Below are 115343 nucleotides of genomic sequence, written 5' to 3'. Positions count from 1 at the left end.
GACCACACTTCGCCCTGATTGCTCGCAAGCACTAATGACAATTTTTTGCCATTGAGCGATTTTTTTATCGAGCCGTTCGCCATTAAGTTTGACTCCACAGCGATCTGAAAATAGCGGGGTTATGGTGCTGACACCCAATTCAACAGACTTTTGAATAGTAAAGTCCATGCGGTCACCACGAGAAATAACCTGGCCTAAATGTAAATCTAACGGTGACTCTGAATCATTTGCCGTTTTTGTAATGATTTCCACAGTGACATTCTTTTTATTGGCGCTGATGATATTGGCTAAATAGTCATAACCATCACCGCTGAATAAACTGATTTGCTCACCTTGTGTCATACGCAGCACTCGGCCAATGTGGGCTGCACCGTCTTCATCAAGCTTTACTTGTTGGTTGAGCGCTAGCTCATTGACGGGCTGATAAATTCTTGGAACTCGCATAAATAACAATCCTTAATCAATGAGGCTGAGGGTTTGGCATTGTTTTAAGACAATTTTATTATGGTTACCCTGTTTTTCTGCAATTAAACGATCCCGCAGGCATTCTGTTTCGTTGACAGGGTAATAGCTGTTCCAAACTTCAAACAAGCGTTGTTGGCTAGATGAAATCGACAACCCATAAGTGTCTTGCATGTAAAAATAGGTTCTGGCAATAGCGCCGCGGCTTTGCTCAGGTGGTTGCACCTTTCGGCCCTTAAAGTCGACTACCATATCACATTGGCCATATAGGGTAGACTTTGCATTCCACTGACTAAAACGGTAATTGCTTCTGTCGCCGTTGACTTCACCCACGGTTGGAGTGAGGTTGTGTAAGTCGGCTTCCATTTTCTTAAATTCTGGGCTAACTCTGCCGCAATTTTTTCTGCCACCATCTTGCCAGCATTGTTCCTGATGGCCAAACTCCCAAGCTGAAACCACATGTTCCCATTCAATTCTGTTAGCTCTAGGGATTTGTTTCCTAACCTGATAACCACAGCTTTCTAAATCGGGTTTCCACTGCTTACCGACCACCTTAATGTCGCAGCCACAATAAAAACTGCTCATGGGGAGCGAGCTACTATAAATCTGCTGAGCAATTTTTTTAGCACTTCGAAAACTTTTCGGGTGTTCAGCTGCGTGTAAATTTGATGACGTTAAAATGATAGCGGTGAAAAGCACTAACAGCCACAGAGGCTGTAAAATATGTTTTAAATACTGTTGCACAAAAGACCCTGATTTTTATATACGGCACAGGCGTTATACGGGTGGTATAGCCTGATATTTGCGAAGGATGGTAAGGGATTGAAACTGGGGATGCAATCAATTGTGTTATTTCAATGCTAACAATGGCAAATATCACTATAAGTTAATGATAAATATTAGGATAAAGTAAAATTATTTACGGCTATGTTTTGGCTGTTAGTACCTGTGAACAGCGGATACAACGGTATTGAGTTTGATTGCGAGTGACTTTGTTGTGGCGGCGAATACTGAGCATGACCGGGCCGCACTGACAATGATACTGAAACTGTTTACCTGCAACGGATTTAGTGTCCAATTGATGGGTGGTGTCTGCAGGTATTTGATAAATGCCGTTCATTAACTGTTGCCACTCTTTACCGTGGGGCTTCACTTTGCCAAACAGTTGAAAGCACAATAAATGACTAACTTCATGGGGCACCACTTGGGTTACAAATGCATCGACATTCTCTTCTAGTAACACTGGGTTAAAGCGCAGTTTATTCAATTGTAGATGCGCAGTGCCAGCGCTTTTGCCTCTTAAGCTAAATAGAATGCTCGGACGGGGAAATTTTCGCTGCAGTTGCTGCTCGGCCAATTGATAGTCGGATTCTATTTTCAATAATACTTGCTGTTGGGCTTCGGTTTTCGGTAATGGAATACGAGCCTCTGAAGCAAGATGTTTAGTACAGGTATTTGCTATGGGGGTTGATGTTCGGCGTGCGAAAATAGATTTGAACATAATAAGCTAATCGTAAAGAGTTGTAAGTTGCTGTAGGCGAAATCGCCTGCTGATAAGGCTATAATAGCATTATCAGCAGGGCATAAAACTAATGCTAAAGCGAACCCGCAGCAAGTTTTACCATTTCGCGGATTTGCTGCACCATTTTCCATTCCATTTCTGCATCAAAACCTGCGACTCTGGGAGTATGAATATGGCCAACCGGTAAAGTACGGTTAAATTGTTGCTTTAATAAAATACTGCGATATGAAATCTCATTAGATAAATAACCGCCGCCAGAGCCTTCTACCGATTGCTCGTTAGCCAGTTCGTAAATGGACTTAGCATCAAATTGACCTCTGCTAATGCTGGTCACTTGATGATTGTCATTGATGCTCCAGTCACCTTGGGCTTGCTTCATGGCAGAGACAGGCAGTGAAAACTCCACAAACTCGGGACCGTTTAAGTTACCGCCATTAAAAAGTGGAGCCATTGGGGTGGTTTTATTTGCACCAGTATAAACGTTCAAATTGTCAGGTGCTGCTGCGCTGCGACCTCTTGCGGGGAAGCGCTCTAAATCAAAATTATCACGCCCCATACTGACAGTAAAAATCATATCAACACTATTATCACGATACATAGGCGTTAATAGTGATTCGATCATGCCGTTATCAAAGTCGGCAAAACGCACCGGGATCATCACAGTTTCGATTTGAGCTTGTTTGCCATTAACATTAAAAGTGACGCCATCTAAAGCCAAGGCTGTTAATCCTGATGGGTTACTTTGATCAATATGCTTATCTAAAAAGAATGGGTCAAAACCTGTGACGAGAATTTTAATTTGGCTTTCGGGTAAAAACTGAATGTCGCTTAAGCCTCTTGAAGACTTCTCAAACGCTTTAATCAAGATGTCACGCTGCCAAGGGACAATATTATAACCCGCATGGGCGGTTTTTAAGGTCTCTCGCATAGCAAGGCGACTCCAATATAGGCCGCGATCATCGTGTTTGCCTGACTGAACATCGGCTACCGCTTGCTGCCATAGTTGGGTGCCTTGGGCTGCGACCATTTGGGTAATGACTAGCTCATCAGTTGAGTTAACCAGCTTGTTACCTAAGCTGCTATTAAAGTGTTCATATTGATTAACCACGGCAGGCATTGAGCTCAGGGCTGTGGGTAAACGTAACTCTTCAACGTCTCGTTGTATGCTGAAGCCTTGGGCAACAGTAGGGGCTGAAGTTAGCAATAAGGCAGTAAAAGCTGCCAAAGCAGTACGGTTAAATAAGGGGGCAAACAAGGGCTTGAACATGACTATTCCTTTAGGATGTTTTATTTTTATGAGTTTAATTTAACACGGCTTTAGCACTAATTCATTATTGATTGTAATGACTCTTGGCTACCATATCGTTTCGCGAAAAAATCTAAAAAGGCGCTAATATTACTGGCTAATTGCCGTCTACTTGAATACACCCCGTACACTTTGAAGGGTTCCATAGGCCACTCTTGCAGTAATGGCACTAAACTGCCTGCTGCCAGTTCTTGCTTACAGCTATTATTGGATAGCATGGCGATACCAAAATCATCTTGAGCGAGGCGTTTGACCATACTGGCACTATTGACCCTGACCTTGCGTTTAAAGGTGGCCATGGTTTTGCGATTGCCTTTACCTACCGGCCAAATAGGCGCCGACATGCTGGTGCCTAATAATATGCCACTGTGCTGGGCCAGCTCTTGAGGGGTTGCTGGTGTGCCTGATTTTTTGAGATATCCAGGGCTTGCAACTAATATAGGTTGGCGTTCAAACAATAACCGCGCCACTAAGTCAGAAGATTCTAATGGGCCATATTTTATGGCAATATCATAACCTTCGCCGACTAAGCCAACATTACTGTCGGTGAATTGAACGTCGAGCTCGATGTTGGGATAAAGGCGCATGAAGCTACTGCAAAGGGTGGCAATGACGTCTTGAGAGAATGACACCGGAATGGCAATCCGCAATGAACCGGAGATATCGCTATGGGTATTTTCGATAATGGCTTTGGCGGCTTCAATTTCTTGGCGGATAGAATCACAATGTTGATAAAACAAAGCACCAATTTGAGTCAGACTTAAATTACGGGTATCACGTTGCAGCAAGCGTACACCAAGTTGCTCTTCTAGCTGAGCGACTTTACGACTTATGGTTGATTTTGGCTGGCCAATATCTCTGGCCGCTTGGGAGAAACCTTTTGCTCTAACTACTGCTGCAAACAGCATCATACCGTTTAAATCAGGCACCTTAGCCTCACTGTCTCAAAAATGGAACAAAGCGTCCCCAATAGTTTAATGGTAATTGTACAGGGAACAAAGTTATATTTACCGACTAAAAATTTTAGAGGCTATATAAGCAGAGGATCTAAGGATGACTAGCAAAAAGCAGCCCGTACACAAGACATCGGCACAATCGGCTGACCCGCTCTTTCTTAAAGCGGAGCATTTAGCTAAAGATTTTTCATTATTTCCAGCTCACAGTAAGCAAACTTTAGCTGAAGAAATCAAAGGATTGTTATCTGAAGATGCGATCCAAGCAAATTTAAAAGAACTGTCGACCTTAGATGTCGATAGTTATGTGGCTAAAGTTATTCAACCGACTTTAGATAAAAACCGCCCAAGTGCAAAACGTGTTATCGCTGATCTAAAAGGTAAGTTGATCACTGAGTTTCACTTAGGTTCTTTTTACAGTGCTGAAATTGAATTAAATTTCGGTTCACGTACTCGCCGCATTGGTTTTATCGCCCAAGAAAGAACCTCGGCAAACGGTGCGTGGATGCCTGAGCATCATTTAGCTGCATGTAAAGCGATCCGTCACTTTGCTGAGTTATCAATGCCAATCGTTTACTTAATTGATACTCCTGGCGCCGATGCGGGGGAAGTGGCTAACAGCCAAAACCAAGCCCATACCATTTCAAAAGCCATTGCAGAAAGTGCCAATGTTGACGTCCCAACTGTCGGTATCGTGATCGGCGCAGGTTACTCTGGTGGCGCGATTCCATTAGCGGCGGCAAACATCTTATTGTCATTACGTGACGGTATTTTTAACACTATTCAACCGCAAGGCTTACAAAGCATTGCCCGCAAGTACAACTTGTCATGGCAAGAATGTGCTAAGTCTGTGGGGGTATCACCAGAAGAGTTGCTTTCTGCTGGTTGTATTGACGGTATAGTTGATTTTTCTCCTTATGATAAAGACGAGCGTCAGCATAACCTGCGCCGCGCGATTATCAGTGGTATTGAAGCGGTAGAAAATGCAGCCATCACTTTTGTACGTGAATCTGACGATTTACGAGAGCATTATGATCGTAGTTTAGCGCGCTATTTAGACCCCTCTAAAAACCTTTCAGCCTTAGAAAATAACCAAGGCTTAGCTGTGGCGAACAGTCCAACCATGCACCACAATGTGTTTGGTAGTGCCTATCGTTATTTGCGTTATCTCACTGTGCGCAGTCGTATTCATTCAATTTCGGTTGAACAGTATGGCCGTTTGTCGAAAGTGAGTGTACCTGAAGGTGATTTACTGGCGCGTATTCAGCAAGAGCAAGACAGTGTATTTCAATCTTGGTTAGCGACGCCTGATAAATTAGTTTACGACGAAGAGTTGAATAAGCTTTGGGGCACTTTTGATGCCAAACGTAGCGAGATTTCAGCTGAACGTAACGTGATCACTCGTTTCATCTTAGGTGAGCCGAAAGAGAACTATAAGAAAGCCCGTAAGGCATTGCTCTTTAACATCGGCTGGTCTTTGTATCATCGCTGGAAAGGTAACTCAGCTAACAACTTCAAAGGCTTAATTAAGCACCTTGAATCATTGCCATCATCTACTACTCAAGCGCCTTGGCCTGAGCTGAATCAACTGACTGTACTTGATATTGTGGTCAATGATGAGTTGCGTGAAGACTTCATTTGGCAATGTCATAACGTATTAATCTTTAATGCACTATATGACAATGTGGTGGTTAACTTAGCGTCGATTTCCAAAGAAGCGATGATGTCTAAGAGCTTGTCACGTGAATCAGTTGATAAGTTATTGCATAACGCCATCGATACTGCGTTATCAAATAATGATGAAGCCAACGATAAGAGCAAGTTCTATAAATGGCTTAAATTCTTCATGGCGCAATCTAACCGTGCAGAACTGTTAACCCGTGTAGAGCAATGGAAGAGTGTCGGTTTCCCGCAATTAAATGACAGTTTATTTGTTATCTTAACCTACTTCTTTGAGCGTTTATTGCCAGAGTATTTCGACAGTGAAGAAGATCAATCTAAGTACACAGGTGCTATCAACCCTGTGCGTATTGGTCGTCGTAAAGATTTCTGGAACCGCCTCACCATGGGCTACCAAGATCTACTGATCCAAAAAGTCCTTCGTGATGAAAAGCGCCAAGGGAAAATGGGTTGGGAAAATATTATTGGTAAGTTCTTCACCGAATTTGAAGAGCTTAATGGCGATAAGATGTCTGCCAACTTGCTCAACTTCCCAGGTTTCCGTTTATCTATTGAAGATGCATTAGACAAAGGCATTCGCCCATGTGGTTTAATTACCGGTTTAGCTGACTTTGATAATAACGGTCAAACACTGCGTGTCGGTGTTGCGGTATCAAACATTGCCTTCCAGGCTGGTGCGTTTGATATGGCCAGTGCTGAGAAGTTCAGCGCGCTATTAATTGAATGTGCTAAGCGTAAATTGCCAGTGGTTTGTTTTATCAGTTCTGGTGGTATGCAAACCAAAGAAGGTGCAGCGGCACTATTCTCAATGGCTGTGGTTAATGACCGTATCACCCGTTTTGTACGTGATAATGAATTACCGGTATTGATGTTTGGTTTTGGTGATTGTACCGGTGGCGCACAGGCAAGTTTTGTGACCCATCCGTTAGTGCAAACTTATTACCTATCAGGCACTAATATGCCATTTGCTGGTCAAATGGTGGTGCCTGCATACTTGCCATCAACAGCAACGCTATCTAACTACTTATCTAAAGTACCGGGTGCGATGACGGGCTTAGTGCATAACCCATTCACCGATACTCTTGATAGCCAATTATCAAGTATTGATCCGTTAATGCCACTGCCAACATTGCATGCCCAAGAGATCATTGCTAAAGCGGTATCAACCTTAGTGCCTGAAGTTAAAGCCATTGAAGAGAAGATTGTTCAAGACGATCCTCGTGCGTTAATGAAGCCGATTGATAAAGTGCTTATCCATGCACGTGGTTGTACTGCGGTTAAGTTGATCCGTAAAGCCCATGACAACAAAATTAATGTTGTTTTGGTGGCATCAGATCCTGATATGACCTCAGTGCCTGCAGACATGCTTAAAGTGAACGATAAGCTGGTTTGTATTGGTGGTAACACCTCTGATGAGAGTTACTTAAATGCCTACTCTGTCCTGAAAGTGGCAGATTACGAAAACGTTGATGCGCTTCACCCTGGTATTGGCTTCTTGTCAGAAAGCCCGCAATTTGCTGCTTTATGTGTTAACAATGGCGTAAACTTTGTTGGCCCAAGCGTGCATTCGATGACGACTATGGGTAACAAATCAAACGCGATTAAAACCTCACAAGGCCAAAACGTGCCTGTTGTGCCGGGTAGCCACGGTATTTTGACCAACGCCGAGCAAGCGGTAAACGTAGCGCTTGAAATTGGTTACCCTGTATTGCTTAAAGCGGTACAAGGTGGTGGTGGTAAAGGCATCCAAGTGGTAACTAAAGCTGAGGACATGATTGGTTTGTTCCAAAAGACTTCAACTGAAGCGGCTGCAGCATTTGGTAACGGTGACCTTTACCTTGAGAAATACGTCACCTCATTGCGTCATATCGAAGTGCAGTTACTGCGTGATAAGTTTGGTAACACCAAAGTGTTGGGTATTCGTGACTGTTCAGTGCAACGTAATAACCAAAAAGTGATTGAAGAATCGGGTTCAACCATGTTGCCTGAAGAGCTTAAGCAACGGGTACTTGAATACACTCGTGCATTAGGTGACGCCACTGATTACATGGGTGCGGGTACGGTTGAGTTTATCTACAACCTTGATGCTAACGAAGTGTACTTCATGGAAATGAATACCCGTCTGCAAGTTGAGCATCCAGTGACTGAAGCAACCTCAGGAATCGATATTGTTAGTGCCCAGTTTGATATTGCTGCGGGTCGCTCAATTGAAGATCTAGAGCCAGTTGAACAAGGTTACGCCATGGAAGTGCGTATTACTGCTGAAAAAGCAGCCCTTGATAGTGATGGTGTACTGCAGTTGTTGCCAAACCCTGGCAAGATCAGTGAGTGCTTCATGCCTGAAAGAGACGATGTTGAAATCATCTCAATTGCTGAAACGGGTAAAGAAGTATCGCCATATTACGACAGCTTAATCGCGCAAATTATTATTCGCGGTGAGTCTCGTGAAGATGTGATCACTAAGATGTCTGCTTACTTAGATGAAGCTTACATCAAAGGTATTGCCACTAACATTCCATTATTGAAGCTTATCCTTAAGGATGCGACCTTCAATCAAGGTGTTTACGATACTAACTATCTACCACGCTTGATGGCTGAGTTAGATGTACCTGCCTTGATTGCTGAAATGGAAGCGGCGGCCGAAACTGTTGGTTTAGATACCGAGTCTTTACGGGTTGCTGAAAGTAACGAGCTTAAAGTGTTAGCCCAAGGCGCTGGTATTTTCTATACCTCACCAGCACCGGGTGAGCCTGACTTTGTTAAAGAAGGTGACATAGTCACAGTAGAGCAAACATTAGCGCTAACTGAAGCGATGAAGATGTTCTCTCAAGTAAGCTTAGCCGGCTTTAACCGTCAAAATGCAGTGCTGTACCCTGAAGATAAAAAGTATCGCATTGAGCGCATTCTAAACGGTAATGGTCAGCAAGTTTCTCAAGGTGACTTACTGTTTGTGATTTTGCCCCTTGATGGCGAATAAGCTTAACGCTTGATTGCTTGATGACACAAAAATCCCTAAAGCTTTTTTAGGGATTTTTTTATGTCCGACAGCGAATTAAATACTTTTGCATCAGTCGACGAAGAACAACTTAAATTCACCTAAATGAAGGCTATTAAGTCAATATTAACCTTGTTGTAGTAACCTAAGGTCAATTTAAACAGCTTAGAAGTAAAAAAACACTATTGTTCGAAAAATAAACGATAAGTTTTATTTCTCTGTTTTATATAAGAAATGTGTATTTTTATCGAATTTATTTACGTAAAATGCGATAAAAATTGCAAGTCCTATTTGCGCTATTGCAGGTTCCAACTTACAATATGCGCCTTAAATAACCTGATGTGCGGTGTGTCTAAGTTTTTACACGCTCCGTCTACCTCTTAACTAATCATTAAAGTTGAATCATGACCGAATTATCCAAATACAGAAACATTGGTATCTTCGCTCACGTTGACGCGGGTAAAACCACGACCACCGAGCGTATCCTAAAGCTAACCGGTAAGATCCATAAGATCGGTGAAGTTCATGATGGTGAATCTACTACTGACTTCATGGAACAGGAAGCTGAGCGCGGTATTACTATTCAGTCAGCAGCAGTAAGCTGTTTCTGGAATGACCACCGTTTTAACGTTATTGACACTCCTGGTCACGTTGACTTCACTGTTGAAGTTTATCGTTCACTAAAAGTGCTTGATGGCGGTGTTGGTGTATTCTGTGGATCTGGTGGTGTTGAGCCTCAGTCAGAAACTAACTGGCGTTATGCTAACGAATCAGAAGTTGCTCGTATCATCTTCGTAAACAAATTAGACCGTATGGGTGCTGATTTCTTACGTGTTGTTAAGCAAACTAAAGATGTTCTAGCTGCTAACCCACTAGTTATGGTTCTTCCTATTGGTATCGAAGATGAGTTTAGTGGTGTTGTTGACCTACTAACTCGTAAAGCTTGGGTATGGGACGAAACTGGCGAAGCTGAGAACTACAAAATCGAAGACGTTCCAGCTGACATGGTAGACATGGTAGAAGAATACCGTGAAATGCTAATCGAAACTGCTGTAGAGCAAGACGATGACCTAATGGAAGCTTACATGGAAGGCGAAGAGCCATCTATGGAAGAAATCAAGCGTTGTATCCGTCAGGGTACCCGTGATATGTCATTCTTCCCTACATACTGTGGTTCTGCGTTCAAGAACAAAGGTATGCAGCTTCTTCTTGATGCTGTTGTTGACTACCTACCTAACCCAGTTGAAGTTGACCCACAACCTCTTACTGATGAAGAAGGTAACGAAACTGGCGAACACGCTTTAGTTTCAGTTGACGAGCCATTCAAAGCGTTAGCATTCAAAATCATGGATGACCGTTTTGGTGCACTAACCTTCGTACGTATCTACTCTGGTAAGATCAACAAAGGTGACACCATCCTTAACTCGTTTACAGGTAAAACTGAGCGTGTTGGTCGTATGGTTGAAATGCAAGCTGATGAGCGTAACGAATTAGATTCAGCGCAAGCTGGTGACATTATCGCTATCGTTGGTATGAAGAATGTTCAAACTGGTCACACTTTATGTGATGTTAAACATCCTTGTACTCTTGAAGCAATGGTATTCCCAGAGCCAGTTATCTCTATCGCTGTAGCGCCAAAAGATAAAGGCGGCAGTGAGAAAATGGGTATCGCTATCGGTAAAATGATTGCAGAAGATCCATCTTTCCGCGTAGAAACTGACGAAGACTCAGGCGAAACCATCCTTAAAGGTATGGGTGAGCTTCACTTAGACATTAAAGTAGACATCCTTAAGCGTACTTACGGTGTTGACTTAATCGTTGGTGAACCTCAAGTTGCTTACCGTGAAACTATCACTAAGGTTACAGAAGATAGCTACACGCATAAGAAACAGTCTGGTGGTTCTGGTCAGTTTGGTAAAATTGACTATGTTATCCGTCCTGGCGAGCAAAATACTGGCTTTACTTTCAAGTCTTCAGTTGTTGGTGGTAACGTTCCTAAGGAATTCTGGCCTGCAGTTGAGAAGGGCTTTGCTAGCATGATGAATACCGGTACTGTTGCTGGTTTCCCTGTGTTAGACGTTGAACTAGAACTTACAGATGGTGCTTTCCACGCAGTTGATTCGTCAGCTATCGCGTTCGAAATCGCTGCTAAAGGCGCATTCCGTCAATCTATGCCTAAAGCTGGCGCACAACTTCTTGAGCCTATCATGAACGTTGACGTATTCAGCCCAGATGACAACGTTGGTGATGTTATTGGTGACCTTAACCGTCGTCGTGGCATGATTAAAGACCAAATGGCTGGTGTTACTGGCGTTCGTATTAAAGCTGACGTACCGTTATCAGAAATGTTCGGTTACATCGGTTCACTACGTACTATGACATCAGGTCGTGGCCAATTCTCTATGGAATTCGCTCACTACAACCCATGTCCTAACAGTGTTGCTGAAAAAGTAATTGCTGACGTTAAAGAACGTGAAGCTGCTGCTAAGAAGTAATTCTAGCGTTTAAGCTTTAATAAAAACCGCTGCAAGCTAATGCTTACAGCGGTTTTTTTATGCTTTAAATTTGAGGATAAAAAATAAAAATTATTAATAAATATAAAACTAATAGCGCTAGCGCTTGGTTAAATAAGCAGCTAACTTTACTCCTAGGATAACGAATTAAGTATTTAATCGTGTTTAAAAGGAGCTTATATGAAACCGCTTTATCTGCTTGCCGCGGCTTTTTCTGTCGCGGTGTGTTTTAATAGTGTCGCCGCTACTCAATCTAAACCTGCTACTGAACATACTCAAAAAGCCAATGCCGCAGTGCTAAAGGCGCTTCCCTTTAACGACAAGCAAGATTTTGACAATGCTAAACGGGGTTTTATTGCTAAGCCTGATGTGGTGACCATTAAAGATGCCAATGGCAATGTGGTATGGGATTTAGAGCAATACAAAACTTATATTAGTGATGACAAAGCCTCCCCAGATACGGTCAACCCCAGTTTATGGCGTAATAGCCAATTGGTACTTCATCATGGTTTATTTGAAGTGACTGATAATATTTACCAAGTACGTGGATTTGACTTAAGTAACATCACTTTCATTAAAGGCGACAAGGGCTGGATTGTATTTGACCCATTAATCTCCCCTGAAACAGCTAAAGCCTCATTAGACTTAATTAATAAGCATATTGGAGAGCGTCCAGTGGTGGCGATTGTTTATAGTCATAGCCATATTGACCACTATGGCGGTGCAACCGGCTTAGCCACAGCTGAAGATGTCGCCAGCGGTAAAGTGCAGGTGATAGCGCCGGAGCATTTCACTGAGCATGCGGTGTCAGAAAATGTCATTGCCGGTAATGCCATGGGTCGCCGTGCGGTATTTATGTACGGCGCATTACTGCCTAGAAATGCCCAGGGCGGTGTAAATGGCGGTCTAGGTATGACAGTATCGACCGGGCTTGCGGGTTTATTAGTGCCTAATAAGGAAATCAAACAGACGGGGACTAAATTAACTATTGATGGTGTTGAAATGGAGTTTCAGTTAACCCCCGGCACTGAAGCACCAGCTGAGATGAACACTTGGTTTCCACAATATAAAGCCTTGTGGATGGCGGAAAACACGACTAATACCATGCATAACATCTTAACCCTTCGTGGGGCGCAAGTGCGAGATGCGCTGATTTGGGCCAGTTTCCTTGACGAGACTATTAGCCTGTGGGGCCAAGAAGCAAAAGTTAAGTTCCAAAGTCATCATTGGCCTTTATGGGGCAGTGACAACATTATTCCTTATTTCAAAAAGCAGCGTGATATCTACAAATTCACCCATGACCAATCAGTAAGACTGATGAACCAAGGTTACACAGGCGAAGAGATTTCTGAAATGATCACACTGCCACCTGAATTAGAGCAGAACTGGGCTACCAGAGGCTATTACGGTACGCTGAAACATAATAGCCGCGCAGTGTACCAACGTTATATGGGCTGGTATAACGGTAATCCATCTAACCTTGATAATCTGCCGCCAGAAGTGGTTGCTAAAAAGTATATGCAGTACATGGGTGGCGAAGCTGAAGTGGTTAAAAAAGCCAAAAACTCTTTCGCTGATGGTGAATATCGCTGGGTTGCTGAGGTGATGAAACATGCTGTTTTTGCTAACCCTCAATCTACTGAGGCTAAAGAGTTATTGGCCGATGCCTTTGAGCAATTAGGTTATCAAGCTGAGTCAGGGCCTTGGCGTTCAGTATATTTACAAGGTGCTTATGAGCTGCGAAATGGTATTCCGTCGGCAGGGGGAACTCAAACCGCAACACCTGATACTATTCGCGCGATGACACCTGAATTGCTGTTTGATTATTTAGCGGTAAGATTGGATTCTGCCAAAGCGGCGGGTAAACAGTTTGATATCAATATTGATTTCACTGATCTTAAAAAGGGTTACAGCTTAACAGTTGAGAATGCGGTATTACACCACAGCTCAAATCAAGTTGAAGACCCGGATGTCGGCTTAGTTATGAGCATGGAAACCATGAATAGCATCCAGCTAAAAGAGATAACCTTTGATGAGGCCATTAAAAAAGGCGATGTAAAAATTAGTGGCGATGAAAGCTTATTCACTGCGTTTTTAGGCATGCTTGATGAATATAACTTCTGGTTTAATATTGTGACGCCGTAAAGGCTTTAGACTTTGAGCCTTAGCTAATGTTGTCATGTTAGCGACAAACTAAAATGCCACTGAGATCCAGTGGCATTTTTATTTTACATCGATATCAAGCTGGATGTAGAAGCTTAGTTTGTGTGGTAATTCTCAACTAATGCTTCTTTATTATCTGCTTGTGCAACATGGCACTGAACACAAAAATAATATTTATCGTCAAATTTTCCATCGGCTTTTACGTGTGACTTGTCGATTGGCGTGGCTTTCATGCGCGCTGCCTTTTCAGTACTGTGACACGTTAAACAACCATTCTTTTTCATAGTGATAGGATAACTATCTCTATGGGGGATCATAGGTGGTTGATGCACAAATGTTCTTTCAATCGCAGTTCCGCGGCTTGGGTAAGTCGCTTTTGCATCTGCAGGAATGGTGTCAGTAATCTGTACATCACCAGCTAGTGATTTTACATTTACTGGTGCAGCAGTTTCTGCTGTTTGTTGACCTGAGCATGCGCTAAGACTGAGCACTATCGCAGCAAGGCTAAGTAATTTCTTCATGGTTTACACTCCTTCATATCCATTATTTTTTGATTAAATGGATAGAGATAAATAGTGATTCAGTGATGCTAAATTTGTTTTCAGCATCACTGTAAGTCAAATTAGGCTTTAACAATCTTCACTGGACACTTCTTGAAATCTGTTTCTTTCGATAACGGATCAGTAGCATCAAGTAATAATTTGTTGACCAGCTGTCTAGCATCAAAGAATGGCATAAACACCACGCCGACAGGTGGCTTGTTACGGCCTTTAGTTTCAACACGCGTTTTCACTTCACCACGTGGAGAAATCACTTTCACTTCATCACCATTTTTCAGGCCACGACTACTCGCGTCTTTAGGGTGCATGAATACCTGTGCATCAGGGTAAGACTTATGCAGCTCTGGTACACGAGCTGTCATACTTGCTGTATGCCAATGCTCAAGTACGCGACCTGTAGACATCCATAAGTCAAACTCTTCATTTGGCTCTTCAGCAGCGGGCTCAAATGGCAGTGCAAAAATAACCGCGCGTCCGTCAGGCTTACCGTAGAAGTTATAACCTTCACCAGCTTTAACGTAAGGGTCGCTTCCTTCAACGAAACGACGAACCGTCTCGGTACCATTGACTACAGGCCAACGTTTACCGCGGTTTTCATGATAGTTGTCAAATGCATCTAAATCATGACCGTGTCCACGACCAAATTGAGCATACTCTTCAAATAACCCTTTTTGCAGGTAGAAGCCGAATGCATCGTTTTCATCGTTGTAGTCACCTTTACACTCTGATGACGGGAATTTATCAACGACACCGTTAGCAAATAAGATGTCATATAAGGTTTTTTCTGCATACTCAGGCTTTTTAGCAATTAACTCTGCAGGCCAAACTTCAGAAACTTTGAAGCGCTTAGAGAACTCAACAAGCTGCCATAAGTCAGACTTAGCGCCTTCAGGGGCTTTAACTTGTTGATGCCACATATGAGTACGGCGCTCAGCGTTACCGTAAGCACCTTCTTTTTCTACCCACATCGCAGTAGGAAGAATCAAGTCAGCAGCTGTTGCTGTCACTGTTGGGTATGGGTCTGATACCACAATGAAGTTTTCTGGGTTGCGGAAACCTGGGTAAATTTCATCGTTAATGTTTGGACCTGCTTGCATGTTATTGGTGCACATAGTCCAGTAACAGTTTAGTTTGCCATCTTTCAGCATACGGCTTTGAAGTACAGCATGGTAGCCAGGTTTTGGCGGAATCGTGCCTTCAGGTAGCTGCCATAACTTTTCAGTGATTGCGCGATGTTTAGGGTTTGCTACAACCATGTCTGCAGGCAAACGATGCGAGAAAGTACCCACTTCACGTGCTGTACCACAAGCTGAAGGTTGACCTGTTAATGAGAACGGGCTGTTACCTGGCGTGGCAATTTTACCTGTTAACAAGTGAATGTTATAAAGCATGTTGTTTGCCCACACACCACGAGTATGTTGGTTAATACCCATAGTCCATAAGCTCATGATCTTGATGTTAGGATCAGCATACGCTTTTGCCATTTCGATAAGGTTTTCAACTGGTACGCCACTCATTTCAGATGCGTATTCAGCAGTATAAGTACTGACAAATTTTGCGTATTCTTCAAAAGAGATAGGCTTAGATTTGCCGTTACCTGGGTTTTTCGCTTTCTGCTCTAGAGGATGCTCAGGGCGAAGACCGTAACCGATATCAGTCACACCTTCTGCGAAGTTAGTATGCTTGCTGACGAAGTCTTTATTAACCGCATCGTTTTGGATGATATAATTGGCAATGAAGTTCAAGATAACTAAGTCAGATTGCGGCTTAAATACCATAGGGTTGTCGGCAAGTTCGAAGCTGCGGTTTTCAAATGTCGATAACACATGGACTTTACTGCCTTCATGGCTTAAACGACGGTCAGTTAAGCGTGACCATAGAATAGGGTGCATTTCTGCCATATTGGCGCCCCAAAGCACGAAGTGATCTGCAGCTTCGAAGTCATCATAGCTACCCATTGGCTCATCAATACCAAAGGTACGCATGAATCCACCTACCGCAGATGCCATACAGTGACGGGCATTAGGATCGATGTTGTTGGTAAGGAAGCCCGCTTTGTGTAATTTAGATGCCGCGTAGCCTTCCCAGATAGTCCATTGGCCCGAGCCAAACATACCTACCGATGTAGGGCCTTTTTTGGCAATACTGGCTTTCCACTTGTCAGCCATGGTATCAAGGGCAACATCCCAGCTTACTGGGGTAAATTCACCTTCTTTGTCATACTTGCCATCTTTCATTCTTAATAATGGCGACGTAAGGCGGTCTTTGCCGTACATAATTTTAGAGAGGAAGTAGCCCTTAACACAGTTAAGACCTTTGTTGACAGGGCTTTCTGGGTCGCCCTGGGTCGCAACAACTTTGCCACCTTTGGTACCCACTAAAACACTACAACCCACACCACAGAAACGACAAGGGGCTTTGTCCCATTTTATTTCTGCAGACTGCTCTTCTGCTTGAACCATTTTTATTGGTAAAGCAAGTCCAACTGCCGAAGCGGCTGCGGTAGCTGCATTGGCTTTTAGAAACTCGCGACGGCTTATGCTCATGGTGTTTCCTCACTCTTAAATGTATGTAGACAGTATTTTTAAAACTATCTTTGTTTTTATTTACCAAGGTTTTTATTAACAAAAAACTTAACTATCATTGAGTCTAAACCGCGCATTTTTCATGGGTATACCCCAGACTGAGTATACGGGCTGTTTATTGCTGTAGATCACACTAGTAAGTGTGATCTAAAGCACATTTTTCAATTTGCTCAATTACTTAATTAGCAAATGTAAATTTAATTCTTACGGATTATTGATAGTTAATGGTAAAAGTATAGGACAGATATAGATAAATCCGTCCTATAGAAGTAGCAGCTTCTATAGGCTTTAAAAAGCGAGGAAGAGGCAAAATTAACTTTGAACATCAATGGTGCTAATAGCCCGTTAGCTCCATATATCCATTACCAGAATGACTGCCTGATACGCTGATCGGGCCTTCCCAATAAGAGATTGTCAGTGGCATATCACTGTTGGGGTTAAGTGCTTTAACGGTGACATCAATATCTTCGCTAGTAATGCTAACCTGCCAACTAATTGGATAGCGACCACTGTCAGTTTGTTGCCAGCTAAGCGGGGTAACTTTTATGTCGTTTGGGTGTGACTTACTATTAATATTTCTGCCGTTACCGTCGAAAAACATTCTGCGGGCACTAAAAAAGGCCTCACTATTACTGTTTCTTAGTTGAAAAAGCATTAGCGCAGAGCCATCATCTAGGCGAATAGAAAACCAGTCCCAGCCTTGCTGGCTTTTAGTAAGGAATTGCGAGCTCCACTCCCTATCAAGCCAAGCCTTTCCTGTGACTATTTCAGTTTTACCATCACGGTTAATAGAACCTGTTAAATCAATAAAAGGCTGGCTGTAATAGTAAGAAGCAACTTCGCCGTTAGGGCTTTTAATACTGTAGCCGTTATCGCCTTGTAGGTTCATTGGCGCGTTACTGGTTAATGATAATTGGTAGCCAAATTTTTCAGTGTTAACCGTTAAATTTGCCGGAAATAACGCATTTGTTTCACTGCGCCACTGCCAGTCATCTAACACGATGGTGAGAGGGTTAGAGCTAACATGAGCCAGTTGTGGATGGGCGCGAGACCATTTCTCTTTGGCTTGATGCTTGGATGCTGAGGTTAATGCAGCGTGTGACATAAACATTTGATTAGTAGCCCAGTTGTTTGGCGCGGCAGTATCAGCAGCAGACAACGCAATTCTGAATTGAGTCCATTGAAGCCCTAGCTCTTCACCCGCCTCAGTGGTCATATTGGCCGTTAAATACCACCACTCTTGCCTAAATTTATCATGGCTTAAATGATCTTGCGGGAAATTGAGTTGATGATCTGGCAGTACTTTGGCGTATTGCTCAAGGCTGTCAGCGTCTTGCGTTAATAGGCTGCCCATACTGGCTTTGTTATCTGACTCTGCTGTTGAATTAGGCTGACAACCCATTTGGCTCAGACAAGCTAACAGTAACCATATTGCGATAAAAGCTGACTGTCGTAGCTTTAGCACTGGGTCAATCTGTCGCTTTTTGATGGCGCTGGTTATCGGGGCGTTATACATTATAAAGCCTCTTGCTGAAGGTTATGAATAAGTGATTTACGGGTTTGCCAGTAAAGTGGGATCGCGATGGCAACGGCGCTGGTAGACAGCGCAATTAACACCACTCGGGCATAAGCTTGCCAATCCCATAGCATGGCAATACTCCAACCAAAGGCTTGTAAAGTGACTTTGTTGATCAGTAAGTAACCCAGTACAGCACCTGTTGGCAGCGCCACTAAACAGGTGAGTAATACAATAAACTGCATTTGAATGAACATCATAAAGCGCAAGCGTGCTTTGCTCACCCCAAGGGCATATAGTTTGGCTAGTGGTGCTTGTCTGGCTTGGGTTAGCATTAAGCATGCACTGAATAATCCAATGGCAGCCACCATTAAGGTGAGGCTATTGAGCACCATGGTGATAGAAAAGGTTTGCTTAAACATGGCTATGGCTTGCTGCTTAATTTTGGCTTGGTTATACATTTGCGCTGTTGAAATTAGCTTGCTATTAACGAGTGATTGTTCAAGCTCGTTTATATCGCCATCATAGCTGGCAGCGATACTTTTAGCTTGCTTGGGCAATTGTAATTGTTGCCATAGTGTATTACCAATTACGACCTGACCCTTAGGGTTACCATAATCAAAGAAGATAGCGCCAATGGTCACGGGGTGTTGATTCGTTTTTGCTGACATGATTGGCAATGTAAAGCTATCGCCAATTTGTAACTTGTATTTAATCGCAATGGGCTCACTTATCATCAACTGATTACCCTGAGTAAATTCAGCCCAGAAGTCATCTGATTGCTGTTTTAGCGAACTGACAATCTTAGTTGAATACAAATCGCGACTCACAAGTTCAACGGGCATATTTTGATAACTGCTATTTACTGTCCACTGTGAATATATACCAGTGACCTTAGGCTGCTTCTCTAAGAAAGACGCAATATCAGTGATGTTTTCGCTTGACGGGCGCATGTATAAATCTGCATGAAGGCGGCTTTCAAGCCAGATTTTTAAGGTGACTTCAAAACTGCCCACTAGGGTATTCATCGAAATGTTCGCGGTTAGCGCCAATAGCATCGCCATCATGGCTAACGATAACGGCCCGATTAACTCTTTGGTTTCTGCCATCATGTATTGCCATAATCCTGCCGGAAAATACTTAGCCAAACTACTACTGACATAATGCAGTGTTAATGGCAGCAATAGTGGGATAGCGACAATAACAATCCCCATCAGTGCGAGGCTAAATTGATATTGCTCAGTAAACGGAAACAGTGCAGCGCAAATGGTTAATGCCACTATCGCGATGGCAAACAACCAGCGTTGGGTGACCAGCAAACTGCTTGCTTGATTATGTTTGGTGCCAGCTCGGGCGAGGGGTTGTTGCGTTAATTGTCGATACAGTGGCAGGCAGGCGAGTAAACCGGCAAACAAGGTTAACACTATGGCTTGGGCAAACCACTGCCATTGCCAGTTGCCGGGCATTAGCCGAGCGCCATAAAGCTGCTCTAGTGTCATGGCGACCATAGGTTGTAACCAGACGCTGAGTTGCAGCCCCAGAATAAAGCCTAAGCTTGCACCAATGATCACCAGCACAATGAGCTCAGCGACCAGTGCTAGCATCACATTATGCTTATTAATCCCTAATTGCAGTAATTGTACTAATAATTTTTGCCGCTTCATCAAACTGTAGCGCACGCCGTTATAAGCGATAAATAGCCCTACCACAAAAGCCAGCATACTCATGGCGTTAAGGTTTAAGTGAAAACTACGGGTAAGCTCTTGTAGCGCCTGGCCTTGATCTTGTTCTGTAATACTCGCCTGTTGCTGTAATAGATTTTGACTATTGATTTGCTCAATCAGTGGCTCAGCAGGATCAAACAAAGCAATATAAGACAGCTTATTGGGTTGGTCTAATAGGATTTGCGCTAAAGAGATATCAGCGACAATGGCATTACCTAAGCCATAATCATCATCGACACTGATCACTTCGAGCTTGATAGTGTTAGCGGCTTTATCTTGTGGGTTTTGTAAATAAAACCACCCGTCTTTTGCTATGTTATCCGCTAGGGATTGGCTCATTAACAACACATTGCTGCCTGCTAATAGCTTATCCAGTGGAATATTAATGGGCGTTTTGCTGTTGGTATTCGTTTGAGCTTCAGATGAATGGTTTTGTAAGTTAACTGCAGCAAATAAATCGCTGCCTTGAATTTGCCAGCGCCGCCCTTTATCGTCGACTGCAAGGCCATTAATCACAGCTAAAGCATTACTGATCCCGCTTTGACGCAATCGGAAATAGACCTGCTCATTAATGAGTTGTTGCCCTGCGGCTGGGGTGATCAACAAGCTTGCCCGTTGACTTAATAGTTCGGTGGCTTCGCTGTAACTTCTTACTGCATTTTCATTGGTAGACTTGACGCCTATTAGCAAGGTGACTGCGAGGAGGATACCGAGAAGAATGGCACCAGCTTGTAATGGCGAATGGCGGTAGTGGGCAAAGAAGATTTTTAGTGACAACAGCCATTGTTTGACAGTGATGTCTTGAGCCTGATTACTCATGAATATGGCCTTTTTCTAAATGCCACCTGCGTTTCATATAGCCCGCACAGGTTTCACTGTGGGTTACCATCAACACCGTGGTATTTGCAGCCATGGTAAGCTGGCACATTAGCTCCATTACTTGCTGACCTGCAGCTTCATCTAAATTACCGGTTGGCTCGTCTGCTAGTAATAATGCCGGTTTGTGGATTAACGCTCTGGCAATGGCAACGCGTTGCTGCTGACCACCCGATAAGGTTTCAACAGGTCTTGTTAAAATGTCACTAATCCCAAGCTGCGTAATAAGCTCATCGCCCCAATCACTCCACTTTTGATTATTAAGCTGTAATACAAAACGGATATTATCGATAACATTAAGCGGGGTGAGTAAGTTGAATTGTTGGAAGACAATACCAAGTTGGGCGCGCCTAAACTGGCTCCATTGACTATCTTGCCACTGCGCTGCTTGTTGGTTCATGAGTTGTAACTGACCAGAATCAATTTTCTCAAAACCGGCAATGATATTAAGTAGGGTGCTTTTGCCCGTGCCGCTGGGGCCGGTTAGCGCAATGGTATCACCACGATGCAGGGATAAATCGACACAGTTAAGCACCTGATGGAGTCTATCGCCATCGTTAAAGCCTTTGGATACTTGCGATAGTTGGGTGATCACTGCTGTCATTAGCGTCTCTGGTATTACTTGTAATTACATCATCATACGACAAATAAAATTACTTAGATCGACTTTTCATTGAAATAACCCGTTTATATGTTGATTTTGAAATAATAAAAAAGGCTGAAGAATGAGAAGTAACCTCATCCATCAGCCTTTATTTAATGTTACGGTTAGCAGCCTTTGTTGGCTTTAACCCATATAACCGTTTAAGTTAATCTTCTAACGAATAAGGTAGCGGCTTCACCACTAGCTCACTTTGGTTGTCATTTTTTACTCTTAGTTTTGCATCATTTGGCGTATCGTTAGCCAATACTGCGGTTAATAGCACTTGGCCATTAAATTCAACCGCTTCGATAACTTTACCCGCTCGAAGAAAGCCATCTTCTGAGGCAATTTCAATTTGAGTTTCACTGCTGACAGTTTCAGAGGCACTACCGGATAGAATATACAGGGCGCGTTTATTACCACCGCGGTACTTCATTCTGGCAATGGTTTCTTGGCCCATGTAGCAGCCTTTTTCAAAACTAATACCGTTTACCGCCTGTATATTACACATTTGTGGTACAAACTCACTGCTGTGGTTGTCGTCAATATTGGCGTAACCGGCTTGAATTTCTAATGCTTGCCAAGCTTGGTGGCTAGATAGTGGTTGATTTGAAGCTGTGACTAATTGCTGCGCTTTTTCAGCTGATGTAATCACTATGAAGCGCTCAGCATCTTTTAAAATAATAGCGCCTTCAGCGTGAGTAACTTCATGTTCAATCCGTCCAAATTGCTGCTCAATAAACTCTGCAGCCTTCGTACCAGCAAAGCCTAAAATAACTTGCTTAGCAGTGACATCAGTTAATTCCGCTTTACTGAACACCGCATATTTCTGCCATGAGGCCAAACTTAGCGGTAATACTGATGCTGGCATTAAAATAAAAAGGCTTTCAGCAATTGTGTAGGTTCTAAAGCTAGCAATCATCTTACCCTTAGGATCGCAATGTGCGCCCCAGCGCCACTGAGTTTCTGTCAGCGATACGATATCGGTAGTGACTTGGCCGTGAATAAAGGTTTTACCTTGCTCACCGGTCACTTCAATTAAACCTAAGTGGCTTAAGTTTGAAACCAGTAAGTCGGGCGTTGAAGTTAAGTAATCCCAGTTTGGCTGTGTGGTTGCGAGTGTCATAAAATGATCCCTAAGGTGAGCAACAAAGATAAGCTTTGAGTGTAACGGAATTCAGTGAGGCTCAAAAGAAAAAGCTATCTTCAATTAATTGAAGATAGCTTTAATTCACAATTTAACTGCGAGATAAGCCTAAGGTTAAATCGTTCACCGACTTAGCTTGAATTAAAACAATACGCGGGTACGAATAGTACCTTCAATTGCTTTTAACTCGCCCAGCGCTTGTTCGGCTTGGTTTGAATTGACTTCCATGACCACGTAACCAATATCTGCAGTCGTTTGTAGATATTGCGCAGCAATGTTAATGCCTTTTTCTGAAAACGCTTGGTTAATTTTAATCAACACACCTGGACGGTTGTGGTGAACATGCAATAAGCGCGAGGTGCCTTTATGTTGTGGCAATGACACTTCAGGGAAGTTAACCGCAGACACAGTTGAGCCATTATCAGAATATTTAGCCAGCTTACCCGCGACTTCAATACCGATATTTTCTTGAGCTTCAGCAGTACTACCACCAATATGCGGGGTAATAATGACGTTATCTTGTCCACGTAGTGGGCTAATAAATTCGTCATCATTTGACTTAGGCTCAACTGGGAATACATCAATTGCAGCGCCTGCAATATGGCCTGACTTTAGGGCATCAGAAAGCGCATCAATATCAACCACAGTGCCCCGTGATGCATTGATAAAAAAGCTTTTTGAACGCATTTGTTCAAACTCTGTCGCACCAATCATATTTTTAGTTTGCGCAGTTTCTGGTACATGCAAGCTGATAACGTCTGCTTCATTCAATAGTGTTTCCATTGAATGGATTTGGCTGGCATTACCCAGTGGCAACTTGTCTTCAATATCGAAAAATACCACCCGCATACCGAGGGTTTCAGCCAAAATACCCAGCTGAGTACCTATATGGCCGTAACCAATGACCCCTAAGGTTTTACCGCGCACTTCATAGCTACCATTGGCACTTTTTAACCAACCGCCACGGTGGGCAAGGGCGTTACGCTGAGGAATACCGCGCATCAGCATGATGATCTCACCTAACACTAGCTCAGCAACACTGCGAGTGTTTGAGAATGGCGCATTAAAAACGGGTACGCCTAACTTCTCAGCAGCGGCAATATCAACTTGGTTAGTACCAATACAGAAACAGCCAATCGCGACTAGTTTTTCAGCATGGTTCAACACTTCAGCGGTTAATTGGGTGCGCGAGCGCAGGCCGACAAAGTGAGCATCTTTAATTGAGCGCAGCAACTGGTCTTCAGGAAGGGAAGCTTTGTGATATTCAATATTGGTATAACCTGCACGCTTAAGTACATCGACTGCAGTTTGGTGGACGCCCTCCAACAGCAGGATTTTAATCTTATCCTTGTCAAGCGAGTGTTTTGCCATGGTGTGGGTACCCTCTTATCAATAGTTATGCTTATGTTATGCTGACATTAATGCGCAACCAAAATAGCATTATTTATTGCCATTGTAGAGGGCTAGATGGCTAAAGACTGTGATCTTGGTTTAGAACAATATCATCTAAAGGGAATGTATAGTGAATAAGAAAGTTATATGGGTGGTTATTTTTGCTGTCGTGCTCGTTTGGTCGGTGAGTTCACCTAAAGATATGTTTACTTGGTGGTTAGAAGCACTGCCAGCATTAATCGCCTTACCCATCTTATTTTTTACCCGTAATAAATTCCCCCTAACACCCTTAGCTTACTTATTGATTTTGTTACATTGCTGCGTGCTCATGGTCGGAGCTAAATATACCTATGCCGAAGTACCACTGTTTGATTGGTTGGCTGATGTGATGGGTAGCGAACGTAATAATTATGACAAAATCGGCCATCTTGCTCAGGGGTTTATTCCGGTCATACTGGCAAGAGAGGTGATGCTAAGAAATCACGTCTTACAACCGGGCTATTGGTGTCAGTTTCTATCAGTTTGTTTTGTATTGGCATTTTCTGCTTTTTACGAACTTATTGAGTGGTGGGTTGCAGCTGCAACAGGTGAGAATGCGGAGGCGTTTTTAGGCACTCAAGGCTATGTGTGGGATACACAGTCAGATATGTTTATGGCACTTATAGGTGGTATTAGTGCATTAGTCTTGCTCACAAAGGTACATAATAAGCAGTTAGCATCACTTTAATCAGCTACATTTATAGATCTTGTGACTGTTAAGTTTATTTTTACTTGTTTTATTTTTGGTAACGGCTTGGTTTGCGAGCACTTAATCTATTAATGAGTACTTAAGTATTGCAGAAATACTTTATAGACTAGTTAAAATGCCTTATGGGCTAGTTAAAATGTACTATTATTGCATTATGTTGTTATTATGTTATCAATGTTTCAGGAAGAAACTCGTATAGCCGAGAGATACAGAATACTTTTCAGGGAGAAAAGTGATGAATTCGAATATTGATGAATTAGTCTTCTTACACCAGGTTGCAGCGCCTTGCAACTTGGCTATTTTAGCTGAGTCGATAGGGTTAAAAACCAGGGTAGTGAAACACCCTAGTGAACTTGAAGTAGAACATAATACTAATTGTTTCTATTTGATCGCCCAAAAGGGGGCCGCGCTGGATAGCAAAGGCATTCCGCTGTTGGTATCACGGCTAGTTAATCATGTCCCTGTCGCTTTATATCAAGTTGAACGGGGCTCGTTAGATCAGGAGTCTGCACTATTGTTAGGTGTAAGAGGCTTACTTTATGCCGACCAACGTATGGATTTAATGTTGACCGGGTTACGTAAAATGGTAGCTGATGAGCTTTGGTATGATCGACCGCTAATTAGCAAAATTTTCCGCCGACTAGTACAAAAACTTGATGCTAATACAGAAATCCCCCCAGATACTATCGCAATGCTGCAAATGCTCACTAATCGTGAAAGAACCATTATTCAGCTAGTTTCAAGCGGTGCAAGGAATAAAGAAATAGCCCACAGGCTTTGCATTAGTGAGCACACGGTAAAGGCACATATCTCTTCCATCTTTAGGAAAACCCAATCTCGCAATCGGGTCGAGTTACTGCGTTGGGCACAAACTTATCAAGCCCATTTTGAGTTCGCTTAACTTAGGTTATTTACCCGCTTTAAAATAATTTAGAGATGTTATTAAGCCAGTTGCTAGTTGTAACTGGTTTTTTTGTTTGTTTCGGCAATTATTTCATCGTGTAAAATTAATTTATGAGCTTATGTCATAAAATTGCACAGAATTAGCTTAACGTAATGAAAACAATAAGCTTTGCCAGTGGAGGAGATATTAAAGTAAATATATAGGGAGCAATGTGCTCCCTATATTCAGTAAGAAAATTTTCTATAAATTAATTCTGGTAAATTGCTGCAGAATTAAAGTTTCCGGTTTGGACTACAGTGGCAATATCATTAGTGCCAATTTGCATGCCTGTAACCGTATTATCATTACCAATTTGGGTTACATTTAATGTATTCATAGTACCATCAATTGCAAAGTAACCATCATCTCCACCAACCCAGTTACCGTCGCCTAGCTGAGAAACGGTAATTGAGTGGTCATCACCAAAGGCGACTATATCAGTTAAGTTAAAATCACCTTCTTGGCTGATATCAACAGTCTGATTTGAACCGATATTTGAAATAACGGCTTCGTTATCATTGCCTGTTTGGCTCATATCAACTGTATTGTTATCTCCAACGGTTTCTGAATATGCAAAGTTAAGTTCACCTGAGGAAGTGATAGTGACCTCATTATAGAAGCCATCAGCTACAAAAGCTGTGTAGTTATCTGCACCACTTTGATCTACAGATATAACATTCTCATCACCATAAACAATAAACTCAGTTAAATTGGCATCACCAGTTTGTACGACTTCAATATCGTTAAGCGAGCCATTTAAAATAGCAATATTAGCGCCGCCCACTTGGTTACCAAAACCATCTTGACTAATAGTAACGTCATTATCGTCTCCAAAAGAAAACTCTATTGTTGCGCCGTTATTAATGCCAGTTTGGTCGATAGTAATATCATTTAAAGAGCCTGATAAGCTTGCTACTACAGCAGTGTTATCATCGCCTGTTTGGCTAAAATCGAATGTATTATTATCACCAAATACACCTAAAGCAGCACCAAAGTTGTTATCACCAAGTTGGTTTACAAATAGTTCATTACCATCGCCAGGATTTAGGCTGCCTGAATCGGAAACGATACCTGCTTGGTTATTTACACCATCTTGCATTATGGTTGCACTATTACTATTACCTTCAACAGCGAATACCGCTAAGTTAATCGCACCGTACTGGGTTACTTCTGCAGCGTTTTCATTACCAATAACTTCGATGATACTTTCGTTTTGAGCTCCATCTTGAATAACATCAGCAGTGTTACTATTACCCGTTAGCGATACGTCACTAGTGTTATAAAAGTCAGCCTGCTGAATAGTAACTTGGTTTTGGTCACCTATGATGCCAACGTTTGAAATATGCCAATCATCAACCTGGTTAGTAATGACAGAGTTTCCATTACCTTCAGAGCTAATATAAGATTCTTGCCAGTCCCCTTGCTGGGTTACCTCGGCAAACTGTAAATCACCAATTTGTGTCACGGTTGAAATATGACGCGTGCCAGTTTGGCTTACTGTGGCATCCTGCTCCATGCCCGTTTGAGTTACTGTTGCGTTAGTATTCGAAGCGAATGCCGATTTCTCTGCAGCTGTCACCTCTGGTAATGAAAGTCCTGCTGCTGAAACGGGTAATGCTAAGCTTGCTGCAATAGCAAGTGATACTAACGATAATTTCTTTTGCGATTTCATTCTACGCTCCCTGTTTAAATATAGATTTATCTGATTATTAGAAAATAATCGTTTGATAAAGTATTTCGCTTCCTAGTTAACTCATTGTGTCGCCAAAGTGCATAATTTAGCTTTAGGTAACTGAGTACTAATATGCGATCAAGAAGTAACTTCAGCGTGAACTTTTAAAGATCTAACAGTATTTGAAGCACTATAAACCCTCAATAAACACCAATAACTTAAGAGCAGGGTTTGCTTTTAAGTTTATGATTATTAACCCTAAAACTGTTTGGTTTTAGGTTGGTAGAATTTCAAATGATTCTGCTGATGCAGCGCGTTACAAGATTAACTTACGGTGCCCATTGATTTTTCTCAATCGTATAAAAGGTTAGTTTTTTTAGGGGGTTAAGATTAAACCTTTAGTGCTACAAAGGTTTAAGTTACTGAATATCATGCTTATATTTGGCTGTTTTCGCTTACCACTAATATTGACTAGTCGAATAAGCCTAGTAGTTACTTACTAATTAAAGTTTCAGTGCTTTTATTGTTATACAGCTTGTGGCAACAATTTGATGGCAACAACAAATTCCGGGTTTCACTTCGTGGAAAATCAACTCGCTTTTAAAAATAGCTAATGGAAAAGCTACAGGTGCTGCATTACCGGTTCCGGGAATTATTAATGGAAGATAGGAAGCCACATCATGATTAACAAAATGTCCCCAATTGCATTAGCAGTAACATCTCTATTTGCGTTAAACGCAAGCCCTGTTATTGCTCAAGAAAGTGTAAAGTATAAAAAAGATGAAATTCTCGTTGTTTATAAAGAAAATGTGTCAATCTTTGAACGGTTGTCAGCGCAAAATCTAGTCGCAGGAACAGTCACAGATAAAAATGCTGATGGTATAGATGATAAGTTTAAATACCTATTATCTGGACGATTGGCTAAGTTATCACTTAAAAGCGGTAGTAATGTTGAAAGTGCAATTAAGTTAATTAGTAAGCATCCAGCAGTAAAATATGCCGAACCTAATTATACTTATACGGCAATTGGTATGCCAGACGATCCAAATTTCGTGGAGTTATGGGGCTTAAATAATACCGGTCAAACTGGTGGTGTTTCTGGTGCTGATATCGATGCCGTTACCGCTTGGGACACTACTACAGGTAGTGAAAATGTGGTTATTGGCGTAATTGATACTGGTGTTGATTATAATCATCCAGATCTAGTTGCAAACCTTTGGGTTAACCCTAATGAAATACCCGGAAATGGTATTGATGATGATAACAATGGTGTCATTGATGATGTTAACGGCTTTAACGCTATTACCGGAACTGGTGATCCAATGGATGGCAATGGTCATGGTACCCATGTCTCAGGAACTATTGGCGCACAAGGTAATGATGGCGTAGGTGTTGTTGGGGTTAACTGGGATGTCACTATCATTGGTTGTAAATTTTTAAGTGATAGTGGAACAGGCTCTACAGAAGCTGCGATAGCTTGTATTGATTATTTCACTAATTTAAAAGTGAACCATGGTGTTGATGTTAAAGCGACCAATAATTCTTGGGGCGGCGGCGGATTTAGCCAAGCATTAAAAGATTCTATTGAATCGGCTGGTGATGAAGGAATTTTATTTGTTGCAGCAGCAGGTAATAGCGCTGTTGATAATGATGCAAATCCACACTATCCATCAAGTTATGACTCTGATGTTGTTTTGTCGATTGCCAGTACCGATCACAATGACGATATGTCTAGTTTTTCTCAATGGGGATTAACAAGTGTCGATATGGGCGCGCCTGGTTCTGCGATTTTATCAACCCTTCCAGGAAATAGTTATGGTACCTATTCAGGTACTTCAATGGCTACACCACATATCACCGGCGCTGCAGCACTTGTGTGGTCAATAGCACCTGATATTGACCCTGTCACTATGAAGCAGTTACTAATGGATTCTGGTGATGCTAATGCAGCATTGACTGGCCTAACAGTGGCTGGAACACGTTTAAATGTCGCAAACGCACTGGCAGATGCAGATCCAGATCCATCATTTGCGTTAAGTGTCACGCCATCTTCACAATCAGTTGAAGCTGGCAGTGCCGTTAGTTATGACTTTAGTCTGGGCAGTATTGCTGGTTGGGATGATCAAGTCGCGCTGTCATTTGATGTATCACCAGCATTAGAAGGCATTAGTCTTTCTGCTAACACTGCAGTAGTCGGTGACAGTTTTACGCTTGATGTTGCGACGCTTGAGTCTGCTATTTGGGGAGATTATGTCATTACCGTTTATGCTGATGACGGCATCACTTCGAAAAGTAAAGCTGTTAGCCTAGAAGTCTATCCTGCGGGATTGAATGATTTTGGTTATAGCAATGATACTCCTGTGGATATTTCGGATAATACTACTATCACCAGCACCATTGAAATCGGGGATGAATTACAAATCTTTGGCCTTGATGTGAATGTTGATATTACCCATACATGGATAGGAGATTTAGTCGTAACACTAACATCACCAAATGGCACAGAAGCTATGTTGCACAATCAAACTGGTGGCAGTGCTGATGATATTGTACAGACATGGGCAACTGAGCAATTCAATGGTGAAATAGCATTGGGTACTTGGACATTAACTGTTAGTGATTTAGCGGGTGGAGATAGTGGCTCATTAAATCATTGGGGCTTACTTTTATCGGCTCTGGGGGATGCGAGTCCTACAGCACCGGTGGCAGGCTTTGAATATGCTATTGATGGCTTAACGGTTGATTTTACCGACTTAAGTTCAGACGTTAATGATGACATTGTTAGCTATGAATGGAGCTTTGGTGACGGTTCTACCTCTTCAGATATGAATCCTACATACGCTTATGCGGCAGGTGGAATTTACTCTGTGACATTGGTGGTAACAGACAGTGAAGGTTTAACTGATACAACTGCTATGGATATAGAAGTATTTGATTACAGCATAGACGCTGCAGTTACACGTACTATGGTTTCACGTCGTGGTAGTGCGGCGGTGGACTTATCATGGAGCGGTGCAAACGGTGAAAGTGTTAATATTTACCGTGATGATGTAATGGTATCAACAACGTCGAATGATGGCCGTTACCGAGATCGTTTCACTAATGCACCAGCAGAGGTGACTTATAAAATCTGTGAAACAGACACAACATTATGTTCAGACCCAATCGTAGCTATTTTTTAGTAGTGTTAACCTAAAAAATTAAAACGAAGTTTAAAAAGGGATGGCAGCTGCCATCCCTTTTTTATGGAAATCCTTTAAAGTTAAATAGCTTGGCAGTAGACTGAATTAATTACGTATTACTGGAAGTTGATAAATGAGTATTTGGTTTAGAGAAGTCACCCTTGAAGATTGCGCTAAAATGGATAGTGGGCTCCATGGAAAGGGCACATTAATGAAAACCCTTGGTATTAAAATTACTGAAATTGGCGCAGATTATATGGTGGCGACTATGCCAGCTAATCCCTCAGTACATAACCCTTTAGGCATAGTTCATGGCGGCGCGAATGTGGCACTGGCCGAAACCGTTGCCAGTTATGCGGCTAACTTTGTGGTCGACTTTAAGCATTTTTATTGTGTTGGCCAAGAAATTAATGCCAATCACTTAAAAGCGTCACGAAATGGTGAGTTAATTGCGACGGCAAGAGCGGTGCATATTGGTAAACGTAGCTCAGTATGGGAAGTGCTAATCAATAATTCTGCTGGTGAGTTATGTTGTATTTCTCGAATGACTGCAGCGGTTGTGGCAAGAAAAGCTAGCACTTAATAGGCAATTATTAACTACACTGAATAAAAGCCCTTAAAAGGAATCGTCAATGGATGCTGCAACATTATGGGAATGGGTGGGTTATTTAGCCTCTGCCGTGGTGGCTATTTCATTGATGATGGCTAATATAAAAAAATTACGCTGGTGGAACCTTATTGGTGCAGCGCTTTTTGTCGCTTATGGTTTGGCGATAGATGCCATCCCAGTGGCATTAGTGAATTTTTTTATTGTATTGATTGATATTTATTATTTAATAAAACTGTATAAAGAACCTGAAACTAGATCAGAATAAACCCTTTAAGTTTGTCGTTTTATCTACGTATATAGTTGCCTTCTGGTTGCACAGGTAATCAGCTTGTAAACTATTGATGCAATATTTACACTTAATTTGGTGTGAGATCAGTAATGACTCAATTGTATTAAAATATTATTAAATGGTGAGGCGAATGCTTCGCCATTTTTTTTGCTAGTGAATCGTAAAAATAGATTGTAGCAATTCATCTTAATCGTTTTAACTTTATTTTCGCTGCGGTTATTATGATTTCAATGAAACGCAGCCAGGAGAAATATCGTGGCGACAGTATTTGATTTAATTGAGCAGTGGCTAGATGTCACAAATCAGGAGTAACAAATGGATAATAACAATTACTTAACTAGCCAAAATGGTGCCCCAATAGCTGATGACCAAAATTCATTATCAGCAGGTGAGCGTGGTCCATTATTATTACAAGATTGGCACTTAATTGAAAAATTAGCCCACTTTAACCGTGAGCGTATTCCTGAGCGAGTCGTACATGCAAAAGGTACCGGTGTTTATGGTACTTTTACCTTAACTAAAGACCTAAGTGATTTCACCTTGGCTGATCACTTTAATGGTGTGGGCAAGCAAACTGAGACCTTTATTCGCTTCTCAACTGTTGGCGGCGAGATGGGTAGCGCCGATGCAGAGCGTGATCCTCGTGGTTTTGGTTTACGTTTTTATACTGCCCGCGGTAATCATGACATTGTGGGGAATAACACCCCGACATTCTTCTTACGTGACGGCATTAAATTCCCTGACTTTATTCATACCCAAAAGCGTAACCCGCAGACTAATTTGAAAGATCCGCAAGCAATGTGGGATTTCTGGTCATTAAACCCAGAAGCCATGCATCAAGTGACTATTTTAATGTCAGATCGCGGTATCCCAGCTAATTACCGTCAAATGCACGGCTATGGTTCACATACTTTCTCATTATGGAATGCCAAAGGTGAGCGTTACTGGGTCAAGTTCCACTTTAAATCACAGCAAGGTGTGGTGAACTTAACCGCAGAGCAAGCGGATATTTTAAAAGGTATTGATCCGGACTCGTCACAACGTGACATGGTGGCGGCTATCGCCGATGGTAATTTCCCTAAGTGGGCTGTAAAAGTGCAGATAATGCCTGAAGCAGACGCCAATGATTATGCAATAAACCCATTCGATTTAACCAAAGTATGGCCACATGCAGATTATCCATTAATTGAAATTGGCGAACTTGAGTTAAATCGTATGCCAGACAACTACTTTGCTGAAGTTGAGCAAGTTGCATTAGCACCAAGTAACTTGGTTCCTGGTGTCGGCGCTTCACCTGATAAAATGTTGCAAGCGCGTTTGTTCTCTTATGCAGATGCTCAGCGTTACCGTATTGGGACTAATTACAACCAATTACCGGTAAATTGTCCTCATGCCGCTAAAGCTAACCATCATCAACGTGCAGGGGCTATGGCAGGGACACAATGCCCATATAACGGCAGTCAAACTGGTGCAGATTCAAGTGCTAATTACGGCCCAAGCACTGCAACGGCAGCACTTCAAGAGTCGTCTCAATTTATTGAGCCGCCACTAAGACTTGATGGCGAGGCTGCAAGATATAGCCGTTATGACCAAGATGACTATACTCAGGCGGGTAATTTGTACCGCATCTTTAGTGAAGAAGAAAAGCAGCGTTTAGTTGAAACCATTGCAGGTACATTGAGCCAAGCAAGTGAAGATGTGCAATTGAGAATGGTTGAGCATTTCTTAAAAGCTGATAGCGATTATGGTCAACGCATCAAAACACTTTTGGAAGCATAATGGTCGCTAATTTGATTGTTAAGGTATTAGATAAGTAAATACCTGTTGTTAACTATGTAAAAGGAAGACTTAGGTCTTCCTTTTTTATTTATCTTGTTCTGGTTTACCTGCATAGTCAGTTTACTCATCATTTCATTTGTTGATGGGTAGTTTTATATGTGATTACTCAATTAATATCGCTCTTCAAATTGTTTGCTAGCCTCAAAACCCTCTTGTATGGCTGTAATGCTACACCATTGCAAAATCCTTGCGTTAAAGTAATTATCAATATGTTGCGTAATTGTTTATTAACGCGCGTGTAGGCCTTTAAATGCCTAAGTCTCTTGCTAGTGATAATCTCCTTCTGCTACTGTCGAAATCGACCATATCAATAAGACTTGGTAAAACGACCAATAAATAAAAACCATACGGGACTCATGTTTTGAACTTAAAAATACTTGGCTCAATCGCCATTGTTGCAGGAACTGCTATTGGTGGGGGGATGTTAGCTTTACCACTTGCTACCGCAGCGCTAGGTATTATGCCTGCGATTTTATTGCTGGTAGTTATCTGGGGATTATCAGCTTATACCTCTTTATTAATGTTAGAAATTAACTTACGTACTGGTGTGGGTGATAACGTCCACGCCATTACAGGCAAAACCTTAGGCAAGGTTGGTCAACTTATTCAAGGCGGATCGTTTTTAAGTTTGTTATTTGCCCTGACCATGGTGTATCTAATGGGCGGATCATCGCTACTTGAATCTCGCTTAGAGCCATTATTAGGTGTCGATTTAAATAACCAAGTGTCAGTACTGCTATTTACGTTAGTATTTGGTGGCCTAATTGCCGTTGGCGTGAAGTGGATTGATAAAGTATCTCGGGTGTTATTTACCGCGATGATCGTGTTATTGGTTCTAGTGGTGGCATTTTTGCTACCTGAAGTAAACCTTGTGGCATCATTAAGTAATTTTTCAGCCAATGTCGCCGAAGGCGATAAGCTTGACCATTTATGGTTAGCGGCTATTCCTGTGGTATTTACCTCATTTGGTTTCCATGTGTGTATTGCGACCATTGTTCGTTACTTAGACGGTGATGCCGTTTCGTTAAGAAAAGTGCTATTGATTGGCTCTACTATCCCGCTAGTTTGCTATATCTTATGGATTTTGGTCACTTTAGGTACCTTAGGCGGTGAAACGGTAAATGGTTTTGCAGGGTCATTACCTGCGCTAGTTAATGCATTACAAGCTGTAGCTAACTCAGCGGTTGTCAGTCAGTTTATTGATTTATTTGCCAATCTTGCACTCGTGACTTCTTTCTTAGGCGTTACCATGAGCTTGTTTGACTATGTTGCCGAGTTAACCCGAGCAAAAGATGATAAAGCAGGCCGTGCTAAAACTTGGTTAGTCACTTTCGTGCCGCCACTATTATGTGCTTTATATTACCCTGATGGCTTTTTCCAAGTGCTCGGCTTTGCGGCCATACCGTTAGTGGTTATGATTATCTTCTTGCCGATAGTCATGGCATTAAAACTGCGTAAGCAACAATTAGGTGGCTATGAAGTGTGTGGTGGCAAGCTTGCCTTAGCTATCGCAGGTCTATTAGGTTTGTTGATTGTGGTTGCTCAGTTGATGGTGGCTTTAAGCTAAAAAAGCCAATAAATGAAGCTGTGTTGTCGATAAGCTTTGTAACGGCATTTTTCAAAGACTATTTCTTTGTAGAAACAATATGATAAAGTCAGGCTATCCGCCTGACTTTTTTATGCCTTAAATCTGAACATTGTTGCTTCAATATGACATTGTGACCGCATTAAAATACAGGCAATTTGGGGCTCTTTTATTAAAAATGGAATAATAATGAAAACATGGTTATTAAGCGCTGCAATTTTGGCAACATTTGCCAGCCAAGCAGACGAAGGAATGTGGCAGCCTTATCAGCTACCTGCAATGGCTGATGAGCTTAAAGCAAAAGGATTGGAGATTGATGCCAAATCGATTTCAAAATTAACCGAATTTCCAATGAATGCCGTGATTAGCCTAGGTGGCTGCACAGCATCATTTGTGTCGCCTAAAGGCTTGGTTGTTACTAATCATCATTGTGCTTATGGCGCTATTCAGTACAACTCAACCCCAGAGAACAACCTGTTACAAGATGGTTTTTTAGCTAAAACTTATGCAGAAGAATTACCTGCTACACCGGGTTCACGTATTTATGTTACTGAAGCTGTTACTGATGTCACCGCTAAAATAAAAGACGGTGAAATGAGCAAAACTGGTAATGACTTTTACAAAGGCATTGAGCAAAAAGAGAAATCATTAGTCGCAGAGTGTGAAGCGCAAGATGGTTACCGCTGTAAGGTTTATAGTTTTCATGGCGGTCTTGAGTATTACTTAGTTAAACAGATGGAAATCCGCGATGTTCGCCTAACTTATAATCCTGCAGCCAGTGTGGGTAAATATGGCGGCGATATCGATAACTGGATGTGGCCACGTCACACTGGCGATTTTTCATTCTACCGTGCTTACGTCGGTAAAGATGGTAAGCCTGCCGATTTCAGTAAAGATAATGTCCCATACGAGCCTAAAAGCTTTCTTAAAGTGTCTGCAAAAGGCGTAAGCGAAGGGGACTTTGTTATGGTGGCAGGTTACCCCGGCCGTACTAACCGTTATCGCATCGCGAATGAAGTCGAAAACCAATTTGAGTGGGCTTATCCGCAAGGTAAAGTGTTGCGTGAACGTTTAATTGAAATCATCAAAGACACAGCCCCAGAAGGCAGTGATGAGCGAATTAAATATGAAAGCTCAATTGCAGGATTAGCCAATTACGCTAAAAACTTTACTTCGATGATTGAGTTTTACGGTAAATCTACCATGTTAGATGAGCGTAAAAGTTTAGAGCAAAAATTAGCTAAGTGGATTAGCAAAGATAGCAAGCGTCAGGCGAAATATGGTGAAACATTAGCTCAGTTAGATAAGTTAATTGCCTTAGACCAACAAGGCCAAGAACGTGACTTACTGCTGAGTTACATGGGTTATTCAACCATGAAGAACACCGCTGAGCGCCTATATCGTTTAGCTCATGAAAAAGCGTTACCGGATATGCAGCGTGAGCCTGGCTATCAAGAACGCGACATGACTCAGTTTACCTCAAGTATGGAGCGTATTGACCGTCGTTATGCTGCCAGCGTTGATAAAGCCATGTTAGCAGACTTACTCAAGCGTTATGCCGCTTTGCCAACCTCTGAGCGTTTAGCTGATTTTGATAAGGCTTTCTCGATTGGTAAAAACTTCGATGAAGCCAAGCTAATGAAAACCCTTGATAGCATGTATGCCAATACCACACTGTCAGATAAAGACGTCCGCTTAGCTTGGATGAATAAGTCGGTAGCTGAGTTTAATCAGTCGAAAGATCCGTTTATTCAATATGCGGTGATGACCTTTGATGAAAAAATGCAACGCGAACAAGCGCAAAAACAACTTGCTGGAGACTTAATGAAAGTGCGTCCACAGTATATGGATGCGGTCATTGCCTATAATCGTGAGCTAGGTAAACCGGTTTACGCTGATGCTAACTCAAGCTTACGAGTCACGATTGGTAACGTAAAAGGATACTCGCCCCAAGATGGTTTAGTGGCGGCGCCGTTTACTCGTCTTGAAGGTATTGTTGCGAAAGATACTGGTGCAGCTCCATTTGATGCACCGACTAAGCAACTTGAGCTTATTAAGCAAAAGCAGTACGGCGATTTCTACATGAAATCAATCGATTCTGTACCGGTTAACTTCTTATCGACTTTAGATACCACTGGTGGTAACTCAGGTTCTCCAACTTTGAATGGCCGCGCTGAATTAGTGGGTTTACTGTTTGATGGCGTTTACGAAAGCATCATTGGTGACTGGGGTTATGATCCTCAAACTAACCGCTCAATCCAAGTGGATAGCCGTTACATGCTGTGGGTGATGAAGTATTTAGATAATGCTGACAACTTACTTGAAGAAATGGACATCGTAAAATAATTGATAAGCAGCTACAACTTAAGTAGCTGCTGCAGTGTGACTAATTCTGCGGCCTCTAGGGGCCGCATTTTTGTTTCTGGCAACTGAGCAAGCTGACAATTCATCATGCTCACTCTTAGCAAATCAACAACGTGATAGCCCAGCGCTTGGGACATTCTGCGAATTTGTCGATTAAGCCCTTGGGTTAACGTTATCTCAAATTGGCACTCGTCAATGACAGAGACCTTACAAGGTTTAGTGGTCACATCTCGATAGCTGACTCCTGCACTCATTAACGCGGCAAAATCATTTTTAAGTGGTTTATTTACCGTGACTTGATAGACTTTTTCATGGCCAAAATCAGGATGCATCAGTCGATGAGTTAGCGCGCCATCATTTGTCAGTAGTAATAATCCGCGCGAGTCCTTATCTAATCTTCCTGCAGGGTACAGCCGGGGTGAAGCGGGTAAGTGATGGATTAAACTGGAGGCTAACTCAGGTAATAAGCGGCAATCAATGCCCACGGGTTTGTGATATAGCCAATATTGTTTGCTCTCTAGTGGCGCAATAGTTTCACCGTCTAGTAAAATATTGGGGTTTACCACATTGGGGCTGACGCGATCTAACGCTGAGGCGATTTGACCATTAAAGCACACTCTACCTGCGGCAATAAGCCTTTGGGCTTGGCGCCTTGAGCAGACTCCGCAGTGAGCTAAATACTGCTCTAAGCGCATATTATTGGCCAAAATTAGTTTCCTACAAGCGATAAGTTGGCAAGGTGATGTTGCTGCTTAATACGGTTTTTCATATCAATGGCTAACACCATACACCACAAAATATTGGTTTGAGTTAGTACCCACATCACCAAGGACATCCAACAAATGTCACTGGTAGCATGGCTACATGGATCAAAATCTAATGTCGACCAGTTAAGCAAAGACATCAATATTATTGAAAATATTAACCCAATAATATTTAGAGCGAATAATGGACTGGTTAAAGCGCTACGCTTGCGAAAGTATTCCATAAAGCAAAAACAATGCAGCAAAAAGGTGCAAATGAGATAACCGGTTGAAAACAGACGGTGTTGCTCTAAAAAGTTAATTGGAAAGATACCAATGAGTACAATTAATACGCCTAAGGTAGCGCCAGTGACGGTAATACCTCGGCTGTAGCCATCTTCAAAGACAAAGTAGCGCGCTGACATAGCCAGTATTAAACACATTCCAGCAATGACTAATGACATATTGTAAACAATGGCTAACGGTGAACTCATATAGTCACCTAAGGTATCAGCTCTAATGCTCAGTGGGTTAATACCCAAACGAGACACTTCAGCAATTAACGCCGCCCCAATGCCAAGGCCACTAATTACAGCAGTCGCTAAAGACATGAAAATAATCATTAAATATAAATCGTAATGTTTATTAAACTGAATTGATTGGCTCATGGGTTGTTTGATATGCAAATGTTAACTTTAGACTAACACTTTTAAACCGCTCTTTTATATAAAATAAAACCTGAGTTCAACCATCATTAAGTCGGTTGTTCTCAGGTTTTATGCCGTTGGTTTGACAGTGAATTAAGCGCGTTTACGCAATATCACAATTGAAATAGCAACCACAGCTAAAATCATACAATACCAAGCGTGTGAAATAGCAGCTAATGGGCTAATGGCAAAGGTTGATGCTATCAATAGTGCTTGAGCGCCATGGGGAATTAACCCTTGAATGATACAAGCAAAGATATCTAAAACACTCGCCGCGCGCTTAGGTGCAACGCCATGCTTGCTGGCTAAGTCTTTGGCAATGTCACCGACAACCACAATCGATACCGTATTGTTAGCGACACACACATTGGTTGCTGCAACCATACCTGCCATACCTAGTTCAGCAGCGCGGGGTGATGCGTCACCTTTGGCTTTAGAGAAGCGGGCAATCAAAGATTCAATCTTCTGGCTTACAAAGGTTAAACCGCCTTGTTGTGTCATCAGCGCAGCTAAACCGCCAACAAGCATAGATAGAATGAAGATTTCTTGCATGTTGGTGAAACCAGCATAGATATCTTGACCAAATTGGACCGCACTATAATCCATAGTGAACAGGCCTGTAGCGCCAGCTAGCAGTATGCCTACGGTTAGTACCACAAACACATTAACTCCTGATACTGCTAAAAATAATATCGTTAGGTAAGGAATAACGTTAATGAAGTCAATTTCTTGGGCGGCAATGTCAGCTTGTCCCTGACCCGCAATAGCAAATAACACTAAGGCAATTGCTGATGCTGGCAGCGAGAAAATTAAGTTCTCACGGAACTTGTCTTTCATTTCACAGCCCTGAGTACGGGTTGAGGCAATGGTGGTATCAGAAATAATAGATAAGTTATCACCAAATAATGCACCAGATAATACTGCGCCAGCCATTAATGCATAATCAATTTGCGCTTGATCAGCAACGCCTAATGCAATCGGCGCTACCGCTGCAATGGTACCCATTGAGGTGCCCATCGCGGTAGCAATGAAGGCAGCAATAACAAAAAAGCCGGGTAATAATAAGTTCGATGGGATCATTGATAAGCCCAGCGCAACCGTAGCATCAACACCACCAGTCGCTTTAGCGACAGAGGCAAAGGCGCCTGCCAATAGATAAATCAGACACATAGCAATAATATTGCTGTGACCAATACCGGCAATGAAAGTATCAATGGATTGATTTAATTTTTGCTTAGACAGTAATAACGCCAAGATAATCGCCGGTAAAATCGCGATAACACTAGGTAACTGATAAAAAGCAAAGTCTACACCTTGGCTTTGAAAGTAAACCCCAGCGCCAATAAATAAGGCTAAAAAAGCAAATAGTGGCAGTAAAGCAACAAAGGAGGCTGGGCTGGTGGCCGATTTTTGTGTTTGTGTGGTCAAGTGAGTCTCTCTTATTATCTTATTCAATTCATTGATGGTTATTGGTGCTGCACCAATAGGCTGCGAGTTACTTTAGCAATCCATGTTATTTCAGTTTCAATGATGATAGCTTGTGCAATGATAGTCAGCATAGGAGATCTACAAATTAGTGTCAATCTAGACGTCTAGACTTCTTTGCTTCTAGGGTTGGTTTTACTTTAATGGCACATGCTAACTGTATTTGCAGCACAATAAAGTATACATCTCATTAACCTTGAGGCGGTTTGGTGGCTGTATTTTGACCTTTAACAGCCGCTGCAATATCATCGGCGTTCATTGATGCAAGAGCCCCTTGATGATGAAACCAGATAGAATGACTGCAATGCAGCAACTTATAAACCAAGTTAAAGATACCTTTCCCTTAGATGATCCTGCTTTAGCCGTATGTGGTTTTAATAGTAGCTGTATTGGCTGTCCCAAAAAACTGCTTGAAATTGTTGATAGTGAAGTGAGTTATTGGCAATCATCGCTGGACAATAATGCCACCCCGAGCTTTGGCGATTTAGAAAAATTTGCCAAGTTATGTAAAAACGTTCATCGAGGTTTAAAGCGCAACGGTTTGTTTGATAGTCAATAGTGCGAATATTGCCTGTGAGGGCTTGATGGTTATTAGGATTGTTATCAAGCTGCCTTTTACTACCTCACTTTCCTGCCTCAAACTCCCATATCCGCTGTAATTTTAGATTTCATTTTTTCCCTTAAGATGGTTAGCATTGCCTAAGCTATGTTGATAACCGATAACTGACTAGCGAAATTGATAAAGCGTACTGTTGTGGCACAAAGCAATAGGCTATCTTAGCGAGGTAGCCTCACTATAGGAATAATAATGGCACTGACACTTTCGCAAATTGAAGCTTTTTGTTTGGTCGCAGAGCTGGGCTCTGTGTCAGAAGCGGCGAGACAAACAGAACAGAATCGCACCAAAATGACCATGGCGATTAAAGCGATGGAAAAAGATCTCGGTACCGCATTATTTGATCGCACCGGTAACCAAGTCACATTGTCCGAAGCAGGTAAGGCTATTTATAAAGATTGCCAAAGTATGCTGACAGCGGCGCAGCGGATCCGCCAAACCTGTCGTCAAGTTAAAGGTGAGTTTGCTGCAGAAGTATGGATTGCCCGTGACGACTCTTTACCTGACGATATTTGGTTAGAGTTGACTCATCAGCTTAATAATCACTTTCCAGCAACCTCATTTAATATTGTGCTGGCCTCCACCGGCGATCTGGCCAATTTAGTTGAAACTGAGCAAGTTAATTTTGCTTTTGGAATTGACTATGAAAGCACTGATAGTGCCATGGTGACATCACATCCTTTAGGTAAAATTCGCATGATGTCAGTGTGCCGTCATGACCACCCCTTGGCAGCAAAACGCCGAGTGTCAGATGAAGACTTGCGCAGCGCCATGCAAGCATCAATGGTATATTTAAATGAAAAGTCCAATCCTGAATTACAGCCTTTTTCCCGTAACTATATTGGTTTTTCAAGTTTTGATTACATTCTTAGCTCCATTCAAACTGAAGATGCTTGGGGTGTAATGCCTGAACCCTTGATTAAACATTTATTGAGGCAGCAATCCATTGCGGTGATTAAGCATACTTACGGTTTATTGCAGGAAGACTATTGCATGTTTGCAGCAAGTGGCCTTAATGAGCATCCCGCGACAAACTGGTTAGCCGATCAGTTAAATGACTATCTATTTGCTTTTTAATCTTGTGTTCATGATAAGCCCATCCTCGATGGGTCATTAAATCAAACTGTTCAACTGGTCCATTTCAATAACCAGCTATCACCTTTGTATTAGCTTATTCGTGTTATTTCGGATTCATGCCAAGCACTCACTGTCAATATAATTGACAGATGGTTGCTAAACTAAGTCATTGAATAGCCTTGCTATAATAATATTACTATCAAAATAACCTCACAGACGTTGAGTTTGTCATTGCTGATTTAATACAGAATGCCAAACTGTACTCAATTACCTATACGGGTAAATGATTAATTTTATGAGGAATTCATATGTGTGTGCCATCTCAAGCAATAGAGCAAAAAGTGTTGATACTGTCTTCAGTATTTGCGCTGATGTTTGCTGTAGGCGGCTTGGCGGTTGGGCTGATATTGGGTTCCTTAGTCATAGCCTTTGATGGTTTATACTCGTTAATTAGTTTGCTGTTAACTATTTTGTCACTGCTCGCCGCTAAGCTTATCCATTCCCCGAAAGATAAGCGTTTTCCCAATGGTAAGGCGATGTTTGAACCTATTGTTATTGCGATCAAAGGTGTGGTGATTATGTGCCTAGTGATTTATTCACTGTTCGGCGCAATCGATAGTTTAATACAAGGTGTCAAGCCGTTAGACATTGGTGTAGCGAGTGTTTTTGGGCTGGTAAATACCCTTGGTTGTGGTTTTGCTTGGTGGAAAATAACCCAAATGAGCCGCGAGTCGCACTCAGGGTTAATTGAAGCAGAAACTAAGCAGTGGCAGATGGATACTTTGCTCAGCATGGCTATTACGCTGGGGTTTGTTATCGCATGGGGCTTAACGCAAACTTCGCTGGCTCAATATGCAGGTTATGCCGATCCACTCATGATGATATTAATTTCAGCTTACTTTTTGAAAGTTCCTTTTTCTATGGTGAGTCAAGCGGTCAAAGAGTTATTGCAAATGGCACCACAACAAGAACTGATTGCAGAAGTATCCAAAGGCATGAAAGAAGTTGATAGCCAAGAAACCCTGCATTTAGGCAGTGTCGTCAAAGTGGGAAATGAGCTTAGAATTGATATCAATGTCGTACCTAGTGAAGAGTCAATTATAAAGACCGGTGGTATCAAAGTATTTCAGCAAAATCTCAAGCAAAAGTTATCAGCGCTGCCATACAAGTTAGAGCTTAAAATGAATATTGCCATTTAACCATTTAGTCATCAAGCTATTGCTAGTCACTACAATAACCATATTCGATTATTGGTACCATTTGAGTCTTAACGAAGACTCACTTATCCGCCGCAACAACCACTAACTTGCTCATTACGCTTCATTTAGCGAGACAAACTTGATGCTAAATACGGCCTTTCAATAATGGCTTTTTGCGCTATCTAGGTGCAGCTTGCACTACTTACAACCATTTTTTAAAAATCTAATTAGATTAGGGTGTTGATTTATAAGCATTTATCAACCTTGGTATGAAGTTGGCTTATTAGCAGTCAACTACATAACTATAGGGAATGCACTATGTCATATATCGAGCCAAAGGAGTTTGCTACCAAGATGGTAGATGCTGGGGAGCAAAAAATCTTCATGTCGACACGAGATACATTAGTTAGGGCATTTATGGCTGGCGCGATACTGGGACTTGCCGCTTTTTTTGCCATTACCGTTATCGTGAAAACAGGTAGCTTGTTAGTCGGATCATTATTATTCCCGGTTGGGTTTATTATGTTGTATCTGATGAAGTTTGATTTGCTGACAGGTGTATTTACCTTGGTGCCTTTAGCTGTCCTTAACAAGCGACCGGGATGTACCTGGGAGCAACTTTTTAGGAATTGGGGGTTAGTGTTTGTGGGGAATTTTGCCGGCGCGTTAACCGTGGCATTTTTTGCATCCTATATCCTGACTTATGGTTACAACACTGACGGTGGAGTATTAGCGGCTAAAGTGAGCTCAATTGGTGAGTCACGTACGTTAGGGTATCAAGAGCATGGCGTGGCAGGCTGGTTTACTATTTTTATTCGCGGCATGTTGTGTAACTGGATGGTGTCTATGGGAGTGGTAGGCGCTATGATCTCAACCTCAGTGAGCGGCAAAATGGCTGCAATGTGGATGCCTGTGATGCTGTTCTTCTTTATGGGTTTTGAGCATTCAATCGTTAATATGTTCCTATTTCCATTTTCAATGATCATGGGCGGTGACTTTACTGTTAGCGACTACCTATTGTGGAATGAAATCCCAACGGCATTAGGTAATTTAGTCGGCGGCTTTTTACTCGTGGGCTTACCTTTGTACTTAACCCATGTTAAGACAAGCCCTGAGCGTAAAACTGCTGCTGAAAAAGAAAGCTTAGCTTTATAAGCAGTGCTAAGGCCTATCCTTGTCTCGATTGGGCTTTGTTATGGCGATTCAAGTGATACCTGCTTACTTAATGGTAAGCCGTTGATGGTTTTATCGGTAAATACTATTAGCTTGAACACTATTAACCTAAATAAAATAGCTTGAACAAAAAATGCCCGCAGCTGCGGGCATTTTTATGGTTTCAAACCTGCTAATTATTAGTCTTCAGCATCACCAAGGGACAATAACGTCGCGTTACCGCCAATGGCAGTAATATTGTTGGTGCGGGTTTTTTCAGTAATAAAACGAGTAAGGTAGTGTGGTCCGCCTGCTTTGGGGCCAGTACCTGATAAACCTTGACCGCCAAAAGGCTGTACACCCACTACTGCGCCAATTTGGTTACGATTAATATAGACGTTACCCACATCAACCTTGTCTGCAAGATTTAACGCATGGCCTTCATTGCGGCTATGAATTCCTAAAGTAAGACCAAAGCCGGTGCTGTTTATCTCGTCAATAACCGCGGCTAAATTAGCGGCTTTATAACGAATAACGTGCAAAATTGGCCCGAAATGTTCTTTCTCAAGCACTTTAATTGAATCAATTTCTACCGCTGTTGGCGACACAAAGTGGCCATTTTCAGTGCCTGCGGGTAAGTTGATTTTCTTAATTAACTTACCAACTTGCGAGATATGATCAATATGGGCATTTAGGTTCGCTTTTGCAGTGGCATCAATCACAGGGCCAACGTCAGTTTGAACAAAGATTGGGTTACCAATACTGAGTTCTTCCATTGCGCCTTGCATTACATCTAACACGCGATCGGCAATATCTTCTTGTAAGAACAGCACTCGCAATGCCGAGCAGCGCTGGCCTGCACTGGTAAACGACGATGAAACCACATCTGCAACCACTTGTTCTGCTTGTGAGGTCGAGTCAACTATCATCGCATTTTGACCGCCAGTTTCAGCGATGAGCGGAATGATAGCACCTTCACGATTAGCTAATGTGCGGTTAATCAATTTAGCAGTGCCGGTTGAACCAGTAAAGCACACACCGCCAATACGTTCATCAGCGGTGATCGCTGCGCCAACAGTAGCGCCAGTGCCTGGTAAGAACTGCAGTACATCGACAGGAATGCCTGCTTCATGAGCTAATTGCACAGCGCGGTAGCCCACTAATGAAGTTTGCTCAGCGGGTTTGGCAATCACGGTATTACCAGCAGCTAGCGCCGCAGTAACTTGGCCCAAGAAAATCGCTAATGGGAAGTTCCAAGGGCTAATACAAACAAAGATGCCGCGGCCTTGAATGAATAGTTCATTTAATTCACCCGTCGGCCCAGGAAGCAAAGTTGGCGCCGCCATCATTTTCTTGGCTTGAATAGCATAGTAGCGACAAAAATCTACTGCTTCACGGACTTCATCAATGCCATCTTGTAAGCTTTTACCTGCTTCACGAGTACAAAGGGCAATCAGCTCTTCGCGGTTCTCTTCAAGTAAGTCAGCCAGTTTTTGCAGTGCAGATGCACGCTGCTCAACGGGGGTATGACTCCAACGATGAAAAGCGCCATGGGCAGAACTTAATGCAGCTTCAATTGCCTGATTATTGGCAAAAGCTACTTGTCCCACCGTTTTAGTGGTGTCAAATGGGCTGAGTACATTTTTGGTTTCGCCGCTTAAGGTCTCGCCATTGACTAATGGCCCAGCAGTCCATTGGGTATCGTTAAATTGGTCAACGCCGGCAAAAAATGGCGCAGACTCAGAAATGATGTTCATGTTTAATCCTTTAGAGTTTTTACGTTCTATACCAAAAATATCTTCCGGCAGAACAATTTTGTTATTAGCTAAAGTTTTATAAGCTTTTAAAGTGGTTAATGGATGCACCACTAAGCTTTCGATAGGGGTTTTCGGGTCCACTAATTTGTGAACAAACGAGGTGTTAGCGCCGTTTTCTAATAGGCGCCTTACCAGATAAGGCAGTAGATCTTTATGGGCACCAATAGGCGCGTAGATACGCACGGATTTTGCGCCACTTTCAGCCAGCATAGTGTCGTAGAGCTCTTCACCCATGCCATGTAGGCGCTGGAACTCATAGTGACGATTCGCGCCCATCGCACTGATACTGGCAACTGTTTGGGCATTATGGGTGGCAAATTGCGGGTATATGGCGCCTGTAGTGGCGTCAGAGAGTAAATAACGAGCACAGGCTAAATATGATACGTCCGTGCCGGCTTTGCGAGTGTAAAGTGGGTAGCCACCGTCGCCAGCTTGCTGAGCCCATTTTAACTCACTGTCCCAATAAGCGCCTTTTACTAGTCTCACTGGAATTTCATCGCCTTGCTCGCGGGATAACTTAGTTAACCAACATAATACCGGCAGGGCACGTTTTGAGTAGGCTTGAACCACAATCCCCAGTAAGCCCCAACCTTGAGTTTCGTTGGCGTTATATAGCTTCTGGAATAACTTGAGTGATAATTCAAGGCGATCCATTTCTTCGGCATCGATTGAAATACCGATGTTGAGCTCGCGCGCTTGCACGATGAGTTTAATGACAGTGTCATATAATTCACTGAGTACACGTGATTCATTGGCGACTTCATAGCGTGGATGCAGCGCCGATAATTTGATTGAGATTGTGGGGCGAGGAGCGCTTGATAGATCGTATTCTTGTGCGCCTAATTCAGCAATCGCATGGCTATATTCAGTGTAATACTTATGTGCATCTTTAGCGGTTAACGCGGCTTCACCGAGCATATCATAGCTGTGGGTGTAACCTTGCTGGCGCTTAGCAACACTGTTTTTAAGGGCCTCTTTAACCGTTTGTCCCAACACAAACTGTTTACCCATAATCTTCATCGCGGCATTCATTGCTTGACGAATAACAGGCTCACCAACACGATTAACTAAACGGTTTAGCAAGTTACTAGGTTTGCCGTCGATGTTTTTATCTAACTTAACGATTTTACCTGTGAGCATTAAGCCCCAAGTGGATGCGTTAACTAACACTGAATCACTTTTACTTAAGTGCGCATCCCACTTAGCGCCAGAGAGCTTATCTTCGATTAAGGCATCTGCAGTAGCGGCATCAGGGATACGCAATAATGCTTCAGCAAGACACATCAAGATAATGCCTTCTTGAGTTTCTAAGCTGTATTGCTGCAAGAAAGCATCAATGCCAATCATTAGGCCTTTCTTTTCAAATTGGCGCACTTTCAAGACCAGTTGATGGGCTTTATCAGTGATTTGCTTAATTTCAGTATCAGACGATGGCACTAATTTAATAAGCTCAGATAAATACAGTTCTTCATCAACGATGTAATTATTAGTTATGGCTGAGAATAGCTCATCTAAGCTAGCATTATTGTAATGACCGTTTAGGACTTCACTGGCATTGAACATAATTTTCATTCCGTCTTGAGCTGTTTACTAACTTTGTAAACAAGATGTTTATTATGATGTTTTTTATTTTGTATACAATGTACGAAATCGAGGCGAGTATACGATTAAAATGTGATGTTGAGCAAGATTTAGTGTCAGTTGTGATGATGAAATATAGCCTAGGTGTTTTTTATACCTCTTGCAGGCAAAATAACGACTTTTTTGAGGGGGTAAATGTTGTGCTTTTGTTGCCAGCGCAAGCTCAAAAAGCAGAAACAAAAAAGCCAATGCAATGGCATTGGCTTTTCAGGTAAGATAAGTCGCGTAATTGAGCTAGGACTACATCCAGCGGCTGTTCTTCTTACGTTGTGGTCTTGGTAGATAGACTAGGAAAATACCGATTAAGGCGCCTAATCCAGCAATTAATGCGCCTTGTTGCCACATTCTTGATTGAGCATTATCTTGAATCGCATTCAATTCTTTAATCGCATGGTCGCGCTGTTGAGATGCGCTAGCAAGCTCTGATTCTAGAGATAAAATCTGTTGGTTAGCTGCTGTTAGCTGTTGGGTTACAGACTCAGAGCTTTGATCTAGCTGCGCTAAAGTTTGCTTGGCTTTAGCGAGTTCTGCTTCAACAATTGGCAAACGGTTTCTAAGGCCGGTGCCTTTTTTAACTAACTCAGAAATCACCCAACCTTCACGGTTTTTATGATCACGAATTTTACTGTAATCGTTTTGGCTTTCGTTTAATAAGGTAACTGATTGGCCTGCTTCGATGGTGCCTAAAATACGGTATTGAGTCCCTGGACCACTATGCATGTAAATATCGACATCATCGGTAATGAAATGCGTCGCTTGTTGCGCCATTAAGCCATTTGAGAGCAGTAGTAATACTACCATTGTGAACATTCTTAACACGTTATTTTTCCATACCATTAGAACTACCCGTCATGCTATTTATTTAGCGACTTGATTGCAAGGAAGAACGCAAAAGTCTTATTCAAATAAGCGATATTACTGATTAATCTAATGGGATTATGCGTAAAACGTTATGCTTTGGCTAAATGAAGCGAATAATTAGCCCGCTGATTAACGAAAGTTTGCTATTTGAAACAAAAAAGCCGGACATTAATATGACCGGCTTTTGCGTGGTTAGCTTAATAACTGACGAGTTATTAGCTAAATATCCCTTTGATGGTGAAGAAGAACAGGATAGATAATGCCGCACCCGCAGGTAAGGTAACAACCCAAGAAACAACGATGTTACGTACTACACCGATATTAATTGCGGCAATACCACGAGCCATACCCACACCTAATACCGCACCAACTAGTGTTTGAGTTGTCGAGATAGGTAAACCGGTACCTGATGCAATAACAACTGTTGATGCTGCAGCAAGTTCAGCAGCAAAACCACGGCTTGGGGTTAAGTGAGTGATGTTTTTACCAATGGTTTGCATTACACGCTTACCAAAGATAGCTAGACCCATCACAATACCAACCGCACCTAATGGTAAAATCCACCAAGCTAAAGCCGCTTTAGAGCCAATTTCACCGCCGCTGTTAACAACTGAAACTACAGCTGCTAATGGGCCAATGGCGTTAGCAACGTCATTTGAACCGTGAGCAAATGCCATACAACAAGCGGTAACTACCATTAAGATAGCAAATACTTTTTCTACATTTGCATATTCAGTTTGGCGATTAACTTCTCTGCTCATGTTTAAGCGGCCGATCATAATCTTACCAAAGATACCAATAACAACGGCAACAATAGCGGCTAAGCCATAGGCTTCAGCAGTTGAGAAGTGCAATCCAACATGCTTCAAACCTTTAGTAATAGTCACAAGTGACATCACAAAGCCTGCAAAAGCCATGTAGAAAGGTACATAACGCTTAGCGTTGGCTAACGGATCATCAGTGTTAAAAATGAGTTTTTGAACACTTTGGAAGATCATAAAGGCGATGAAACCGGATATCGCAGGAGTCACAACCCAAGAGCCGACAATGCCAACAACCTTGCCCCATTCAACAGAATCTACGCTAACACCTACTGCAGCAAAGCCAACAATAGCGCCAATAATAGAGTGAGTCGTAGATACAGGCCAACCTAGCGCTGAGGCTAGGATCAGCCAAATACCTGCAGCAAGTAGAGAACCTATCATGCCGTAAACCAGTAATTCAGGTGAATCGACGAAATAACTCGCGTCAATAATCCCTTTACGAATTGTGCTGGTCACTTCGCCACCCGCAAGGTATGCACCTGCGAATTCGAAGATCATTGCAATGATAATAGCTTGTTTAATAGTGATAGCATTAGAACCCACAGAGGTTCCCATAGCATTAGCGACATCGTTTGCGCCAATACCCCATGCCATCAAAAATCCAAATACAGCCGCAATACCAATAAGCATTGGGCCATTGGTGACTAATACATCAACCATGTTGTTTCCTTGATAACCTTTTAGTTATGAACTGCGAGCTAACATTAGCTCTAGGCGAGAGCCTACACGCTCGGCTAAATCTGCCAAGCCTCCAACCCATTCGATAATCTTGTACATAAACATGACATCGATAGGATTCAAATCTGCTTCCAAGCTTAGTAGTAAGCGACGTACTTGGATTTGCAAATCATCTGAATCAGCTTCAATACGATCTAATTCATTGATCATTTTGGCGACTAATTCGACTTCACGTCCTCTAAAACCTGTTTCGAGAAGGTCATCGAGTTCGTTAATTGCTTGCTTAGCAAGAGAGACAGCATCTAAACAACGTTTGAGGTAAGCTTTAAACGGTGCTTGCACTTGTTGAGGGAAAACTAATTGGCGACCAATAATACGGCCGGAGATGTCTTTTGCCTTGTTAGCGATTTTGTCTTGTTGAGTTAATAACTCAAGCAAGTCAGTACGCTCTACTGGCATAAACAACCCACTAGGAAGGGTAAGGCGGATCTCACGCTTTAGCGTATCTGCCTCATTTTCAAGTAAGCTTATTTGCTTACGGACTTTGACCGCTTCATCCCAGTCACCTGAGGTCGTTGCGTCAAAGAATGGTACAAGTAGTACTGCACATTCATGAACTTTGTCGATATGCTGTTCTAAGGGCTTAAGGGGTGATTTTGCAAACACTCCTAAAATAGAGTTTACTGGCATTGCGGTTAACCTATTTAATGATTCCAATTTTGGAAAAGCGGGCGCATGTTACCTTAAGCGTCCACATAATGAAACTGTGTTTTTAATTTAATCTACAGTTGATATTAGTCAGTATATAGAACTGAGTAACGCTATCCTAAGGGATTTTTATTACACTAATGTGACATTATGAACTAATTATGACGCATTAATGAAGATTTAATGACAAGGTGAAAAAGAAGTCAATGGACTCTGAGATAGAACTTAAGCTGTTTATACAGCCACAATACCATGATTTATTGGTAAAATTACTGAATGAATTGGACGGCGCTACCCCTCAAGAAACTTGTCAGTTATCAAACAAATACTTTGATACACCTCAATTACAATTAAGACAACATTTGATGGGGCTTAGGGTACGCCAAACTGAAAAGTATACCGAGCAAACCATTAAAACTGCGGGCAAAGTTATTGGCGGTATTCACTCTCGGCCCGAATATAATGTGGCTATTGAGCAAGATTTCCCCGAACTGGCATTATTTCCTGACACCATTTGGCCGCAAGAAATGCTGGTTAGTGAGCTGCAAGCTGAAATCAGCTGTATTTTTGAAACTAATTTTTGCCGCCAATCATGGCATGTTTATATTGGCGATAGTTTAGTTGAGATTGCATTTGATACCGGTAATGTCCTGGCTAACGGCAAAGCCGATCCCATTTGTGAAGTGGAGTTTGAACTGTTAGCTGGTGACACGTCAGCGCTATTGCAGTTGGCTATTGACGTTGCTCGTCATGTTCCGGTGAGATTAGGTAAAGCGAGTAAAGCCCAGCGCGGCTATTTACTTTCAGGTCACTCACAAGCGCAATCATTAAAGAGCATCGATTATATTCGCTTACCCAGCGATAAAAGTTTATCAAAAACCTTGGAAGTATTATTAGAGTCGGGCATCGAACGCTGGCAGATCATTGAATCAATCTTGCTTGATAGTGATGAAATTTCTCAGCAAGCACAATTATGGATGCAACTGCGGGCTTGTATTCGATTGTTGCGACTGACTCTAAGCCAATTTGGATTATTGAATTCACAAGTGCTCAGTTACTTCGACACGTTAGAGCAACAACTACAATTTATTGAGCCGCTGCAAAGCCTCAGTTTAATTATTGATGAGCGTCAAAACTTATTCGGTAAATCCATTAATAAAGCGCCGCTAAAGGCATTAGCTAAAGCCAGTGCGGCTAAGCTTGTTGCTGATAATAATCTCGAGGCTTTTTGGCTTAAACCTGAATACGGTCAATTACAGCTTGAATTAGTGGATTTATTATTAAAAACTGCCAATGGTTCCCACCGCTTAGTGGATTATCCTGAATTGGGTGTGTTTGCTAATCGTTTACAACAAGATTCATGGCAGCGGATTGTAGATGTAATGCCAATGAGCGCGGCAATGGATAGCCTTGATTATCAAAAAGTGGCCCATTGCTTAGATGAAAGTATCTTGGTGGGGTTTGCTTATGGTGAATTGTATCAAGCAGAAGACCGCGAAGCATTCAGAGCGCCTTGGCAAGATTTAGCCTTAGGTATTCAAACCTTAGGTTGTTATCAATTGTTGGCTAAACTGACTGCAGAGACCGACGTGGATATTGGCCGTTGGCTTGAAGATAAAGAGGCTAGTTTGCTGTTTGCCATGGAGCATTCTCGTAAAAGTGCCTTAAAAAACCAGCCATACTGGTAAGCTAAACATTTAAACATAAGGCCTATCAGTTGATAGGCCTTATTTTTTTATAGATGAAATACTCCGAATGTGGTGAGTGCTGGTTAATTCTTGTCTATAAGCTGCTGTTTTAAAATGGCTATTTCATCAAGCATTTGACGCTGGTTTTTTTCCATTTGTTGCTGGTTTTGCTCCATACGCTCCAATGCTTGCTCTAATGCAGATTTGATATCCTGTTTATTAGTTTCTTCACGCTCTTCACGTTCATTGCTGTCTGGCGCGACAAAAACCGATGCCATGTAACCAGAAATCACCCCAAAAAAACTCACGCCACTAATAATTACAATCGCGCCAATGATATGGCCAATTGTGCTAACTGGATAAAAATCACCATAACCCACGGTTGATATGGTCACTAATGCCCACCAAATGGCTTGCTCGGCAGTTTGAATGTTGGCGCCTTCAACCCCAGTTTCAACTAATAAAATTAGCACGGAAGCTGCGCCCAAAATAAACACCATTGCCACTAATAACCCGGCTAAGGTGGTTTGTTTGCTTTGTCTTAATAGCGGAATGATTAGTGTGCGTGTGGCACGAATTAATCTGATCACCCGTAATATTTGGAAAACACGGGCGATACGCAGTGCTTCAATTGCAGGGATGCTGGCAACAAAATCAATCCAGTGATGTTTTAAATAAAACTTCTTACTTGGGGCTTTAAAAAGTTCATAAAAAAAGCGCGACATAAACAAGAGGCAGATACTGGTATCAGTAAACAATAATACCCGTCTGGTTTCAGGATCTATTTTGCTGAAAGTCAGCATAATCACAATAAAGACTGAAAAAAGCGATAACACCATCATCGCCAGTTCGAAAGGGCTGGGACCATTTAAGGTTTTTAATGACCAGCGTTTTTTATCTATCATCGATACAAATCCGTTTTGCAAAAGCAGTGCAGTGATGCTACCAATCATGGGGTATGGCGTAAACCTTAATTGCAGCCAAAAAAAACACGCCTTAAACAAGGCGTGTTTTTTAAAATCCAAACATCAGCTATTCGTCTACAAATTGCACTAAATCATCTAAAACGCGCTTTTTAATTTCAAGTTGTGCATCTGAATTTAACCCGTATCGCTGGGCTAGTAAGACGTAATCATCTTGGCTTAACGATACGGTTAATCTGGGCCTTTTTGGGCGCTTAGTGACGCTTAAACCAAGTATTGAGCGAATTTGATCTGAAGGGCTGACCCCTGCATCAAGGGCGGCTTTTCGGATCTGGTACTGAAACTTTTCATCTAAATCAAACGCGACTTGGGTTGCCTTGGCCGCTTGCTGATTTTTTATCCAGGTTTCTGGTAACGATTTACCTTTACTCATGGTTGGTTTAACTCCCTAAAACCGCTTTAACTTAGCTTGCCGGCCAAAACTCGCGAATATCCGTTAATGGACGATATAGCGTCAACATGACTTCAGTATCGCCACCTTCATAAACTTCGACATCCACAGCGTGGCTTTCATCGCTATCAACTAATGAGTAGCTTTCAAAGCCATCGCCTCGTTGTTGATTACTATCATCTTGAGGTGGCTTTTGACCACGGTAATCTTGACGATGGAAATAACCAAAAGTGGCAAATTCAACTTGATGATAAGCATCACTTAACCAGCGTGCGTATTCACTGTCTAATTCATTTGAAAGCGGTAGTGTTTTGAGCTCAGCATTACCGGGCTCTTCAAATAACTGTGAGAATTCATCGAGATCAAAAATTTGCTCAACGATAGAGCGATTTACTTTGACAGAGAAACTTAAGTAAGCTTCATCTTCTTCAATGTAAGACATGAAAATAGCGGTGCCACTGTGACCGCGAAGTAACCACTCACATTGTTGTGAACGTTCATATTCATAAGTATGAATCGCTTCAACTTTAAGTTGCTGCCCACGTAGTTGCTCAGGTAAGGCAAAACTATCATCAAGGGAGATCATATCTCCCTTGAGTAGCTTGTTCACATGGTCAAGCTGACGTTTAGGGGCTTCTTTCTTGCCAAATAGGCCACGCAGAAATCCCATAGTCAATTAACCTTTTTTCGCTTTAAGACGCTCTAAAACAGCATTAGCACTAGACTTTTGCTCACCAATTCCTGCTTCTGCTAGCTTAGCGTGTAAAGACTTGTCGCTATTCTCTTCAGCTAAGGTTTCTGATGCTTGTAGGCGATCATCAAACTGTTGCTGGCGAGCTTTAATACGCTCTAGTGAATCTTTTGCATTCATTAACTTTGAGTTACTTGATGCAAATGAATCAGTAATAGTCGCGGTGGCTTTTTGTACGCTTTCAGTGGTTTTAACCATGCTTAGCTGACGTTGATAATCAGTTAATTGACGCTCGGTTTTCTTCACTAATTCTTTTAAGCGTAAAGCATGTGCAGAATAGCTGCTGTTCGCTGTTTCGTGTTCTGCTAGCTCTTGATCTAACTGAGCGATTTTTTCAGCAACTTCAATAGCTAACGCTTCGTTATCTTTTTCAAGTGCTTGAGTTGCATAACCTTCGTGCTCAGTGATGCTGCGTTTCAGGCGATCGATTTCACGGCTTGCTTGCATTTCTTTCGCCATAACGTCAGTTAACTCACGTTTTGCTTTAGTTAAATGCTTTTCTGCGTCACGAATTTCTTGTTCAAAAATACGAGTAGAGTTTGCATCAACAATAGTTTGGCCGACTTCATTTGCGCCGCCACGAAATGCCGTTAAAATTTTATTTAAAATGCCCATGATATGGCTCCTTACTTCAAAAATTCGACAAGTTCGTCGATGACTTCTAAACAGTTATCAGACAATACTGATAATTCCTGCTCAATCTCTTCCATGCTTGAGGTGACTGATAACGCCCCGTAAACCACATATTTATCATCAATTTTTGCAAAAGATGACAAAGGCATTGGAATGTTTAGTTCAAGCATAGTTTCAAACATTTGGGTACGAGTTTCAGTTTTTACTTCGCTCTCATCCCATAAATAACTGATACATAAGATTTGATTGTCAGTTACCGATACAAATACCGGTAATTCTTCACGGCCAGCAACGTTGACTTGTAATACTTCAACATCACCATCAATTGGAAAACAATCAAACTTCAAACCGGTATGGCTAAGGTCGCCAAGTTCTGTCAAATGGTTAGCAATCTTATGGATATTCATATTCGTCCTTATTGACATATTATGTCTTAGGTTTCAAAGATAGCACTTAGACATATTATGTCAAGACTATTTTTGAGTTGGTTAAAAAAGATTCATCCCTTGGTTGTCAGACCAAGATGCTAAGTGGTAATGGTATAGCTGTAATGAGCCAATTCTATTCACTTTGATAGTGTCAGCATCATTATAAAATGTGCCAGGAAACTCAAATGCGCCATGTATAAGCCCAGGAGTCAGCCATTGCTCATTAATGGGCAACGTCTCGTTATGGGCTAGACGTTGCTTGGCATTTTGTCCTGATAAGGTGGCGATAGACCAGCCCCATTCACCAAAGCTTGGCACGTTATGATGGTATTGCTCGACCGAAAACCCTGCCGATTCAATGGTTTTTCCTACAGAAATAAAGGCATTTTGGGCATGATAAGGCGAAGTCGATTGTACCGTCATTGCCCCATCAGCGCTCAATAGCTCGACCAGTTTTCGATAAAATAAATCAGAATAAAGCTTATTTAAATCAGGGTGACTCGGATCTGGCAAATCCACAATAATGGCATCAAATTTTTGATTGTCAGCAATCAGTTTATCAATGCCATTAAAGGCGTCATCATAAATAAGCTTAACGCGAGGATCATTTAGTGCATCGCCATTAAGGGCTAACATGGCATTGCTAACACGCTCTGGCATGTTCTCATGGGGCTCTCTAAACAAGTCGACGAGCTGTTCATCTAAATCCATTAAGGTGACCGATTTTGGATCCCATTTGAAAACTTGCTTAAGCCCTAAGCCATCTCCGCCGCCAATAATTAGCACATTATCCTGCCTTGCACTGGCTGCAAGTGTCGGGTGAACTAAAAAGCTGTGGTAGATGTGCTCATCAATACTGGAGAACTGTAATCGACCATTAATGTATAGCGAATACACTGGCGCTTGACCTTTGCCTCGCAGCCGCTCGGTAAAGGTTAACTGCTGAAAACGGGTAGCTTCTGAATACACCACTTTGTCTTTATATAGCAGGTTATTGAAGTTTTGCTCCCAACTGGGGCCGTGCAGTGCCAGTAGCACTAATACTCCTGTGGCGATAAAATGTCCTGCGAGGATCAGTTTAGCCCAGCGGATTTGCTGCCAAAAGCGCCAAATAAACACAAAGCCAGCTAACAAGTTAACACTGGCGGTGAGCGCTGCTGCGAGCTGAATATCTAACGACAGCATGAACAGTACCCAAATAGCCGCGCCAGCACCCGCACCGACATAATCAGCGCCATAAATGGTGCCGGCATTGTGCAGCAAGTGCTCTTCAGATAAGGATTGACGTACGCGGGCAATCAGCGGGATCTCCATGCCGATCATCAAACCTAGAATAACCCCCCAGATATAGGGTAAATATTCACTAAGATTTTGTAATACGCCAATAAAACCGCCGTCAGGTAAATGATCTGGTGGCAGGCCTAAGGTGTTGGCAATAATTAACGGTAATTGCTGGCCAAATCCAATCACGGCGGCGGTAATTAAAATCGCTAATGATCCACAAAATGCCACAATAAGTTCAAGCATCGCAAAGCCGGTGAAGGCACAGCGAATTTTACGAGCGGCAAAGGCGCCAATGCCCATAGACACAATCATAATGCCTATCATGGTGTAAATAGCAGCTTCTAAGGCGCCGAGAATGCGGCCTGCATAGTGGGAAAGTAGGTATTCGTAAATAAGACCACAGCCTGCCAGTAAGGCCATAATGCCCAACAATAGGGCATCATCAAACCAAGCAAGGCTGCGTTTATTCGCTGGAGGCAAGGTGCCTGTTTGAGAAGGGCTATTTTGCTTGTCGCAGCCCTCCTGGCTCTGTTCAAGCAAAGTATTATTCATCTATTTATGCCATTAACGCCGCTAAAATGAGTGCAACAGCAACACTAATTGCTAGTTCAACTGCAGCCACACCGACGTTGTGTTGTTTCTCAACTTCGTCAGTTAGGTTGATTTGAGCTAAAACTAGCTTTTTAACCACAGCAAGTAATAGCGACAACACTACCAGCATGATTATCGAGAAGGTTAACCAGCCGACGATATTCATTAAGTAAGCAGTTGGATCATAGATAATAAAGTGACTGGCCGCTTTAAAGGTAAATGCCATGGCAATCATGTAACCACTGTGACGAATCGCAACGGCTATTTGGCCTTGCTCTAGTGCTTTTTGCATCGAGGCATCTTGATTACGTTTAGCGTATTGGTGCTCACGAAAGCGAGTTAATAACACTAACATTAATTGCGAGATTAAGAAGGCGGTAAAGATAGCAATGAAAGTATCTAAGGTAATATCTTCTGCCCACATTAATACCGATCGAATGATAATTGCTGTGGCAACAGCAGCGGCGGCATCAACGATGGCAACCGACATATTACCATTGATAATTTGGCTGTTTTTATCGATTTCATTTAAGGCAATTTTGTCGTGTAGTACTCGACCAAACTTGATTAAAAGTAAGCCAAATAAGCCGTAAGCTGTCATGCCAATGGCTTCAACAATATACGAATCAGCAGCTTCACCTGTAATCGCCCCTGAAAGTACAATCCCTAATGCCAGAACGGCACCCGCAGTACTAACCCCAAAAGCAAAGTTATCACGCTCTGCGAGTTCAGCGCGGCTGTTTACTCTCACGCTCCAGCCTTGTAAGTAGCGCATTAGCGCCAGTAAGATCACCGCGATGGTCAGATCAATCGCTAAAATTATCGCTAAATCTAGGGTGAGTCCGAAGTCATTTAAAAATGTCATGGTTAGTCCTTATTTGCCTCGGCGTACACCGCGTGTGGTGCGGCTAGTTGAATTACGGAAACTGCTGTCTTTGGAATAATTTGAACGGAACTTACTTGTGCTACGTGCTGTTTTGGTTCCGGCAGTACTGGCTTTAGGTGTTGCAGTACTTTGTCTTGATAAGCTGGTTGAGCCTGTACGTGATTTCGCATACGGGCTATTAAATTGCTTACCTTGAGAATTAAAGGTTTTCTTGGTGTTCTCAAATGTACGATTTTGCGCGCTCGCCTGTTTAGGAGACGTATAACGGTAGCGACCGACATCATTGTAGTAGCTGTAACCACGATTGTTTGACCAGCGGTCATAGCGTACAGGATTCATGATGTTAGAGAACATCGAATACATGCCATACCAGGCCCAAAATGACATGCCGCTTGAATTAGTTTGCCAGCTACCATAAGCGGGGTTACCCACTAGCTGGCTTCCTGCACCAAAATCTTCGCTACCGTTGGCCATTGCTTCGGCTTCACGGCTGATGGCGTTAACCCTTGCCAGCTGTCCACCTGATAAATCAGCCACCACATTAACGGGATCGGAAAGCATGTCATTAAACAAACTTGAATCAGCTGCTTGATAAATATTTTGCGCTTCTTCGAGCTGCTGATCTAAATCAACGAAGTTGGCAGAATCGGCCAGTTCACTGGTTCTGCGTTTTAGTGATTGGTACATAGGGCCACTTGAGGTCGCATCACGCGCCAGTTCATCAAGTAGCGGCACCAGATCAGGCTTACTGTTTTTAAGTAAGCTGGTATATTGTGTCAGTAAGGTGGCATTACGAAGCTCACCTGCGTTTAGCATTGAATCGAGTTGAGTCAATCGCTGCTGTGACAGCTGCTGATATTGCGTAATTTTTTCAGGTCTGTCATCACCACAACCTGATAATGTTATGCACAAGATCAGCGCTGAAAATACTGCAAGGACACGAGGAAGCATGCCAGCCATGTGTTCTCCAAATAGTATAAAATACATATATAAATATAGTATCAAGTCGCATAATTATATGCTTAAAACTGACTAAATATTTACATGGTTCGGTATTACTGTTGTAAAGGATATAGTAGTCTTAATCGAAGGTACAATATCGACTAGCTATTTATGCGATCGTTGATTTTATTGTATAACACACCTTGACATAATATGTCGAATTGAAATGTGTAAGTCTTAGTAATTTGCCAAAGGGATCGGATAAACATGCACAACCAAAGTAACAACGTCTTGTCTGCAGAGCTTAATGAAATTGCAGCACGTTACTGGTTAAGGCTTTGTGAAACATGGCCTGAAATCACTGAAAAACTAACCCTGTCACAACAAGCTGAATTAAAGTTAGTGTTAGGTTTGAGTGATTATATTGCCGAGCAATTGTGCCGTAATCCCCAGTGGATTGAATTGCTATTCGATGGTCAGTTAACTCAGCTCGATAGACAGTCTTTTACTGGTGAATTACAAACTAATTTAGCCTCATCAAGCTCAGAAGAGCAGGTTAAAAAACAGCTACGTCAATTTCGAAACTTCCAAATGGTACGTATCGCTTGGCGAGACTTTTTAAATTATTGCGATGTTGAAGAATCACTACTGGATTTATCTAGCTTAGCCGAAGTGCTGGTAATTGGTGCTCGCGATTGGCTCTACACCGATATGTGTCAGCAAATCGGCACCCCAACAGATGAAGAGGGCAATCCACAGCCGTTACTTATTCTCGGTATGGGTAAGCTTGGTGGTCGAGAACTGAACTTTTCCTCTGATATCGATTTGATTTTTACCTTTCCTGAACATGGTGAAACCATCGGTGGTCGCCGCGCTCAAGCTAACCAGCATTTTTTTATCAAAATGGGTCAACGACTGATCAGTCTATTAGATCAAATTACTGTTGATGGCTTTGTGTTTCGGGTCGACATGCGTCTGCGCCCATACGGTGAAAGTGGCCCGTTAGTGGTCAGTTTCAGTGGTCTTGAAGATTACTATCAAGAGCAAGGTCGTGATTGGGAACGTTACGCCATGGTTAAGGCACGAGTACTCGGGCCTTGGACGCAATATAGTGATGACTTACATGACTTATTAAGGCCTTTTATTTATCGTCGCTATATCGATTTTTCAGCCATTGATTCGCTACGAAAAATGAAACGACTTATTGCACAAGAAGTTAGACGCAGACAGCTCACAGGCAATATAAAACTGGGAGCCGGCGGGATCCGCGAAGTTGAATTCGTGGTGCAAAGTTTTCAGCTCATACGTGGCGGACGAGAACCTGCACTGCGACAACAAAGTTTGTTTGGCGCAATTGATACCTTATATAAGCTAGGTCAGTTAGAGTACTTGGCCGTTGATGAGCTAAAACACAGCTACATTTTACTGCGCCGAGTTGAAAACCTACTTCAAGCTCTTGATGATAAGCAAACCCAAACATTGCCCGATAATGCCACAGATTGGCAGCGACTATGCTATGCCATGGGCGAGAGCGATGAGCAGAGCTTGCGGGAAAAAATTGCCAATGCCATGGGCAACATTCATCGCCACTTTAAAGATACTGTCGGTGGCGAAGATGAACAGGACTCAAGCGAGCATTGGACTTGCCAGTTATGGCAAATTCATGATCAGGAAAATGCCTTAGCGTTACTTGAAGAGCATGATGTTGAAGATGATAGTTTATGGCCAAGCTTAGATGACTGGCGCAGCAATGTATTAAAACGCTCAATAGGCCCCAGGGGACGTGAAACTCTTGAAAAATTAATGCCTAAATTGTTGGATGAATTATTAGAGCAACCAGTCCCGAGCGTGGCATTAAAAGCGGTATCAGGGGTGTTAGATAAAATTTTAACCCGTACCACTTATCTTGAATTATTGTGTGAGAACCCCGGCGCCCGTCAGCAGCTCATTAGCCTTTGTTGTGCTAGCCCCTGGATTGCCGAAGAGTTAGCGAATTTTCCGATGTTACTGGATGAACTCATCGATCCGGCTCAGCTTTACGATACCACCCCGCTGGATGACTACCCAAGTGAGTTAAGGCAGTACCTATTGCGCGTTCCAGAAGATGACATGGAACAACAGATGGAAGCGTTGCGCCAGTTTAAGCTGTCACAACAGTTAAAAATTGCCGCCGCTGATATTACTGGCGTGCTACCTGTGATGGAGGTGAGCGATCACTTAAGCTACCTTGCAGAAGCCATCATTGAGCAAGTGGTATTACAAGCCTGGCATCAAATTTCCTCAAGGCACGGCATACCTGCAGGTACAAGCTCTGAGAAAATGGGCTTTGCTATTATTGGTTATGGAAAATTAGGTGGCATTGAGCTGGGATATGGCTCTGACTTAGATCTGGTTTTTTTACATAACCATCAAGGCGCAGGCGCTACAGATGGTAAAAGACCGATTGATAATGGCCATTTTTATTTAAAACTTGCACAGCGCATTGTGCATTTATTTGCTACCCGAACCACTTCTGGAGAGTTATATGAAGTGGATATGCGCTTAAGACCTTCTGGCGCTTCAGGCTTATTGGTTAGCGAGATTGAACAGTATCGCGAATACCAGCGAGATGAGGCCTGGACATGGGAGCATCAAGCTTTGGTGCGCTCACGTTTTGTTTATGGCGATCATCGCTTAGCGGCACGTTTTAGTGAAATTCGCACAGAGGTGCTATCGCATCAGCGCCAGCTTCCTGAACTTGCGAAACAAGTTCGCGATATGCGCATTAAAATGCGCCAGCATTTATTGAAAGCATCAAACGGTAAGTTCGATTTAAAACAGAGTGCGGGTGGCATTGCCGATATTGAGTTTATGGCCCAGTATTTAGTGTTAGCCTACGCTAACAAAAATAAAGAGTTGTCCATATGGTCTGATAATGTGCGCATTTTTCAGCTATTAGCCGAGCTTGAGATTTTACCTGTGATGACTGCTCAATACCTGACTCAAACCTACTGTTGGCTACGGGATGAAAGTCATCGCCTGACTCTTCAGCGCGCTAAAGGCGAAATCGATGCAGATAAAGCCAATAACAAGGTCAGCGAAATTATTAATATTTATCAGCACATTTTAGGTGAAGAGCTATAACGTCTTGTCTAAAACCGTAGATTTTTGGTTTTGTTAGGATAACGGTGCGGGAAAATAGTGACCTGCACCGTTTTATATAAATTAAAAGCGGTGCAGCACGGCATTCACACACTGATTCAATTTGATACACCATCTTCATATAAAATTTGTCTTTCTCAGGACTAACTCACAGTCTTGTTACTGCATTATTTTACACTGATTGTTTTGAGCCACCTTAAGCGCGCATTCGTATTGATTGCTTTGTCTATTAGGTGTTTAGTGAACAGGTTTTCTTTGTAAGGATGTAGTGATGAAAAATGCCATTGATATATATGAAGCGCTAAAAGTATTTAATAAGATAACCGACATGGGGCAAAAGCTGGCCGCTGCAGATGGCGACAACTCTAGCTATGAACTATGTGGCTTAAATGCGCAAACAGGCTTTGATGGCTACACAATTATTCTTAGTGACGGCCGAACCTCTTTAACGATTTATTTCCATAATAAATATCAATTTGATTACCCAGATAATGCTGCGTTTGATAATTTTATGACGCGTTTTGCTGAGGTGATGAAGTACTCAGTATAAACAGCACTATGTCATCAAAAAAATTTTGCGCTTTAGTTGCGCTTTGCTGCACGCTAAAGCTTACCTAAGTGCAATTAATGTTATTTTCTGTAGTTAATTCTCAAAGCTGTTAACTCGCACCATTTAACAGCTAGCGTTACAAATTAGCAGTGAGCTAATTATATACATTTAAATTTTTAAACTTGTGCAAAGGTGTAAGAAAGCTGCCCACGGCTAGATATTTTTGTTTTTTTGAACATATTCTGAATATGCATTTTTACTGTATTAATCGATATGCCTAAATTGGCAGCGATTTCATCATTGGTTAAGCCTTGGCATATCAGGGTTAATACCTGCTGCTCTTTCTTGGTCGTTAATGACAGTAATTCATTCTGGCGTTGGGTATTGGGTTGTCGTTTCTTTGATTGAATATAACGTGACATGGCATCGTGGCTGAAATAAAGCTTATTAGCATTAATGCTTTTAAGGGCTTCAATAATGTCAACTTCAGTTGCGGCCAATGGGAGTGCGCCATGGAATCCATTAGAGATAAGTAAAGTTTCACACTCAGTATCTAGTTGAGGGCAAAAAACTAAATGCTTACCTGTTGTAAGAATATCAGCTGAAATTAAATAGGCGTGTTTATGAGGGGCTTCTAAATAGTGAATAAGAAATTTTGGCCTTTTATCGGCAGCTTTACAGGCAAAGTTTAGTGAGTCATAGAAGGCGGTTTCAATATTGAGTAATCCTGAGATTTTAGATACTTGCAGGGCCTGTGGTCCTGGAAGTTGTTTAAAAATCACATCTGAAAAAATCATTTCGGCTACATCCCTGTTATTTGGGCTACTATTGAAAATCCGTTCAATAGCAAATTTATATATTAAAGACAGGCTCTTTTACTAATAGCCGATACATTAAACTATTAAGTTTTACTTTTAAAGCGAAAAGCTCGGAATTGACCTGCAATTTATGTAAAAGAAATGTTATTTGTTGTTTTAATAAAGTTAGTTTAGTATATGTCGAAAATTAATAATAAAGGAAACTGATTGGTATGAATAACAAAGGAAATGGGGTTACTTTTATTGGCCCTGATACTTCATTGGATGGAGATATGACTGTACAGGGACCTGCTTTGGTTGCCGGTAAAGTTAAAGGTGTTATTCGTTCAACAGACCAAGTTAAAATTGAAGTTGGTGGCGAAATTGACGGTGAGCTTTTTTGTCAAGAATTAAGAGTTTGTGGTGAATTTAAAGGTAAATTACATTGCAACAGTTTAGTGATTGTAAGCTCTGGTGTAGTTGAAGGTGATGTATCTAGCCATAAAATGGAAATTTATGATGGTGGTCAATTTTTAGGTGCCAGAACCAAGGGCCCTGAAGAAGGCGTATTACCCCAAGCAACTGTTGAAGATAAGCCAGAAGCACAAGTCACAGAAGCCTATGCTTTCCCAAAGACTGAAGCGCCTGTTGCAGAGGCGCCGATAGCTCAAGCTGCAAATAAGGGACATTTTAACAATCTTAAGCCAGAGCCTGTAGTAAAAACTACCGTAGCGGTTCAGGTGAAAACAGATGTTAATAAAGCCGAACCTAAGAAAGTCGATGTTAAGGCTGAACCTGCACCTGCCACAACTCAGATTAAACCACAGACTCTTGCAGAAATTAATTCACAGACCAGTGGTAGTAGCGCTGCAACTGCAAATTCTCGAGTAGAGCCTCAAGTAAATACAGATGCTCATAATAACCCGAAGCCAGTTGCAGAACCTAAGCCTAAGTCAAAACTTGAGATTAAGCCGCAACCGAATCCTCAAGCTCAACTTGCTGCAGCAGAAGCGGCGAGAAAGGCTCAAGAGAAATCATCAGGTTCAGGTGCTAAGCTATTTGTCGCGGCTATCGCTGTTGCTGCAATTGCTGGCGCGGTTTATAAAAAAGATGAATTGACTCAATTGATTGAATCAAAGCCTGTTACAGCTTCAGTGGTGAAACCGGCAACGACGGTTATTGATATTGAACCACAGCAAATACAGCCAGCAGAAAACCAAATTGAACTTGCTAAGGCAGATGAAGTACTTGAGCCTTCAGTTAGTGTTGCGCTTACCACTGATATTGACGAGTCTGAAATTGTGACTACTGCAAATGATGCGCCTGACTCGGCAATTGAAATGCAAGCAACTGCATCAGCTGAAACAGAAGCAGAACTTGAAGTGACAGAAACTGCTTTAGCTGATGAAACTGAAGACTTGCTTGCCAGTGTGAATGAGGCTGTTGTAGCAGTTGAAGATGAAGTGGTCAGTCAGCCTCAAGTTGATAGCTTAATGGCAGATCTACTCGCTGAAGAGACGACTGATGAGGTTGCAAGTTCAGCAGAAGCAACTGACACGGTTGGCAGCTTATAAATTTTTAAAAGCTAATCTGCAAATAAAAAGGCCTTCATTAGAAGGTCTTTTTATTTATGCTTTCTTTAATGTGTTTATTTTTATATCAGTAACATCCCCCCCTTCCGCACAGCTTTTCTTTGTTCATTTTGACACTTTTTTAACTGCGTAATTCTTATTATCAAGTATTCAAATAGTTATAAACGCTTCGCTCTAATGTTGTGCGCGCCAAATTAAAGTTGCACCTTATTAGTGCATGAAAAGACTTTTTTATTTAACTTATATTTTAAAATGCTATACGAATCATGGTTTTACATGATTGGCCTGATGATTGAATTGTATTTGTAAACAAATTTATAACAATCACACTTTTGGAGGTCGAGATGAAACTCGTCAGCGCTATCATCAAGCCATTTAAATTGGATGATGTCCGTGAAGCTATTGCAAGCATGGGCATTGAAGGAATGACTGTTACCGAAGTAAAAGGTTTCGGTCGTCAAAAAGGTCACACTGAGCTATATCGTGGCGCAGAATACCAAGTCGACTTTCTTCCTAAAGTGAAGTTGGAAATTGCTACTAAAGCAGAAAACTTAGATATGTTAATTGAAGCCATTACGACAGCGGCTCATACCGGCAAGATTGGCGATGGCAAAATTTTTGTTACTGATCTTGAGCAAGCTATCCGTATCCGTACGGGTGAGCTAGATAACGAAGCACTATAAGGGGAATGTAATGGAAGAGTTAGCAACGTTAGGCACAACCGTCACCGAATTACGTTTCGCATTAGATACGTTTTATTTTCTAATATCAGGTGCGTTTGTCATGTGGATGGCAGCAGGTTTTGCAATGCTTGAGGCGGGCTTAGTTCGTTCAAAAAATACCACAGAAATTTTAACTAAAAATGTATGTTTATATTCAATCGCCTGTGTGATGTTCCTGTTAGTGGGTTACAACATCATGTATGTCGATAACACTGAAGGTGGCTGGTTACCATCATTTGGTTCATTAATTGGCTCACAAGCCGCTGATGCAGATCATGCGCTGGAGTCTGACTTCTTCTTCCAAGTTGTATTTGTTGCAACGGCAATGTCAATTGTGTCTGGTGCAGTTGCAGAGCGAATGAAGCTTTGGTCTTTCTTAATCTTTGCAGTGGTATTAACCGCGGTTATCTACCCAATTGAAGGTTACTGGACTTGGGGCGGTGGCTTCCTTTCTGCTGCTGGTTTCGTTGACTTCGCTGGTAGTGGTATTGTACATATGGCCGGTGCAGCAGCAGCTATCTCAGGAGTACTATTACTGGGTGCTCGTAAAGGTAAGTATGGCCCAAATGGTGAAGTTCATCCTATCCCAGGTTCAAACTTACCAATGGCGACATTAGGTATGTTTATCTTATGGATGGGTTGGTTTGGCTTTAACGGTGGTTCACAATTATTAGTCTCAGACGCAGAAAATGCTTCAGCAGTGGCTAAGATTTTTGTAAACACTAACTCAGCAGCCGCTTTCGGTGCAGTTTCAGCATTATTAGTTTGTAAAGTTGTCTGGGGTAAGGCTGACCTAACCATGATTTTAAATGGTGCATTAGCGGGCTTAGTGGCTATTACAGCAGACCCATTATCACCTTCACTATTAATGTCAGGTGTCATTGGTATCGTCGCTGGTGGTGTGGTTATCTTCTCAATTGTTGCCTTTGACCGCATTAAAATTGATGACCCAGTAGGTGCAATCTCTGTACATGGTGTTGCCGGTTTCCTAGGTCTAATGCTAGTACCATTATCAAATGCTGATGCAAACTTTGGTGCTCAGTTATATGGCGCCGCAGTTATCTTTGCTTGGGTATTCTCAGCTTCATTCGTAGTATGGTTTATCCTTAAAGCGACAGTGGGTATCCGTGTTACTGAAGAAGAAGAGTACAACGGTATGGATGCATCTGACTGTGGTGTTGATGCTTACCCAGAGTTTGTTTCAATCAAATCAGCTGGATAATAGATTGCTTTAAACACTGAGCATGTTAAAACTAAAAGCAGAACCTTAGGGTTCTGCTTTTTTGTGACTCTTAAAAAGTGAACAAGTGTGACGAGTGAATAAGTGCAATGAGGTTTAACATGGTTAATTACTTTCAAGTATTGATGATTGCTTTACTTATCAGTATCAGCTTTTTCGCCACTGCGGGAAAAGTGGTTGTGAGAAAGACATCTGAACCATTTGACGCTTTTGCAATACGAAATCAAGTTCAGCAGGACTATCAATGGCAGCAAATGCTCAAAATGCAGCAGCAAATTAATATTTTACAAGCTCTGCCGAATGGCTGTTTGGTATTCGCTGCGCCATACCGTTATTTTAATTGCGCCGGTAATTCCTACCGACCATACACCTATCAAAACCAAGAGGTGTTTATTCAAATTGACCCGCCAGTTGCCAAGTAATAATGAAATTCAAATATTCGCCACTGGCTTAAGCTTTTTACATTCATCTTTTGTAACTTTTTCAAAATCGCAATTCTGCCACTAACTTCTATGCTTAATGATAGGCTTTTATGTGGGGTAGAATTATGTTGCATCATGATGACGTTTCTTCGAAAAATTCATTAATAATTCAATCTTTTGGTTTTTCACGCCTTAATCTCTGTTTTTATTTACTAATATTGATTTTTATTTCAGGCTGCTCTAGCACGTCGAGTATCAATAAAGCCAAGGTTAATGTCAGTGGCTTATTTAACGATAGTTATTTTAATGAGGTAGATATTCCCGCTACAGCAGAGATTTACAATTTACCTGATGAGATAGTTACTGAAATACAGCGTGATTTTGCTCGCTCAGGTGGCGTTAACGGCCTTAAAATACCGGTAAACCTTTGGCTTGCTGAATACATCAATGCTCAAGAGGGGGGCTTTGAATATCGAGATCACTACACCCGAATGGCCAGCGTGACAGCCCTTGAGCGGGCGGGTAACTGCATGTCGCTGGTGGTACTGACAACTGCTATCGCACAGGTACTTGATGTCCCTGTAAAGTTTCAAGATATTGATGTAGAACCCATATGGGATAGAAGGGGAGGTTTTTACCTCGTAAATGGTCACGTAAATATGAAACTACTGCACCGTGACGCTCCCAATAGTATTAGTCTTCACGGTTCGGACATATTAGTGGATTTTTTGCCTGAGCGCTCAATACGCTCATACCGTGTTAAGCAAATTAATAAACAAACCTTATCTGGAATGTACTTTAATAATGTTGCAGCAGAAGCATTAGTACGCGGTGACTACGACTTAGCGTATGCATTGGTAAAACGGGCTATTGAGTTAGACCCGTATCACGTCAATAGTATTAACACTCTGGCGGTGATTTATCGTCATAAAGGATTAGATGAACGGGCAGAAAAAGCCTATCGCTATGTGCTTCAGTTAGAACCTAAAAATATCACTACCCTGTATAATCTTGCATTAATATTAGGTGAGCAAGAGCGACTAGAAGAGTGGAAACAGGTTCATAAAATTCTTGAATTAGCCCGCATTAATAACCCATTCTATTACTTTGATATGGCCCAAGAGGCGTATTTTGAAAAGCAATATCAAGAAGCCTTAGTGTGGTACAAACGTGCGGTTGAACGGGCGGATTACCGCCATGAGTTTTATTTTGGTTTGTCCCGTGCCTACTGGGCAACAGGCGATCAAAGACGTGCCAAGAAAACCATGCAAAAGGCGCTAGATCTTAGCCATGATGAGACCAATCAAGATCGTTATAAAGGTAAGCTGCAAGCTATGATGCGCCATTAATATAATAAGGCCTAGTTACTTTAGCCACTTACAGCGTGTTAGCTGCAAGTGGTTTTTTATTGCTTGATATATTTTGATAGCAATAATCGAAGGAACAGACTCAAGATTAAAGCGAATTGAATTGAAGATAATTTTAGAAATGAATGAATTTATTAGATATTTTATATTTTGAATATGAAAGCTATTTAATAACAGTAATTTAAATTGAATAATTTGATAAAACCGTAGATTGGATGTTTTATTGTATGCTAGTGTTTGAAATATAAAGCTGTCCGTAATGCTTTACTGCTCAACGTTTAACGTTGGCATAAATAACTGTTTGCTGGAGTTGTATAAACTATGTATTACAAAAATGATGACGTTAGAATTGATGAGATAAAAGAATTATTGCCCCCAATTGCTATTTTAGAGCGATTTCCGGCGTCAGAAGCAGCATCAGCAACAGTGTTTAATGCACGAGATAGCATTCATAGAATTTTAAACAAACAAGATGATCGCTTACTTGTTGTTATTGGCCCTTGTTCAATACATGATCCCGTCGCAGCTTTAGATTATGGCAAGCGTTTAATTGCTCTACGTGAGCAATTTAAAGATCAACTAGAAATTGTAATGCGTGTTTACTTCGAAAAGCCTCGTACTACGGTAGGTTGGAAAGGGCTGATCAATGATCCTTACATGGACAATAGCTTTAAGCTTAATGACGGCCTACGAACAGCGCGTAAATTATTGGTCGATTTGAATGAATCTGGCATACCAGCCGCCGGTGAGTTTCTTGATATGATCACGCCGCAATATGTGGCAGATATGATGTGTTGGGGAGCCATCGGTGCCCGTACTACAGAGTCACAAGTGCACCGTGAGCTTGCTTCAGGTTTATCGAGCCCTGTAGGCTTTAAAAATGGTACTGATGGCACCATTAAAGTGGCGATTGACGCGATTGGTGCAGCAAGTGCTCCGCACCACTTTTTGTCAGTCACCAAGTTTGGTCACTCAGCTATTGTATCCACGAAAGGTAATCCAGATTGCCATATTATTCTGCGCGGCGGTAAAGAGCCTAATTATAGCCAACCTCATGTTAGTGCTATTGAAACTCAATTAGAGAACGCCAAATTGCCTGCTAACATTATGATTGATTTTAGCCACGCTAACAGCAGTAAAGACTTTAATAAACAGATGCTAGTGGCTGAAGATGTTGCTGGGCAAATTAGCCAAGGCAATCACAATATTTTTGGGGTGATGGTTGAAAGCAACATTGAAGAAGGCCGCCAAGATCTCGTGGTCGGCAAGGAGTTGTGTTACGGCCAAAGCATAACTGATGCATGTATTGGCTGGAGTGATACTGAAAAGCTATTAGCCACGTTAAATCAAAGCGTATTAAATCGCCGCGGCTAACAGTGCTGCTTGTCTCCAATAATTAAGGCGCTTTTTAGCGCCTTAATTATTGCTATTAGCTAAATATTCATTGGCTTTTGCAAGGCTACCAAAAGCAGAAATAAGATTATTTCTTCCCTTATCCTGAAGCTCAGGGTTACCAGACTCAATCATCATCCACACCCAAGTTTGAATTAATTGCATTGGTGGAGCCTGCGTTTTTGCTGCGTCTAACATATTGCGTCCTTTGAACTGGGAATAAAGGTGAATGATTAATGGAAATCGCTAACAAGTAACGAGTAAAGAGTAGCAAATTCTTTTTCGTTGCAGAACTGTAAACCAAGCTGATTTTGCAATATTTTGTGTTTTTTTGCTAAAAAATAACCTTTGATACTAGCAAATGATAATATCTGTAAGTCTAAAGTGCTATTGGCGTCGATAATAAACGCTATGATGATTTAATTTTGGCTGCTTAAAACAAATTCTTTAGTCTTGCTCAAATCAAGTCACACTAAATTGGCGACTAAGTGTTAACTTAGTGTGGTGGCAAAAGTAAAAGCTAGTTTCGAAATAAACATTCTTAAATTTAATCATTGGTGGTAATGAATGAGACCGTCGGCGTATTTTGATGGACCAGTAGGCAAGCTTAATTGGAAAGTCGTTGGGTTATTAGTGCCCTACTTATTTGAGTTTAAAGGTCGCATCTTTTTGGCGATGTTGTGTTTGGTCATTGCCAAACTTGCTAGTGTTGGTTTGCCATTTATTTTAAAAGACTTAGTCGACAGTTTAGATGGCCAACGCACCGCAGCTATTGTTGCTGTGCCTATTGCATTAGTGCTTGCATATGGCGGGGTGCGCTTTTTAAATGTAGTCATTGGCGAAATTCGTGACACCTTGTTTGGTCGGGTGACTGAAAGAGCCATTCGCCGTTTAGGCTTGAGCGTATTTGAGCATTTGCACCGCCTAGATCTTGATTTTCATTTAGACAGACGAACCGGCGGGTTATCAAGAGATATTGAGCGCGGCACCAGTGGTGTGAGTTTTCTGATGCGCTTTATGGTGTTCAATATTGTGCCGACATTATTAGAAATTGCTTTAGTGGTTGGCATTTTCCTTTATAACTACGGTGTTGGCTTTGCGCTTATTACCTTGGTTGCCGTGGTTGCTTATATTGGTTATTCAATTGTGGCCACTGAGTGGCGCACCGGCTATGTTAGGGATGCTGCAAGGGCTGACTCTTTATCGAATACTCGCGCCATCGACAGCTTATTAAATTATGAAACAGTTAAATACTTTAATAATGAGCAATATGAGTCAAATCGCTATGATTCTGCACTAGAGCAGTGGGAGGTCGCAAAACGTAAAAACCGTCTATCATTATTTGCTTTAAATGCGGGCCAAGCGTTAATCATCGCTGTGGCGATGACGGCGATGATGTGGCTAGCCGCTTCAGAAGTTACCGCAGGTAATATGAGCTTAGGTGATTTTGTATTAATTAATGCTTTTATGATGCAGCTGTTTATCCCGTTAAATTTCTTGGGTTTTGTGTATCGTGAAATACGCGGGGCACTGGCTAATATTGAGCGGATGTTTGATTTATTGGATAAAGTGCCCAGCATTAATGATAAAGCGAATGCCACAGATATCTCGCCAACGATTGGCGCGTTGTCATTTCATGATGTGAACTTTAATTACGATAACAGACCCATTCTTAAAGGGGTGAGCTTCACTGTACCAGCGGGACAAAAAGTCGCAGTGGTGGGTGAAAGCGGCGCCGGAAAATCCACTTTAATAAAACTGTTGTTTCGCTTTTATGATGTAAACTCTGGCGCTATTAGTATCGATGGCACAGATGTTAGAGGCCTATCGCAACAAGCGCTGCGGCAATCTATTGCAATCGTCCCTCAAGATACTGTTTTGTTTAACGATAGCATTTTTCAAAATATCCAATATGGTCGCCCTGATGCGACTGAAGCTGAAGTTAAAAGTGCAGTAGCGCTGGCGAATTTAACTGAGTTTATTGAGTCATTACCACAGCGCTGGGATACTAAAGTCGGCGAGCGCGGTCTTAAACTTTCTGGCGGAGAAAAGCAGCGCGTTTCCATTGCCAGAGCAATATTAAAAGCTGCGCCGATACTAGTCTTTGATGAAGCGACATCATCTTTGGACAGTAAATCAGAGCAAGCAATATTAACGGCGATAAAAGATGCTGCTAAAGGTCATACGAGTTTGGTGGTGGCACATCGATTATCCACCATTATTGATGCCGATAAAATTGTGGTACTTAAAGATGGAATGGTGGCTGAACAAGGGACCCATAACACCTTGTTAGCGCTTAATGGGGTCTATGCCAAACTATGGAAAATTCAAAATGAGCAGGCGCTCTCCCTCTGATAAGTGGCTGTTAGCAGTTTTATCTCTTTGATAGTGGCGTTTTTGTGTATAATTAGTATTAATTGCCTTGAAAGGATTGAGTTCGTATAGGTAAGTAGGAAGTTAGTTGGTAATTAAATCTAGGTATGGAGGTCGTGGGTGCAAAACATTTCTTTAATAGCAGCCTTAGAAGGTACACAACATAAAGTGACTACTGATTGGTTTGCAATTATGGCAACGCTTGAAAATCGAGAAATGAATCAAGATGAACTACAAACTGTTTATGATGAGTTGTGCGCAGGATTGATTGTTACCACTCGCGGTTTAACCTTGGCTAAAATCAATGACAATAACAGTGAAGATAGTTTACTAAAAGCCGATGATAGTGCCGAAGATGTTTTTATTTAAATCACCGACTAGTCATGTTTAGCTGCGAATATAGTAGCTAAATAGCCATCAAGCTTAAATTACCACAAGTTTCCAAGCCAGAAAAAGCAATCTAATTGCTTTTTCTGCTAACTATAATCTGTTATTGACCTTTGGTGGATTTAGCCTATTAAGGGAATGCTTTTAGCGCTCACCACTGTTATAGCAAAGACTTAAATAGTGCGATTTATTAACGGCTTATTAAGCGTTTTTAGACCAACTATTACAAACCATTTTAATGATTGACTCTGCGTTAGCATCAAGGGTTAATCGTCTGATTTCGCCTTGGTTAAAACAGATTTTCTCACCTTCAATTTCTGACATCCTTTCGCAGTTATTACAGGTTAATGATATTGTCTTTGCAGACATCATTGGCGTCATTAATGAATGTGATACTTTCAAATGTAAACCCTTTTGATAAAAGCTTGCTCTAAGTCACGATTTTATACCTAAATGAGGCTTAGTTCAAAATTAGATCTGGCCAATTAATTAGCGATAAGTCTAATAGCTATAATACGGCTACTGGTATAAGTGCTGCGGATCATGTGCGTCCAAATCAGTATTGCCGATAAAACTTATCTAATGAAATAGATACGCCACTGTCAGTGACTATTCTCGCATGATGGCGGGTTAATTGTCTTGGCTCACTCACCCCACAAGAATGAGCAATAACCTTTAAATCATAATGCAGTGAGCGATTGTAGCTTGCCACTCTTGCCGACTTATTGCGCGGATCTAAGCCTTGCTGTAATTTTTTGTTATGGGTCGTGATACCCGTTGGGCAGGTGTCTTTGTTGCATTGCAATGCTTGAATGCAGCCTAAAGCAAACATATTACCTCTCGCTGAGGCAATAAAGTCTGCCCCCGTTGCCAGTGCCCACGCCACTTGCGAGGGCAGCACCATTTTACCGCTGGCAATAATTTTTATGCGTTGTTTGAGGCCTTTGTGTTTTAACAGGTTAACTAAAATTGGCAGGCTTTCTTTAAGCGGTAAACCCACATGGTCCATTAATGCCTGCGGCGCAGCGCCAGTGCCGCCTTCTGAGCTGTCTAAAGTAAAAAAATCCGGCGCGTGTTCAATGCCTCGTAGCAGTATTTCTTCACATAAATTAATGAGCCATTGCTCGTCTCCAACGACGGCTTTGATACCTGTGGGTTTACCGGTGATATTACGGATATGCGCGACCATATCCAGAATATCGCCGACCTGATTAAATTCAGGATGGCCATTGGGGCTTATTGAGTCTTCCCCAACAGGAATGCCTCTAATGGCGGCGATCTCACTGGTGACCTTAAGGCCAGGTAGGATCCCGCCTTTACCGGGTTTTGCGCCTTGGCTTAACTTAATCTCAAACATTTTTACCTGATCATGGGCTGCGATTTGCTCAAGTTTTTGATCATCCAAAAACCCTTGCTCATTACGTACACCATATTTGGCGGTACCAATTTGAAATACTAAGTCACAGTTACCTTTAAGGTGATGTTCACTTAATCCGCCTTCGCCAGTATTTAACCAGCAACCCGCTTGGGCCGCGCCATGGGATAGCGCAGTAATCGCTGGGCGCGAGAGCGCACCAAAACTCATCGCAGATATATGGCATACTTTCGCTGTCGCATAGGGATGAGTACAGTTTGTACCAATGGTGATGACAGCGTCATTATGTTCATCAGAATCGTATTTAGGAAAGGCCGCATTTAAAAACATAATGCTGCCAGTTTTATCGTGGCTTTGGGTTGAGCCAAAGGCAATGGTGCGGTTTATGCCTTTGGCAGCGCGATAAACCCAACTGCGTTCGGCGCGATTAAAGGGCAATTCTTCTCGATCTTGGGCAAAAAAATACTGCCTGAAAAATTCACCCTGTTTTTCAAATAAGTATCTAAATCTGCCAATAACTGGATAGTTATGCCTAATCGCTTGCTTGGTTTGTAATTTATCTGCGAGATACATATAAATTATCGCGATAAAGAACAGTGCGATAAACGCAAGAAATAATCCCGTAAAAACTTCTAATCCCCAAATAAACCAATTCTTCTGCATTTTTGTTCCTTAAAAATGATCTGTTTGATGCAAATTTGACGCTAGCCAGTGATTATCTGCGTTTATTTTAACCAGATATGCAGATTTATGACTATCCTCAGTATGGCTGATGGGGGATATTTATGACAAAAAATTTGACCTTGTTCTAGCTAAGTATAAGTAAGCGATAGAGTTTGATTGCTATTAAAACAGTTTTACCCAGCTATTGCCGAAGGCGTTGATCAAACCTATAGTTTAATACAGTAAGGTCTAGCCAAATGTTGTTTAAAGACCCTGCCAGTAGATAAATAGCAGATCTAAAATCAAGGAATTACCCTATGTGGACAACTGGTACTGTAATTGAACGTATAGATTGGAATGACAAGTTGTTTTCGCTGCGTATTCGCGCCGATGTTGAGCCATTTATTGCCGGTCAGTTTATTAAACTGAGTCAGATGCGTGACGATAAGCGCATTGCTAGAGCCTACTCTATCGTTAACCCACCCGGTAAAGATTATGTCGAAGTGCTGGCCGTCGCTGTTGAAGATGGTCAGTTATCTCCAGATTTACAGGCACTTAAAATTGGCGATAACATCGAAGTAACCACCAAGGCATCAGGCTTTATGACTTTAGATGAAATCCCCTCAGGGGCACTTCAAGGCCCTGATTTGTGGTTTTTGGCAACTGGCACTGCCGTGGGGCCTTTTATATCGATTATGGAAACAGCAGAGCCGTGGCAACGGTTTGAAAAAGTGGTGCTGGTGTACGGTGTGCGGATGATTGCAGACTTGGCTTATTTACCCCAATTACAAGCGCTGCAGCAACAATATCCCGAAAAATTTGAACTGATACCTATTGTCACTCGTGAAGAATATAAAGACGGCTTATCTTGTCGTATCCCTGATGGGTTAAGTAGCGGTCTCATTGAACAAGCGGCTGGAGTTACCTTATCGCAAGATAACTCACAAGTACTTATTTGTGGTAATCCAGGAATGATTTCTGATGCGCAAACGGTACTAATAGAAAAGGGGTTAGTGAAGAATCTACGTCGAGCACCAGGGCAAATTACCGTCGAAAAATATTGGTAGCCTGCTTTTAAATAGACTTTCGTTAGCGAGTAACTAGCGAGCTGTAGCTTGTTAGTATTTCGGCAGTAACATTGCTGTAACTCGCATTATCAATGGCTAAACTGTTTATTCGCTTGCTGCGAAAAGCGCAGAAGCTGTAATTAATGCAGTACATTTAAAAAATATATTTTAATCTTAGTTAGCTTATATCCTTAAACAATACTTGCTCCTTAGATAGTGATCTATTACTCTTATCGCAATTGATAACTGTTATCATTTCTATAAGCAGTTACTCGTTAGTATTATGAAAGTCCCCCTGTACGGGGCCATTATGCTGATAAAAAGTAACGCAACGCCAAGGAGAATTTGGAATGAAGTCGTTTAAGCGTCTGGCACTGTTAGGATTAGCAGCAGTATCGTCACTAAGTTCAATTTCAGCAACCGCTGCTGAAGATCTTACTATCTATTCTTATCGTCAAGCTTTTCTAGTAGAACCCATTTTAGCGCAATTTACCGAACAGACTGGCATCAAGGTGAATGTGGTTTTTGCCAAAGATGGCATCGCTGAGCGTATTGCTCGTGAAGGGCGCTTATCTCCTGCAGATCTAGTGTTAACCTCTGACTTTTCTCGTTTAATGGAACTCGTTGATAAAAAATTAGTTGTTGATGTGAATAGCGAGACTTTAAATCACAATATCCCGGCCCAATACCGCTCACCGAGTAACGATTGGTACGCATTAACCATGCGGGTACGTAATGTTTATTCTTCAAAAGAGCGTTTAGGTAAGCTAGATATTAATTATGAAGATTTAGCCTCTGAGCAATATAAAGGCAAAATCTGTACTCGTAGTTTCAAGCACCCTTATAACATTGCCCTGGTTGCTTCAATGATTGCCCATCACGGTGAAGCTGAAACCAAAACGTGGTTAGAAGGGCTTAAAGCCAATTTAGCTCGTAAACCACAAGGCAATGATCGCGCGCAAGTTAAAGCGGTAAACGAAGGTTTATGTGATATCGCCTTAGGTAACAGTTATTACTTTGGTAAGATGATTAAGGACCCTAAGCAAAAAAGCTGGGCTGAATCAGTGGAAATCAACTTTCCTAACCAAGATAACCGCGGTGCCCATATAAATGTTTCAGGTATGGCACTAGCTAAGTTTGCCCCAAACAAAGATAATGCTATAAAATTGATGGAATTTTTATCATCTAATGTAGCTCAAAGTCTTTACGCAGAAGTCAACATGGAATATCCGGTAAAAGCCGATGTTGCCCCTTCTGACATGGTAGCCTCTTGGGGGGACTTCAATGCAGATAGTCTTCCAATCTTTAAGCTAGCAGAAAACCATCAAGCGGCAGTGAAGCTAATTGATGAAGTAAAATTTGATCTGTAAGGATGCTTTATTTCGCCGCGTTAACCGATAACGCGGCATAGACTGGAAAGTATTTATGATCTTAGGCTTAACCAGAGGCTGGTCGTTCGCTGGTTATGCAATTGCGGTAATATTAATTTTGCCGCTTTTTGCACTTTTAGTACAAGCTACACTCCCTGACGAAGCTGTTTTTAGTCACTTAATTGACACCGTTTTACCGACCTATATTAGTAACAGCCTATTGCTGATGCTGAAGGTCTGTGTCGGTTCCTTAGTTATTGCAGTGCCAGCCGCTTGGTTGGTAGCTCGTTGTCATTTCCCCGCCAGACGTTACTTTCAATGGGCGCTGCTATTGCCACTGGCAATGCCTGCTTATATTGTCGCGTATGTGTATACCGACATGCTTGATTACGCCGGTCCTGTACAAAAGTTGCTAAGGCAAGTGTTTGGCTGGACATCACCGCAAGATTATTATTTCCCTGATATTCGCAGCCTAACCGGCGCAGCAATTATGCTGTCATTGGTGTTATTTCCTTATATCTATTTATTAGCCAGAACGGCTTTTATGGAGCAATCTTCCAGCCTATTGCACGCCTCTAGAATTATGGGCTGTAGCCCGTGGAAAAGCTTTTGGCGTTTAGGCCTGCCAATGGCAAGGCCGGCACTTGCAGTAGGGATGGCATTAGTGGCCATGGAAACCGCTGCCGATTTTGCTACAGTGAGTTACTTTGCGGTGCCAACCTTAACCACTGCGGTATACGACACTTGGCTGGGTTATGGCAGCTTATCGGCAGCAGCAAAATTATCAGCCATTATGTTGCTGGTGATTTTTGCCATGGTGGGTTTTGAGCGATTTGCCAGACGCAAACAAGAGTTATATCAAAAGCAGTCTAGGTTAACTGAATCAGACAGATACCAGCTAAAAGGTGTTAAAGCTTGGCTCGCCTTTGGCTATTGTAGCCTGCTGATTGGTCTCGCGTTTTTATTACCTTTTATTGTATTAAGCGGCTACGCCATCGACTACTTTGACCAGAGCTGGAACAGCCAGTTTTGGCAATACAGTTTCAACAGTTTGTATATTGCCCTCGTCGTGAGTTTTATATGTGTGCTACTGGCATTAGTGTTGATGTTTGTTAGGCGCGTAAGCCCCCGTCGGGCAGACCTATTACCTTCACGATTAAGTAGCACAGGCTATGCCATACCAGGCACAGTGCTGGCTATTGGCGTGTTGGTGCCATTAACGTATTTAGATTTTGCTATAAATGATGTCTATGACTATTTTGGTGCGCGCGGCCCAGGATTGTTATTTACCGGTAGCGTTATCGCGCTAATTTTTGCTTTTTGCGTTCGCTTTGTGGCGATATCTATTGGCAGCATTGAAAACAGCTATAAACGTATTTCGCCTTCCTTGGATATGGCCAGTATTACCATGGGGCAAAAGCCGACTAAGTTATTATGGCGAGTGCATTTACCGCTGCTACGCAAAGGCATTTTTGCAGGGGCATTATTAGTGTTTATTGAAAGCATGAAAGAGCTACCCGCAGCGCTATTGTTAAGACCCATTGGTTTTGAAAACCTCGCCACCTATGTATTCCAGTTTGTCTCCGATGAACAACTCGAACATGGCGCTTTGGCTGCTATCGTGATTGTGTTAGTTGGGTTAGTGCCATTGATTTATCTAAACCGTTCATTGGAGCAAGAGAGCTAATATGTCCACATTGACCATTCAAAATGTAAAAAGTGACTACCAAGGACAGGTGATTCTTAAAGGGCTCGATCTCACTTTAGAACAAGGTGAAATCGTTGCACTGCTTGGCCCAAGTGGTTGCGGAAAAACCACCTTATTACGTGCTATTGCAGGTTTACAGGCCATCAGCCAGGGCTGTATTTCAATTAATGGTGAGTGTTTAAGTGGTGATAACACGTTTGTTGCCAGTGAACATCGCGGCATTGGAATGATTTTCCAAGACTATGCCTTATTTCCGCACTTAACTGTCAGTGAGAATGTGTTATTTGGGGTCAATGGGCTGGATAATAGTCAACGTAAAGCCCGGCTTGAAGAGATGCTACAACTGGTCAAGCTTGAAGGGCTAGAGTCGCGTTACCCCCATGAGTTATCAGGTGGACAACAGCAACGGGTATCTATTGCTCGTGCATTAGCCTATGAGCCTGAATTATTATTACTTGATGAACCGTTTTCTAACATTGATGCCCAAGTACGAAATGAAATGATGTTAGAGATCAGGCAAATATTAAAACAGCGTAATGTCAGTGCGGTGTTTGTGACCCACAGTAAAGATGAGGCCTTTGTGTTTGCTGATAAGCTGGCATTGTTTAAAGATGGCGCCATTGTACAACACGGTTTAGCTGAAACCCTCTATGCTCACCCTAAAGAGCGTTATGTGGCTGATTTTCTTGGTGCGGGTAATTATTTATCTGTGATGGTGAAAAATCAGCAGCAAGTGTCATCTATTCTGGGATTAATTGAAAGTACCTCTGAGTTATCTCAAGCTGCTAACTATCAAGGCCAGTTGCTACTTAGACCGCAACAGATTGATCTACAACCTGCTTCTCAAGGCCATGGTGAAATTATTGAGCGTCGTTTTCTAGGTACAATTTGTCATTATTGGGTTAAGGTAGGACAACAAACGCTCGAAGTTAGAAGCCAATTAACTGAACTGACCTTAGGTCTGAAAGTCAATTTATCAATCTCGCCACATTCACTGGTTATTTTTTAGTGATGCGTATCAAAGTTGTTAAAAAATTGAGCTTGAGCACAAGGAATTAATTGCTCAATTACCTTACAATTATGCTCTCTTATATTTGATAAAGGTGATTGATTCCAACATGGAAAATCAGAATATGCCTCGCGAACAGTTAGGGGTTTGTGCCGAAGGTAATTTGCATAGCGTCTATTTGATGTTTAATGCAAATGACGCTGTTGAAGCTCAATTACGCCCTTGTTTAGCCAATGTTGCTCAATACATCTATGAGCTCACAGATCAATATGCAGATAGTGCCTTTAATGGCTTTGTAGCTATTGGCGCTAACTATTGGGATTCACTTTATAGTGAACAACGTCCTAAACATTTGCGTCCATTCCCAGCGATGCAAGCTGAAAATCGTGATGCGCCAGCCATTGAATATGATTTATTTGTGCATATTCGTTGCGATCGTTACGACATCCTTCATCTAGTGGCCAATGAAATCAACCAAATGTTTGAAGGCTTGGTTGAGCTGATTGAAGAAGAGCGTGGCTTCCGCTTTATGGATAGCCGTGACTTAACTGGTTTTGTTGATGGCACCGAAAACCCGAAAGGCCGTAATCGTCAGCAAGTGGCTTTAGTTGATGATGAGGATGCCAGCTTTAAAGGTGGCAGTTATATTCATGTGCAAAAGTATGCCCACAACTTAAGTAAATGGAATCGTTTACCGAATAAAAAACAAGAAGATATCATTGGTCGTACCAAGCAAGATGATATTGAATACGCCTCTGAAGATAAGCCGTTAACCAGCCATATTAAGCGAGTTAATTTAAAAGATGCCCAAGGTAACTCAATGGAGATATTGCGTCAGAGCATGCCATTTGGGTCGCTTAAAGAACAAGGGTTAATGTTTATTTCCACCTGTCGCACGCCGACCAACTTTGAAGAAATGCTTCGCAGTATGGTGCATGGTGACGGCCATGGTAATCATGATCATTTGATGCAGTTTACCAAGGCATTAACCGGCTCATCATTCTTCGCGCCTTCGCTAGATTTTTTAGCCCGTTTTGCCAATGATTAAACGCAAATAACAAATTAGCCGACTGTAGCAGGTTAATTATCGATAAAAAAAGCAATGCCTCAGCATTGCTTTTTTTGGTCTGTTATCTGTTAGAGCGCGGTGCGTTTGTAACGGCGATATTCAGGTTTTCAGAAATTACTTTCAATTTGTTGTTGCAGTAATTCATCTGGACAAGGTAGGGCTAATTCTTGCTCGATAGCTTTTTTAGCCACTGCAAAAGCAATATATTTGCTCACTTGCTGAATGTCTTCCCGTCTTGGCAGTAGTTAGAACGCGGTGCGTTTGTAACGGCGATATTCAGGTTCCCAGAAATTACTTTCAATTTGTTGTTGCAGTAATTCATCTGGACAAGGTAGGGCTAATTCTTGCTCGATAGCTTTTTTAGCCACTGCAAAAGCAATATATTTGCTCACTTGCTGAATGTCTTCCAGTCTTGGCAGTAATGAGCCGGTACCATTTTGACCAAGGGGTGAACACTCTGCCAGCGCACGACTTGATGCCATCAGCATTTCATCTGATACCCGAGTTGCGCCACTTGCTAATACGCCTAAGCCAATACCGGGGAAGATAAAGCTATTGTTACATTGAGCAATTTCAAAGGTTTCTTCTTCAATTACAACTGGTTCGAACGGGCTACCGGTAGCCACAAGTGCTTGGCCATTGGTCCAATGCAGCACATCTTTAGGCGTTGCTTCAACGCGGCTGGTTGGATTAGATAGCGGGAATACAATCGGGCGCTTGCAATGGCTATGCATGGCTTTGATTATTTCTTCGGTAAATAAACCTGGCGCACCAGATACGCCAATAAGCACAGTTGGCTTGGCATTATTAACCACATTAAGTAATGAAATGTGATCGCTAAATCCGTCCCAGTTTTCAATATTAGCGGTTTTTTGTGCCAGTTTTTGCTGGAAGCCTAACAGGGTTGGCATGTTATCAAGTAACAGTCCCCAGCGGTCGACCATAAACACTTGTGAGCGTGCTTGCTCGTCGCTAATACCTTCAGCAACCATTTGCGCCACAATGGCTTCAGCAATACCACAGCCGGCACTACCAGCGCCTAAAAAGGCGACTCTTTGCTTACATAATTGCGTGTTTGCAGCTTTACAGGCTGCTAGTAATGAACCTACAGTCACTGCTGCAGTACCTTGAATATCATCATTAAAGGTACAGAATCTATCTTTGTAGCGCTCAAGTAATGGCATGGCATTTTTCTGAGCAAAATCTTCGAATTGGATTAATGCTTCAGGCCAGCGACGACTAACCGCTTGCATAAACTCTTCAACAAACTCAGCGTATTCTTCACCGCCAATACGCTGGTGGCGCCAGCCCATATACATAGGGTCTTCTAGTAAATGAGGGTTGTCAGTGCCGACATCTAAGGTGATCGCCAAGCAGTACGCCGGACTGATCCCGCCACAACTGGTGTATAAAGATAATTTACCAATGGGGATCCCCATGCCACCAATACCTTGATCGCCTAAGCCTAAAATGCGCTCGCCATCGGTTACCACAATGACTTTTACTTTATGACGGGTCGAGTTATTGAGGATGTCATCAATACGGTCTTTATTGGAATACGAGATAAACAGACCACGGTTACGGCGATAGTTTTTAGAAAAACGCTCACACGCTAAGCCTACCGTAGGGGTATAGATGATTGGCATCATTTCACTGATGTGATTACGCACTAAACGATAAAAAAGCGTTTCGTTGGTATCTTGAATATTACGCAGGTAAATATGCTTATCGAGATCGTTAGTAAAGTTTTTATATTGATCATAAGCACGCGATGCTTGCTCATCGATAGTTTCAACCACCCAAGGGATAAGCCCTTCAAGGTTAAAGTAAATGCGTTCTTCTTCGCTAAAAGCAGTGCCTTTATTGAGCATAGGAGATTCAAGAATCGCTGGACCTGCGAAAGGAAGATAGAGAGGGCGTTTATTCTCGTCCATTGGAAACCTTATTGTCAGTGACGTATTGCAGTTATTTTTATCTACAGTTAGTTAATTTTTATCTCAAAGATAGAATTTTGTTGTTAATCGTAGACGTATCTTGTTATCGGTGCAGGTTATCACATCTTGATTTTATTGTGGTCTGTTAAGTGAGCCTAATCACAGATTTTTATTGATGTTTTTTTAGGCATTGGCTATTTACCTTTATGGTAAAGGCTTAAAAGTCATGTGGATGTATTTACTGAGGTTTTAGATAATCCACACAATCAGCTGTGATTTTGACAAAGTTGGTTACATTTTTAGCGGCGTAATTTAGCGCGGTTCTGCCATGATGATTTTAAGGTGTTTTACATATCGGGGTGTTATGGCAGTTCCTTTTATCTTGTTAGGCAGCGCAGCAATCACAGCAATGCTGGTGGCTGACGAGCACAAAAAGCGTCAATTGCTCCATAGACAACGCTATTTAGGTCGTGCGCCAGCGGTGCCTGATGACAACAATTTCAGCCCATTACTGCCAAGTATATTGCATCATAATAAGGTCAAGGTAAGCCCAGAGCCTGGGGCCATCGTGTGCTGTTTTGTATTTGGGGTCATTGAACATACAGGCGTGTGGCTTGGGGATAATAGCTTGGTGGAGTTACATGGCAGTGGCTTAATTAGGCCTATTTCGTCGGCGCGCTTTTTAAAAAGCCGCAGTGGCAGCCGGATTTTTCAAGCTTGTAATCATCTTCATCAACCCCTTGTAGCTCCTGAGGCGCTAGAAAGGGCGCAGCAATCATTATTTCAATATCGTGAGTATGAGCTATTCAATAATAACTGTCATCGGTTTGTGTGGTCTTGCATTAGCGGTCAAGAGGTGGCGATTTCAAATTTTGACAAACTTAATCAACGCTTAGCCCAGCATTTTAAACAAGCCATTTATTGGGATGAGCTGGCATCGCCAGATAGGCCTTATTGATACAAATAAAAATGCACAGCCTAAGCTGTGCATTAAATAAGGAAGCTTAAACGCTAAGGAAAATATTACATTCCGCGATGTTTAAGTGATAAACCTTTAAGGAAGTTACGTAAAATCTGATCGCCACAGGTTTTGTAGTTTTTATGGCTAGGATTACGGAATAACGCGCCTAATTCAGACTTACCAATAGCCAAGTCAGCAGAACCAATCAGCTCAATAATGTCATCTTCACGAAGTTCTAATGCGATACGTAATTTCTTGAAAATTAAGTTGTTGGTTAGATCTTTTAGCGGTGCAGGTACTTCACTACCTTCACGTAAACCACGTTTTTCGATGATAAAGCCATCTAAAAACTGACACATTAATTTGTCATTACAAGCTTTATAACCTTCTTCCTCTTCTTTCTTTAATAAGCTAATGATTTCGTCATTGCTGACTTCAACATTTGCTTGAGCGAAGATTTTAGTCATTTTGGCATTTGAGTAATCAAATACAAAACGAAGGCGGCGAAGGATGTCATTGTTAATCATAAAGGTCTCTGGGCGCGGCTGCGCTGGTAAAGTAAGTGCTTATGTTTAAAGTTACCTGAACGATATTACTATCACATCGCTTTAGGCTTAAAACACATTGAACAGTGATTATACCTGAGTTGAGGGCATTAGGTCAGATTATCTACCCACAGATCCGCTCTCTCATAATTATGATGCGGATATGCCAGTTCATGCTATGGCTTATTGTGACTGACTTATTGACATTGTAACTGGTTAAATTTGCTTTTAAAAAGCGATTATAGAATTAATTTCCAGTAAATAAATACAGCTGAGAAACCGACTAAATAGGTTAAACCAAACCAAGATAATATTTTCATTTTCAAACCATATCGATGTTCTTCAGGTAATGAATTACTGGTCATCAAGCGATAATTAAGCCAAGCAAAAATAACCGTGGTCATAAATGCTAGGGTCATAACAAACTCAAGCAGTGGTAATAGGGCGCCTTTAAAGAACCAAATTAAAGCCATTGCGAAGGCGGAAACCAGCAACATAACTCGGGTTAATCGTGCCGAGCAGTCTGGTTTATGGGTTAAAAGCTGCCAGCCAATATCTAAGGTTCTACTGTAACCATCAATCACGGTTACTGTGGTACTGAAAATACATAAAAAAGCGACAAGGGCAATCAAATAACGACTTTCTTGGCCCATAACATCGCTGTATAAATCGATCAGCTGGCTGGCAAATTTAGCCCCAGAGCTGGCAAATTGCTCACCACTACCATGCATAACCAGTGCCCCTAGGGCGAGAAACACAATCGCTAAAATAGCGGTGACAATAAAGCCTAAGTTAAAGTCAAAGATGGCTTGCTTACTGGTGACGGTTTGTGTTTTTTGCTTTTCCAATAGCCATAAAGAGTTCCAGGCACTGACTTCAATTGGCGCTGGCATCCAGCCCATCATTGCCACTAAGAAACCCACATAAGCCCATTGCCAAGGTGATTCACTGGGCACAGTTGCAACCGTTCCTGCTGAGTGATTAAAAGCTAATGTCACAGCGATTAGCGTGGTTAATGTCAGGGCTAGCATGATGACTTTAGTCAGTTTATCGAGTAACTGATAATGACCGAGGATCAATAATGCCAGCGAGCTGACTAAGACCAAAAAAGCCAGTATATCAATGGGCAGCGGCACAAACTGGGTTAGCATGGCTGCGGTTAACATACACACACCGGCAGTGCTGGCAATGGCAGCAATGGTATTTAAACAGGTAAACATCAGCAGGTAGCCACGACCTTGCTTTAAATAGCCATGGAGTAAGCTTTCGTTGGTGGCAGCGGTATAGCGAGCACCCGCAGCAAAGAAAGGGTACTTAAGAATATTGACTGCGAGAACAACCCAAGCTAATTGCCAACCAAACTCGGCGCCAGCACGGGTTGATGCCACCAAATGAGAGGCGCCAATGGCCGCTGCAGCCATTAAAATCCCCGGCCCTAGGCTGGCAAAGAGGGTGGCAAATCGGCTAGAGCGGCTTGTTGCTGGCTGAGCTGTTGTCATTATTTGTCTCGTTATTCTTCACGTCATGGGGCAGGCATGAAATAGCTGCTTATTACACTATCTTATTGTTTAAATTGATAATGACTATGTCACACTTTATCAATAGTTGAATATAGCAAATTAATGGCTTACTGGTACGATTTGTTACATTTGCCTAAAAATCAATCGTTGACATCCTGTGGAAATTACTTAGGTTAGTGTATTGCGAAGTACTAATGTACTGCGCGGTATTAGAAACTCAATCGAAAGAGTTCAGCTAAACCAGACTTAAAAATGATGTTGAGTCTAAACAAGTTAATATTTTAAATTAGGGATAATTATGTCACGACCTCAATTCTGGCGGAGCGCTTGCGCTACTGCCGTATCACTTATGCTCACCCCAACGCTTTTAACCCAGACCGCTTTTGCTGCCGAACCCGAAGTCGAACGCATTGAAGTTACTGGTACTCATATTAAACGGACCGATCTCGAAGGGGCTTCACCAATGACGGTGTTAAGCGCTGAAGATATTGCCCGTTCTGGCGCTCAAGATATTTCACAACTGCTCAGTAAACTGCCTGTATCGGGTAGTGGTACTTTTTCTACCCAAGGTAACAATTCAGATGACACTGCTAATGGTGGCGCAGCTGTGTCACTTCGTGGTCTTGGCGCTGATGCCACCTTGGTGTTATTAAACGGTCGCCGTATTGCGGTATCGTCGTTTGCAAAATCAATTGATACTGCCTTTGTTGATATAAATTCAATTCCGATTTCTGCAGTTAAGCGAATTGATATCGTTAAAGACGGCGCTTCTGCAACCTATGGTTCAGATGCGATTGCTGGTGTGATAAACATCATCATGAAAAAAGATTTCGAAGGCTTTGAGGTTAACGGCAAGATTGCTGAAACCGTTGAAGATGGCGGTGGTCAGCAAGCTGGCTCTATTTTGTGGGGCACGGAAGCGGCGAATGGAAAGTCTCATACCACAGTAATTTTTGATTATTTTAAAGAGCGTGAAACCTTATTTGCCGATCGTGATTATTCACGTTCAGCAGATCAAACTGCAAATGGCGGTAGCGACTTTAGATCGTCTGCGGGTAACCCTGGTTCATACATTCCTGCAACCATTGGTATGGATGGCTCAATTACCCCTAAATCAGACTTGTTTGGCTGGACCCCTGATGTTAATTGTCCCGCTGATAGTGTTAAAGGCAGTTACTGCCGCTATGATTACGCGCCAGAAATGACCTCAGTGCCAGAGTCGAGCCGCATGGGCTTATCAGTATTTCAAAACTATGAATTTAATGATGATTTAAGTCTATTTGCTGAGCTTATGTATCAGCATAATGAAAGTGTGATTAAAGGCGCTGCCAGCCCATCTTTTGGTGAGTTTTACATGCTCAACGATAACCCACTGTTTGCTAGTGGCGCAGCTATTAATCCGTTTCCTGGTGAAGACTTGACCATGCGTCGGCGTTTAACTGAAACTGGGCCGCGACAAAAATCATCAGAATCAGATAGCGCCCGTGTGGTGTTAGGCTTAAATGGTATGTTGTCTGACTGGGAATGGGAATTAGCTTACACCTATTCTTATAACCGTAACCTTGAATTTGGTGAGCAAGGCTTTGTGTGGACGCCACGTTTACAAGAGGCCATAAACTCAGGCGCGTTTAACCCGTTAGCGACGACCCAGCAAGGCACTGTGATTGACGATATCAGTGTTAATACCACCCGAAGTGGTAAATCAACCACCAATGCTTTCGACGGTAAAATCAGTGGCGACTTAATGGATATGCCTGCGGGCAGTTTAGCCATGGCGGTCGGTTTTGAGTACCGTGAAGAGTCATTGTCAGATAATCCTGATGAGCTGTTTAAGCGTGGTGAAATTTTTGGTACTGAAGCCACAGAAGCTGCAGGTGAACGCGATCAAACTTCATTATTTATTGAGTTAGCGGTACCGATTTTTGAGCGTTTAGAAGCGCAATTAGCGCTGCGTTATGAAGATTACAGCGACTTTGGTGATACCACTAACCCTAAAATAGCACTGCGTTATACCCCGCTTGATAACCTCACATTGCGCGCCAGTTGGGGCGAAGCGTTTAGAGCGCCATCACTGGTGCAATTAGGTTTAGGTCCTTCTCAGGAGTCACCTGGTTTAGTGGATACCACACGTTGTCCATTAACGGGCTTAGAAGAAGATTGTACTGCCCAAGAGCGTACGGTGATATTTTCTGGTAACCCTAATTTACAACCTGAAGAGTCGACCTCATATAACGTGGGCGGTGTTTGGGAAATCACTGATGGTTTAAGTGTCGGGGTGGATTACTGGAATTACGATCAAGATGGTTTGATCACCTCTGATACCCAATACTTAGTCGATACCCAAGGTGATAATGCCAATGTGGTTAAGCGTGAACCTTCATCGACTAATGTTCCCGGGCGCATTATTGAAATTTATGACCAATTTGGCAACTTAGGTAGTCAATCTACAGACGGTGTCGATTTTGATGTCAAATATGTATTGAATACCGACTCTGCTGGTGAGTTTGGCTTTAGCTATAACCTGACTTGGGTCAATAGCTTTGATCAAGTACGTGAAGACGGTTCAACGCGTGAGTTAGCTGGCGAGTACCAACATCCCGAATATCGCTGGATTGGTGGTATGGATTGGGGTTATACCGACTGGCAAACCAGCGCACGCTTAAACTACATTGGTGAATACACTGATAATGTTGATGCAGGCGCCACAGGTCAAATTGATTCAATGCTTACTTTGGATTTAAATGTCACTTATATTGGCTTTGACCATTGGTCACTGACTGTGGGTGCTAATAACGTGTTTAATGAAGAACCACCATTTAGTGCTGCTGACTTCATGGGTTACGATCAAGCAACTCATTCAGCCATCGGCGCCTTATGGTACGGTAAAGTTAGCTACCAGTTTTAATTAAACTAGGCTAATGTTTACAGCATGAATACCAAGCGGCGCAAGCCGCTTTTTTATGGCAGTTATTAGCTTACTTTATCAAACAGGGACAGATTATGATTACTTTGTATGGCACGCCCCAAAGTCGCGCATTACGCGTGTCTTGGCTATTAGAAGAGCTAGGCATTGAGTGGCAGTTTTCCTTTGTGGATTTTTCAAAAGGAGATAACCGCGCTGAAGCCTATTTGGCCTTAAACCCCAGTGGTAAAATGCCCGTGATTACGGATGGTGAGCTGGTGTTAACTGAGTCAGCCGCTATTTTACAATATTTGGCTGAAAAGTACGGTAATGGCCGATTTTTACCTATGCCTGGCAGCGCAGCGTCAGCAAAACATCATCAATGGGTCAGTTTTATTATTTGTGAATTAGAGCAGCCTTTATGGAGTATGGGTAAGCACCGCTTTGCTTTACCAGATGAGCAGCGTTTAGATGCCATGTTGCCAGTGGCAAAGTTTGAGTTTAATCGTGCTGCGGCTATTGCTGAATTATGGGTACCAGAATCAGGCTATCTTTGTGGCAGCGAGTTAACCATTGCTGATATTTTATTGGCGCAAACGTTATTGTGGGCCACTATGTTTGAGCAAACCATTCCGCCTAAACTCACCGCTTATCGTGACCGTTTACAACAAAGCCCGAGCTTAGCGGCAGCACTTAAAAAGTCAGCAGCGGCCAAAGCGGCGGCCCAAAGTGAGTAACACTTGATCGCATTGATTGAGTGAGTGTGATGTCACTATCGCTACACCGATAAAACTGACACTAAAAGTCAGCAATAAAAAGGGAAGCCAGAGGCTTCCCATTTTAATGTCATAAAGTGCTCGCTTAAGGGCTTACAGCTGAGCTGCAGCCCATTTTGCGCGGCTCTCACGGCTTTCACTCATGCCCTTGTCAGCACGGAATGATTTGTAGCTTTCCACTTCTAAGGCCACTAAGCTGACTTCAACATCAAGTACGATTTGGCATTCTTTTTTGATGCGCCACGCCGCAGTATTATAAAGCTCAGTGTAAGGCAGTGAGCTTAAAAACTCAGGATTGTACTGAGTGTAAATAGCTTGAGTTGGGTAAACCACAAAGGCTAAACGGCGCTTAGGTTCAGTTTTAAATAACGCTTCGATACCGTCAGTGGTGTTAAGCACTTGCATCTCAATGGTGTCTTCAATTTCAAGCAATTTCTTTTGTGCAACCACAGGCGCTTCAGTTTCACCTGCTTCCCAAGCAATCACCGCTTCAGGAGTGGTTTTAGTTAACTCAGCAATTTGCTCAACCGTTAACCCTAAAGATAACCGTAAACACTGCATTTCAATTGCGTTTAAGTTGTTTGATTTAGCCATGATGTTTCCTAATTTTCTAATACTGTAACGGTATGGGTTTACTGTGTACGTTGATGATGTTAGCTGGTCAAACTTAGGCTATTTTCGTTTCAGCCAAATGTCTTGGATCCAGTCCCACAATGATTCCCACATAATGTCGACCATGCGACCTTTATAGAAGTGACGCACATTGCCTTCTTGGTCGATACAATAAAAGTTATCGCCTTGCTGGCAGATAGCAATATATTCTCTTGGCATGCCGATAGACCAGGCATAGCTGGTCACTTCAGGTAAATAAGTGTGTGAATAGGGATCTGATGCCGTGACCATTTCAATGGAGCCATAAATGACATCACTGGCAAATAATAAGTATTCTTTTAAATCATTTGGCAGTGAAATTAAAATTTGTTCTTCCACTTCTACCAGTTGCTCGAATGTCGGTAATTCGAGTGGTACTGGTACCGTTTCACTCAAGTCTTGTAGCATTTCAATGATGTCATTCATCAGTGTATCCAGTCATCGGGCAATAATGGCGGGAGTATAGCCTGAATGGCGCTTTTAACCAATTCAGATTTTATTTTAGGCAAAAAAAAGCACCTTTTAAAAAGGTGCCAAGGGGAGGTAAATAACAAGGGGTACAGGGGCGAACGTTAAACGAGTTAGTGCTTTATTTGAGAGTTTATGCCGCTTGCAGTTCTGCCAAACTCTGACGTTTATAGCTTAACCACGCTTTGTGATACAGCTTGTGTGAAGTTTGACGCAGTTTCACAATTTGCATTAATTCAAGCTCACTGACGGGTCTATGTTGGCGTTGAGCTTGTAATTCGATGTGTTGAATTTGCTCGTAGACATGGTGCTCTGGGCCGCTTTTAATTTCAGCAATCTTATTAAGGTGTAATTGCACTTCAGCAACCATTTGGCTTTGAGGCAGTTTAACCAGCAGGTTTAAATCACGGTAACCAGATGCTTTAGGAGTGGCAAAGCGGTTCTTAACTTGTACGACTTCAGCGTGTGCGACAATGGCTTTATAAGCGCTCATCATGCTGGCAACATCATTAGTAACAATGGTTGCTCTGGCAATATCGGTGAGGTAGCTGGCATCACCGTCAAATTTAAGGGCGATTTTTTGCTGGGCTCTTTGGTAGCTTTTTATTTTAGGAATAATCGTGTAAGCCTGATTTTGCTGGCTAATTTTAGTCACTAAATTGCTTAGCTCCGATTGTGCCTCAGGGGCACGCTCAAACAAGGCATCTAAATCATGGCTAAATTGCTGCGGCGCCGCCCCGAGAGTATTTTGTAACGCTAATAGGCTGTCGAGATCGTTACTCACAATTTGCCTAAAGTCGTAAGTGGGCTTTACGGGTTTGGTGTCCACCGTTACGGCAATGGCATTGCGGCTTGTCAGCAACAATAAAAAGATAATAAAGGTTCTAAAAATTCGACTCATTGAGTATTCACCTTAGTTCAATATCTGCGTGAAATTGATGGGGCTAGATTAGCTTTAATTAGCTGAATAACACCTGAATACCATGTCGGTTTATGGTGTGGTTAAAAGCAATGTCTTAACGCTGCGCTCAAGAGGCAATGGATTAGGAATAGGTAGATTTTGCGGGCTAATGCTTTTAAGGCGCACAGTTGTACTTTATGTCGCCAAATAATAAGGGCATCAAATGATGCCCTTATTGATTTTTTACTCAAGCTAATGACTTTAAGTTAATGATTACCAGATTTTTACTCGCTCATCAGCGGCGATAAACATCTTGTCACCTTCTTTTACGCCATAAGTCTGGTAAAACTCAGGCATATTAGACAGTGCGCCTAATGCACGGAAGTGACCTGGTGAATGCGGATCAGTAGCAACGCGGTTACGCAATGCTTCTTCTTTCATTTTTACTCGCCAAATTTGGCTAAAGCCCATAAAGAAGCGCTCATCACCCGTTAAGCCGTCAATGACCGGTGCTTCTTCACCGTTCAATGACATTTTGTAGGCTTTATAAGCGATGGTTACACCAGATAAGTCACCGATGTTCTCACCTAAAGTTAGCTCACCATTAACGTGTAAATCATCAAATACTTGATAACCATTGTACTGAGTTATTAATGCTTTACCCTTAGCGGTAAAGGCTTTTAAATCAGCTTCAGTCCACCAATCACGCATGTTACCTTCGCCATCAAATTTAGCGCCTTGATCATCAAACCCGTGGCCCATTTCGTGGCCAATGACTGCACCAATGCCGCCGTAGTTTACCGCGTCATCAGCTTCAAGGTTGAAAAATGGTGGCTGTAAAATAGCTGCAGGGAAGACAATCTCGTTCATGGTTGGATTGTAATAAGCATTAACGGTTTGCGGCGTCATGTGCCACTCGCCTTTATCAATTGGCTGACCAAGTTTTGCGATATCTTTGTTATGAGAAACAACCGCAGAACGTTTAATGTTGCCGTGTAAATCATCGGCTGCAATAGTGAGTTTGCTGTAGTCTTCCCACTTATCAGGGTAACCAATTTTAGGATTGAATTTAGCCAGCTTATCTTTAGCTGCAACTTTAGTGTCTTCGCTCATCCAATCCAATGATTCGATGCTAGTGCCGTAAGCGCCACGTAAATTTTCAACCAATTGGCTCATACGGGTTTTTGCTTCTGGTACAAAGTGACGTTTTACATACACTTTACCGACAACTTCACCCAAGGTGCCACTGACTGTGCTTACGCCGCGCTTCCAGCGAGGTTGTTGCTCTTCTTGGCCATTAAGTGTTTTTGAGAAAAACTCGAAGTTTTCATTATCAAGCGCTTCAGATAAGTGACTCGCATTATGAGTGAGTGCCATCCAGGTCATGTAGGTTTTCCAAGTATTAAGATCATTGTCTTTAATTACTTGGTTCATGCCTTCAATAAAGCTTGGTTGGTTAATGATGATGTCAGACTGCTTATCACCACCAAGGGCTGCTAAATAGCCATCCCAGTTAATGTCTGGTGCTAAGGTCGCTAAATCTTTAACTTGATAAAGATTATAAGTTTTAGTGCTGTCGCGGGTTTCAACTACATCCCAATGTTGCTCAGCGATAGCGGTTTCTAATGCTAAAACCGTTTGCGCTGCTTGCTTGCCATTTTCAAGGCCGGCAAGGTCAAACATCTTCTCGATATGCTCAAGGTATTTGCTACGAATATTAACGAAGCGCTCTTCTTCATTGAAGTAGTAATCTTTTTCAGGAAGGCTAAGACCATATTGCCAAATATGGGTGGCGTAACGGCTTGAATCTTTAGCATCAACATTGACATAAAACGCTAATGGTGTGCCGCCACCATTAACTTGGCTTTCGCCAAAATAGGCGGTTAATTCATTTTTATCTTTTAGCGCGGCAATTTGGGCAAATTCAGCTTGGATTGGGCTAATACCTAATTTATTTAAGGTTTCAACATCCATAAATGAACGGTAAAGATCGGCCACTTTTTGCTCATCAGTACCCATTTTAAGATCTGGGTTTGCACTGACATCTTCGATGATGGCTTTAACGTCGTCACGGGCATTTTCGCGCAAGTCGTAAAAGGCGCCGATATTGGTGCGGTCACCAGGGATTTCCGCGGTGTTTAACCAGCCGCCATTTACGTAGAGGTAAAAATCATCTTGTGGGCGAACTGACTTGTCCATATTGTCAAAGCTAATACCTGAGGTAAGGGCTTTTTCAACGGCAATTGCGGTTTCTGTTTTAGCGACTTCTGGTGCTGCGGATTCAGTGACTGCTTTATCTGAATTGCAGGCACTAAGGCCTGCGATAAGTGAGGCGCAAAGCCCACCGATAACTAGCTTTTTCATGTTGTTTCCCTATGCATTGAAGAGTGAAGCCTTTTTATCGGCCTTAATTTTGAGCTGTTTTTATTGTTCACTGCCTTAAGACAGTTTTATGTGACCAACATGTTAAGTCTTAACAGGGGCACTTAACAAGGGCTAAGGCTAGGCTTTTAGTGATAAATTGAGCATTTATTGACTGTGTTGTGTAACTAAAAATTACCAGAATGTTACAGTGGCCATTTATCGTTTTCTATTTGCTAGCCAACAGCTCATAATAGCGACCAATTAGTTTTCACTTGGTTTTATATATGCGTTTAGACAAATTTATCTGCGAGAGCACCGAGCTGACTCGTTCATTAGCAAAAAGAGTTATCAAGTCAGGTGAAGTGACCTGTAATGGTGACGTGGTTAAAGACGCGAGCTTTAAAGTGAAAGATGATACTGAAGTGTGTATCGAAGGTCGTCAAATTAAGATCGTGGGCGAGCGCTACATCATGATGCACAAGCCTGTTGATACCATTTGCTCAACCATTGATGAAGAATATCAATCGGTGTTGGGATTAATGGATATTGAAAAAGTCGATACCCTGCATATTGCTGGGCGTTTAGATGTGGACACCACAGGTTTGGTGCTGATCACCAGCGATGGCCAGTGGTCACATAAAATCACCTCACCTAAAAAAGATTGCGGTAAACGTTACCTTATCGAAGCTGCTGCATCACTTGATCCTGCATTGGTGGAAACCTTTGCCGAAGGGATCCAATTAAAAAGTGAAGACGGCTTAACTAAACCGGCGCTGCTAGAGATCATTGATGAATACCATGCCAGATTAACTATCAGCGAAGGTAAGTACCATCAAGTGAAGCGTATGTTTGCTGCTGTGGGGAATCGGGTGGTCAATTTACATCGTGAAGCTGTGGGTGAAATTGAACTTGATGCTGATTTAGAAGAAGGCGAATGGCGTTTTCTCACCGATGCTGAAATCGCCTCAATTTAACACTTACGCACTGTTAAAACCAAAAAAGCAGCCTAAGGCTGCTTTTTTAATGGCTCAATAAATCGTGAAGGTGTTATTTGCTAAGAGGGCTATTCACTATAGCCAAACAGTGATTTTACCGTTTCTAAGGTATCATCAATGGTTTTGATACTTGAAGGACAAATAAAGATAGTGTCATCACCAGCAATAGTCCCCAAAATCCCTTCAGGCTTACCTATCGAGTCTAATAATCGGGCAATAAGCTGCGCTGCGCCGGGGCTGGTTCTGACTACGATCATCGCTTGGTTATGATCCACATCCAATACCAAGTTTTTAACAGGGCTGCCTGCTGTTGGCACACCTAACTCAGCGGGTAAACAATATACCATTTCTTGCTTAGCATTACGGGTACGTACTGCACCAAACTTACTTAGCATACGGGAAACTTTTGACTGGTTAATATTGCCAAAACCTTCTGCTTGCAGTGCGATTACGATTTCACTTTGGCTACCAAAGCGCTCTTCCTTTAATATCGACTTAAACGTCTTTACGAGTTCATCCTGATTCTTAGTCGCTGGCATATTTTTTTCGTCTTATAGTAATTTTTAAAAAGAATAGATTTTATTCAAAAAAGTAGCTCATTCTGAATAGATAAACGCATCAAGTCAAGAAATAAGCTAAATTGGTGAATAAAAATTCATTTTAGCTATTACTGGCTAAATTAGTCATTATTTATATACATATCATAGAATAAGGAAATTAGTGTGATCTACTAAGGGATAATTGAAATCCTCGCTGTGATCCAGTAATGTGACGCCACAAGAAAACATGATCTGTGTCACAGACCAGACTGAAGTCAATCACTAGAACGTAATTGGAGATCATCATGAAAGTAGCTGTACTTGGTGCTGCTGGCGGTATCGGCCAGGCCTTAGCTTTACTATTAAAAACTCAACTTCCTGCAGGTTCAGAGTTGTCTTTATATGACATCGCTCCTGTTACTCCAGGTGTTGCAGTTGACTTAAGCCACATCCCTACAGATGTAAAAGTGGCTGGTTTTGCTGGTGAAGACCCAACTCCTGCGCTAGTTGGCGCTGATGTTGTTCTTATCTCTGCAGGTGTTGCGCGTAAGCCTGGTATGGATCGCTCAGATCTATTTAATATCAATGCGGGTATCGTAAGAAACCTTATTGAAAAAGTGGCGGCAACTTGCCCTAAAGCATTAATTGGCGTTATCACTAACCCAGTAAATACTACTGTTGCTATTGCGGCTGAAGTACTTAAAAAAGCAGGTGTTTACGATAAGAACCGTTTATTCGGTGTGACGACACTTGATGTTATCCGCTCTGAAACCTTCATCGCTGACCTTAAAGGGCTAAACGTTGCTGATGTAAACATCAACGTTATTGGTGGCCACAGTGGTGTGACTATTCTGCCACTTCTTTCACAAGTTGAAGGCGTAAGCTTTACTGATGAAGAAGTTGCAGCGCTAACAACACGTATCCAGAATGCGGGTACTGAAGTTGTTGAAGCTAAAGCGGGTGGCGGTAGTGCGACTCTGTCTATGGGTCAAGCGGCATGTCGCTTTGGCCTATCATTGGTTCGCGGCCTACAAGGCGAAGCTAACGTGGTTGAATGTGCTTATGTTGATGGCGGCAGTGAACATGCTGACTTCTTCGCACAACCTGTATTACTTGGTAAAAACGGCGTAGAAAAAGTATTACCATACGGCGATGTTAGCGCATTTGAAGCTAATGCCCGTGATGCAATGCTTGATACATTAAACGGCGACATCAAACTTGGTGTTGAGTTCGTTAAGTAAATTTAAGCTTATCAATTATTGATAACTTGATTTACCGATAAAAATGCGAAGCCTTTGGCTTCGCATTTTTGTTGCTGACAGGCTAAAGTTGCTGCAAGGGGAAAAGACCTAAGCCCTTTACCAACTAATCAGTTTTCCTTGCCAATCAATAAAGCTGGCTTGTCCATCGTAGTAAATTCGGACAATTTCAGCGTTGTCATCTTCACTACTTTCGCTTCCAGCTTCCTTAATTGCGTTATTGATATTCAGTAATTGCGACGCGACAAATTCAGCAGTAAATAATTTTTCAGCGGGCACTTTGGCCTGAAAAGGTTTGGATAATGGGGTGTCTGTGGTGCCGGGATGAAAAGCAATGAGCTTTACGTTTTTGGCACGCCGAGCATATTCAATCGCCGCGGTTTTAATTAGCATGTTTAGCGCAGCTTTTGAAGCGCGATAGCTATACCATCCTCCCAAGCGATTATCACTAATACTGCCTACTCGGGCGCTGAGCACATTAATAATACAGCCCTGTTTACCTGCAACCAGTTTGACTAAATGCTGTAGCCACAGCATAGGGGTAATGGTGTTTGACTCAAACAAAGCCTGCATTGCCTCAGGGTTAACATCTTCTAAGCGCTTTTCAGGGGCTATTGTTTTAAAGGGGAGAGTTTTAGAAACTGTGTTTTCTGAGGCGCTCCTTGTTGCTGCGCCAGTCATTTGATACTGATTGTGCAATCTGCCATTACAAATAAATACCCGAGTAATTTTACCTTTTAACGGCTGCAATTGCTGGCACAGTGTGGCAATGGCGTCTGCTGAATAATCGCAGCTAATATGTTGCTGAGTTATGGGGTTAGCACTTTCATTAGCCAATTTCGTCTCAGCAGTTGCAGATTGGCTGATACTGATGAGGTGCTTTATGTCAGTTGCCGTATCTTGCTTAATCAGTGCTGCAATAATGGCCTTTGCAATCCCAGAAGATGCACCAATGATTAACGCAACTGAGCCTGAATTTGCAGTGAATGATTGGCTCAAGTAAATCTCCTTGGGTTGATGGCTGATTGTAGCTATGGCTTTAAGCAGTTAACTCACTATTTGATGCTACAGCTACCATCTTCACAGCGCTGCTTACCGGTTAACAGGTAGGATAATTTGTAGCGGTGTTTTGCAAAACCAAGATAAGCCACATCGGCTAATGGTTTGATACAAGGTAAGCGCAATAACTGTACCCATTGATGTTTTCCTGTAAGTGCCCAAGCTTTTGCCGTCACATCCAGTCCCAGTAATATTTCGCCATGGTTGGTTTCTGCATGCAAAATTTTGTTGGCTTTTTCTAAGTCGATATGGGGATACTTTTCGGCAAAACCGTCTTGGTTTAAATCAGCCAGCTCAATTTTGTGCAAGCGGTCATGTTGCTTTAATTGTTGCATTTCATTGCTGCATAAGGGGCAGGCACTGTCGTAAAAAATCCGTAATTCCATCTCGATACCTCTATGGTTAATTACTAAGTTCTAAATTAACTCAATAAGTTACTACAATGAATAATACGTCAAATGTGCTTGTTTAGATCTTTGTTGCTGGCTTATAGTCGCTATTATTGTAAGTTTTTGAATGTTATTATCTAGTTAACTAAAATGTTTCGGAGCAAAAAATGAAGAAGCCCTGTAAACTTTCTTCTTTACTCGTGTTCTCCTTGGTGGCTTTAACCAGTCCCTTTCTCGCGTATTCTACTGCTGCTGAGCAGACTACAACAGCTGCATCATTTGACCCCAGGCCCGTTAAAGTCCTGCAAATTGATGTGGGCAGTGATTTTCGAGAACGATTTTTACCTGGTGAAGTAAAAGCCTCAGAAAAAGCCGCTTTATCTTTTAGGGTTGCTGGTGAAATTGCTGACATTTTTGTGCGCCCCGGCGATGCCGTGGAGCCCGGCCAAGTGCTTGCGCAACTTGATGGCGCTATTTATATACAGCAATTGGCTGTCGCTCAGGCGCAATTTGAATTAGCTAAAGTTCTGTTCGAGCGTAATGCATCTTTGGTTGAGCAAGGGGTGGTTTCGCGTAATGATTACGATCAAACCAAAAGCGATTACACCATTGCCCAAGCCGCATTAGACAAAGCCAAAGCAGATGTGACTTACACCAAATTATTGGCTCCTTACAAAGGCATCATTTCTAAACGCAGCAAGCGTGCTTTTGAATATGTTCAAGCCCAAGAAGAAGTGATGGGAATTCGGATCGAATCAGCCATTGATATTAGTTTTCAGTTACCTGAGCAGTTTATTGGTGCGATTCAAAAAGCCGGTTCAAGCTTTGATAAGATGCAAAACCTTGAGGTGAAGTTTGACAGTCGCGATCGTTGGTATGCTGCCAGTTTAAAAGAGCTCAATACCATTGCCGACTCAACCACAGGTAGTTACACCATCATTTTAACCCTGCCAATGCCTGAGCAACTTAATGTGCTACCGGGGATGTCGGCCCAAGTAAAAGTCAAACTGCCTGCCAGAACCGCTGATGCTCATCCTAAAATTCCTGCTGGTGCTGTGATTACTGAAAATGAAACTGACTTTGTTTTTATCTGGTCTCCAAAGGCGTTAACCCTTGAAAAAGTGCCCGTAAAATTAAAAGGCAATCGCTTAGTCTCTGGCCTTGAAGATGGTGACTGGTTAGTCGTAGCGGGGGCGTCTGAGCTTAAAGATGGCCAAGCAGCTGTGCAATGGATTAAAGAGCGAGGCTTATAATATGAACAGTAATTTAATCTATGGCTTGCTTAAAAGTGCTGGCCTACTCATGGCGGTTATAGCACTGAGTGGCTGTGAAAAAAGCCCCGATATTGAGCCTAATGTTACCAGAGTCACCACTTACACTTTACCAGTTGTCGATAACTCGGTGATCCGTGAGTTTAATGGTGTTGCTAGAGCGCAGGACTTAACCAATCTTTCTTTTCGTGTTGGCGGGCGTATTGCGCAAATTCCAGCGACTAAAGGCAAACAAGTTGAAAAGGGAGAGCTACTAGCGATATTAGAAAAAACTGACTTTGAGATTGCTTTAAGCGATCGAAGGGCACGTATGGAGGTTAATTTTAAACAATCTGAACGTGGTAAACAGTTGGTGGCTAAGCAGTTAATGGCGCAATCTGATTATGATCAAATGAATGCCCAGTACTTAGTAGCAAAAGCCGAGGCAAGGCAAGCAGAGCTTAATCTGCAATACACTGAGCTAAGAGCGCCCTTCTCAGGGGTGATCAGTGATGTATTTTTAGAGTCTTTTGAAAACGTGCAGCCGGGCGTGCCAGTGGTAAGTATTCAAAAGATTGAGCGCATCGAAGTGGATGTACAAATTCCTGATATGTTGATTGCGGTGTCAAAGAAGGCTAAGGACAGAAGCGTAGGCGCATTGCTAGAGGTCAGTTTTGAAGCCTTTCCTAATGCCACATTTGATGGCCATTTACTGGAAGTTAACACCGAAAAAGATCCCGCAACTTCAACCTATATAGCCACGATAGCAGTAGATTTAGACCCTAAATATAAAGTGCTTGAAGGTATGCCTGCCAAGGTGAAAGTTGACTTAAGCCACCTTACTTACACCTACAACCGACAGTTCTTGGTGCCTATCGAAGCGGTGATTATGCAAGATGGCAGTGACATTGAAATACAAGACAGTGGTGTTTGGCTGTTTGATAAATCTGATCAATCTATCCAGTATCAGCACGTGACTTTAGGTGTGATCGTCGGCGACAGAATTGAAGTTATCGATGGGCTAAAAGATGGCCAAGTGATTATTCAAACGGGCGCTTCACGTTTAGTGGCTGGTCAAAAAGTACAAGTAGTAGGGGGAGTGTAGGCTGATGATTGTATTGTTAATAAACCCATTACTCACAATCGTTCCAGCTAACACAAAGGAAAGTGTCATATGAATATTGCAGGCTACTTTGTCAAAAACACCGTCATTAGCTGGATGTTTACCCTGATCTTATTGATCGGCGGCTTAATGTCATTTACCGGCCTTGGCCAATTAGAAGACCCACCATTTACCATTAAAGATGCGGTAGTTGTCACCCTGTACCCAGGTGCGACCTCAACGGAAGTGGAGGAAGAAGTGACCTACCCAATCGAAAAGGCCATTCAAGAATTGCCTTATATCGATACTCTCAAGTCATTAAGCACATCGGGAATGTCACAAATTACTGTGACCATGAAAAATAACTACGGCCCTGATGAGCTACCACAAATTTGGGATGAGCTGCGCCGAAAAGTGAATGATATGTCGGCCAGTTTACCGCCAGGTGTTCAGGCTCCCATGGTCAATGATGACTTTGGTGATGTTTACGGGGTGATGCTAATGGTCAGCGGTAGCGATTACAGTTACCGCGATATTTTAGATTACGTCGATTACGTTAAACGTGAATTAGAGCTCGTGCCAGGTGTGGGTAAAGTGTCATTGGCAGGCAATCAACAAGAGCAAGTTTTCGTTGAAATGTCGCTCAACAAAGCTGCCAGTTCTAATATCGATCCATCTTTAGTGAGCAACCTGCTTAATTCGCAAAATATGGTGTCTGATGCTGGTAACATTCAGGTTGCCGGTGACAACTTAAAAATCCGTACCAGTGGTGGTTTTAAGTCTGTTAGCGAGCTAGAAGGGCTGATTATTCCAGGCACCCAAGGCGATAAGCTTATTTACTTAAAAGATGTCGCCACAGTATCGCGGGGCTTTCAAAATATTCCCACCAATCTACTGACCTTTAATCAGCACAATGCGATCAACATTGGCATCGCATTTTCAACCGGGGTGAATGTGGTTGAAGTGGGTAAAGCCATTGACGCCAAGCTTGCCAGTATTGAAAGTGTCCGCCCAGCGGGCATGATGATTGAAACCATGTATAACCAGCCTAATGAAGTAGATGCTTCAGTGGGCAGCTTTGTATGGAACTTAATTGCCGCGGTAGTGATCGTAATCGGCGTGCTACTGGTCTTTATGGGCATTAAGTCAGGTATTTTAATAGGGTTAATTTTGTTCTTAACCTGTTTAGGCACCTTCATGTTGATGCTGCAAGCAGAGATTGAGCTGCAGCGAATATCCTTAGGGGCGTTAATTATTGCCTTAGGGATGCTGGTGGATAATGCCATTGTTATTGTTGAAGGCATATTAATCGGCAGGCAGCGGGGCCAAACGACTTTAGAAGCTGCTCAAAGCATTGTAAAACAAACCATGTGGCCATTACTTGGTGCGACAGTGATTGCTATTACTGCCTTTGCGCCAATCGGTTTATCACCTGATGCTACCGGTGAATTTGCGGGCTCTTTATTCTGGGTATTACTGTTTTCACTGTTTTTATCTTGGATTACTGCCATTACCATCACACCATTTTTTGCGCAGTTATTTTTTGGAAAAGATGCTGAAAAAGTGGAAGGTGAGCTTAAAGATCCCTACGGTGGTGCCTTTTTTGTGTTTTACAAAGTATTACTCGATTGGTGTATGAAGCATCGCTGGGTGAGTGTTATCGCCGTGGTGATGGCATTTTGTATTTCGATTTATGGCTTTGCTTACGTTAAGCAATCGTTTTTCCCGCCTTCTACCACGCCGATTTTCTTAGTGGATGCCTGGATGCCAGAAGGCACAGATATTCGTGAAACTCAGGGCATTGTCGAGGGCATGGAGTCCATCGCCATGGGGCTTGATAATGTTGAGTTTGTTGGCTCGAGCATAGGTAAAGGCTTTCCGCGTTTTCTACTGACTTACTCGCCAGAGAAAAACTACGCATCTTATGCGCAAATGGCTATTCGCACCGAAGATTTTGAGTCTCTTAGTGAGGTAATGACTGAATTTAGAAGGGCAGTCGAAGCTAAATACCCGCAGACGCAGTTTAAGTTTAAGCGCTTAGAAATCGGCCCTTCAACAGACGCTAAAATTGAAGCGCGTATTAGCGGTGCAGACCCTGATGTATTGCGAAGCATTGCAGCGCAAGTGATGGAGATATTCCAGGCCACACCGGCAACCGTTAACGTGCGTCATGACTGGCGTGAACGGGTGAAATACATTGCGCCTCGCTTTAATGAAACCCAAGCAAGACGTTTAGGTATCGTAAAAAGTGAAGTAGATGAAGCGATTAAGTTTTCGTTTACAGGGTTACAAATAGGGGTATACCGCGAAGGGACGACCTTATTGCCAATCATTGGCCGTTTACCAGAAGATGAGCGTATTGATATCGACTCACTTGAAAGTGTTCGTATTTGGAGCCCTGCGCTGTCTGCCTTTGTACCGCTGCAGCAAGTGGTTGATGGGTTTGAGGTTAAGTTTGAAGATCCCATTATTCAACGCCGGGATCGCAAACGTACCTTAACGGTATTTGCCGATACGGATTTTGAGTATGATATTTTACCGGCGCAATTGTTTGCCCAAATTAAGCCACAAATTGAAGCGCTAGAATTACCTGTGGGTTATGAGCTGCAGTGGGGCGGTGAGTTTGAATCATCCAATGATGCACAAGAGTCATTATTTGCCACCTTGCCACTGGGCTTTTTATTCATGTTCTTAATCACGGTATTCTTGTTTAACTCAGTGAGAAAACCATTAGTGATTTGGGCGTGTGTGCCGCTGGCCATTATTGGTATTACCTCAGGCTTATTGATTTTAGATAAACCCTTTAGCTTTATGGCGCTGCTGGGAATGTTAAGTTTATCGGGTATGCTACTTAAAAACGGTATTGTCTTGCTGGATCAAATTAACACTGAGATTAATGACGGCGTCGAAACCTTTGAAGCGGTATTTAACTCAACCGTTAGCCGTGTTAGACCCGTTTGTATGGCTGCTATCACCACCATTTTAGGGGTGCTACCGCTATTGACCGATGCCTTCTTTGAGTCATTAGCGGCGGTAGTGATGTTTGGTCTTGGGGTTGCAACCATATTGACATTAATCATAGTGCCGGTGTTTTACCTTATTTTCTTCAAGGTAAGTTATAGAAATTATAAAGAGTTTTAGTAAGCCAACTAGCTTGAAGTTAATCCTGTGGTAGTTGATTTTCTTTAAGCTGACTAATTAAGGTAAGTTAACTAAGCTATCAAGCACGTAAACTCGCATAATGGTTTGTTTATCGCTATAAATAGGAGAGTCAGCAGAGTTTACGTTGGCTCTTTTTTTATTTGATCTTTACTAGATGTATTCACGTATTGCGCATTGGTATACAAAAACAGTATCCAAAAACGCGTATTCAAAATGAGGCTTTCTATGTCAATTAGCCAAGCAATTATTAAAGTTACTAATTTACGTTTACGTACTTTCATCGGCTTTAACCCTGATGAACGAGAAAAGCAGCAAGATGTTGTTATTAATATTGAAATTCAGTACCCAGCCGATAAGTCTTTTCAAACTGATGATGTCGCTGATGCGCTGAACTACAAGATAATCACCAAGAAAGTGATCCAACATGTTGAAGAAGGTCGATTTTTATTACTGGAAAAATTAGTTGCTGATGTGCTGGCAATTTGCAGTGAGCATCCTTCCATTACCATGTCGCGGGTGACAATCGACAAACCACACGCATTACGTTTTGCCGACTCTGTTTCATTATCATTAGAGCAGCGAAAATAAAGTGAGTTTTAATTTGGCACGAGTTGCCATAAGGAAAACACATGATTTCTGAAGAAGCACGTAAAGTACAGCAAGTACTGATTGAGCGAGGTCTTGAAACCCCAGTCGTTGAAAATGATATGACTAACGAGCAAAAAGTGGCTCGCATTCAAGGATTGATGACAGAAGTTATCTCTACCCTTGGACTTGATTTAACCGATGACAGCTTATGTGAAACCCCTCATCGAATCGCCAAAATGTATGTTAATGAAATCTTCTCTGGGCTTGATTACAACCACTTCCCTAAAGTCACCCAAATTGACAATAAAATGGGCGTAGATGAAATGGTTAAAGTCAGTGATATTAGCGTGGTTAGTACCTGTGAACATCACTTTATTACCATCGATGGTGTTGCCAATGTTGCTTATGTGCCGGGGCGCAAAATTATTGGTTTATCTAAAATTAACCGCATAGTGAAATTTTTTGCCCAGCGACCTCAAGTACAAGAGCGACTCACCCAGCAAGTGCTGGTGGCACTGCAAACCTTGCTTGAAACCGACGATGTTGCCATTAGTATCAATGCCACCCATTACTGCGTTAAATCCCGAGGCATTATGGATACTCAATCCTATACCAAAACCTCCGCACTAGGCGGCTGCTTTAAAGCTAACCCTGCCTCAAGAGCTGAATTCTTTGCTAACAGCTAATCGGCTTTAGCTTGAATCATACTTTAAAGGTCATTAATTTCGAGTCAATGAGGCTATTATTAATTGCTTATGATTAATTGCAATGATAAACGACTGCATTAATGACCTTTTCTAACACTTCTTATTTTCAATAAAAATCATCATAAGAGAACTGCAATGAAGCAAACTATTTTCATTACTGGCGTCGGCAAACGTATTGGTTACGCCTTAGCAAAGGACTTTCTCGCTAAAGGCATGAAGGTCATCGGCACCTTTAGAACCCATTACCCCTCTATTGATGAATTAGCTGAATTAGGTGCCGACCTTTATCAATGTGATTTGTGCATTCCTGCTGAAATAGACGATATGTTAGCGCGCATTAATGACACCCATGACGAGCTTCATTGCATCATTCATAATGCATCTGACTGGCATAACGATAAAACCAAGCCGGGCATGACCTCAGCCGATATCATGAACCGAATGATGAATATTCACGTCAGTGCGCCTTATCAAATAAACTTGGCTCTGGCCGACAAATTAATCGCTTCAGCAAGTGGCAATATTGGCAGTGCTAATATTATTCATATTACCGATTACGTGGCAGAAAAAGGCAGTAAAAAGCATATTGCCTATGCGGCCAGTAAAGCGGCAATGCACAATTTAACCCTGTCATTTGCGAGTAAACTTGCGCCTATGGTGAAAGTCAATTCCATTGCCCCTGCGATGATTTTGTTTAATGAAGGCGACGATGAGGCCTACAAAGCAAAAGCGCTAGCCAAAGCCATACTGCCTAAAGAGGCGGGTAACCCTGAGATCATTGAATTAGTTGATTACCTGACAAGCAGTCAATACGTCACTGGTCGCAGTTTTGCGGTGGATGGTGGCCGTCACTTAGCCTAACTGTGTTTGCTATTGAGTTTATATAGGGGAGCTACGGCTCCCTTTTTAATGGCTGAATATTTTAAATAGACATCTAGACGTCTTATTGTTAGTGTGGAGTACCACTGGTTTTTGGTTGTTTTTTATCCGGCTATTAATTCGAAAGTTTATCCGGCAAACAACTTTTTGGTAGATGGCCCAATTTGAATATCTTAAGGTAAAGGAAGGCATTATGACGGCAGAAAACATGAAACTGGAATCACTGGCATTACATTATGGCTACGAGTCGGAAGCGACCACCAAGGCCGCAGCAGTGCCGATTTACCAAACCACGTCTTACACCTTTGATGATACCCAGCATGGTGCCGATTTATTCGATTTAAAAGTGGCTGGTAACATCTATACCCGCATCATGAACCCAACCACTAACGTGCTTGAGCAGCGCTTAGCCGCCATCGAAGGCGGCATTGGTGCCTTAGCGGTGGCATCAGGTATGGCGGCCATCACCTATGCGATACAGGCGCTCACCCAAGTAGGCGATAATATTGTTAGCACTAGCCAGTTATATGGCGGTACTTATAACTTATTCGCCCATACATTGCCCCGCCAAGGGGTTGATGTACGCATGGCGGCCTATGATGACTTTGACGGCTTAGATGCGCTAATTGATGATAAAACCAAAGCGCTGTTTTGTGAGTCCATCGGCAATCCAGCGGGTAACGTGGTCGATTTACAACGCTTGGCCGACATTGCCCATAAACATGGGGTGCCGTTAATTGTCGATAATACTGTGGCAACGCCCGTGCTTTGCCGCGCTTTTGATCATGGTGCAGATATTGTGATCCACTCACTGACCAAATACATTGGCGGCCATGGCACCACTATTGGCGGGGTGATCATTGATTCAGGTAAATTTGATTGGGTCGCCAATAAAGACCGCTTTGCGATTTTAAATCAACCCGATCCGTCTTATCACGGCGTGGTGTACACCGAAGCCTTTGGCCCCGCTGCCTATATTGGCCGCTGCCGGGTCGTGCCCCTAAGAAACACCGGCGCAGCTTTATCACCCCAAAGTGCGTTCTTATTACTCCAAGGGCTTGAAACTTTAAGTCTGCGCATGGAACGCCATTGCAGTAATGCCCTAGCGTTAGCCGAGTATTTACAGCAACACCCTAATGTAAGCTGGGTAAACTACGCTGCATTAGCTGATAGCCCATTTAACGCGACATGTAAAAAAATCACCGGCGGTAAAGCCTCAGGCATTATCAGTTTTGGTATAAAAGCAGCCGATGCACAGGCGGGTAAAGTGGCTGGTGGTAAATTTATTGATGCGCTGCAAATGGTGCTGCGATTAGTGAATATTGGCGATGCAAAGTCACTGGCTTGTCACCCTGCCAGTACCACCCATCGTCAGTTAGACAGCGCAGAATTAGCTAAAGCTGGGGTATCAGAAGATTTAGTACGTATTTCGGTGGGCATTGAGCACATCGATGACATTATTGCCGATATCAGCCAAGCGTTAGATAAAGCGGTGAGTTAACGCCAGTGTTTTAATGAGTTCTCAGCCTAATATTAAGCCCATCATGATATTGTCGTGATGGGCTTTTTTTGCATGTTAATTGCTGACATATTAATGGTTTATATACAGGATATGCGCCTTGTAGGGGTGATAATTATTGGTAGCGGCACATCCCAATATTCTACTGGGAGTTGGCTCACTTGCTGGCAGTCGTGGGCAAAGCCCACTGCTAATGGTTTCCCATCAATCACTTGGCACAAAGTGCGATCGTAATAGCCACCGCCCATGCCCATGCGATTGCCCTTGTCATCAAACGCAACCAGTGGAGTGACAATCATATCCAGTTTGTTTACTGGGATAATATCTTGCACCGACAACGCAGGCTCAGCGATACCATATTGATTGAATACCATTTTTGATTCGGCATGGTAATGCAAAAACAACAAGTTACCTTTGCTAAATGGGTGAATGCGAGGTAAGTAGGTTTTTACCCCGATGTGCCAAAGGGCTTCTATTAATTTTTGTGTTGCCAGTTCACCGTCATGGCTGATGTACAGAGCCACTGTTTGGGCATTTTTTTGCTGTATTTCTGCCAGCATATGGCGACAGGCAATTAACGAAAGCTGGTGCTGTTCTGCTTGGGTATAACTTTTACGTTCTTGACGAATATGCCGGCGAATAAAGTCACGGTTCATGCCTTGGCTATCAAATAAGGCGTAACGTTCTTGATCGCTCAATTCAAAACCTTGGTCTTGATGGCTCAGGTTATCAATATCAAGATGTTGATTATCATCTGCCACAATACTCAGGGTTTGATGCGCACCAATATGGTGTTTATTGCTTTGCGTTATGGTATTTGCAGACTTATTGATAGAAGAGAAATAAGTAATATTGATAGTTGGAGTGCGAGCTGGTGAAGGTTCGACCGAAATGGCATTGGTCATTAAGCGGGTCATACTCATTATTGGCGGTACTCCATACTTGCCATGTCTATTAAGGTTAGAGTACTGCGTTCGAGGGTATTTTAAAAGGGCGACTGGCTAAAATATCCCCCAGCCAGTCGCTTTATGGATAGTTATTTGTCCAGCTTTAAAGATTTAAGCAATACGGCGCAGTCGTATTCAGATACTGCGGTTTTGGCCTTTATCCAGAATCGTCTGCGGGTGGTGATAATCCCTGTTGCAACCGCTAATACTGCTATCTCAATATAAATAAACGGCATATATTGAATAGCCGGATCCAGTGCAGCGCCTAAGTATCGCGAGTATTTCGAATAGTGCTCTGGTATAAATTGCACTTGAGAGCTTACGGTTTCTAAGCCGAATTGGAGCGCTGCGACGCCAGCTACAGCAGCCAAACCTGCCAGTATTTTGAAGTACCACTTTTTAGGCCCAAAAAAGCCCGCAAAAACCAAATATAAACTCAGCAGTAACCCGCCACCCACTAACATGTTGGTGGGGAGCAAAGGGTAATGGCTAAGGGTGAAAAGGATAGCAACAAGGTTCAGTAAAAAGTACGATACTACATAGCCAGAAAGTACAGTTAACCCTAGCCGTTTGGGCTGACTAATTTGCTTCCAATACAGTTTAGGAATAGCGACATATAATCCCCAAAACCATGCAAGGACGATAGGGTAGTTTGACCAAGTGGGGAGTCCATAAAGACCGAATCTCGCTAACAGTAAATCAATAAAAAATTGATAATGACTTAGCAGCCCCGAGCGATACTCAGCATCATAAACCATTTCAGGTGCTAGCATGGCAAAACACATAGCTACCATAGCTAAAATTAGTCCCCAATTGACAACGCCTTTGACCAACTGCCATGCAAAACCCTGATTGTTATCTTTTTTAAGTTGAGATACCAAGCTTTGGTAGTTGCTGATGACCGCCTCTTTGATATCTTTTGATACCCAGTTTTCAGTCAGTAAGGCAATTTTTGTTTTGGTTTCATGGGCTTCAATAATATTTTTAATGGCCGGAATCGCTAAGGCTTTCTTATCATCGTCTTTGTCTCCGGCGGCTAACTTTTTGGCATTTTTCCACACTGCTGGGTCATATACGCCACCGGCATTGTGAGTCACATTGTTGGTACCTGCAAAGCACAGGGTGGTATCGGTGTTATCTATGGTCGCGGTATATTGTAGGGTCGGTAGGTTGGCAGTAAAACCATAGATGAACGTACAGCCATTTAGGGCTTCAGTAACGTCAATTTCATTCACGTCACTGATGTTGTTAATAATATTAAAGCCCGCATTGGTAACGTAATCTGTTATCCACTGGTGATAATCGGGGCTGTTGATAAACCATTTAGTTGATCGTTTTGCATCGCCATCAATTGTGTAGCTGTAATATAAATATCCGCCGCCATCACAAGTTTTACAGGTGACTTGACCTGAGCCATTACAGGTGTAACAGGTTTTTGTCCCGCTGCCATAACATGATGAACACGACTCTGTGGTGTAAACGGTGCGGTTATTGTGATCTTGCCTAGTCACATGATGACGGCCGCTGCCGCTACAAGATGTACATGATGTTGAGCCATTGCCATTACACGATGAGCATGAACATTTGCCGCGGCCATTACAGATATGGCAAATATCTTCACCCACATAACTATCAGGTGCTGAACCTAGATTGGTATCTTTAATGATAAAGTTTTTGGCGACATCAGCGGTTAAGATTTTTTTAAAGGTCTCATTAAAAAATCCATTTTGACCACTGACATACTCTTTGGCTTTATTGTGGGCACAATCACACGCTTGCGATGAGCTTCCTGACTGTATGCCTGATGGACAATAGCCACCATGTTCGTGTTTGGTTACCCCAATTTCAATTGTCCAACCAAAATGAAATTTAACATTGGTGGTTTTGGCGCTTTCATCACTTAATACCACAGGGACATTTACCCCCGTTAGCTCTTTACCGTTTGAGCGGATAAAATCTTGAAATTGTTCTAATTTACTCACGTAATATGTCCTGTTAATCAATGCGTGAAAGACTAAAAATTATGTTATCAGTTAACCTTAACTATGCTGTTAAAGCTTAATGTTGAAAGTGGTCTCATCATTTTTGAGGTAGACCCACTGCCGCACCGAGTTATGGCCTGGAGCGCTGACTTTAATGTCGTAACCACCGGCAGGCAGTTTCATTCCCGCTTGGTATTTGGGCTTTATATTCATCACTGCCACCTTGGCATTGTTAACATTGGTTTTAATGGTTAAAGGTAAAAGCGGCGCATGTGCTTGCGCTGACTGCGATGGTTTTTTTGTGACAGTTAATGGCGACATAATCGCTTGATCAAAGCGGTGAATTGGCTCACTGATGGCATCAAATCCCTGGGTGATAAACAGGCTTTGATCAATGGCTGTGCCAATTGGTTGCACCATAGGCTGAGTGACCAATAGCCACTTAAGCGCATAAGAAATGCTGGCAGAGTCATTTTTTTTCATTTGCTCAAAAAAGTAGTGCAGCGCTGAGCCATTAGCGGTGTAATGATTACCGCCTAGCGACAGTGGCACCACAAAAATAGCCACTAATATCCCCGCTGAAATAGCCGGTTTTATATAGGGTTTTGTAGGGCGGGCCTCGGCGTTTGAGGCGCGCTTTGCTTGTACTAACTCAAATGCTTTCATGGGTAGCTTTAACACGGTTAGCAACACCAACGCCAAGCTAATTGACATGGAAATAGGCGGAATAATCGTTGCTCTTAGGGCTGACTTACCGCTTGATTCAAATGCGCCGCCGTCAGCAAACTCAGCTTGCTGAGCTTCAAGTACATTAAGATACTCGGTGGTTTTGCGCTGAATATTAGGCTCAATGATGCGCTGCTTAAACTCACGATTATTCCAATCAGCAAGGGTTGGGTTCACATACAGCTCTGCCATTTTAGCTGCTATGCGGCGCTGAATATCGCCCTGTTGCTGAAACTGCTGCCAGCTTAAATTAGGCGGCATATCATTGCCTTGCTTCTTCATGGCTGCACGCCATTTGGCATCCGCTTGTTGGCGCACTTTTTTACTGACAGCATTATCAAAACTCACTCTGTCAGCCATAACCCAAGAGCTTGGTAACATTAGGCCTTTTTGTTTTAATCTGGCGTTGACTTTAGCACTGGTTATTTCATGGTGCCTGAACTCATGTATGCTTGATATCCCTAATGGATAACCGCCAGATTCTTTGACAAAATCTGGCTCCATTTTTACCATCAGCACGCTTTTGTAATGATTTACATCGTTAGTGAATATCATTCTATGATCTTTAAAACCGGCATCGCCGCCCATAGCAGCATCAACGGCTTGCATTGCGGTAAATAGGCCTAAGGTCATTACCCCGCTAATAATTGAATTACCGACATTTTCCGAGGTCGAAATCTCTTCTCGCTTTAGCCAATCATCAGGGGGAATATAGCCAATACCGTATTTGGCGATTTCTTGGTCATAACCGGTTTGTAAACGCTCGAAACAGCGATCGCGACTGCTGCCTTTTTTCATGTCGGCGCATTTATTACGACGCTCAAAATAGTCATACACCTTTGGGGCGATTTGTTGGGCACGGGACTCCACGCGGGCTTCGTAAGCATCAGTCCCTTTTTGGTATTTTTCCCAACCTTGTTTAACTTGGTTTTGGGTGTCTAGCCAATATTCATTGGAACGCTCTGGCGAGCTGGCCAGTGCTTGGTTGTAATCATTAGAACCTTGAGCGTACTCTTTATAGCTATCTTGTAGGCGCAGGCGAAAACTATCGTAGTCGCTATAGTGCAGATCGAAATTCGACATGGCGCGGTCACGGACAAATTTTTCCATGATGGCCCGTTTTTGCTGTTCTAAATCATCGACCAGCTTATCATCGGCATACACAAGGCCGCCAAATACAGACAGAAAGGTTTTTTCGGTGGCGTTATGTTCACTATCGGGATCGTAATGGATCCCTTCAAATTGAATAGATTTTTCAATAAGCGCGCTGCGTAGAACCTGTGATAAGTAAGCTTGTTGGCGCTCCTGTGGGCTTGATGTATCAATAATAAAATGATCCACTAACCACTTTTGACCAAAGAAAACTGTTGGCCACACTATCAGTGCAATCAGTGCAAAATACCCCAATGCCCGCGACACTTTGGCAACGCGGCGGCCCTTTAGTAATAAGTCTGCTAGCAGCAGCGTCACCCCTATACCACTGATGGTGCGACCAAATAACTCAATGGCGTGCAATTCATCTTCGCTGGCATTACGGCCACCGGCGACATCGGTTAAGGCGGCATTAAAAACGGCTTCAGGAAATAAATACACCACTGAGCAAATGAACATCAGTAGCATCCACCAAAAGGGTTTGCCCATTTGGGTTATTTGCGCTTCACGTTGCTGCTGATGCTTGGCTTTAGCCTGCGCTGAATGCTGCTTTGATTTAACCTTATTTAACGCTTGCTCAGCCGCTTGCATTTTTTGTTGTGTCGGGGCGCTATTGAGTAGATCGGTAGCAAAGGGGCTATGATTGTTATTGGTCATTGTTATTAATCATTGTTGTTATCGGTCTAGTTCTAGTTCTAGTTCTCGTTTCAGTTTTAGTTATTTAGCATTGCTGCTTGGCAAGGTTAAGATGATGCTGTCACCTGTATGGGTATCAATTTTTTCATCGGTGATAGTGGGAAAACCATGCTCCAATAACGGCGTAGGCGTGCTGGCTGGCACCACTTTAGCTTTCGCGCTATAGATGGATTTAAGGCCGGAGGTTAATGATAAATAGTAACCTTCATGCTGGTAGCCGAGCATTTCTTTAAAGCGATCAAAGTCAGCATCTACTGGCAGTGAGACAATGTATTGACCTAAATCTGTCACTGCTTGATAGCGCTGCGCTGGCACGGCGGCATTAAACAACTGCTGACAGATCTTGTAAGGCGTGGCATCGACAATGACACCATCAGGCAGATTATTTTTACTCAGTTTGAGCAACTGTGACTGATGATAATCCGTGCCATTAAGTGAATAGCTATACACTTTCATTCCTAGTCGCTGAGCGCGTTGTTTTACCCCAGAGTTTTGCATGTAGCTGCGAATATCAAGGTGGATCCCTGAGTTGTAACCCAGTTTTGCTCTTAGCTTTTTGAGTGCATCAGTGCTGGTGTGATCTTGATAACGGGAGCGATATCGTTTGGTACCATAATTGCTAGCGCGCTCAATATTAGTGTGATTTTCTAGATAGTAAGCATCGTTACTTGCGCCTTTGCGTAAGTCGCTGCGCAAGATATCAATGCTGGTAGGGTGACCACCTTGGACAAAGCCCAAGTAAACAATAGGGTTTATGCCTCGCAATTTCACTAAGGTATCTTGCTCAGACGATGAGAAGTAATAGCCTTCGTGGCCGACGTACTTTCTGAGCATATTATCTAGCTCAAGCAATTTTTGGCCATTGGCTTTTGACTTTATTTCTACATTTAATTTTTGATTTGGCAGTCGCTGGGCGGCGAATATTTTAAAGGACTCTTTAGCGGTGATCGGCCGCTCATTGAGTAGATTGTTATTATGCTTGTCCCGCAGTTTTAGCCGTTTAAACTCTTTAAGGTTCATGCGTTCCAGTTTGAAACGCTCACCGGTGTAATGCACAGTGGCGCGGCCAGTTTGGCTGTCATGGTGATTTACCCAAGTGCCATCGCCCAGCAACATGACATCAATTTCAACACTGTTGAAGTTATCGTTAAGTGCGGCAGAAATTGCATTGTAACTGCTTTCAGGCTGGCGAAAATCACCACGATGGGCTGAAATATCAATTTGGCATTGCGCTTTTGATAGCATCTTAATATTGCCGTTACTGGCAAGATATAAATTACGATCGCCTAAGGCCAATTGAGTATCGACAATATCTTTGCCGTGAGTTGCAGCATCATAGGGCAAGTGGCTCAGTTTTTTAGGGGTGACATGCACAGTTTTCACTGGCTCTGGAGTCGATTTACAAGCTGAAAGAATGAAAAATGAGCTAAAAAGAATAGAATAAAGTAGTAGGGTACTTAACTGGCGGCTTGGCATAACTCATTATATAAATTGGCTAATTTTGCTATTTTATACCGTAATCTAAAGGTTAAGACAATAATAACCATAACTTTAACAAGTGTGTCAGCCCCAAAGAAGTTTTTGATTCACTTTACTGAGGCTTTAGTTGGTTTTGATACATTTTTTGTAGGAGCGTTAGGGCCTGTTTGGCGAATGATTGACAACCCATTATAAGTTTTAGCCATAAAAAACACCGTGAAGATGTTGTTTAAAAATGAGTGACTTTGCCAAAATATCGAGCTTGTGATTGAGAAGGGCTTGGATGGTTAAGG

The 115343-nt window shown here is 42.3% G+C and carries 90 protein-coding genes (1 of these 90 running past the window's edge); 44 read left to right on the top strand and 46 right to left on the bottom strand.

Translation table 11 applies throughout. The features are described 5' to 3' along the window. The 5 genes from rsmE to BCU94_RS00430 form a co-directional block, all read right to left on the bottom strand. Nucleotides 1-444, bottom strand: the 5' portion of a protein-coding gene (gene rsmE / locus BCU94_RS00450) for a 16S rRNA (uracil(1498)-N(3))-methyltransferase (RefSeq protein WP_102475341.1). Its footprint begins 303 nt before the window's first position; 444 of the gene's 747 nt are visible here — the first part of the coding sequence; the start codon lies at nucleotides 442-444; the stop codon falls past the left edge of the window. A gap of 12 nt (nucleotides 445-456) precedes the next feature. Beyond that, complete coding sequence (locus BCU94_RS00445) at nucleotides 457-1167, bottom strand: endonuclease (RefSeq protein WP_241901138.1); 711 nt, start codon at nucleotides 1165-1167, stop codon at nucleotides 457-459. Between the two features lie 220 nt (nucleotides 1168-1387). After that, nucleotides 1388-1963, bottom strand: coding sequence for a SprT family zinc-dependent metalloprotease (locus BCU94_RS00440; protein WP_102436731.1), 576 nt, complete (start codon nucleotides 1961-1963; stop codon nucleotides 1388-1390). Nucleotides 1964-2057: 94 nt separating this feature from the next. Then, nucleotides 2058-3251 carry a hypothetical protein gene (locus BCU94_RS00435; protein ID WP_102436733.1) on the bottom strand — a complete coding sequence of 398 codons (1194 nt, stop codon included), beginning with the start codon at nucleotides 3249-3251 and terminating at the stop codon, nucleotides 2058-2060. Between the two features lie 56 nt (nucleotides 3252-3307). After that, nucleotides 3308-4219: a LysR family transcriptional regulator gene (locus BCU94_RS00430; RefSeq protein WP_102436735.1), complete on the bottom strand. Its 912-nt coding sequence runs from the start codon at nucleotides 4217-4219 to the stop codon at nucleotides 3308-3310. Nucleotides 4220-4343: 124 nt separating this feature from the next. Here BCU94_RS00430 and BCU94_RS00425 point away from each other — a divergent pair, with 124 nt between their 5' ends. The 3 genes from BCU94_RS00425 to BCU94_RS00415 all read left to right on the top strand — a co-directional run bounded on the left by BCU94_RS00425 (nucleotide 4344) and on the right by BCU94_RS00415 (nucleotide 13576). Next, complete coding sequence (locus tag BCU94_RS00425) at nucleotides 4344-8900, top strand: biotin carboxylase N-terminal domain-containing protein (RefSeq protein ID WP_102475340.1); 4557 nt, start codon at nucleotides 4344-4346, stop codon at nucleotides 8898-8900. A gap of 422 nt (nucleotides 8901-9322) precedes the next feature. After that, complete coding sequence (gene fusA / locus BCU94_RS00420; RefSeq protein WP_102436739.1) at nucleotides 9323-11413, top strand: elongation factor G; 2091 nt, start codon at nucleotides 9323-9325, stop codon at nucleotides 11411-11413. Nucleotides 11414-11611: 198 nt separating this feature from the next. Beyond that, nucleotides 11612-13576: an alkyl sulfatase dimerization domain-containing protein gene (locus tag BCU94_RS00415; RefSeq protein ID WP_102475339.1), complete on the top strand. Its 1965-nt coding sequence runs from the start codon at nucleotides 11612-11614 to the stop codon at nucleotides 13574-13576. Nucleotides 13577-13689: 113 nt separating this feature from the next. On the opposite strand, the gene BCU94_RS00410 is transcribed toward BCU94_RS00415, so the two are convergent. The 7 genes from BCU94_RS00410 to serA form a co-directional block, all read right to left on the bottom strand. Continuing rightward, the gene (locus BCU94_RS00410) at nucleotides 13690-14115 is read right to left on the bottom strand and encodes a nitrate reductase cytochrome c-type subunit (RefSeq protein ID WP_102475338.1); all 426 of its coding nucleotides are present in this window, start codon (nucleotides 14113-14115) and stop codon (nucleotides 13690-13692) included. Between the two features lie 101 nt (nucleotides 14116-14216). Next, nucleotides 14217-16700 carry a nitrate reductase catalytic subunit NapA gene (gene napA, locus BCU94_RS00405; RefSeq protein WP_102436745.1) on the bottom strand — a complete coding sequence of 828 codons (2484 nt, stop codon included), beginning with the start codon at nucleotides 16698-16700 and terminating at the stop codon, nucleotides 14217-14219. Nucleotides 16701-17073: 373 nt separating this feature from the next. Next, entirely contained in the window at nucleotides 17074-18141 is a 1068-nt protein-coding gene (locus BCU94_RS00400; protein ID WP_102475375.1) for a lipocalin-like domain-containing protein, read from the bottom strand. Between the two features lie 113 nt (nucleotides 18142-18254). Further along, nucleotides 18255-20798: an ABC transporter permease gene (locus BCU94_RS00395; protein ID WP_102475337.1), complete on the bottom strand. Its 2544-nt coding sequence runs from the start codon at nucleotides 20796-20798 to the stop codon at nucleotides 18255-18257. Beyond that, nucleotides 20791-21459: an ABC transporter ATP-binding protein gene (locus BCU94_RS00390; RefSeq protein WP_102436749.1), complete on the bottom strand. Its 669-nt coding sequence runs from the start codon at nucleotides 21457-21459 to the stop codon at nucleotides 20791-20793. Before BCU94_RS00390 ends, BCU94_RS00395 begins: the two co-directional genes overlap by 8 nt. 205 nt (nucleotides 21460-21664) lie before the next feature. Next, on the bottom strand, nucleotides 21665-22624 hold the full coding sequence (gene ygfZ, locus BCU94_RS00385; protein ID WP_102475336.1) for a tRNA-modifying protein YgfZ: 960 nt from the start codon (nucleotides 22622-22624) through the stop codon (nucleotides 21665-21667). 162 nt (nucleotides 22625-22786) lie between these two features. After that, nucleotides 22787-24016 carry a phosphoglycerate dehydrogenase gene (gene serA / locus BCU94_RS00380; protein WP_102436753.1) on the bottom strand — a complete coding sequence of 410 codons (1230 nt, stop codon included), beginning with the start codon at nucleotides 24014-24016 and terminating at the stop codon, nucleotides 22787-22789. Between the two features lie 151 nt (nucleotides 24017-24167). Here serA and BCU94_RS00375 point away from each other — a divergent pair, with 151 nt between their 5' ends. Next, entirely contained in the window at nucleotides 24168-24764 is a 597-nt protein-coding gene (locus BCU94_RS00375) for a DUF2238 domain-containing protein (RefSeq protein ID WP_102436755.1), read from the top strand. 256 nt (nucleotides 24765-25020) lie between these two features. Further along, nucleotides 25021-25686, top strand: a complete 666-nt coding sequence (locus tag BCU94_RS00370) for a response regulator transcription factor (protein WP_102436757.1) — start codon at nucleotides 25021-25023, stop codon at nucleotides 25684-25686. Nucleotides 25687-25936: 250 nt separating this feature from the next. Here BCU94_RS00370 and BCU94_RS00365 read toward each other — a convergent pair whose 3' ends face one another. After that, the gene (locus BCU94_RS00365) at nucleotides 25937-27400 is read right to left on the bottom strand and encodes a curlin (protein WP_102475335.1); all 1464 of its coding nucleotides are present in this window, start codon (nucleotides 27398-27400) and stop codon (nucleotides 25937-25939) included. Nucleotides 27401-28080: 680 nt separating this feature from the next. Between BCU94_RS00365 and BCU94_RS00360 the strand changes: the two genes are divergently transcribed. The 6 genes from BCU94_RS00360 to BCU94_RS00335 all read left to right on the top strand — a co-directional run bounded on the left by BCU94_RS00360 (nucleotide 28081) and on the right by BCU94_RS00335 (nucleotide 37251). After that, nucleotides 28081-30582, top strand: coding sequence for a S8 family serine peptidase (locus tag BCU94_RS00360; RefSeq protein WP_102475334.1), 2502 nt, complete (start codon nucleotides 28081-28083; stop codon nucleotides 30580-30582). 133 nt (nucleotides 30583-30715) lie between these two features. Next, the gene (locus BCU94_RS00355) at nucleotides 30716-31165 is read left to right on the top strand and encodes a PaaI family thioesterase (protein ID WP_102475333.1); all 450 of its coding nucleotides are present in this window, start codon (nucleotides 30716-30718) and stop codon (nucleotides 31163-31165) included. Between the two features lie 49 nt (nucleotides 31166-31214). Next, a complete protein-coding gene (locus BCU94_RS00350) occupies nucleotides 31215-31457 on the top strand; it encodes a YgjV family protein (RefSeq protein WP_102475332.1) in 243 nt (80 codons plus the stop codon). A 339-nt stretch (nucleotides 31458-31796) separates the two neighbouring features. Further along, nucleotides 31797-33260, top strand: coding sequence for a catalase KatB (gene katB, locus BCU94_RS00345; protein WP_102475331.1), 1464 nt, complete (start codon nucleotides 31797-31799; stop codon nucleotides 33258-33260). 421 nt (nucleotides 33261-33681) lie between these two features. Next, on the top strand, nucleotides 33682-34887 hold the full coding sequence (locus BCU94_RS00340) for an aromatic amino acid transport family protein (RefSeq protein WP_102475330.1): 1206 nt from the start codon (nucleotides 33682-33684) through the stop codon (nucleotides 34885-34887). A 207-nt stretch (nucleotides 34888-35094) separates the two neighbouring features. Next, a complete protein-coding gene (locus tag BCU94_RS00335) occupies nucleotides 35095-37251 on the top strand; it encodes a S46 family peptidase (protein WP_102438577.1) in 2157 nt (718 codons plus the stop codon). Nucleotides 37252-37262: 11 nt separating this feature from the next. Here BCU94_RS00335 and BCU94_RS00330 read toward each other — a convergent pair whose 3' ends face one another. From BCU94_RS00330 to BCU94_RS00320, 3 genes are all read right to left on the bottom strand, one after another. Continuing rightward, nucleotides 37263-37976, bottom strand: a complete 714-nt coding sequence (locus BCU94_RS00330) for a pseudouridine synthase (protein WP_347230779.1) — start codon at nucleotides 37974-37976, stop codon at nucleotides 37263-37265. Nucleotides 37977-37978: 2 nt separating this feature from the next. Further along, complete coding sequence (locus BCU94_RS00325) at nucleotides 37979-38623, bottom strand: hypothetical protein (RefSeq protein WP_133149374.1); 645 nt, start codon at nucleotides 38621-38623, stop codon at nucleotides 37979-37981. 189 nt (nucleotides 38624-38812) lie between these two features. Further along, nucleotides 38813-40162 (bottom strand): Na+/H+ antiporter NhaC family protein, encoded by a 1350-nt coding sequence (locus BCU94_RS00320; RefSeq protein WP_102438594.1) that lies wholly within the window; start codon nucleotides 40160-40162, stop codon nucleotides 38813-38815. Nucleotides 40163-40481: 319 nt separating this feature from the next. Between BCU94_RS00320 and BCU94_RS00315 the strand changes: the two genes are divergently transcribed. The 4 genes from BCU94_RS00315 to BCU94_RS00300 all read left to right on the top strand — a co-directional run bounded on the left by BCU94_RS00315 (nucleotide 40482) and on the right by BCU94_RS00300 (nucleotide 44251). Further along, nucleotides 40482-40763, top strand: coding sequence for a hypothetical protein (locus tag BCU94_RS00315; RefSeq protein WP_347230778.1), 282 nt, complete (start codon nucleotides 40482-40484; stop codon nucleotides 40761-40763). A gap of 249 nt (nucleotides 40764-41012) precedes the next feature. Then, entirely contained in the window at nucleotides 41013-41897 is an 885-nt protein-coding gene (locus BCU94_RS00310; RefSeq protein WP_198590836.1) for a LysR family transcriptional regulator, read from the top strand. A gap of 308 nt (nucleotides 41898-42205) precedes the next feature. Beyond that, nucleotides 42206-43096 carry a cation diffusion facilitator family transporter gene (locus tag BCU94_RS00305; RefSeq protein WP_102475329.1) on the top strand — a complete coding sequence of 297 codons (891 nt, stop codon included), beginning with the start codon at nucleotides 42206-42208 and terminating at the stop codon, nucleotides 43094-43096. Nucleotides 43097-43414: 318 nt separating this feature from the next. Beyond that, on the top strand, nucleotides 43415-44251 hold the full coding sequence (locus tag BCU94_RS00300) for a formate/nitrite transporter family protein (protein ID WP_076540465.1): 837 nt from the start codon (nucleotides 43415-43417) through the stop codon (nucleotides 44249-44251). Between the two features lie 197 nt (nucleotides 44252-44448). Here the strand turns inward: BCU94_RS00300 and putA are convergent, their stop codons facing one another. Then, nucleotides 44449-47637 carry a bifunctional proline dehydrogenase/L-glutamate gamma-semialdehyde dehydrogenase PutA gene (gene putA, locus BCU94_RS00295; protein ID WP_198590835.1) on the bottom strand — a complete coding sequence of 1063 codons (3189 nt, stop codon included), beginning with the start codon at nucleotides 47635-47637 and terminating at the stop codon, nucleotides 44449-44451. 44 nt (nucleotides 47638-47681) lie between these two features. Between putA and BCU94_RS00290 the strand changes: the two genes are divergently transcribed. Continuing rightward, complete coding sequence (locus tag BCU94_RS00290; protein ID WP_102475327.1) at nucleotides 47682-47921, top strand: hypothetical protein; 240 nt, start codon at nucleotides 47682-47684, stop codon at nucleotides 47919-47921. A 25-nt stretch (nucleotides 47922-47946) separates the two neighbouring features. On the opposite strand, the gene BCU94_RS00285 is transcribed toward BCU94_RS00290, so the two are convergent. The 3 genes from BCU94_RS00285 to BCU94_RS00275 all read right to left on the bottom strand — a co-directional run bounded on the left by BCU94_RS00285 (nucleotide 47947) and on the right by BCU94_RS00275 (nucleotide 50759). Then, nucleotides 47947-48507: a TIGR04211 family SH3 domain-containing protein gene (locus BCU94_RS00285; protein WP_241904939.1), complete on the bottom strand. Its 561-nt coding sequence runs from the start codon at nucleotides 48505-48507 to the stop codon at nucleotides 47947-47949. Nucleotides 48508-48782: 275 nt separating this feature from the next. Further along, nucleotides 48783-50051 (bottom strand): inorganic phosphate transporter, encoded by a 1269-nt coding sequence (locus BCU94_RS00280; protein ID WP_102475326.1) that lies wholly within the window; start codon nucleotides 50049-50051, stop codon nucleotides 48783-48785. Between the two features lie 24 nt (nucleotides 50052-50075). Continuing rightward, on the bottom strand, nucleotides 50076-50759 hold the full coding sequence (locus BCU94_RS00275; protein ID WP_102438563.1) for a TIGR00153 family protein: 684 nt from the start codon (nucleotides 50757-50759) through the stop codon (nucleotides 50076-50078). Between the two features lie 224 nt (nucleotides 50760-50983). On the opposite strand from BCU94_RS00275, the gene BCU94_RS00270 reads away from it, so the two are divergent. Further along, complete coding sequence (locus BCU94_RS00270) at nucleotides 50984-52465, top strand: CYTH domain-containing protein (RefSeq protein ID WP_102438561.1); 1482 nt, start codon at nucleotides 50984-50986, stop codon at nucleotides 52463-52465. Nucleotides 52466-52548: 83 nt separating this feature from the next. Here the strand turns inward: BCU94_RS00270 and BCU94_RS00265 are convergent, their stop codons facing one another. From BCU94_RS00265 to BCU94_RS00230, 8 genes are all read right to left on the bottom strand, one after another. Further along, a complete protein-coding gene (locus BCU94_RS00265) occupies nucleotides 52549-53370 on the bottom strand; it encodes an ion transporter (RefSeq protein ID WP_102475372.1) in 822 nt (273 codons plus the stop codon). 127 nt (nucleotides 53371-53497) lie between these two features. After that, a complete protein-coding gene (locus BCU94_RS00260) occupies nucleotides 53498-53821 on the bottom strand; it encodes a hypothetical protein (RefSeq protein WP_102438559.1) in 324 nt (107 codons plus the stop codon). A gap of 31 nt (nucleotides 53822-53852) precedes the next feature. Next, nucleotides 53853-54509 carry a hypothetical protein gene (locus tag BCU94_RS00255; protein ID WP_102438557.1) on the bottom strand — a complete coding sequence of 219 codons (657 nt, stop codon included), beginning with the start codon at nucleotides 54507-54509 and terminating at the stop codon, nucleotides 53853-53855. 6 nt (nucleotides 54510-54515) lie between these two features. Then, nucleotides 54516-55205 (bottom strand): PspA/IM30 family protein, encoded by a 690-nt coding sequence (locus tag BCU94_RS00250; RefSeq protein WP_076539734.1) that lies wholly within the window; start codon nucleotides 55203-55205, stop codon nucleotides 54516-54518. An 11-nt stretch (nucleotides 55206-55216) separates the two neighbouring features. After that, nucleotides 55217-55630: a DUF2170 family protein gene (locus tag BCU94_RS00245; protein WP_076539733.1), complete on the bottom strand. Its 414-nt coding sequence runs from the start codon at nucleotides 55628-55630 to the stop codon at nucleotides 55217-55219. Nucleotides 55631-55711: 81 nt separating this feature from the next. Further along, the gene (locus BCU94_RS00240) at nucleotides 55712-57487 is read right to left on the bottom strand and encodes a polyamine aminopropyltransferase (protein ID WP_102438555.1); all 1776 of its coding nucleotides are present in this window, start codon (nucleotides 57485-57487) and stop codon (nucleotides 55712-55714) included. A gap of 4 nt (nucleotides 57488-57491) precedes the next feature. Further along, nucleotides 57492-58391 carry a DUF350 domain-containing protein gene (locus tag BCU94_RS00235; protein WP_102438553.1) on the bottom strand — a complete coding sequence of 300 codons (900 nt, stop codon included), beginning with the start codon at nucleotides 58389-58391 and terminating at the stop codon, nucleotides 57492-57494. 9 nt (nucleotides 58392-58400) lie between these two features. Next, nucleotides 58401-59372: a hypothetical protein gene (locus BCU94_RS00230; protein WP_102438551.1), complete on the bottom strand. Its 972-nt coding sequence runs from the start codon at nucleotides 59370-59372 to the stop codon at nucleotides 58401-58403. 249 nt (nucleotides 59373-59621) lie between these two features. Between BCU94_RS00230 and glnE the strand changes: the two genes are divergently transcribed. After that, nucleotides 59622-62477: a bifunctional [glutamate--ammonia ligase]-adenylyl-L-tyrosine phosphorylase/[glutamate--ammonia-ligase] adenylyltransferase gene (glnE, locus tag BCU94_RS00225; protein WP_102475325.1), complete on the top strand. Its 2856-nt coding sequence runs from the start codon at nucleotides 59622-59624 to the stop codon at nucleotides 62475-62477. 289 nt (nucleotides 62478-62766) lie between these two features. Continuing rightward, nucleotides 62767-63045: a DUF3081 family protein gene (locus BCU94_RS00220; RefSeq protein ID WP_102475324.1), complete on the top strand. Its 279-nt coding sequence runs from the start codon at nucleotides 62767-62769 to the stop codon at nucleotides 63043-63045. Between the two features lie 176 nt (nucleotides 63046-63221). Here the strand turns inward: BCU94_RS00220 and BCU94_RS00215 are convergent, their stop codons facing one another. After that, nucleotides 63222-63842: a response regulator transcription factor gene (locus tag BCU94_RS00215; RefSeq protein WP_102475323.1), complete on the bottom strand. Its 621-nt coding sequence runs from the start codon at nucleotides 63840-63842 to the stop codon at nucleotides 63222-63224. Between the two features lie 233 nt (nucleotides 63843-64075). Between BCU94_RS00215 and BCU94_RS00210 the strand changes: the two genes are divergently transcribed. The 6 genes from BCU94_RS00210 (at nucleotide 64076) to aroG (ending at nucleotide 70559) form a co-directional block, all read left to right on the top strand. Further along, on the top strand, nucleotides 64076-65416 hold the full coding sequence (locus BCU94_RS00210) for a polymer-forming cytoskeletal protein (protein WP_102475322.1): 1341 nt from the start codon (nucleotides 64076-64078) through the stop codon (nucleotides 65414-65416). 362 nt (nucleotides 65417-65778) lie between these two features. Beyond that, nucleotides 65779-66117, top strand: a complete 339-nt coding sequence (locus BCU94_RS00205) for a P-II family nitrogen regulator (RefSeq protein WP_076539720.1) — start codon at nucleotides 65779-65781, stop codon at nucleotides 66115-66117. Between the two features lie 10 nt (nucleotides 66118-66127). Then, the gene (locus BCU94_RS00200; RefSeq protein ID WP_102438541.1) at nucleotides 66128-67378 is read left to right on the top strand and encodes an ammonium transporter; all 1251 of its coding nucleotides are present in this window, start codon (nucleotides 66128-66130) and stop codon (nucleotides 67376-67378) included. Between the two features lie 119 nt (nucleotides 67379-67497). Beyond that, complete coding sequence (locus BCU94_RS00195) at nucleotides 67498-67818, top strand: hypothetical protein (protein ID WP_241900972.1); 321 nt, start codon at nucleotides 67498-67500, stop codon at nucleotides 67816-67818. A 110-nt stretch (nucleotides 67819-67928) separates the two neighbouring features. Beyond that, the gene (locus BCU94_RS00190) at nucleotides 67929-69167 is read left to right on the top strand and encodes a hypothetical protein (protein WP_241900971.1); all 1239 of its coding nucleotides are present in this window, start codon (nucleotides 67929-67931) and stop codon (nucleotides 69165-69167) included. A 339-nt stretch (nucleotides 69168-69506) separates the two neighbouring features. Then, nucleotides 69507-70559 (top strand): 3-deoxy-7-phosphoheptulonate synthase AroG, encoded by a 1053-nt coding sequence (gene aroG, locus BCU94_RS00185; protein WP_102438539.1) that lies wholly within the window; start codon nucleotides 69507-69509, stop codon nucleotides 70557-70559. Nucleotides 70560-70601: 42 nt separating this feature from the next. On the opposite strand, the gene BCU94_RS00180 is transcribed toward aroG, so the two are convergent. Then, nucleotides 70602-70775, bottom strand: coding sequence for a hypothetical protein (locus tag BCU94_RS00180; RefSeq protein WP_102438537.1), 174 nt, complete (start codon nucleotides 70773-70775; stop codon nucleotides 70602-70604). A gap of 369 nt (nucleotides 70776-71144) precedes the next feature. Between BCU94_RS00180 and BCU94_RS00175 the strand changes: the two genes are divergently transcribed. Both BCU94_RS00175 and BCU94_RS00170 read left to right on the top strand, forming a co-directional pair. Continuing rightward, nucleotides 71145-72932 (top strand): ABC transporter ATP-binding protein/permease, encoded by a 1788-nt coding sequence (locus tag BCU94_RS00175; protein ID WP_102475321.1) that lies wholly within the window; start codon nucleotides 71145-71147, stop codon nucleotides 72930-72932. Between the two features lie 138 nt (nucleotides 72933-73070). Further along, nucleotides 73071-73319, top strand: a complete 249-nt coding sequence (locus BCU94_RS00170) for a hypothetical protein (RefSeq protein WP_102438533.1) — start codon at nucleotides 73071-73073, stop codon at nucleotides 73317-73319. Nucleotides 73320-73538: 219 nt separating this feature from the next. Here the strand turns inward: BCU94_RS00170 and BCU94_RS00165 are convergent, their stop codons facing one another. Both BCU94_RS00165 and BCU94_RS00160 read right to left on the bottom strand, forming a co-directional pair. Beyond that, nucleotides 73539-73739: a hypothetical protein gene (locus BCU94_RS00165; RefSeq protein WP_241900970.1), complete on the bottom strand. Its 201-nt coding sequence runs from the start codon at nucleotides 73737-73739 to the stop codon at nucleotides 73539-73541. Nucleotides 73740-73893: 154 nt separating this feature from the next. Then, on the bottom strand, nucleotides 73894-75375 hold the full coding sequence (locus BCU94_RS00160) for an FMN-binding glutamate synthase family protein (RefSeq protein ID WP_102475320.1): 1482 nt from the start codon (nucleotides 75373-75375) through the stop codon (nucleotides 73894-73896). 317 nt (nucleotides 75376-75692) lie between these two features. On the opposite strand from BCU94_RS00160, the gene BCU94_RS00155 reads away from it, so the two are divergent. From BCU94_RS00155 to BCU94_RS00135, 5 genes are all read left to right on the top strand, one after another. After that, complete coding sequence (locus BCU94_RS00155; protein WP_102438527.1) at nucleotides 75693-76442, top strand: ferredoxin--NADP reductase; 750 nt, start codon at nucleotides 75693-75695, stop codon at nucleotides 76440-76442. A 350-nt stretch (nucleotides 76443-76792) separates the two neighbouring features. Beyond that, nucleotides 76793-77812, top strand: coding sequence for a Fe(3+) ABC transporter substrate-binding protein (locus BCU94_RS00150; protein ID WP_102438525.1), 1020 nt, complete (start codon nucleotides 76793-76795; stop codon nucleotides 77810-77812). A 55-nt stretch (nucleotides 77813-77867) separates the two neighbouring features. Then, on the top strand, nucleotides 77868-79499 hold the full coding sequence (locus BCU94_RS00145) for an iron ABC transporter permease (protein ID WP_102438523.1): 1632 nt from the start codon (nucleotides 77868-77870) through the stop codon (nucleotides 79497-79499). 1 nt (nucleotide 79500) lies between these two features. Then, nucleotides 79501-80529, top strand: a complete 1029-nt coding sequence (locus tag BCU94_RS00140; protein ID WP_102438521.1) for an ABC transporter ATP-binding protein — start codon at nucleotides 79501-79503, stop codon at nucleotides 80527-80529. A gap of 109 nt (nucleotides 80530-80638) precedes the next feature. Then, entirely contained in the window at nucleotides 80639-81577 is a 939-nt protein-coding gene (locus BCU94_RS00135; protein WP_102438520.1) for a Dyp-type peroxidase, read from the top strand. Between the two features lie 266 nt (nucleotides 81578-81843). Here the strand turns inward: BCU94_RS00135 and BCU94_RS00130 are convergent, their stop codons facing one another. Beyond that, entirely contained in the window at nucleotides 81844-83532 is a 1689-nt protein-coding gene (locus tag BCU94_RS00130; protein ID WP_102475319.1) for an NAD-dependent malic enzyme, read from the bottom strand. 364 nt (nucleotides 83533-83896) lie between these two features. Between BCU94_RS00130 and BCU94_RS00125 the strand changes: the two genes are divergently transcribed. Beyond that, entirely contained in the window at nucleotides 83897-84490 is a 594-nt protein-coding gene (locus BCU94_RS00125; protein WP_102438516.1) for a hypothetical protein, read from the top strand. Between the two features lie 65 nt (nucleotides 84491-84555). Here the strand turns inward: BCU94_RS00125 and BCU94_RS00120 are convergent, their stop codons facing one another. Continuing rightward, entirely contained in the window at nucleotides 84556-85020 is a 465-nt protein-coding gene (locus tag BCU94_RS00120) for a DUF1456 family protein (RefSeq protein WP_076539695.1), read from the bottom strand. 257 nt (nucleotides 85021-85277) lie between these two features. Then, nucleotides 85278-86537 carry a divalent metal cation transporter gene (locus BCU94_RS00115; RefSeq protein WP_102475318.1) on the bottom strand — a complete coding sequence of 420 codons (1260 nt, stop codon included), beginning with the start codon at nucleotides 86535-86537 and terminating at the stop codon, nucleotides 85278-85280. A 319-nt stretch (nucleotides 86538-86856) separates the two neighbouring features. Between BCU94_RS00115 and BCU94_RS00110 the strand changes: the two genes are divergently transcribed. Continuing rightward, nucleotides 86857-89463 carry a TonB-dependent receptor gene (locus BCU94_RS00110; protein WP_102475317.1) on the top strand — a complete coding sequence of 869 codons (2607 nt, stop codon included), beginning with the start codon at nucleotides 86857-86859 and terminating at the stop codon, nucleotides 89461-89463. Nucleotides 89464-89558: 95 nt separating this feature from the next. Then, on the top strand, nucleotides 89559-90197 hold the full coding sequence (locus BCU94_RS00105; RefSeq protein WP_102438506.1) for a glutathione S-transferase family protein: 639 nt from the start codon (nucleotides 89559-89561) through the stop codon (nucleotides 90195-90197). Between the two features lie 132 nt (nucleotides 90198-90329). Here the strand turns inward: BCU94_RS00105 and BCU94_RS00100 are convergent, their stop codons facing one another. From BCU94_RS00100 to BCU94_RS00085, 4 genes are all read right to left on the bottom strand, one after another. Further along, complete coding sequence (locus BCU94_RS00100; RefSeq protein WP_102438504.1) at nucleotides 90330-90830, bottom strand: DUF4447 family protein; 501 nt, start codon at nucleotides 90828-90830, stop codon at nucleotides 90330-90332. Nucleotides 90831-90908: 78 nt separating this feature from the next. Further along, nucleotides 90909-91313: an SMI1/KNR4 family protein gene (locus BCU94_RS00095; RefSeq protein WP_076539686.1), complete on the bottom strand. Its 405-nt coding sequence runs from the start codon at nucleotides 91311-91313 to the stop codon at nucleotides 90909-90911. 175 nt (nucleotides 91314-91488) lie between these two features. Continuing rightward, entirely contained in the window at nucleotides 91489-92256 is a 768-nt protein-coding gene (locus tag BCU94_RS00090) for a RelA/SpoT domain-containing protein (RefSeq protein WP_102475316.1), read from the bottom strand. Between the two features lie 273 nt (nucleotides 92257-92529). Further along, nucleotides 92530-94620 (bottom strand): M13-type metalloendopeptidase, encoded by a 2091-nt coding sequence (locus BCU94_RS00085; RefSeq protein WP_102475315.1) that lies wholly within the window; start codon nucleotides 94618-94620, stop codon nucleotides 92530-92532. A 284-nt stretch (nucleotides 94621-94904) separates the two neighbouring features. On the opposite strand from BCU94_RS00085, the gene rsuA reads away from it, so the two are divergent. Further along, the gene (rsuA, locus tag BCU94_RS00080) at nucleotides 94905-95594 is read left to right on the top strand and encodes a 16S rRNA pseudouridine(516) synthase RsuA (protein WP_102438498.1); all 690 of its coding nucleotides are present in this window, start codon (nucleotides 94905-94907) and stop codon (nucleotides 95592-95594) included. Between the two features lie 89 nt (nucleotides 95595-95683). Here the strand turns inward: rsuA and argR are convergent, their stop codons facing one another. Beyond that, nucleotides 95684-96154 (bottom strand): transcriptional regulator ArgR, encoded by a 471-nt coding sequence (gene argR / locus BCU94_RS00075; protein ID WP_076539676.1) that lies wholly within the window; start codon nucleotides 96152-96154, stop codon nucleotides 95684-95686. A gap of 305 nt (nucleotides 96155-96459) precedes the next feature. Between argR and mdh the strand changes: the two genes are divergently transcribed. Then, entirely contained in the window at nucleotides 96460-97395 is a 936-nt protein-coding gene (gene mdh, locus BCU94_RS00070) for a malate dehydrogenase (protein WP_102438496.1), read from the top strand. 117 nt (nucleotides 97396-97512) lie between these two features. Here the strand turns inward: mdh and BCU94_RS00065 are convergent, their stop codons facing one another. Continuing rightward, nucleotides 97513-98412: an SDR family NAD(P)-dependent oxidoreductase gene (locus BCU94_RS00065; protein WP_102475314.1), complete on the bottom strand. Its 900-nt coding sequence runs from the start codon at nucleotides 98410-98412 to the stop codon at nucleotides 97513-97515. A gap of 56 nt (nucleotides 98413-98468) precedes the next feature. Next, nucleotides 98469-98858: a DUF393 domain-containing protein gene (locus tag BCU94_RS00060; RefSeq protein WP_102438492.1), complete on the bottom strand. Its 390-nt coding sequence runs from the start codon at nucleotides 98856-98858 to the stop codon at nucleotides 98469-98471. A gap of 170 nt (nucleotides 98859-99028) precedes the next feature. Here BCU94_RS00060 and BCU94_RS00055 point away from each other — a divergent pair, with 170 nt between their 5' ends. The 7 genes from BCU94_RS00055 (at nucleotide 99029) to BCU94_RS00025 (ending at nucleotide 108050) form a co-directional block, all read left to right on the top strand. Then, nucleotides 99029-100114, top strand: a complete 1086-nt coding sequence (locus BCU94_RS00055; protein ID WP_102475313.1) for an efflux RND transporter periplasmic adaptor subunit — start codon at nucleotides 99029-99031, stop codon at nucleotides 100112-100114. A gap of 1 nt (nucleotide 100115) precedes the next feature. Beyond that, nucleotides 100116-101216, top strand: coding sequence for an efflux RND transporter periplasmic adaptor subunit (locus BCU94_RS00050; RefSeq protein ID WP_241904938.1), 1101 nt, complete (start codon nucleotides 100116-100118; stop codon nucleotides 101214-101216). 69 nt (nucleotides 101217-101285) lie between these two features. Beyond that, a complete protein-coding gene (locus BCU94_RS00045) occupies nucleotides 101286-104354 on the top strand; it encodes an efflux RND transporter permease subunit (RefSeq protein WP_102475312.1) in 3069 nt (1022 codons plus the stop codon). Between the two features lie 252 nt (nucleotides 104355-104606). Continuing rightward, a complete protein-coding gene (folX, locus tag BCU94_RS00040; RefSeq protein WP_076539769.1) occupies nucleotides 104607-104963 on the top strand; it encodes a dihydroneopterin triphosphate 2'-epimerase in 357 nt (118 codons plus the stop codon). Nucleotides 104964-105004: 41 nt separating this feature from the next. Then, a complete protein-coding gene (gene folE, locus BCU94_RS00035; RefSeq protein ID WP_102438485.1) occupies nucleotides 105005-105649 on the top strand; it encodes a GTP cyclohydrolase I FolE in 645 nt (214 codons plus the stop codon). 156 nt (nucleotides 105650-105805) lie between these two features. After that, nucleotides 105806-106531 carry a dihydromonapterin reductase gene (gene folM, locus BCU94_RS00030; protein ID WP_102438483.1) on the top strand — a complete coding sequence of 242 codons (726 nt, stop codon included), beginning with the start codon at nucleotides 105806-105808 and terminating at the stop codon, nucleotides 106529-106531. Nucleotides 106532-106757: 226 nt separating this feature from the next. Beyond that, complete coding sequence (locus tag BCU94_RS00025; RefSeq protein ID WP_102438582.1) at nucleotides 106758-108050, top strand: aminotransferase class I/II-fold pyridoxal phosphate-dependent enzyme; 1293 nt, start codon at nucleotides 106758-106760, stop codon at nucleotides 108048-108050. Nucleotides 108051-108148: 98 nt separating this feature from the next. Here the strand turns inward: BCU94_RS00025 and BCU94_RS00020 are convergent, their stop codons facing one another. The 4 genes from BCU94_RS00020 to BCU94_RS00005 all read right to left on the bottom strand — a co-directional run bounded on the left by BCU94_RS00020 (nucleotide 108149) and on the right by BCU94_RS00005 (nucleotide 115047). Beyond that, the gene (locus tag BCU94_RS00020; protein ID WP_241900968.1) at nucleotides 108149-108991 is read right to left on the bottom strand and encodes a 5-formyltetrahydrofolate cyclo-ligase; all 843 of its coding nucleotides are present in this window, start codon (nucleotides 108989-108991) and stop codon (nucleotides 108149-108151) included. A 113-nt stretch (nucleotides 108992-109104) separates the two neighbouring features. Then, the gene (locus BCU94_RS00015; RefSeq protein WP_102475311.1) at nucleotides 109105-110997 is read right to left on the bottom strand and encodes a hypothetical protein; all 1893 of its coding nucleotides are present in this window, start codon (nucleotides 110995-110997) and stop codon (nucleotides 109105-109107) included. A gap of 69 nt (nucleotides 110998-111066) precedes the next feature. Further along, nucleotides 111067-113532: a hypothetical protein gene (locus BCU94_RS00010; protein ID WP_102475310.1), complete on the bottom strand. Its 2466-nt coding sequence runs from the start codon at nucleotides 113530-113532 to the stop codon at nucleotides 111067-111069. Between the two features lie 60 nt (nucleotides 113533-113592). Further along, a complete protein-coding gene (locus BCU94_RS00005) occupies nucleotides 113593-115047 on the bottom strand; it encodes a glycerophosphodiester phosphodiesterase family protein (protein ID WP_102438477.1) in 1455 nt (484 codons plus the stop codon). Nucleotides 115048-115343: the final 296 nt, after the last annotated feature.

Origin of the sequence: Shewanella sp. 10N.286.52.C2 (genome assembly GCF_002874545.1) — a bacterium.
Classification (GTDB): Bacteria; Pseudomonadota; Gammaproteobacteria; order Enterobacterales; family Shewanellaceae; genus Shewanella.
Note: the sequence above shows the minus strand (reverse complement) of the source record. Positions and strands in the feature narration are given on the sequence as shown.

Bases quoted from the DNA above. Each gene is read 5' to 3' on its own strand.
- BCU94_RS00440 (WP_102436731.1), bottom strand. From the start codon at position 1,963: ATGTTCAAATCTATTTTCGCACGCCGAACATCAACCCCCATAGCAAAT.
- BCU94_RS00435 (WP_102436733.1), bottom strand. From the start codon at position 3,251: ATGTTCAAGCCCTTGTTTGCCCCCTTATTTAACCGTACTGCTTTGGCA.
- BCU94_RS00425 (WP_102475340.1), top strand. From the start codon at position 4,344: ATGACTAGCAAAAAGCAGCCCGTACACAAGACATCGGCACAATCGGCT.
- fusA (WP_102436739.1), top strand. From the start codon at position 9,323: ATGACCGAATTATCCAAATACAGAAACATTGGTATCTTCGCTCACGTT.
- BCU94_RS00415 (WP_102475339.1), top strand. From the start codon at position 11,612: ATGAAACCGCTTTATCTGCTTGCCGCGGCTTTTTCTGTCGCGGTGTGT.
- BCU94_RS00410 (WP_102475338.1), bottom strand. From the start codon at position 14,115: ATGAAGAAATTACTTAGCCTTGCTGCGATAGTGCTCAGTCTTAGCGCA.
- napA (WP_102436745.1), bottom strand. From the start codon at position 16,700: ATGAGCATAAGCCGTCGCGAGTTTCTAAAAGCCAATGCAGCTACCGCA.
- BCU94_RS00400 (WP_102475375.1), bottom strand. From the start codon at position 18,141: ATGGGTTGTCAGCCTAATTCAACAGCAGAGTCAGATAACAAAGCCAGT.
- BCU94_RS00395 (WP_102475337.1), bottom strand. From the start codon at position 20,798: ATGAGTAATCAGGCTCAAGACATCACTGTCAAACAATGGCTGTTGTCA.
- BCU94_RS00390 (WP_102436749.1), bottom strand. From the start codon at position 21,459: ATGACAGCAGTGATCACCCAACTATCGCAAGTATCCAAAGGCTTTAAC.
- ygfZ (WP_102475336.1), bottom strand. From the start codon at position 22,624: ATGACACTCGCAACCACACAGCCAAACTGGGATTACTTAACTTCAACG.
- serA (WP_102436753.1), bottom strand. From the start codon at position 24,016: ATGGCAAAACACTCGCTTGACAAGGATAAGATTAAAATCCTGCTGTTG.
- BCU94_RS00370 (WP_102436757.1), top strand. From the start codon at position 25,021: ATGAATTCGAATATTGATGAATTAGTCTTCTTACACCAGGTTGCAGCG.
- BCU94_RS00365 (WP_102475335.1), bottom strand. From the start codon at position 27,400: ATGAAATCGCAAAAGAAATTATCGTTAGTATCACTTGCTATTGCAGCA.
- BCU94_RS00360 (WP_102475334.1), top strand. From the start codon at position 28,081: ATGATTAACAAAATGTCCCCAATTGCATTAGCAGTAACATCTCTATTT.
- BCU94_RS00355 (WP_102475333.1), top strand. From the start codon at position 30,716: ATGAGTATTTGGTTTAGAGAAGTCACCCTTGAAGATTGCGCTAAAATG.
- BCU94_RS00350 (WP_102475332.1), top strand. From the start codon at position 31,215: ATGGATGCTGCAACATTATGGGAATGGGTGGGTTATTTAGCCTCTGCC.
- katB (WP_102475331.1), top strand. From the start codon at position 31,797: ATGGATAATAACAATTACTTAACTAGCCAAAATGGTGCCCCAATAGCT.
- BCU94_RS00335 (WP_102438577.1), top strand. From the start codon at position 35,095: ATGAAAACATGGTTATTAAGCGCTGCAATTTTGGCAACATTTGCCAGC.
- BCU94_RS00325 (WP_133149374.1), bottom strand. From the start codon at position 38,623: ATGTCTTTAGCGACTGCTGTAATTAGTGGCCTTGGCATTGGGGCGGCG.
- BCU94_RS00315 (WP_347230778.1), top strand. From the start codon at position 40,482: ATGATGAAACCAGATAGAATGACTGCAATGCAGCAACTTATAAACCAA.
- BCU94_RS00310 (WP_198590836.1), top strand. From the start codon at position 41,013: ATGGCACTGACACTTTCGCAAATTGAAGCTTTTTGTTTGGTCGCAGAG.
- BCU94_RS00305 (WP_102475329.1), top strand. From the start codon at position 42,206: ATGTGTGTGCCATCTCAAGCAATAGAGCAAAAAGTGTTGATACTGTCT.
- BCU94_RS00300 (WP_076540465.1), top strand. From the start codon at position 43,415: ATGTCATATATCGAGCCAAAGGAGTTTGCTACCAAGATGGTAGATGCT.
- putA (WP_198590835.1), bottom strand. From the start codon at position 47,637: ATGAAAATTATGTTCAATGCCAGTGAAGTCCTAAACGGTCATTACAAT.
- BCU94_RS00290 (WP_102475327.1), top strand. From the start codon at position 47,682: ATGATGTTTTTTATTTTGTATACAATGTACGAAATCGAGGCGAGTATA.
- BCU94_RS00285 (WP_241904939.1), bottom strand. From the start codon at position 48,507: ATGGTAGTATTACTACTGCTCTCAAATGGCTTAATGGCGCAACAAGCG.
- BCU94_RS00280 (WP_102475326.1), bottom strand. From the start codon at position 50,051: ATGGTTGATGTATTAGTCACCAATGGCCCAATGCTTATTGGTATTGCG.
- BCU94_RS00275 (WP_102438563.1), bottom strand. From the start codon at position 50,759: ATGCCAGTAAACTCTATTTTAGGAGTGTTTGCAAAATCACCCCTTAAG.
- BCU94_RS00270 (WP_102438561.1), top strand. From the start codon at position 50,984: ATGGACTCTGAGATAGAACTTAAGCTGTTTATACAGCCACAATACCAT.
- BCU94_RS00265 (WP_102475372.1), bottom strand. From the start codon at position 53,370: ATGATAGATAAAAAACGCTGGTCATTAAAAACCTTAAATGGTCCCAGC.
- BCU94_RS00260 (WP_102438559.1), bottom strand. From the start codon at position 53,821: ATGAGTAAAGGTAAATCGTTACCAGAAACCTGGATAAAAAATCAGCAA.
- BCU94_RS00255 (WP_102438557.1), bottom strand. From the start codon at position 54,509: ATGGGATTTCTGCGTGGCCTATTTGGCAAGAAAGAAGCCCCTAAACGT.
- BCU94_RS00250 (WP_076539734.1), bottom strand. From the start codon at position 55,205: ATGGGCATTTTAAATAAAATTTTAACGGCATTTCGTGGCGGCGCAAAT.
- BCU94_RS00245 (WP_076539733.1), bottom strand. From the start codon at position 55,630: ATGAATATCCATAAGATTGCTAACCATTTGACAGAACTTGGCGACCTT.
- BCU94_RS00240 (WP_102438555.1), bottom strand. From the start codon at position 57,487: ATGAATAATACTTTGCTTGAACAGAGCCAGGAGGGCTGCGACAAGCAA.
- BCU94_RS00235 (WP_102438553.1), bottom strand. From the start codon at position 58,391: ATGACATTTTTAAATGACTTCGGACTCACCCTAGATTTAGCGATAATT.
- BCU94_RS00230 (WP_102438551.1), bottom strand. From the start codon at position 59,372: ATGGCTGGCATGCTTCCTCGTGTCCTTGCAGTATTTTCAGCGCTGATC.
- glnE (WP_102475325.1), top strand. From the start codon at position 59,622: ATGCACAACCAAAGTAACAACGTCTTGTCTGCAGAGCTTAATGAAATT.
- BCU94_RS00220 (WP_102475324.1), top strand. From the start codon at position 62,767: ATGAAAAATGCCATTGATATATATGAAGCGCTAAAAGTATTTAATAAG.
- BCU94_RS00215 (WP_102475323.1), bottom strand. From the start codon at position 63,842: ATGATTTTTTCAGATGTGATTTTTAAACAACTTCCAGGACCACAGGCC.
- BCU94_RS00210 (WP_102475322.1), top strand. From the start codon at position 64,076: ATGAATAACAAAGGAAATGGGGTTACTTTTATTGGCCCTGATACTTCA.
- BCU94_RS00205 (WP_076539720.1), top strand. From the start codon at position 65,779: ATGAAACTCGTCAGCGCTATCATCAAGCCATTTAAATTGGATGATGTC.
- BCU94_RS00200 (WP_102438541.1), top strand. From the start codon at position 66,128: ATGGAAGAGTTAGCAACGTTAGGCACAACCGTCACCGAATTACGTTTC.
- BCU94_RS00195 (WP_241900972.1), top strand. From the start codon at position 67,498: ATGGTTAATTACTTTCAAGTATTGATGATTGCTTTACTTATCAGTATC.
- BCU94_RS00190 (WP_241900971.1), top strand. From the start codon at position 67,929: ATGTGGGGTAGAATTATGTTGCATCATGATGACGTTTCTTCGAAAAAT.
- aroG (WP_102438539.1), top strand. From the start codon at position 69,507: ATGTATTACAAAAATGATGACGTTAGAATTGATGAGATAAAAGAATTA.
- BCU94_RS00180 (WP_102438537.1), bottom strand. From the start codon at position 70,775: ATGTTAGACGCAGCAAAAACGCAGGCTCCACCAATGCAATTAATTCAA.
- BCU94_RS00175 (WP_102475321.1), top strand. From the start codon at position 71,145: ATGAGACCGTCGGCGTATTTTGATGGACCAGTAGGCAAGCTTAATTGG.
- BCU94_RS00160 (WP_102475320.1), bottom strand. From the start codon at position 75,375: ATGCAGAAGAATTGGTTTATTTGGGGATTAGAAGTTTTTACGGGATTA.
- BCU94_RS00155 (WP_102438527.1), top strand. From the start codon at position 75,693: ATGTGGACAACTGGTACTGTAATTGAACGTATAGATTGGAATGACAAG.
- BCU94_RS00150 (WP_102438525.1), top strand. From the start codon at position 76,793: ATGAAGTCGTTTAAGCGTCTGGCACTGTTAGGATTAGCAGCAGTATCG.
- BCU94_RS00145 (WP_102438523.1), top strand. From the start codon at position 77,868: ATGATCTTAGGCTTAACCAGAGGCTGGTCGTTCGCTGGTTATGCAATT.
- BCU94_RS00140 (WP_102438521.1), top strand. From the start codon at position 79,501: ATGTCCACATTGACCATTCAAAATGTAAAAAGTGACTACCAAGGACAG.
- BCU94_RS00135 (WP_102438520.1), top strand. From the start codon at position 80,639: ATGGAAAATCAGAATATGCCTCGCGAACAGTTAGGGGTTTGTGCCGAA.
- BCU94_RS00130 (WP_102475319.1), bottom strand. From the start codon at position 83,532: ATGGACGAGAATAAACGCCCTCTCTATCTTCCTTTCGCAGGTCCAGCG.
- BCU94_RS00125 (WP_102438516.1), top strand. From the start codon at position 83,897: ATGGCAGTTCCTTTTATCTTGTTAGGCAGCGCAGCAATCACAGCAATG.
- BCU94_RS00120 (WP_076539695.1), bottom strand. From the start codon at position 85,020: ATGATTAACAATGACATCCTTCGCCGCCTTCGTTTTGTATTTGATTAC.
- BCU94_RS00115 (WP_102475318.1), bottom strand. From the start codon at position 86,537: ATGACAACAGCTCAGCCAGCAACAAGCCGCTCTAGCCGATTTGCCACC.
- BCU94_RS00110 (WP_102475317.1), top strand. From the start codon at position 86,857: ATGTCACGACCTCAATTCTGGCGGAGCGCTTGCGCTACTGCCGTATCA.
- BCU94_RS00105 (WP_102438506.1), top strand. From the start codon at position 89,559: ATGATTACTTTGTATGGCACGCCCCAAAGTCGCGCATTACGCGTGTCT.
- BCU94_RS00100 (WP_102438504.1), bottom strand. From the start codon at position 90,830: ATGGCTAAATCAAACAACTTAAACGCAATTGAAATGCAGTGTTTACGG.
- BCU94_RS00095 (WP_076539686.1), bottom strand. From the start codon at position 91,313: ATGAATGACATCATTGAAATGCTACAAGACTTGAGTGAAACGGTACCA.
- BCU94_RS00090 (WP_102475316.1), bottom strand. From the start codon at position 92,256: ATGAGTCGAATTTTTAGAACCTTTATTATCTTTTTATTGTTGCTGACA.
- BCU94_RS00085 (WP_102475315.1), bottom strand. From the start codon at position 94,620: ATGAAAAAGCTAGTTATCGGTGGGCTTTGCGCCTCACTTATCGCAGGC.
- rsuA (WP_102438498.1), top strand. From the start codon at position 94,905: ATGCGTTTAGACAAATTTATCTGCGAGAGCACCGAGCTGACTCGTTCA.
- argR (WP_076539676.1), bottom strand. From the start codon at position 96,154: ATGCCAGCGACTAAGAATCAGGATGAACTCGTAAAGACGTTTAAGTCG.
- mdh (WP_102438496.1), top strand. From the start codon at position 96,460: ATGAAAGTAGCTGTACTTGGTGCTGCTGGCGGTATCGGCCAGGCCTTA.
- BCU94_RS00060 (WP_102438492.1), bottom strand. From the start codon at position 98,858: ATGGAATTACGGATTTTTTACGACAGTGCCTGCCCCTTATGCAGCAAT.
- BCU94_RS00055 (WP_102475313.1), top strand. From the start codon at position 99,029: ATGAAGAAGCCCTGTAAACTTTCTTCTTTACTCGTGTTCTCCTTGGTG.
- BCU94_RS00050 (WP_241904938.1), top strand. From the start codon at position 100,116: ATGAACAGTAATTTAATCTATGGCTTGCTTAAAAGTGCTGGCCTACTC.
- BCU94_RS00045 (WP_102475312.1), top strand. From the start codon at position 101,286: ATGAATATTGCAGGCTACTTTGTCAAAAACACCGTCATTAGCTGGATG.
- folE (WP_102438485.1), top strand. From the start codon at position 105,005: ATGATTTCTGAAGAAGCACGTAAAGTACAGCAAGTACTGATTGAGCGA.
- folM (WP_102438483.1), top strand. From the start codon at position 105,806: ATGAAGCAAACTATTTTCATTACTGGCGTCGGCAAACGTATTGGTTAC.
- BCU94_RS00025 (WP_102438582.1), top strand. From the start codon at position 106,758: ATGAAACTGGAATCACTGGCATTACATTATGGCTACGAGTCGGAAGCG.
- BCU94_RS00020 (WP_241900968.1), bottom strand. From the start codon at position 108,991: ATGAGTATGACCCGCTTAATGACCAATGCCATTTCGGTCGAACCTTCA.
- BCU94_RS00010 (WP_102475310.1), bottom strand. From the start codon at position 113,532: ATGACCAATAACAATCATAGCCCCTTTGCTACCGATCTACTCAATAGC.
- BCU94_RS00005 (WP_102438477.1), bottom strand. From the start codon at position 115,047: ATGCCAAGCCGCCAGTTAAGTACCCTACTACTTTATTCTATTCTTTTT.